Source organism: Streptomyces sp. NPDC088116 (assembly GCF_044741745.1).
GTDB lineage: Bacteria > Actinomycetota > Actinomycetes > Streptomycetales > Streptomycetaceae > Streptomyces.
On the sequence record NZ_JBIUTF010000003.1, the window covers coordinates 832,422 to 918,084 of the forward strand.

Consider the following 85,663-nt stretch of genomic DNA (forward strand, 5'->3'; position numbering starts at 1 on the left):
CCCGCCGGGGGCCCCCCCCCCCCCCCGGCCCCCCCCCCCCCCCCGCCCCCCCCCCCCCCCGCGGGGGGGGGGCCCCCCCCCCCCCCCGCCCCCCCCCCCCCCCCCCCCCCCCCCCCCCACGGCGGGTGCCCACACGGGTTCAGCCGGGTCGGCCCCGGTGCGGGGCGCCCCGTCAGTTCCGCCGTGTCACGGAGCGCTGCTCCCGGGCGCGCAGGGCGAGCGCGATCAGCGCGGCGTCCTCGGGACGGCGTACATCCCGCCCGGTCAGCTCGTGGAACCGGTTGAAGCGCTGCTGCACGGTGTTGCGGTGGCAGTACAGCGCGGCGGCCGTGTCCACGATGGAGCCGCTGCCCGTCAGATGCGTCTGGACCGTCTCCAGCAGACGCGCCGTCTCGACGTCGGCCACCCCGGTCGCGTTCAGCCCGCCCAGCACATCGTCGGCGAGCTCACCGCTCAGCTCTTCCGTCCGGTGGACCAGCACGTCCAGCCAGCTGTCCTCCAGCCGGCGCGGCCCCGACTCCCCGGCCGGAAGAACCCGCGCGGTGGCGGTGGCGAGCAGGACCGCTCGGGGCACCGAAGCCAGCCCCTCCACCACGGGCGACACCCCGCACGGCACGTCGCTCAACTGGGCCAGCACAACCTGCGGGGTGACCCGCGCCCCCAACTGGACGGTGAGTACCTCGTCCGAGGCGACCGGCTGCTGCTGGAGCGTGACCCCGGCGGCACGCAGCGCGGCCGTCGCCCGCAGCAGCCTGGCCCCGTCCCGCGCGGCCGCCGCCGCGCAGAGGAAGCGGCCCGAGCCCTCGAAGCCCAGCGCCAGGCCCGCGTCGCGTACGACCGTCGGATTACGGCCGGCGTTGTCCAGCAGCCGGGCGAACCACATCCGCCGCTCGTCCTCCGCCCGGCGCCCCATTTCCAGCACCGTGCGCTGGTAGGCCCGCATGATGCCGGTGACGTGACCCTCGACGGCCTCCCAGACGTGGTACGCGGACGCCGCGAGCTGGGCCATGTCCTCGGGCGCGGCCCGGTTGACCATGGCCCCCCACACGACCCGGAAGTCCAGCCGCGCCGCGTCCAGCAGGGCCTCCAGCGGCACCCCCTGGCGGGCCCGCCGCTCGCCGACCTGTTCGGACACCGCCGCCACCTCGTCGGGCACCCGCAGCTGGGCGACCGTACGCAGCAGCAACTCGAAGGCGTGCCGGGCCGCGTTCCGGAACTCCTGGTCGGGGACGCGGTCGGCGTACGAGGACCGTACCGGCCGGACGACATCGATCCATTCCCCGGTCAGCAGATCGATGTCGTCCAGACATGCCTCGGCAAGCTGGACGACACGGGGCGTCGGATCGGGCAGTGCGGTCAGGTGATCGTGCATGTGCACAATCCTGGACCTCTCATTGGCGATGTTTCAACGTTGGCGGTCCTCTGCTGTGCGGGGATGCTGAGGAATCTCGGAGATCCGCACCGGGCAACGCGCACCACAGGAGGCCACGGCAGTGCATCTGACTTCTGATTCCTGATTCCGCTGCTCGGCCTTCTCCATGTACCCGCCCTCCGTCCTCCCCGTCCGTCCCCACCGTCAGCCCCCTGCCAGGAGCAAGTGTGAGTGACTCCACCGTCCCCGCCGCCGCCCCACCAGCCACCGGACCGAGCGAGTCCGACATCAGGCGACTGCTGACGGCTGCCTTCACCGGCACCGCGCTGGAGTGGTACGACTACTTCCTCTACGGCACCGCCGCGGCCCTCGTCTTCAACAAGCTCTTCTTCCCCGGCCTCGACCCGACCGTCGGCACCATCGCGTCCTTCAGCACCTTCGCCGTCGGCTTCGTCGCCCGCCCGATCGGCGCCGCGCTCTTCGGCCACATCGGCGACCGCTACGGGCGCAAGGCCGCGCTGATCATCACCGTCGTCCTGATGGGCGTCACCACCGGGTGCATCGGTCTGTTGCCGTCGTACGACACCATCGGGGTCTGGGCCCCCGTCCTGCTGGCGACCCTGCGCTTCATGCAGGGCATCTCGGTGGGCGGCGAGTGGAGCGGCGCCATGCTGCTCACCCTCGAACACACACCGAAGGAAAAGCACGGCAGTTACTCCTCCATCCCCCAACTCGGTTCGCCCGTGGGCACCTTGCTCTCCAGCGGCGCCTTCGCCCTCGTGGGGCTGCTGCCCGACGACGCGTTCTACTCCTGGGGCTGGCGCGTTCCCTTCCTCGCCGCCTTCGGCCTGCTGGTCTTCGCGCTCTACCTGCGGCTGCGTATCGAGGAGTCGCCGGTCTTCCGCGCCATGCTCGCGGACGCGGAGCGCGACGGCCCGCCGCCCGCGCCGCTCATCGAGGCGTTCCGCAGGAGCTGGGGCCGGATGGTGGTCGCGGTCGCCGCCGCGCTGCTCGGCATCGGTGGATTCTTCCTGCTCAGCACCTTCATCATCTCCTACGGCACCGAACAGCTCGGCATCGACAAATCCGTGATGCTGAACGCCACCGTCATCGGCTCGGTGGTGGAGATCGCCGTCCTGTTCGTCGCCGGGCGGGTGGCCGACCGGATCGGCGCCTGGAAGGTGTGCGCCGCGGGCGGTGTGATCTCGATGCTGGTCGCCTTCCCCGTCTTCCGGCTGGTCGACACCGGACAGACCGGCCTGGTGATCCTCGGTGTGGCCCTCGGCATCGGCGCCGTCTCCATTCCGTACGCCCCGATCGGCGCCGTGATCACCGGGATGTTCCCCGAGACGTTCCGCTACAGCGCCGTGGCGGTGTCCTACAACCTCGCCGGGGTGGCCGCCGGATTCCTGCCGCTCATCGCGACCTGGCTGGTCGACACCGCCGACGGCGCTTCGTGGAGCGTCGCCCTGCTGCTCGTACTCCTCGCGGCCATCACGGTCGCCGGTTCCTACGCCGCCGGACCGCCGTTGGCACGCCGCACCGCCGCCTCCCCGCGCGCCGACGCCTGACGCGCGGACCGCGCCGTGTGCGCGGCGCCGAGGCGGCCGACGACCTGATCGCACATCCTGGTCGAACCGCAGTCTTGACGGGACGTCTTGACCGGACGTCTCGGTCGAACGCGCTGACCGAACGTGCTGACCGAACCGAAACAGCCGACGACCGGCCGGCCCCCGGGCCGCGGTCATCCACCCGTGCAAGGAGCACCCGTATGTCCGACCTGTCTCTGCACAACATCATCGACGGCGAAGCGGCCGAGGTGGCAGGGCGCATGGACCTGACCGATCCCGCCACCGGCGAGGTCTACGGCACCGCGCCCCGGTCGTCCGCCGCCGACGTCGACACCGCGGTCGCCGCCGCCCGCCGTGCCTTCACCGGCTGGCGGCGCAGCACGCCGGCCCGGCGCCAGGCCGCCCTGCTGCGGCTGGCCGACCTCGTCGCCGAGCACGCCGACCGTCTGCTGGCGGCAGAGGTACGCAGCACCGGCAAACCGTCGCAGGCCACCCGGGTCGTGGAGGTCGACCGGTGTGTGGACCAGTTGCGCTTCTTCGCCGGGGCCGCCCGGGTGCTGGAGGGGCTGGCGGCGGGGGAGTACACCGAGGGACACACCTCGTACATCCGCCGGGAGCCGGTCGGTGTCATCGGCCAGGTGACGCCGTGGAACTACCCGCTGATGATGGCGGTGTGGAAGCTTGGTCCCGCCCTCGCCGCGGGAAACACCGTCGTACTGAAACCGTCCGACACCACTCCGTGGTCCACCGTGCTGCTCGGCGAACTCGCCGCCGAGGTGTTCCCGCCCGGCGTCGTCAACATCGTCTGCGGTGACCGGGACACCGGCCGCGCCCTGGTCTCCCATCCGGACGTGGACATGGTCGCGATCACCGGCAGCACCCGCGCGGGGTCCCAGGTCATGACGGCCGCCGCGGCCGACCTGAAGAACATCCACCTGGAACTCGGCGGCAAGGCGCCCGCGATCGTCTTCGCGGACGTCGATCCGACGCGCACCGCGCGCTCCCTGGCCGACGCCGCGTACTTCAACGCGGGCCAGGACTGTACGGCCGTCACCCGGGTGCTGGTACAGCGCGAGGCGCATGACGCGCTGCTCGCCGCACTCGTGGCCGCGGCGCGCGACACCCGCACCGGCGACCCGTCCGAGGACGCCTTCTATGGTCCGCTCAACAGCGCCGGCCAGGCCGATCGGGTCGGCGCCGTCATCGAGGGGCTGCCGGAGCATGCCGTGGTGGAGACCGGCGGAACGCGTGTGGACCGCCCCGGATACTTCTTCCCGCCGACCGTCGTCTCCGGGGTCCGGCAGGACGACGACGTGGTCCAGCAGGAGACGTTCGGGCCTGTCGTCACCGTCCAGCCCTTCGACACCGAGGAGGAGGCACTGGCGCTCGCGAACGGCGTCGACTACGGCCTGGTCTCCAGCGTGTGGACCAGTGACCTGGGCCGCGCGACACGGGTCAGCGCGGAGCTGGACTTCGGCTGTGTCTGGCTCAACTGCCACCAGGTGATCCTGGCGGAGCTGCCGCACGGCGGCTACAAGCAGTCGGGCACCGGACGGGACCTCAGCCGCTACGGCTTCGACGACTACACCCGCGTCAAGCACGTCATGGTCTCCCACACCGCTCCGTGACCCCGCACCGCCGTCGTCATCCGCAGCTCCGTGATCACGAGGAAGGGAATCACCCGTGACAGAGCCCAGTTCCGACGGATTCCCCGCCGAGGCCGCCGTCGCCCGGTATTTCGCCGCCGTCACCGACCGGGACGCGGCGGCGTGGGCGGACAACTTCGTGCCCGACGGCCGCAGCGAGGACCCGGTAGGAGGCGAGCCGGTCGTCGGCAGGGAAGCCCTCCGGGCGTTCCAGCAGGGCGTCTTCGACGCGTTCCCGGTCATGAGGCTCCGGCCGGTCACCTACTTCTACGGAGGTGACCAGGCAGCCGTCATCTGGACCTGTCATGTCGAGGCGGGCGGGCGCGGCGCCGACTTCGACGGTGTCAACACCTACGAGGTGGGCCCCGACGGCCGCATCGCACGGCAGAAGGCGTTCTGGGACAGGGCAGCCGTCCAGCGACAGCTCGCGAAGAGCTGACCTGTCCGGCCGCCTCCGCCCGCTCGTTGGGCTCACCGGGCAGGACGCGAGGTACGGGCGCGTCCTGCCCGGTGGTCCTTCACCCCTGGTTCAGCTCGCTCTCGCGGGCGGCGATGATGGCGGCCAGGGCATCCCTGATGTCGGCCTCGGCGGCCGCCTTGTCGATACCGAGCCCGGACAGCACGCCCGCGCCGTCCTCCAGCTCCAGCAGCGCGAGCAGGATGTGCTCCGTCCCGACATAGTTGTGGCCCATCCGCACGGCCTCCCGGAAGGTGAGTTCCAGCGCCTTGCGGGTCCGTGCGTCGTACGGGATGAGATCGGGCACCGGTTCGGCCGCGGGCGGCAGCGTCGCGGCGACGGCCTGCCGGACGGTCTCCGGCGAAACGTCCCGCGCGGAGATCGCCTTCGCGCCGAGTCCGTCCGGCTCGCTCAGCAGTCCCAGCACCAGGTGCTCGGGACGGATCTCGCCGTTTCCGGCCGCGCGGGCCTCGTTCTGGGACGCCATGACGACGTTCCTCGCCCGGTCCGTGAACCGGCCGAATCCCTGGCTGGGATCGAGGTCCGACGGCTCGCCGGGCGTCTTCGGGACGAAGCGCTTCTGGGCTGCCTGCTTGCTGACCCCCATGCTCCGGCCGATGTCCGTCCAGGACGCGCCGGAGCGTCGCGCCTGATCCACGAAGTGGCCGATCAGGTGGTCTGCCACGTCGCCCAGGTGATCCGCGGCGATGACCGCGTCGGACAGCTGGTCGAGTGAGTCGGAGTGGGTTTTCTTGATGGCCTCGATGAGGTCGTCGAGGCGGACCGGATTCGACATTTGGACTGGATTCTCCATGCGTCAACCATAAGTTGACGCATGGAGAATCGTCAACCATGAGTTGACGATTCTCCATGTGATCTGGTGGCCGGAGCTCGGTGCGTTCAGCGGCAGGCAGGGGAGACCGCGCGGCCCGTGCCGTGTGGGACCGCCTCCCGGGAAGCCGGGGGCCGCGCCGTCGACGCGGCCCCCGGACCAACCTCGTTGTTACGAACCGAGGAGGGCCTTCATCCGGGTGATCTCGGCCGTCTGGGAAGCGATGATGTCGTCGGCCATGTCCTTGGCTCCCTGGTGGGCGCCCTCGGCCTGCTCCGTCCTGGCCATCGCGACGGCGCCTTCGTGGTGCTCGACCATCAGGTCCAGGAACGCGGTGTCGAAGGCCTTGCCGGACGCCTTCTCCAGCCCGGACATGTCGTCACCGCTCATCATCCCGGCCATGGCGTGCCCGGAGTGATCCGCGCCCTTCGCCGGAACGTCCTCGCCCCAGGCGGTGAGCCAGCCGGACAGGGTCTTGATCTCCGGGTCCTGGGCCTTCTTGATCTCGGACGCGAGTGCCTTCACCTCGGCCGAGGAGGCCCGGCCGGCGGCGAGATCGGCCATCTCCACGGCCTGCCGGTGATGGGGGATCATGCCCTTCGCGAAGGACACGTCCGCCGCGTCGTGCCGCGACGCCGAGCCCGAAGCCGGGGCCGATGCCGAAGCGGAGGGGGACGAGCCCTCATGGGCGGAGTGTCCCGTGGAACTGCCGTCGGCGCCGCAGGCGGCGAGTGCCAGCGCGGCTCCGGTCATGGCCACGGCGAGGGCAGCGCGGCCGAGGGGGTGACGGTATGAGGTCATGGTGAATCGACTCCTGTGCGTGAGTGAGAGGGGGCATGCCGGAAGCGGCCACCGGCCCGAAACGGAGGGCCGGCCGCGGGGCACGCCTATATGCGCAGGAGTTGCAGTTCGCTCAGAGAGGGGGGAGGTACGCCCGGCGGGGCCCCGGGGGCCTGCCGCGGTGCGGTCGCCGGGTGAGCCGTGCCGGACGGCAGGGCCGAGGCGGTGAGGATGTGCGGCGCGGGGCCCGTCCCCGTACCGGCGGCCGCGCAGGTGGCGTCTGCGTGGGCCAGATGCCCGCCGCTCCCGTGGTCCGGCTGTACGCAGTCCGGCGCGCCGGCCGTCATCGCGTGAGCCGAGGGAGCGGAGTGCGTCCCGCCGGGAGGAGCCGTCGCCATCCCGTGCATCGCCAGCACTCCGGCCACCACCGTCAGCACCAACAGCACAACGGCCCGCGCCCCGAAGGGCCGGGGCGTGGGCCGTGCCGACGGTCTCATACGGTCATCCTAATCGCCCCGCGTCGCGACCCCCGGCCCGCCCCCCCCCTGTCACGGGCCGTCAGTTCCGGGGCGCCTTGGTCGCCGTTTCGAGGAAGAACGAGTCGATGCTCCGTACGGTCCGGATGAAGTCGTCCAGGTCGAGCGGCTTGACGACATAGGCGTTCGCGTGCTGGTGGTAGGCGGAGCGCACGTCGTCCGGGGCGCCCGAGGTGGTCAGGACCACGACCGGGATCGTCAGCAGCTGCGGATCGTCCTTGAGGACGGTGAGCAGCTCGCGCCCGTTCATGCGCGGCATGTTGAGGTCGAGCACGATGAGGTCGGGGTGCGGGTTGGCGGTGTCCCGCAGGTATTCCAGCGCGGCCAGACCGTCCTCGGCCTGAGTGATGGAACGGGCCATCCCGTGCTCCTGGAGGGCCTCCTCGATGAGCAGCGCGTCTGCCGGATCGTCCTCCACCAGGAGGACGTCGTACGTGTGGCTGGGGCTGTTCACGGGTTGTTCCTGCTCTCTTGCGGGTCGTTGGGGGGAGCGGGGCCGTGACGGCGGGGACGAGCCGCTCCGGCGCGAGGCCGGCTCGGTGACGCGTCCTCCCGGACAACAGCAGGTCATATAGAGGGTACGCCGCCTTCCTGGTGGTCCGGCGGTCCGCGCGACCAGGCCCCGGGGGGCCTCGCGGTCCGCGCCTTCACCTCCCCGTCCCCGAGCCCTCCCGTCTTCCCCGGGCCCTCGCCGCCCCGGTCGTTCGCCTCGTTCGCCGCAGCGGCCCGGCGCTCACCGCGACCGGGCGGTCTTCTTCTCCCTCGACAGCAGCCACAGCAGGTAGAGGCCCCCGAGCGCCCCGGTGACCAGTCCCACCGGGATCTGGAAGGGGGAGAGGAGACGCTGTGCCAGCAGGTCGGCCGTGGCGAGGATGAGCCCTCCCACGAGCATGGCCGAGCCGATCGGCGGGCCGGGGGAGCGGACGATCCTGCGGGCGAGTTGAGGGGCCGCCAGGGCCAGGAAGCCGATCGGTCCGGCCACGGCGATGGCCGTGCCGGCCAGCGCGACGCCGGCCAGCAGGGTCAGCGCGCGGACGCGCGCGATGTTCACCCCGAGCGCGCCCGCGGTGTCGTCCCCCATCTCCATCAGCCGCAGCGGCCTGCCCAGGGCCAGGGACCCCACGGTGAGGACGGGCAGCGCGATCGCCAGCGGGGTGACCTGGGGCCAGGCGACCGCGTTGAGACTGCCGAAGGTCCAGGCCTTGGCGCTCTCCGCGGACTCCAGATCGGCCCGTGTGATGAGGAAGTCGTTGACCGACGCGAGCATGGCGCCGACGGCGATGCCGCCGAGTACCAGCCGGTTGCCGGAGACTCCCCGTGACGCGGTGAACCCGTACACGGCCACCGCGGTCAGCAGGCCGCCGAGTACGGAACCCGCGCCGACACTCAGCCCGGCGCTCCCGCCGCCGGCCAGGATCACCACGAGCGCGCCACTGGTGGAACCGGTCGTGAACCCGATGACGTCCGGACTGCCGAGCGGGTTGCGCGAGAGACTCTGGAACAGCGCCCCGGACAGGCCGAGTGCCGCTCCGACGAGCAACGCGGCGCAGACCCGTGGCAGTCGCTGGCCGACGATGATGAACCGGTCGGTGCCGGAACCTCCACCGGTGAGTACGTCGACGACCTGGCCGGCGCCGATCCGGTACGTACCGGTGAACAGGGTGAGGGCCCACACGGCCGCGCAGCACACGAGCAGGACGGCCATGACGGCGGCGGCCCGGCCCGAGTAGCGCAGTGTGATCGATCCGGGAAGCCGCAGCACGCGGACGGGGGCGGCGGAGCGGTCGATGGAGGGAGCCGTGGAGCGTTCCACCGGGCGAAGTGCGGGGTCGTGCAGGGTGGTCACGAGGCGACCTCCTTGCGTCGCACGACGAGCCACAGCAGCACCGGGGCCCCGAGGAACGCGGTGACGATACCCACCTCGATCTCGCCGGGAGGGGCGATCACCCGTCCCACGATGTCACTCAGGAGCAGCAGAACGGCGCCGCCCGGCAGCGAGAAGGCCAACAGCCAACGGAGGTCGGGGCCGAGAAGCAGCCGCAGCACATGCGGGACGACCAGGCCGACGAACGCGATCGGTCCGGCGGCGGCGGTCGAGGCCCCGCACAGCAGCATGATCGCGAGAAAACCGGCCGCGCGCACCCAGGGCACCCTGAGCCCGAGCGCCGCGCCGACATCGTCCCCCAGCGCCAGCGCGTTGAGGGACGGGCCGAGCACGAGCGCGATCACCATGCCGACCACGACGAAGGGGAGGATCGCGGGGAGGGCCTCCGTACCCCGGTTCTCCAGCGACCCCACCACCCAGAAGCGGTACGAGTCGAAGGCCGTGGTGTTGAACATGGTGAGGATGCCGGTGAAGGCGCCCAGACTCGCCGACAGCGCGGCTCCCGCCAGGACGAGCCGGGTGTGGTGATGGCTCCTGGTGGCGCCCGAGGTGAGGGTGTAGACGATCAGCGCGGCCAGGACGGCTCCCGCGAAGGCGAACCAGACGTAGCCGGACACACCGGTGACATGGAACCCGGCGATCGCGATCACCACCGCGAACGAGGCACCGGAGTTGACCCCCACGATGCCCGGCTCGGCGAGCGGATTACGGGTGATGGCCTGCATGACGACTCCGGCCAGGGCCAGGGCCGCCCCGACGACGATCGCCAGCGCGGTACGGGGCACGCGCAGCCGCCACACGATGATGGCGTCGGGGCCGGCGTCGTCATGGAACAGGACACGCCACACGGTTTCCAGGGGCACACTGCGCGCGCCGACACCCAGGCTGACCAGGATGAGCAGTACGACGATGCCGAGGCAGACCACGAGAGCCGCGACCCGTCCGCCACTCCGGAGCCGGCCGGCGCGCGGACGGTCACCGTCGCCCCGGTGTTCCCCGGGCCGCTCGCCGCCGGACCGCCGGCCGCGCGCCCCCTGTGCGTCGGGGCACTGCCCCTCGGCACGGCGAACGCCGCCCGGTCGCACCAGCTTCACGGAATGCACCCTTCCGGTTCTGTGATCTATCGCATGGCTCTCATACCTACTCATCCGCACTTAGGGAAGCCTAAGCTAAAGGATCGTGTACCGCTTCCGTGATCTCTCTCTCACCCGTGTCGTCAGTGGCGTCGCCGTAGCCGGCGCCCTGCTGCTCAGCGGCTGTTCCGCGAACTCGACGGACTCGTCGGCCACCGGCGCGGCCGACGCGCCGTCGACCGCTTCGACGACCCATACCGCACCCCGCTCCGTGCCCAAGGGCATGGGCAGCGGCAAAAAGGACGGCGAATTCCCGCGCACCGTCAAACACTTCGCAGGCAGCACCACCATCAAGGCCGTGCCCAAGAAGGTCGTGGTGATCTCCACCGGCCAGGCCGACGCGCTGCTCACGCTGGGCACGGTGCCCGCGGGCTCGACCCGGGGCGAGGGCGCGGACCTCATACCGAAGTACTTGAAGAAGGACTTCCCGAAGGACGCCGCACAACTGGGGAAGGTCGCGGACGTCGGCTCCCGCTTCGACCCCAACGTGGAGGCGATCGCGAATCTCGATCCCGACCTGATCCTGATGAACACCGCGGGCAAGAACCCCAAGAGCCTGTACGGCGCGCTGAGCGCTCTGGCGCCCACCGTGGTCACCCAGGGCACCGGGCTCTACTGGAAGCAGGACTTCCTGCTCGTCGCCGACGGGCTGGGCAAGACCGGGCGGGCACAGTCCTACCTCGATGATTTCCACGCCGACGCCAAGAAGCTGGGCGCATCCCTCGACAAGCCGGTGACAGTGTCGTTCCTGCGCCTCAACGGAGACCGTCTTCGGGTCTTCGGCGTGCCCTCGTTCACCGGCAGCATCGCCGAGGACGCGGGCCTCGGGCGCCCCGAGAGCCAGCGGTTCGACAAGACGTCGCAGGACATCAGCAACGAGCAGCTGGACCGTGCCGACGCCGACTGGCTCTTCTACGGGGTCCAGGGCGACCAGGCCAAGGCGTCGGAGCTGACCAGCGCGCCGCTGTGGCCGGCGCTGTCCGCCGTCGCGGGCAAGACCGCGCTGGCCGTCGACGACGACGTCTTCTACCTCAACACCGGCCCCACGGCGGCCCGTGACGTCCTCGCCGTCCTGGGGAAGCACGTGGCCCCGGCGGCGGGCTGACTCGCCACGCCGCGCTGATCCATCCGTCCCGAGGGCGGGGTTCGCTGACACCGCTGTACGTCAACGGGCCCCGCCCTCCTCGGTGTCGAGCCCGGCCGTCCGGAAGAGCTCGTAGGTCCCTCAGCCCACGAAGATCTCGACGACGGACCAGATCGCCAGACCGAGCATGCACACGCCGCCGATGCGCTGGACGGTCTTCAGCGGGACCCGGGTGGCGATGAAGCGCCCGGCGAGCAGGGCCAGCGCGGAAACGGACATGAGAGCCGCGGCCGAACCGATGGCGGTGGACCAGGCGCCGTTGCTGGCCGCGAGGTTGGCGGTGGTGATCTGGGTCAGGTCGCCCCACTCGCTGATGAAGACGGCCATGAAGGCGGTCGAATAGACCGGCCAGAAGCCGGTGACGGTCTTGGTCTCGCTGTCCTCGTCGTTGTCGTCGTCCCCGCCGCGCAGCAGCATGAAGGCGCCGAAGGCGAAGAGGAGCGCGGAGACGAGCTTGACGATCCAGTCGGGCAGGAGCCCGAGGAGACCGCCCGCCCCCACGGCGATGGCGACATGCACGATGAACGCCGTCGACGTACCGAACCAGACGTACAGCGGGCGCATCCGCGTTCCCATGGCGAGGGACGCGAACATGGTCTTGTCGGGGAGCTCCGCGAGGAAGATCAGCCCGAAGGCGGTGATGATCGCCAGAGGGTCGAGATGCATTCCGGGTGGCTTTCTCTGAAGGCCGGGCCCGGATCTTCGCGAAGCACCGTATCGGAGCCAGGAGGACCACTCGGCCCGGCATGACGGTGGCGCCCGCGGACGCGGGCACGTCGATGCCTGACCGAAGGTCTCGCCCACCCGCCGGATCGGCGGGCCCGGCCACCGGGAACCCGGGGGTTCCAGTGTGTCGACGACCGGTTTTCGGGGCTACTCCCCTTCGCAGCCCCCCACACTACCTCACCCGATCGGGGCAGCCCGAGCCGCCCGGCGATCCCGCCGCGCCTCGCTCGTCCAGGGCCGTGTACGCCGGACGGCTCTGTCCGGTGGCCCGGTATCGGGCGGTGTCGTGTAGTGGGTCATACGGCCGCTATCGGGCGGTCGGAGTGCTGCCCGTCGGGTGGCTGGATCTTGAGGAGCCTTGATGAGGAGCAACACCAGGACAGCGGCCACCGCTGTGGCCGCGGCCGTGCTGTGTGCCGCGGCGCTCGCCGGATGTTCCGACAACGGCGGGGGCGGATCGGCGTCGAAGTCCGAGGAGCCCGCGGACTATGTGGCGGCCTCCGGGTCCGCGTCCGTGGGCGCTTCGCCTTCGGCGTCGGTGGACGTGGGCAAGGTGTCCGCCATGTCCGGGCCGCTGGGGAAGGTCCTGGTCGACGGCAGGGGCCACACCCTCTACCTCTTCGAAGCGGACAAGAAGAACAAGTCCAACTGTTCGGGAGAGTGCACGACGGAATGGCCGCCCCTGATCGTCAGCGGCAAGCCGTCGGGGGGCACCGGGGGTGTCAAGGCGAGCTGGCTGTCCACCATCACCCGCAGCGACGGCAAGAAGCAGGTCGTGTACAACGGTGTCCCCCTGTACACCTTCGACCAGGACAAGAAGCCCGGTGAATTCAAGGGCCAGGGGCTGAACGCCTTCGGCGCCAAGTGGTACGTCCTCGGAGTCGACGGCAAGAAGATCATCACGCCGCTGCCGAGCAAGAGCCCCAGCGCCAGCCCGAGCGGGAGCTCCAGCATGAGCCCCAGTGCGAGTGCCAGCGGCGGCGCCAGCCCGAGCGGCAGCGCCAGCAGCTACTGATCTCGGCGCCGCGGGCCCGACGGCCCGGGGAGGAAGCCTGCCGCCGCATCCGCACGGCATCGGCCGGGTAGGTCCGGCCGCCGCCCTTGCCGCCGTCTGTACGACCACCCTCGCCGGCTGTTCCGACAGCAACGGCGGCGGCAATTCGTCCAGTTCGGCCAGGCCCTCCACGACCGCGGGGTCCGCGTCACCCGTCGTCCTCGTCCGCCGCCGGGCGGACACGGATCACCATCGACAACTTCGCGCTTGAGCCCGGGGAGACTCCACGGGCGACCGACCGGACAGGACCTGGCCGCAGCGTGTTGCCGAAGAGGGCGGGCGGACGGCGCGGGCCGACGCCGTACCGGCCGCGCCGCCTGCCCCGCCCGGCACGCTCCGGCGTGTGGCTCTACTCGGAGTCGATACCCGTGATGACAGGTTCTCCGAGGGGCGCGGTCCGCGTCGTGAAGCCGGCCTTCTCGAAGGCGCTGCTCGCGATCCTCCTGGCGTCCTCCTTGGCGGTGTTCGAATCGTCGGCGTCCACTTCGAGGTGGAGGGTGAACCTGGACTGCTCGGTGTCGACGGAGAGCAGCCCCAGTTCCTCGGCCGCCCCGACGTCGGTGCTCTGCGGATCCACGTGCCCGAGGGCGCCGAGCAGAGTGAACCGGGCCTCGTCGGTGAGCGGTTCATGAAGTGTGCCGGGGATCGTCACTACGTAACTGGTCATACTCCACACCTGTCCCGCGCTTCGCCCGGCATTCCCGCCGCGTACCGGGGAGATCCTCGACGGCCTGCCCCCGCCGGCCACTCGTACGTGGTGGGCGGGGGCGGGTGTGCCTCGCACGGGCCGGTCAGTGGCCGGGGCCGCGCCTGCCGCGCATGTCCTTGCCGCCCAAGCCCTTGGCGGTCTGATCGGTGTCGTACTCGATCTGCTCCTTGCGGATCTCGGCGGAGACCTCCTTCTGCTCGGTCACCTTCTCCGTCTCCATGCGTACGCGCTCGACGGGGATGGATTCCTTGCGGATCACCGCTTCCTCGGCGTGCAGGATCACTTCGGTCTCGGCCTCGCCGATACGGGAGCGGCCGTAACCGCCGCGGTCCTCCGGGGCGATCGCCTCGTGGATGACGCGGACCTCTTCGTGGCTGAGCGGTACGGACGTGGTCACGTCCTCCGTCACGACGACCTTGCGCAGCCGCGCGTGGCCGACCTCGTGCTCCTCGGCGCTGACCCGCAGTTGCTCCTCGGAACGGATGAGTTCCTCGGCGTGCTGCTCCTTGCCCTCGGCGGGCATGCCACCGCGCATCCCGGCCGGAGTACGTTCCCGGCTCCCGGCGGCCATCGCGCCGGAGTCGGCGGGCATGGCCGTACCGGCGGACGTGCTTCGTCCCCTCGCGGTGCCCGTCGCCGTACCGGTTCCGGTCCGTGTGCCCTCGGCCGTGCCCGTGCCCGCTGCGGTACCGGCCGCCGTGCCGATCCCCGCGGCCGAGGCGGTCAGGCCGTAGTGCTGGTAGAGCTGCTTCTCCTGGCTGGGGTCGAGATGTTCGTCGGCGTCCAGGCGCGGTGCTTCCTTGACGGTCTCCTTGGTGTAGGGCACGTGGATGTCCTCACCGGCGCGGCGGGCGCCGGACAGCGGGACGAGGCTCTCCTTCATACCGAACAGACCGGTCTTCACGGTCACCCACTCCGGACGGCCCGTGCGGTCGCCCACATAGACCTGGCCCACGGTGCCGACCTTGTCACCGTCCTTGTCGTACACGCTCATTCCGTTGAGCCTGCTGGGGTTGTCGAACACGCCATCGGCTGACATCTGCGATCACTCCTCGCGTGGGGGAAGCGCGTCTGCGGGATCAGGCCCCTCACGGTCAGGCGCGCACATTTCCATCGCGCATCCGTCCGGAGCGGGTGGCAACCGGGGAAGACCCCGGACACCGCGTGGGCATGGCTCCGGTCCGCTGTTCGTGCAGCATTCACGGCAGATGGCGGCCAGTCGGCGATATCCGCCATTCGGGTGAACTCGGGCTGGTGGGCGGGCGGCCCCTCGTCTCTCCGGCCGTCCTCGGAGCCGTCCTTGGAACTCCCTTCCGGGAGTGGGGGTGCGTGACCGTCCGGGCGGACGGATCCTGGAACCCGGACGTACGGAGAGCACCGGACGTACGGAGAGCACGAGCATGGCTGTGGAACGTATCGGTCTGGTGGTCCACCAGGGCCGCCCGGCGGCCGTCGAGGCGGCGGGCGCGGTGCACGCCTGGTGCCGCGCGCGGGGTGTCCCGTGCAAGGAAGTCGACGTGTGGAGGGAGCACGAACCGCGCCTCGGCGGCCAGGAGGAGGCCTCGTCGGCGGGCGACCCGGACCTGGTCGTCACCCTCGGCGGCGACGGCACCTTCCTGCGCGGGGCACGGATCGCCGCGAAGAACGGCGCCGCGGTGCTCGGGGTGGATCTGGGCCGGGTCGGCTTCCTGACCGAAGTGCCCGCCGAGGAGGTCACACGGGCCCTGGACGCGGTCGGAGAGGGCCGCGCCGCGATCGAGGAACGGATGACTCTCACCCTGCGGGCCTCACGCGGGCTGGAGATCCCGCCCGGTATGGAGGCGCTGCTCCATTACGGACGCGGTCCCACGCTGCCACCTCCTCATGTCCGTCCGGACACCACCGAGGGCGAGGGCTGGGGCGTGGCGATGGACGTGATCGCCGTCAACGACATCGTTCTGGAGAAGCTCGCCCGTGACCGGCAAGCCGCCCTCGGCGTCTATCTCGCCGGCCGGCTCCTCGCCTCGTACTCGGCGGACGCCGTCATCGTGGCCACCCCGACCGGCTCGACGGCCTACAGTTTCGCGGCCGGTGGACCGGTGCTCTCCCCGCACATGGACGCCGTGGTCTTCACCCCGGTGGCACCGCACATGACCTTCGACCGGACGGTGGTGGCCGCCCCCGACGAGCCGGTCGCGCTACGGGTGCTGCCGCACTCCGGGCAGGTGGCGGTCAGCATCGACGGCCAGTTGCGGGGTGTGCTGGACCCCGGGGACTGGATCGGTGTGTACGGGGCCAAGTACCGGCTGCGGCTGCTCCGGTTGGGTCCCACCGACTTCTACAGCAGACTGCGCGAGCGTTTCCGGCTCACCGACGCACCCGCCACGGCGGCGGACGGGGAGGCGGCCCCGCTCTTCCGCCCCGACAGCCCGGTGCCGGACGATCTGGCCCATCTGCGGCTGCCACCGCCTCCGCACCGCCGCTGACACGACGGTGTGCCCCGGTGGCACAGACGCGCCGTAGGTTCTCGCCCGCCACGTGAGCGGCGGGCGAGAACCGGCTCGGTCTCACGGAGGGGCCCGATGCCTCGAGTCGACCGGCTCCTCGCACCGACCGGCTCCTGGCGCCGATCGGTGTTCCCGCTACGCGCGGACCGAGCGGAGCGGGTACTCCGGCTTTCGTGTGTTCACGCCGCCTGCGGACGCGGACGCCAGGTGCCGTCGAGCGGGACACCGGCGGCCGCAGCGATCTGGTCGCGGGATTCCACCAGTCGCGCCTTCAGCGCGGGCAGGTCCACGTCCACCAGCACGCCGTCCCGCTTGACGACGCGGCCCGCGACGAGAACCGTGTCGACCAGGCCGGGGTGACCGGCCGCGACGACCGTGCCGACCGGATCGGTGACCGGGAGCACGGTGATGTCGTCGGTGCGCAGCAGGATCACGTCGGCGGCCTTGCCGGGCGTGAGGCTGCCCGTACGGGTGGCGAGTCCCAGCGCGTCGGCACCGTCGACGGTGGCGAACTCCAGCAGGTCCCGGGAGTTGAGGCCGCCGTCCAGGCCACGCTGGACCACGAAGGCGGTACGCATGGTGGCGAACATGTCGCCGCCGACGGACGGGACGTCATCGACGGAGAGTGTCGGGCGCAGGCCGGCGGCCAGCATCCGGCCGGTCATCGGCCAGCCGAACCCCATCTTCAACTCGACGTCCGGGCTGATCGAAACCGAACCGCCGGCATCGGCGAGCATGCGCAGCTCGTCGTCGCCGACCCCGTTGACGTGCACGAACGTCGTCGTGTCCCGCAGCAGACCGTGCTCATGGAGATCGGCGACCGGGCGGCGGGTGCCGTCGGACTCGACGTGCAGGCTGGTCCGCAGGCCGAGTTCGGCCGCCAGCTTCAGCTCCTCGGCGACGGTGTCCATGGAGGTGTCCTCCGCACCGCGCAGCCCGAACGACATGGTGACCAGGCCGCCGCCGGGGAGCGCGGAGCGCACACGGCGGATCTCGTCCTCGACCGACCCGGTGGTGCCCCACCCCGCGCCGTGACAGAAGACCGACCGTCCGGCCGTGTCGTGCAGCGCCGCGACGGCGGCGTCCGCGTGCTCGGGGCTCTGCGCGCAGTGGAACCAGTCCAGCATCGTGGTCACACCGCAGTGGAGGGCCTCCAGCCGGCCGAGCAGTGTGCCCAGGTAGACGTCCTCGGGCCGGTACCGGGGCTTCAGCGTCCGGTGCATCGCCACGGCCCACTCGGGGAAGGTCCAGTCGGCGCCGACGCCGCGGAACGCGGTCTGCCAGCTGTGCCGGTGGGTGTCGACGAAGCCGGGCATGACAATCCGGTCGGTCGCGTCGATGGTCTCGGCGTCCGGAGCCTCGATGGCCTCGGCCACCTCTACGATCACGCCGTCCTCGATCAGCACGTCACCGCGTTCGAGATCGCCGACAGCCGGGTCCATGCTGACCACGGTGCCGCCGGTAAGCAGGATCCTCATCTGAAAACTCCTCCATGAAAATGCGTTGTTTGTCCGACCTGGTGACTTGGTCAAGTGTTGCTGATCAGCGCATCGACGCAGACCGATCTCGGCAACTTTGGCAGGAAATTGCGCCGCAGCGAGGCATCAGGTTGTGGTAGGTGAGGAAAGTGAGCAATACTCTGCCCCTATGGATGATGTGGATCGATCCATCCTCGCCGTGCTCGAAAGGCACGGACGGATCAGTAATGCCGAGCTCGCCGCCCGGGTCGGCCTGTCGCCGTCACCCTGCCTGCGGCGCGTGCACAGACTTGAGGAAACCGGAGTGATCCGCGGCTACCGGGCGGAGATCGACCCCGCGGCCCTGGGGCGCAGCCTCCGTGTGTTCGCCGGTGTCCGGCTGATGAGACACAACCGCGGCGACGTGGCCGCGTTCGAACGCGCGGTCGTCCAACTGGCCGAGGTCGTACACGTCCATCACGTCACCGGCAACTACGACTACCTGCTTCAGGTCGAGGTCGCCGACCTGCCCGCCTATGAGGATTTCCACGCCAACCGGCTGGCCGACCTTCCCGGCGTCGCCACGGTGAGCAGCTACGTCACCATGAAGACGCTCTCCACTCACACCCCGTGAGTGGCGGACCATCCCGACGGGGACTTTGCACGTACAGCCGCCACGACGGCAGGACGGGCGCGGATCCCGGTGCTCACCGAACGGCACTCCTCGGTGAGCACCGGGACCGTTTCCCCGTTGCCGCCGGTGCTCCCCACGCCGCCAATCCGCCGAGCCCTGGGCTGCCGCTGTGAACGACACCACGCAGGGCATACGGATCAGGCCGGGCGGCCTGGCCGACGCGTCGGCGGTGCTGGACATGCTCGACTCGGCGGTGGTCTGGATGAACGGTCGCGGCAACACCGAGCAGTGGGGCACGACACCGTATTCGAAGAAGCCCGGCGGGGTGGCGCGGGTCGAGCGGTACATGACCGAGAACGCCCCGCACATCGCGGAGTTGGACGGAACACCTGTCGGAGCCCTGGTGCTGGACTCCGGGCCCAGCCCTCAGATGCCGATCGCGCCGGCCGAGGAACCCGAGCGGTACGTCCGGCTGCTGGTCTCCGACCGGCGGCATGCCGGCCTGGGCATCGGGGCGGCGCTGCTGGCCCATGCCGTCGAGGAGACCCGGCGGGCCGGCGTGGAACTGCTGCGGGTCGACTGCTGGGCGGGCGGCGGGGGCGAACTGGTCGCGTTCTACGAGCGCAACGGCTTCACTCCCACCGGTCGTTTCCTGTCGAAGGCCTGGCCGGGACAGGTGTTGGCCCGGCGGGTCGGCTGACGGTGCGGGCAGGGCGTCCAGCGACAGGCTCGTCCGGCCGGTCCGGGAACAGTGGGACTGTGGGACGACCCCGTCGCCGCCTGAGTCGCTCAGGTGCCCGCCGCGGAGGAGGCCACCGCGTCGGCCGCGGCGAGTGCGTCGGTGACCAGGTCGGCCGTGTCCTCCGTACCGGCGGCCAGCCGGATCAGGCCCGGCGGAACCGCGGCGGCGATCTGGTCCTCGTCGAGCATGCCCCGCCACATGGATGCGGGGTGCACGGCCAGGGATTCCACACCGCCGAGGCTGGCCGACCTGCGGGCGTAGCGCAGTTGGCCGAGGAACGCGTCGGCCGTCTCGAAGCCGCCGGCGAACTCGATGCCGAGTACCCCGCCGAAACCGCCCATCTGGCTTGCGGCCAGCTCGTGCTGCGGGTGGGACGCCAGGCCGGGATAGTGCACACGGCTCACGGCGGGGTGGTCGTGCAGGGCCTCCGCGAGCGCCTGGCCGTTGGCGTTGTGCCGGGGCATCCGCAGCGGAAGGGTGCGCATGCCGCGCAGCAGCAGCCACGCGTCGAACGGGCCGAGGACGGCACCGGTGAGCAGGCCGACGTCCCAGATCCGGTCCAGCAGCTCGGCCGGCCCGGCCAGCACTCCGGCGGACACGTCGGAATGGCCGTTGAGGTATTTGGTCGCGCTGTGCCAGACCAGATCGATGCCGAAGTCCGCCGGGCGCTGGTTCAGCGGAGTGGCGAAGGTGTTGTCCGCCATGGTCGGTACGTCGTGCGCGCTCGCCAGTTCCGCGACGGCGCGCAGGTCGGTGATCTGGAGCAGCGGATTGCTCGGAGACTCCACCAGGATCAGACGGGTCCGCGAGGTCAGCGCCTTTTCGAACGCCTCCGGGTCCCTCTGGTCCACCAGGGTGGTCGACACGCCCAGTCGCGGCAGCAGGTTCAGCAGCACCGACGCCGTACCGCCGTAGGTGGACCGCTGCCCGATGACATGGTCGCCGGCGGACACCAGCGCCAGCACGGCGGTGGTGAGCGCGGCCATCCCGGACGCGGTGACCATGGCCGCCTCGGTGTGCTCCAGTTCCGCCACGACGGACGCGACCTGGGCGTGGTTCGGATTGCCGAAGCGGGTGTAGAAGTCCTGGCCCCGCGGGGCGACCGCGGCCTGGGCGAACGCTTCCCCGTCCGCGGCGGAGAACGCCGCCGTCTGGTAGACGGGCGGTGCCACGGCCCGGCTGGGACGGACCTCGCGATCGGCGTGGACGGTGACGGTGCTGCTGCCCGGCATGGTTGCCCCTTCGTGGTTCATCGGTGTGACGCCATCAAGCGTGGCCGACGGGTACGTCGAAGTGAGCCAACCTCAGCAATGTTGGCAGCATATTGCGCCGTATCAAGGCGTCGGATTGTGCTAGAGAAAGGAATCGAGCAATCCTGTGCTCGTTTGGACAGGTGGACGGGGCGATTCCGCCCGTACCCCGAAGGGCACGGGCGGATGACTGACGCCGAGCCAGCCGCCCGGGTCGGCCCGCCGGTGGTGCCCTGTCCGCGCTTCGAGGGACCACATCCGGGGCGCGGGCAGCGGGCCGGTCACAGGGCGATGGTGCCTCGGATGCAGACGGTCGTGGCACCACTCACCCAGACGGCGCCGTCCGGGTCGGTGGAGATCTCGATGGTCGCGGCCCGTCCCAGCCTCGCGCCCTGGGAGACCCGATAGGCGCAGGGGGCGGTTCCGGTGGTGGTGAGCCACTGGCCGACGGCAGCGTTCATGCTGCCGCAGGCGGGGTCCTCGGCCACTCCGCAGCGAGGGGCGAAGGTGCGCATCTCGAAGTCGTGCCGGGAACCGGTGGGGTGGGCCCCGATGGCGCCGACCATCGCGTCCGGGATGAGGGCGAGGTCGGGTTCGAGGGCGAGGACCTCGTAGGCCGTGGGCAGTTGGAGCACGGCCCAGCCGGGTCCGTTGTCGACCCACTGGTGGGCGAGGACACGGTCATGGTCCATGCCGAACGCGGCGACTATCCGCTTCAGGTATGCGTCGTCGAGCGCGCCGTCGCGGACCAGTGGCGGGGCGGCGAAGGACAGAACGCCGTCGCCGCGGCGGACCGTGACCAGGCCGGCGCCGCACTGCTGCACGATGCGGTCGGCATGCCGCGGAACGCCGCCGCCGTCCAGCCAGGCGCGTGCGGAGCCGAGGGTGGGGTGGCCGGCAAACGGCAGCTCACTCTGGGGCGTGAAGATCCGTAGCCGGTAGTCCGCCTCCGGGACGGTGGGAGGCAGCACGAACGTGGTCTCGGACAGATTGGTCCAACGCGCCACGCGCTGCATCTCCTCGTCGGTCACGTCCGCCCCGTCGAGGACGACGGCGACCGGGTTGCCGAGATAGGGGCTCGTGGAGAACACGTCGACCTGTACGAACGCGCGTGTGCGGGGCATGGTCATCATGGCCTTTCGGAAGCGGCTGCGGTGGATTCCGGGTGTTCACCCGTCGGCGGAAGCGGCTCCATGCCAGCGGACGCCGGTGCGGTGGGGACATGGCCAGTGACGACAAAGTGGACTGGCCTGCCGGGACTTGAGGATGAGGTGTCGGTGAGGCTACCGCCGCCCGCGGCCACACAATCGAGCGCATGCAGGCTCCTGGAGCGTGGGCGGGACGGGTGCGCGCCGGCGGTTTACGGTGAGGAGACAAGGCCCGAACCGCTCGCCGGACCCGACGGCCGGGCGGCGATGGACAGGTGCCGACGCGTGCCGGGACATGGAGGAGACCCGTATGGCGATCGCGGCCTACCAACTGGTGGCCCTGGACTGTCCGGAGCCGGAGTCACTCGCCCGTTTCTACGCCGCCGTACTGGGCGGTGAGGTGCGGCAGTACAGCGAGGTCTGGTACGACCTGTACGTCCCGGGCGGAGCCCGGATCGCCTTCCAGCGCGCGCCCGGCCATCGTCCGCCGTCCTGGCCTCAGGCCGGTCACGATTCCCAGCAGTTCCATCTGGACTTCACCGTGCCGGACATGGACACCGCTCAGGAGCAGGTCCTCGCCCTCGGGGCGGTACCGCTCGATCTCGACGACAACGACGGGCGACGGGGCTTTCGCGTGTTCGCAGACCCGGCCGGGCACCCCTTCTGCCTCTGCCGCGCATGACGGCCGCCGGTATGACTCCGCAAGCGGGCGGCCCCGACCGCGGGCGTCGCGAGACGGTCGAGGAGCGTGCGGACCGGCTCTGGAACGAGCTGCTCCAGGAACTGCGCGTGGCCCAGACCGGGGTGCAGATTCTGTTCGGCTTCCTGCTCACGGTCGTCTTCCAGCAGCGGTTCACCACACTGTCCGGCACCGACCGGGACATCTACACCGTCACGGTGATGCTGGGCGCGGCGGCGGTCGGTGCGCTCATCGGCCCGGTTTCCTTCCACCGGCTGCTGACCGGCCGTCGGCTGAAGTCGCAGATGGTCATCTGGGCGTCCCGGCTGACCATCGTCGGGCTGGTGCTGCTGCTCTGCACGATGGCCTCGGCGCTGATGCTCATCCTCCGGCTGGCGGTGGCCGACACCCTCGCGTCGTGGCTGGTCGGCGTCATGGTCGCGTGGTTCGTCCTGTGCTGGGGCGTCCTGCCCGTCTACGCCCGCCACGCGTCGCGTTCGGACAGCGTACGGGGCGATTACGGCGGGCCCCGGGACCGGCGGTCGCAGGGCTGACCACTGCGATCACCGATACCGCGTGTCATGGCTCGGCGCGCGGACCGGCCGTTTCTCCGGGCTGAGCCGACCGTTTCGCCGGTCGAGTCGGCGCGTCAGTCGAGCCAGTGCCGGCGGCCGAGATCGATCAGGCGCAGCTGACGGCGTGCCACACGCGCCACGCGCTCCTCGGCGTCCGGCCCTTCCTCCGCGGCGTCGAGCAACGCGCACGCCGTCATCACCATGTGGTCGACGTAGACATCGGCCAGCATGCGCAGGTCGTCCTCGCTCCAGCCCGCCGATCCGGGCTGGACGGCGAGGGCGGCCGCCACCTCGGCGGAGAAGCGGCGCAGCTGGGCCGCTATGCCCGCCCGTACCTGCCGGACCCCGCCGTGCCTCTCGCGCGCGATGAACCGGACATGAGCCGGGTGGGCCCGGACATGGCCCGCGATCACATCGACGGTGGCGTCGATCCGCTCGCCGGTGCCGGCCGTATCGGCGAGGGTGCCGCTGATCGTTCCGTGCAGGGCGCCGAGAGCCTCCTCGACCAGGGCCAGACCGAGGTCCGCCATGTTCCGGAAGTGCCGGTAGAAGGCGGTCGGGGCCACACCTCCGGCCCGGGTCACCTCACGCAGCCCGAGGCTGCTGAGGCCCTGCTCCTCCAGGAGCACCAGGGCCGCGTCCAGCAGCGCCTGACGGGTCTTCTGTTTCTGGGCCTGACGGATGCCGTGGGTGTGACTCATGCCATTCAGTAAACAACCGTTCTCCGGCAGAGGGAATCGTAGACTGAGGAGTCAGTGAACAACTGTTCTCGCAACTGTCCGCCCGCTTCCCCCTCGTTCTCCCGCCCATCCGTCCCGCTCCTGTCCGCCCATAAGGAGGCATTCATGATCTTCCTCGTCGCGGCTCTCCTTGTCATGGGACTGCTGCTGGGCTCGGTGGTACATGTCCCGGTCCAGACCGCCCTGATCGCCGCTGCCTGCATCGGTGGCTGGCTGCTCGTGTTCGCCGCCCGGGAGCGCCGGGCCCGTCATCACCGGTCCTGACCGTGCCCCGTGGCGATCGCCGCCGATCGGACGCGGGCCGCGCTCTCGCCGAGCCCCCGCCGAATCCCGGCTGGGGCAGCGACGGACGGGTGGCCCCGGAACGCCCCGAAAGGAGCCCCGACCTCATGCCTACGACCGCTCCCGCCCGCGGCGGGACAGGTGTCCGTGACGTGGACGGCATGGCTGTCGCGTCGTTCGTCCTGGGGCTCCTCGGCCTGCTGGTGATGAACCTCCTCCTCGGGCCGATCGCCATCGTCCTCGCCGCTCTCGCTCTCCGGCGCGGCACCGCGCGCAGGGGCCGCGCCCTCCTCGGGCTGTCCCTCGGCGTGGCCGACCTCGTGGTCCTCGCCGTGCTCATCGGCGCGGACCACACGGTGTCCTGGAGTCTCGGCGGCTGAGGCCGTGTGGCAGGGCCGCGGTCGCGGCAAGCGAGTTGTCCGGTCCGGGGGCGGCAGCCGACGGTACGCGGCCGGGGCCGATCGCCGGAGGTCACTCGCACGGCCGAAGGCCGGTGACACTCTCGCGGTACGGCTCAGCTACCTCACCCGGACGGCTCCAGCGGCCGGCGCCGACGGCGTACGAGATGTTCCGGACCGGGGAAGACGGCATGATCGAGAGGGGGCTCGCTGCCCGGTGTCCGAGGCTCCGAGCCCTCGAGCCCCTGATGCCCCACCGGAACGGGAGCGGACCACCCATGGCGACGCGCGCGGCACTGTTCGACATCGACGGGACCCTCGTCGACACCAATCACCTCCATGTGACCACCTGGTGGGAGGCGTTCCACCAGGCCGGGCACACGGTACGGATGTCCGCGATCCACCGGGCTGTCGGCCTCGGCTCCGGCGACCTCATCGCGCATCTGCTCGGTGACGAACGCGACCGCGACCAGGACGCGGAGATCATCGCGGCGCACACCACGCTGTACGGGACCTACCTCGACCGGCTGCCCGCGTTCGACGGGGCCGGGGATCTCCTGCGGTCGCTGGCCGACCGCGGCTGGCGGATCGTGCTCGCCACGTCGGCAGGGGAGGACGAACTGGCCGCGCTGCGCCGGGCGATCGACGCCGACGACGTCATCGCGGACGACGTGATGTCCGGGACGGCCGGTGGGCAGGGCGTGGCCGGGGGCAAACGTGGCCCGGACCCGGTGCACCGGGCACTGGACCTGGCCGGGGTGCCCGCGGAACGTGCGGTGTTCGTCGGCGACACCGTCTGGGACATGGAGGCGGCGTCACGCGCCGGTGTGCGCGCCGTCGCTCTGCTGTCGGGCGGAATTCCGCGCGCCGCCCTGGAGTCCACCGGAGCCCGCGAGGTCTACGAGGACGCCACCGATCTGCTCGCCCAGCTCGACACCAGTCTGTTCGCGGATCTGGAGGACTGAGACCGGGTCATCGCGCCGGTGGGGCCTGCCGGGACCGTGTCCACTCCAGCAACTGCTCCGCCGTCCAGGTGTTGATGACCCGGTCCACCGGTACGTCACACTCCTCGGCCCGCGCGCAGCCCAACAGTTGCCAGTCGAGCTGCCCAGGCGCGTGGGCGTCCGTGTCGATGGCGAAGAAGACCCCGGCCGCGACCGCCTCGCGCAGCAACCGGCGGGGCGGATCCAGCCGCTCGGGCCGGCTGTTGATCTCCAGGGCGGTACCGGTCGCGGCGCAGGCCCCGAACACCGCCTCCGCGTCGAACTCCGACTCCGGCCGGCCGCTGTCCTGCCCGCCCCTGCCCGCTCTGCGGCCCGCTCCCTGGTGCGCCGTCACCAGGCGCCCGGTGCAGTGTCCGAGCACATCGGTCAGCGGATCGCGCACCGCCGCGACCATGCGCCGGGTCATCGCGGCGGCGTCCATGCGCAGTTTCGAGTGGACGGATGCCACCACCACGTCCAGCCGGTCGAGCAACTCCGGTTCCTGGTCCAGCGAACCGTCGGGGAGGATGTCGCATTCGATACCGGTGAGCAGCCGGAACGGAGCCCACTTTTCGTTGAGTCCGGCGATCACATCGAGCTGTTCACGCAGTCGTTGTGCCGTCAGGCCCCGGGCGACGGTAAGCCGGGGGGAGTGGTCCGTGAGCACGGCCCACTCATGCCCGAGCCTGGCCGCCGTACGTCCCATCGTCTCGATGGGGCTGCCGCCGTCCGACCAGTCCGAATGCAGGTGGCAGTCTCCGCGCAGCGCGGCACGCAGCGTGTGTCCGCGCTCGGAGAGCGGAGCACCGGCCTCTCGCTCCAGCCGCTCCAGATACTCCGGTACGGACCCCTCCAGCGCCGCTTCCACGACCTGTGATGTCCTGGGGCCGATCCCGCGTACCTGGCTCAGGGTGCCGGCCGCGGCGCGCCGCGCGACATCGTCGGGATCCATGCCCGCCACGATCGCGGCGGCGGTACGGAACGCCTGGACGCGGTAGGTCTCGGCCCGCGAGCGCTCCAGCAGAAAGGCGATCCTTTCGAGAGCCTCCACCGGATCCATCGGCGCCCCCCATATGTCGGTCGGCTTCCCGCCCATTGTCCGCGCCGTCGCCGGGCGGTGCATCTCGCGCGCGGGCCGGCCGCATGCCGACGAGCGGGGTGCGGGAAACGCGATGAGGCCCCGCTGACGAGGAACGTCGCGGGGCCTCACAGTGCCGGGGAAGTACACCGGGTGTCCCGCCCTCAAGGCCGGGGCACCCGGTTCGTACGGTCCTCGGGGCCGACCTCGGCCGGACCTTGTTGCACACCGTCGGCAGGCGCGACGACACGCACGGCCCCTGTCCTACGGAGTCCGAGCGACACGCCCCGGAGGGCGAGCTGACGTTCGGTCCATGCCTCTCAGTCCGGTGATCGTCTACCAGGCCCGCCGAGTGGTGGCGGTGGAGTCCTGGGCGACGTCCGACATGGTGGCGGGGCCGGGGCGGCGAGCCGGGTCACGGTCGGTCCGGCCGCGGCGGCGGGGTGGAGCGATGGGTCAGCTCTGGGCGCTGCGACGCTTACGAGCGGCCCACATGATGCCCGCTCCGGCGGCCAGCACGACACCGGCGGCACCGGCGATCATCGGCGTGGCGCTGGAGGAACCGGTCTCGGCGAGGTCGTCCCCGGCCGGGCTCGGCTGCGACGAGGGAACCGCGGGAGCGGAGTCGGACTCGCTGGGCTCACTCGGCTTGCTCGGCTCACTGGTCTCGCCGGTCGGCGTGGGAGTGGGCGTCTCCTTCGGAGGTGTCGCCGAAGGCGTCGGGGTCGCCGTCGACGGCGGCGGGGTGCTCTCCTCGCACACCGGCGCGGTCTTCTCGTCCTCCTTCGAGAACTGGTCGCCGTCAGCCGCCTTCACACTCAGGTGAACCTTCAGCTCGGTCTTGTGCGCCGGGAGTTCGAGCTTCTTGTGGAAGTCGTTCTTGAAGTTCGTCGTGGGCAGCAGGTCCTTGCCGTCCACGGTGACCGACACCGTGTTCTTGTCACTGTTGCCGTAGGCGGTCAGGTCGAGGCTCACCTCGGAGCAGGTCACCGTCCACGTCGGTGTGTGCGCGAACGCGGGCGTGGCCGACAGGCCGACACTGAGCGCACCCGCCGCCGCGACCGTAATGAAGGCGCTTCTGCGCCGCCATGATCCTCTGAATAGAGTCACAAATTCCTCCGCGATAACCGCGCCGCCCACGATGACGGCGCGCGCGCACAGTACCGCCATCCGAGCGAGGCGCATCAACCCACCCCACCCAACTCACCGTCTTCACATGCCTCATGGACCCGCTGACTCGCCCAAGGGAGGCCCGTACGCCATGTGGAGAGGGTGTGAAGGGCGGCCGTGATCACATCGGGCCGTCGGCCGGAACACGCCGTCATCCCTGATGACGCCCTTTCTTGCGGGGATTTGGGTGGAAGAGGCGAGCTTCTGTGCCCACAAACAAGGCGGCTCATCGCTGTTCGGGCAAAAATTCCGTCAATAATCGGACGGGAGTTCCCTGTTGCTCCGGGAGCGAGCGATTCAGGCCAGGGTGGTGGCCGGGAGAAGCCCCGCCCCCCGCTCGCGGCGAGCCGTGCCGGTAGGGCCGTGTGGATGAGTCGGGTACGAGAACGACAGGGACCCGCGCGCGTACGGGGAAGGGAGGGGGCAGGCGAAGGGTCACTCAAGCAGCGCCCTTCGGGTACGGAAGGAAGTGCACGGTCATGGCCGAGTTCCTCACCGACATCGAGACGATCCGGGCGCGGGCGCGCAAGGAGATCGAAAAAGGCCCGGTGACGCAGGCCTACGGCGCCGACGTCGAGCGCGTCCTACAGGTGCTGAACGAGGCGCTGGCCACCGAAATCGTCTGCACCCTGCGGTACAAACGGCATTACTACACGGCGACGGGGCTGTACTCCGAGCCGGTGGCCGCGGAGTTCCTGGAGCACGCCCAGGAGGAACAGGAGCACGCGGACCGGCTGGCGCAGCGGATCGTACAGCTCGGCGGTGAGCCCGACTTCAACCCGGACACACTGACGCGGCGCTCCCACGCGCAGTACGACGCGAGCGCCGATCTCATCGAGATGATCAAGGAAGACCTGGTGGCGGAACGTGTGGCCATCGCGTCGTACACGGAGATCGCCCAGTGGCTGGGGGAGGGGGATCCCACCACCCGCCGGGTCTTCGAGGACCTGCTCGCGCAGGAGGAGGAGCACGCCGACGATCTGCGGGGACTGCTGGAGCGGCTGCCGAAGGCCGTGGGCGGCCGGTCCTGACGCAGGGACACCGCATCCGGCAGTGGGCGACGCCCCCGCACGAGCGCTCCGGCGCGCGTGCGGGGGCGTCGCGTGTGAGACGCCGGGCGTCGGATGGATTCCTCGCCGGTGCCCACCGATTTCCGGGGCGTCCGCATGGAGGCACCGGAGACCTGTGGATTTTCCCGGGAATTTCATGGGACGGCTGTACGTGTTTGGTGCGGAAGGCGCCGGGAACACGGTGGACCACGCCATTCCCATACATTTGAGCGAGGCGGCACGCATTGAATCGTGAAGAGTCCGACGGAAAGACCCGGGTGACCGTCCTGGTGGCGCTCGCGGCGAATCTTGTGATCGCCGCGGCCAAGGCCGTCGGCGGTCTGGTCACCGGCTCTCCGGCACTGCTCTCGGAAGCCGCACATTCCGTCGCGGACAGCATGAACGAAGTCTTCCTGCTCGCTTCCCTGAAGCGCAGTCACCGGCCCGCCGACGAGCGTCATCCCTTCGGATACGGAAAAGAGCGCTATTTCTGGGCGCTCCTCGCGGCGGTCGGGATCTTTGTGATGGGAGGCTGTTTCTCCTTCTTCCAGGGATTCGAGGCGCTGAACTCGAAGGAGCAGGAGTCCGCCAGTGGTTACGAGATCGGGCTGATCGTTCTCGCAGTGGCCCTGCTCGCGGAGGGAAGCTCGTTGGTCCGCGCCCTGCTCCAGGTGCGTGGCTCGGACGAGGAGGTCCGCGATCCCGCACTCCGTACCGTCATCGCGGAGGACTCGACCGCCGTGCTCGGGGTGCTCTTCGCCATGGCCGGAATGGTGCTGCACCTGATCACCGGAGACATCGTCTGGGAGGCCTGCGCCTCCTTCGCGATCGGACTGCTCCTCGTCTACATCGCCTACCGTCTGGGCGCCGAGGCGCGTGGCCAGTTGATCGGTGAGGCGGTCGATCCCGAACTGCGGGGAAGGCTCCGTTCGTTGCTCGACGCGCAGCCGGAGATCGACAATGTGGACGAGTTGCTGACGATGAAACTGGGGCTCGATTCGACGCTGGTGGCGGCCCGTATCGACCTTGTTCCCGGACTCGACAGTGAGGCCGTGGAGCTGGTTTGCGTGCGCATCAAGAAATCGGTGTCGCACAGCTGGCCGGAAGCCGACCATGTATTTCTCGACATCACGGAAGCGCCTTCCGGTGACTGAGGGTGTACCCGAATGCCCCGGTACCGGAAAAAGAAACATCCGGTTCGCGGACATGGCTTCGATTTCTCAGGGAAAACGACTTCTCGGAGGTTGATACATATGGTTCCCCTGCTTCTCGTTCTGCTGCTCGCCCTGATTCTCTTCGGTGCGGGTTTCGCGCTCAAGGCACTGTGGTGGATCGCGGTCATCGTGCTGGTGATGTGGCTGCTGGGCTTCGTGATCCGGCCCGCCGCCGGCGGTGGTCGTAAGGGCCGTTGGTACCGCTGGTAGACGGAGCGTCAGAACAACGCGGGTGCCCGGACGACACCGTCCGGGCACCCGCGTTCTCACGTGTGGGGGACCGGCGTTTCGCATGTGGCGGACCGGCCGTTACCGTGTGGGGGACCGGCCGCGGCGCGTTCCGGTGTCCCGTCGTCGTGCATGACGGGGAATGATGAGGTAGACACCTCCCCAGCGGGTCGATCGGCATTCAGGCCGCGCGGCCGCTCGACTCTCCGAACGGTTGTGCATGCCTTCTTCGCCGTCCCGCCAGAATCCGATGCAGGGACCCACCGCCGGGGCCGCGCCGAACGCGCGTCCGCAGCACCACGGCATCTTCCTCGAGCCGGCCTACACCGTCGAGCTGCCACCTCTCCTGGAGGCCGAGGGCGAGGACGACATCAGCCTGGAGAGCCTCGGGGAGCGCACTCCCGTGCGCCGCCGTACCCCCACACCGCGCCGGGGGCCGTCCCGGATGTGACACGGTCGCACGCCCGGACGGGCCGGGCCGATCACCCGCCCGGACGGGTCTCGTACCCCGGACGGGGCAGCGGGATCCCACGCCCGGACGGACCGGCCGGATCACCCGCCCGGAAGCGGCGGACGATCACCGGGCCCGCGGGTCCTCGTCCCAGTCGATCCGGTAGTACTTCAGCTGCTCGTCCTCCCCGACGAGCCGCATCCCGACCGCCGTCATCACGCGCTGGGACGCGGTGTTGTCGTGACCGGTGTCGCCCCGCACACCGGTGATGCCACGCGCTCGCGCGAACCGCAGCAGCTCCCGCAGGGCCTCGGAGGCGTACCCCCGGCCGTGCGCCGACGGGATCAGGCCGTAGCCGACGGTGACGCGCAGATCCTCGTCCGGGGCTCCGTGGAAGCCGAGACCGCCGATCGCGTACCCGTCCTCGCGGCGGCGGATCTCGTACGCGCCGAACGGCCGGGGATCACCGGTGATCGAACAGGTCGTCAGATAGCGCCTGGCCCCCACCAGGTCACCGTCGGTGGGGTACCCGGGCGCCCACAGGTCCCCGTCGCCCGGCTCGCCCGCCGCCACCCGCTCGGCCTCCGGCGCACTCAGCGGGTGAAGCACGAGCCGCGCCGTCACAAGATCCTCCATGACACGGAGAGGTATCACGCGCCCCGCCCTCCCGTCACGAGGAGGGCGCCGGACAAGGCGCGGGGCTCCGGCCGTACGAGGTGTGCGGAGCCCGGAACGGATCCTCGGCGCGCCCCTGACCGCGCCCGGCACGGGCCCGGTCTTGTCACTGCGTGATGAAGGTTCCGCCTCCGGCACTCAACAACTCCACAGAGAACCCGGAAGGGAGGACTCGCACCATCCGTCTCTGCCATATTCGCAAGCCCATTCGGAGGTGGCAGTGACCCAGCCCGACGAAGTCCACGCGCCGTCCGTACCCCTCTCCACACGCGGACGCATCGAGCAGCTGGCCGCGCGGCAGGAACGGGCCCGCTCGGGCGGCTCCGCGCGCGCCGGGGCGCGGCAGAGCGCCCACGGCCGACTCACGGTCAGGGAACGTATCGACCGGCTGCTGGACCCGGATTCCTTCACCGAGACCGACGCGTTCGTACGGTCCCGGTCCGGGAGCCCCGACCGGGCCTACGGCGACGGTGTGATCACCGGTTACGGCACCGTCGACGGACGGGGAGTGTGCCACTTCGCCCAGGACGCCACCGTGTACGGCGGCAGCATGGGCGAGGCGTGCGGCGAGAAGGTCGTCAAGACGATGGACCTGGCGCTGAAGACCGGCTGTCCGGTCATCGGCCTCAACGATTCCGGCGGCGCGCGCATCCAGGAGGGTGTGGTCTCGCTCGCCCTCCACGCCGAGCTGGTCCGCCGCAACGTCGCGGCATCCGGTGTCGTCCCCCAGATCTCCGTGATCATGGGCCCCTGCGCGGGCGGCGCCGCGTACTCCCCGGCCATCACCGACTTCACCGTGATGGTCGACCACACCTCCCACGTGTTCGTCACGGGACCCGATGTCATCGAGGCGGTCACCGGCTAGCTGTACTGACCGGAGACGTTGATTGAGAGCAGGCCGTTCTGATCGGTCACGTGGCTGGGGTCGAGTGTCTTTCAGCCAGGTCTCTGGCGAGCTGGCTGATGCGTTTGCGGGCTGTCTGCGGGGTGAGTATCTCGATGTGGTCGCCGAATTGGAGGAGTTGACGCACTGACTCGATGTCGGGGTAGCGGACGACGACGGTGCATGATCCGTTTTCCGCATCGGAGACATCATGGATGCGTGTGCCGAGGATGCGCCGCGCCAAGTCGAGGCCATGTTCTGGCAGGCGAAAGGTCACGCTCACGCGACCTTGCCCCTCGGTGCGTTCCTTCAACGCGGCCCATCTGGTGCGGAGGGTTTCGTCTGGTCGAAGAGCAACTGGCGCGTCGAGTTGTTCGTAGGCCGAGAGTCGTTCCAGAGCGAACAGCCGGCCATCGCCCCTGTGATCGGCAACGAGATACCAGCGGCCGGACTTCGCCACGATCCCGTACGGGTCGACCACCCGCGTTGAGGCCTGATTCTCGGCGCTGCGCCGGTATTGGATTCGCAGTCGGCGTCGGTGCCGCAGGGCCGATGCCAGATCGGCTACGTCGACCGCTGCCTCTGAGTCGGCAAACCATGCGGTGCTGTCCACCAGCACTAGATCCGCCAGTCGCAGCGGGCTTGGGTACTCAGGTGGTGCGGCCTGACGGGCGGCGATCTTGCGTGCGGCCGACTCCCACATCGCAGACAGGCCCATGCGCTCACGTTGCGTGCTGTCCAAACCCGCTACGGAGAGTGCTTCCAGCTCTGGTGGTTCCAGATGGGATGCGTTGAGCCGTGCACCGGGGAGCAGGACGATCCCACCGTTGCGCCCGCGTTCGGCATAAACAGGCACCCCTGCAGTCGAGAGCGCCTCAACGTCGCGCAGCACAGTCCGCCGAGACACCTCCAGACGCTTGGCCAGCTCGGCGGTGGTGATGCGCTGGCGGGCCTGCAGGAGCAACAAGAGGTGCAACAACCTTGAAGCCTTCACGCTGACCAATGTTCGCAGAAAAAGATGACAGGTTCTGTCGCGATTCGGCGATCAATTGAAGCGGTACCGAGAAATCACTGAGTTGAGGAGCGCTCTATGCCCGCACCGAACCTATTCCTGATCGGCGTCCGCGACGCCAAGTCCGCTACCACCTTCTACAGCGACCTGTTCGAGATCGAACCGACCTTCACCAGTCCCCACTACGTAGCTTTCGAGGTTGCCCCCGGCGTCCTGTTCGCGCTGTGGACCGGCTACAGCGAGCACGCGGTCCCGAACACCCCTCGCACAACCGAGGTCGGATTGATGGTGCCGGGACCACCGTCGGCAGTTGACGAAATCTTCACGAACTGGGTCTCAAAGGGAGTCCACGTCGTGGAGAGGCCGCACGACGCTGTCTTCGGTCGCACGTTCGTGATCATGGACCCCGACGGCAACCTCATTCGGGTATCCCCGGTGGACTGACCTGCACGCCCCACACCCGCCAAGTTCGTTCTCGAAGGGCCGACCACACACACGATGGTCGGCCCTTCGCCCTATCCAGGAGCGCAGAAATGTCACATCCGAACGCTGTCCTCACCCCGCGCCACCGCATGAAAGTCGCTCGACTCGTCGTTGACGACGGCTGGCCAATCAGCGAAGTAGCGGCCCGATTTCAGGTGTCCTGGCCGACCGTGAAGAGGTGGGTCGACCGCTACCTTGCAGGCGAGTCCATGCAGGATCGATCCTCACGTCCACGGAGGTCTCCGACCAAGACACCCGAGACCGTCACGAAAAGGTGCATCAGCCTGCGAGAAGGGCCGGTCCAACTCGCCGCGAGACTCGACATCGCCCCGTCGACAGTGCACCGAATCCTGCGATCAGCGCGACTGAACCGCCTCGCCTACCTCGATCGCGCGACCGGTGAACCCGTCCGGCGGTACGAGCACGACCACCCAGGATCACTTGTGCACGTGGACGTGAAGAAGCTCGGGAACATCCCCGATGGCGGCGGCTGGCGCTACGTCGGTCGCCGTCAAGGCGAGAAGCATCGCGTCGCGACACCGGGCAAGTCACGCAACGCCTACGGCGGCCCGAAGCTCGGATACGCATTCGTGCACACCATCATCGACGACCACTCTCGCGTCGCCTACACCGAGATTCACGATGACGAAAAAGCCGTGACCGCAGTCGGCGTGCTACACCGCGCGGTCAAGTGGTTCGCCGAGCGCGGAGTCACCATCGAACGAGTGCTCTCGGACAATGGAGGTGCCTACCGGTCCTACCTGTGGCGCGACACGTGCGGCGCCCTCTCGATCACCCCGAAGTTCACGCGCCCTTACCGTCCCCAGACCAACGGCAAAGTAGAGCGCTTCCACCGCACCATGGCCGACGGCTGGGCCTACGCTCGCTGTTACACCAGCGAGCAACAACGCCGAGACGCTCTGCTGCCGTGGCTACACCACTACAACCAGCACCGCCCACACACCGCTTGCGGCAACCAGCCGCCGTACTCACGGTTAATCAACGTCCCCGATCAGTACAGCTAGCGCACGAGCGCCGAGGAACTCGGCGGCGCCCGCACCAGCAACACCGACAACGGCAACGCCCACTTTCTCGCCGAGGACGAGGACGACGCCCTCGACATCGTGCGGGTCCTGCTGTCGTACCTGCCGGTCAACAACCGGCAACGGCCGCCCCGGTACGCCCCCGCGCACACCCTCGCGCCCCGCCCCGCCGACCTGCGCCTCGACGGTCTCGTACCCGACCGTCTTGATCTCTCGTACGACATGCGCGAGATCCTGCGGACCGTCGTCGACGACGGTGAACTCCTCGATGTGCACGAGCTGTTCGCACCCAACATCATCTGCGCCCCGGCCCGTGTCGAGGGCCGCTCCGTCGGCGTCGTCGCCAACCAGCCCCGGCACACCGCAGGCGTCGTGGACATCGACGCCTCCGAGAAGGCCGCCCGCTTCGTGCGCTGCTGCGACGCCTTCGGCATCCCGCTGCTGACCTTCGCCGATGTGCCGGGCTATCTCTCCGGGGTCCGCCAGGAACACGGCGGGATCATCCGGCGCGGCGCCAAACTGCTGTACGCCTACGCCGAAGCCACCGATCCCAAGGTCACCGTCGTCATCCGCAAGGCGTACGGCGGCGGTTACGCCGTCATGGGCTCCATACAGCTCGGCGCCGACGTCAACTTCGCCTGGCCCACCGCCCGTATCGCCGTCATGGGCGCGGAGGGCGCGGTCAGTGTTTGCACCGCAGGGAACTCGCCGAGGCCGCCGACCCCGAGACGCTCCGCGCCAAACTCGTCGGGGAGTACGAGGCCAGCTGCGGCACCCCCTACGCCGCCGCGGAACGCGGCTATGTCGACGCGGTGATCGCCCCGCACACCACACGCGCGCACATCACCCGCGCCCTGCGCGCGAACTCTCCCTCGCCCTGCGCGCACGGCACACGGTGGCCGCGCGCCAGGACAGGGGCGATGACCGGGGGCGCCGTCCCTCCGACGACCCCCGGGCTGCGCCGCACGGCCCCAGGGCTGCGCCGCGGCGGAGACTACGCGCCGCCGGTGACCGCTGAGCGGTGCTCCTTGGGCAACGGGCCGTCCTTCAGAGGGCTGTTCCCCGACAGACGGTCCTCCGACAGACGTTCCTCCGACGGACTGTCCGTCGATGAACCGTCAGGGGACGTCAGCAGGGGCAGTTCCGCGAAGTGGTGGGCCTGCCAGAGACGGCGGGAGGTCTCCTCGGGGTAGCTGACATCCGCCGTTTCCCTGCCGAATACGCGGGCGAGGCGCCGCTGCGCGTCGTACGCGGGCCAGCCCGGCGCCCGGCCGGACGCGAAGTCCGTCCACGCGGTGCGGAATTCGGTGGAGAGGATCTCCGCCTCCGGCGGCGGGTTCTCCCCGATCACCATGTCCGCGAGGCCGCCGGTGAGATTGCCGAAGACGAGCGGCACGTCCAGCGCGTGGCAGGCCCCGAGCACACCGCCCATCGCCGGGGCTTCCCAGATCAGTTCGTACAGATGGACCCGGCCGCCGGCGGCTGCCTGGGCCTGCGCGAGACGCAGCGTCGGCATGCGGAACAGCCAGTCGGAGCTGACGAGTTCGTGCAGGAGCCCGGCGTCGGCGTCCGGATAGGCGGAGCGGTACGCCCGTACGCCGTCGGACTCCGGTCCCAGCGCGTTCAGAATGGTGCCGGACCGCTCCTCGGAGATCTTGCCGAGCTGCCCGGCCATGGCGGTGAACAGCCGGTACTCGTCGCGGTTGTGCCCCACGATCAGCTCGATGTCCCGTGCGGCCCCGTCGGCGAGTCCCTGCCACGGCGCGGTCGGCAGTACGTCGCCGTCGACGACCGGTGAGTAGGGCGCCGAGGTGTGAGCGACCCGGCCCCAGCGGTCCGCGTACCCGGCCATCGTCGCGGCGACCTTGTCACCCGCCGGGGCGAGCCGGTCCGGCGCGATGGCCGCCAGGTCGGCCACCGTCGGCCGCAGGCCCAGACCCGCGGTGATCTCGGCGGCGATGTCATCGGCCAGCGCGGCCGAAAAATACGTGCCGGGCACGCTCTGCATGATCGCCCGCGAGAACAGCCCGGCGGCGCGGTCCATGACCAGCAGCGCGGCGATCGATCCGGCGCCCGCCGACTCCCCGAAGACGGTCACCCGACCGGGATCGCCGCCGAACGCGGTGATGTTGTCCCGTACCCACTCCAGCGCGGCGATCTGGTCGAGCAGGCCACGGTTGGCGGGCGCCCCCTCGATCGAGGCGAAACCCTCCATGCCCAGGCGGTAGTTGAGGGTCACGACGACCACTCCGCCGCTCTCGGCCAGCCGATGGCCGTCGTAGCTGGGATAACCGGCCGTGCCCGCCATGTAGGCGCCGCCGTGAATCCAGACCATGACCGGCAGCCGGGCGGCGGGACCGGGCTCCGGCGACCACACGTTGACCGTCAGCCAGTTGTCCGCGTCGGGTCCCTCGACGGGCGGCGGGACCTCGCCGTAGATACCGACCTGCGGGCACGGCGGCCCGAACGAGCCCGCGTCCCGCACCCCGTCCCAGGCGGCTACGGGGCGCGGTGCGGCGAACCGCATCGCGCCGACGGGCGGCTGGGCGTAGGGGATGCCGCGGAAGACGGCGACGCCGCCCTCGCTGCGGCCTCTCAGCCTTCCGGCCGGGATGAGCAGGTCCGTCCTGGCGGAGTCTGCCGCGGTCATCGGAGGTCCTCTCGGCAAGGCCGGCCGGGTGGGCCGACGGGAAGCGCCTCATACGCCGTGTATGAGGCCGTACTCCTTGACAACGCCGGGCGGCGCGGCCTGGTTCCCGTGCTCAATTCCGGATGAATTCCCGGACGAGGCTTGTCATTTATCTGTCTAACCCGTCGGGCGCGCTCCCTCCCAGTTTGAAATCCCATTGGCTGCGCGGCCGTCCTGGAAATGCGGCCGCGCATGATGTGCGAAGGATTCCCCCCATGCGTTCACCCTCATCACGACGTCGGCGACGGACCGTCACGCGCCTGGCCGTCGCGGCCTCGCTCATCGCGGGCGGCTCGGCCGTCGTCGCGCTGACCGCGCCCGTCGTCTCGGCCGCTCCCGCCGTCTCCGCCGCCTGCTCGGACATCGAGGTCGTCTCGGCCCGCGGTACCTTCGAGCCGGGCACGCTGGGCGCCATTGTCTGCGACCCGGTCTTCGCGGCACTGAAGAAGCGGATCAGCGGAAAGACCCTCACCGGCCACCGCGTGGACTATCCGGCGGATCTCGGTCTCACCTCGGCCGCGCAAGGCAACGCCGAACTCGTCAACCGGGTACGGAGCCAGGCCACATTCTGCCCGAATCAGAGGTTCATTCTGGTCGGCTATTCGCAGGGTGCGAATGTCGTGGACAATTCCATCGGCATCAGCAGTGACGGCGCGGTGGTCGGCAGCCCGATCGTCGCCACGATCCCCGCCTCGGCCGAGCCGAAGGCCGCCGCGGTGCTGCTGTTCGGCAATCCGATCCGGGCGCTCGGCAAGAGCGTCACGGGTACGTACGCGAGCCGCGCGAAGGACTTCTGCGCGACGGGCGACCCGGTGTGCGAGAAGGGCGGCGGTGATGTGCTCGCCCACCTGGGCTACGGCGCGAACGCGGACGAGGCCGCCGACTTCGCGGCGGGCAAGGTCTGACCCGATCGGCTCTCGGACCGCCTCTGATCTGATCTGATCGATCCGGCTCGACCCGCACAGGAATGGTGCGGGTCGAGCCGGATGCCGCAAGATCCTCACCCGGGACCCGCGTCATCTGAGCGCACTCACGCGGGCGACGAGATGGCCCGCACCCTCGGGACCGCCGGCCGGCCGTTCACGCCGGGCGCCTTCCCGGGGGCGGTGGGGAGGGGGCCCGGTCGTGGCGGGTTTAATGGCGGACATGATGCGTAGAACGTCATCCACCATGGTCGTGGCCGTTGTTGTCGCTGTCGTGTTCGCCGCTCTCACGTCGTGTAGCGCGGATTCCTCGGACGGGTCCTCCGCCGAGAGCCGGCCCAGTGGGTCCGGATCCGGGGTACCGGCGTCGGACGCCGGTCCGACTCCCAAGGAGACGGCCTCGCCGTCGCCCTCGCCGACCGGCCCGTGCGCTGACGGGACGTGTGAGATCGAGGTCGCCGTGGGCGACGTCGTGACAGTGCCGGAAAAGTACGGCCTCGGGCCGATCAAGGTAACGGCGATCACCGGCGGCGAGGTCGAGATGACCGCGCCGCTGACGGGGTCGGGCTACAGTGTTTCGGGCTGTTCCGGCGGCGGCAGCGTGTCCTCGGCGGGCGGCGGTGGCGTCAGGCTCAGCTGTGGCGAGGGACCCGCCGCGACCCTCAACGACGCCATGAGCCTGAAGGTTGTCGAGATCCTGGACACCGCCGCCGTCCTGCGTATCGAACCCGTCGGGTGACGTACGGCTCTGCCCTTGGGACCCGGTTCCGTACGAGGGTGCCGGTCGTGCGGGCGGCCAGAGCCGGCGGAGCCTGACGGCCCGCCGGCAGGCACCGCCACCCGTCTCACGGTCGGCACCGTGAGACGGGGAAAACGCTCAGTGAGTCACCGCGAACGCCGCGGGACTCGTGGACACCAACTCCGGCTTCCCGCCGTTCTGTACGGGCGCGGCGGTCAGCACGTCCAGATGCTGGTAGCCGGGCGCGACGACAGGATCCAGGTCGGCGGGCGGACGGTCGCCCAGCAGTCCGTCGCCGGCGAGCAGGGTGACGGCCGGGTTGGCAGCGATGCCGTCCTTGTGCACCAGGAACCTGCTGATCTGCGGCGAGGTACCCAGCTGGATGTCGGTCACCAGCTTCGTCGGGAAGTAGTTCTCGGTGAAGTCCAGGGGCTGTTCGGACAGGCTGCGGGCCAGTTCCTGGATGTCGGTGACCTCCTTGGCCGCGGAGGTGAAGGGAGTTCCGTCCGCCGACCGGTGTCCCGGGTCGTCGGCGGCGCCCACCCGGTCGTAGTCGCGCCAGGTGCAGAGCGGGCCGTGCGGCTGCTCCGGCAGGGCCTTGTACTCCGTACCGAAGAGCGCCGGATTCTCGTTGTTCCCGTTCGCCGCCGGGAAGTTCTTGTCCACCACCGGTCCGCCGTCGAAGAAGCCGGCGCTTGCCTGGATGAAGGACAGCGGCACGGACCTCGCGCGCCTGGGTGAGTGTGTTCCTGGCGACACTGTCGAAGGCTCCGGCGCCTGCGAGGATGCCCGGCTGGGCGACGAGGATCCTGTCAGCGTCGCTGGAGAGCGCCGGGCCGTCGCTGTCCCGGTAGCGCAGATAGGACAGCCAGTCGCAGTCGGCCGGGTGAGCACCCACCGACGCGGGGAGCGGCACCTTCACCCCGACCACGGTTTCGGTGATTCCGGCGACCGGCGAGCGGGACTCCACGGGCGCCTCCACCCGTGCCGGCCCGGCCTGGGCGGCGGAGGGCGCCACGGTCAGTGCCGTCATGGCCAGCAGCCCGGCGATCATGGCGGCGGGCCATTTCTGACGTCGTCTCTTCGTACGGCTCGTATCCATGGCCCGGACGGTACGGGCGCGGCCGGGCCCGCCTCAGGTGGCGCCGACGAAGATTCAGGTCATGGACTCCGGCTTTGTCAGCGGCGGACAACACGCGTGCCTACTGAAGCGGGAACGTCACTCCGCGTTCCGCCTCGGGGCGGGGGCCGAAGACACGGCGGTCGCTCTCCTGGATCGGCACGTCGTTGATGCTGGCCTCGCGGCGGGACATCAGGCCGTTCTCGTCGAACTCCCACAGTTCATTGCCGTACGAACGCCACCACCGGCCGTCCGCGTCGTGGCTCTCGTACTGGAAGCGCACGGCGATACGGTCGGTGTCGAAGGACCACAGTTCCTTGCGCAGCGCGTAGTCGAGTTCGCGCTCCCATTTCCTCGTCAGCAGTTCCACGATGGCGTCCCGGCCGGTGACAAAGGTGTCGCGGTTGCGCCACTGGGAGTCCTCGGTGTAGGCGAGGGAGACCCGCTGCGGGTCGCGGGTGTTCCACGCGTCCTCGGCGGCTTGGACCTTCTGCTTCGCCGTGTCGAGGGTGAAGGGCGGCAGGGGCGGACGCGTGCTCATGCGGTGTCTTTCGCTGGAGGGCGGGGGAGGGCGGTGGAGGACGGCAAGGGGGGAAACGTGTGGTGAACCACCGTTCTCCATGGTCACCGATACGGCGGATCAGCCGCAACTCCTCGCGGTGGGCGCGCTGATGAGCGCGACGGGCTCCCCGCCTCGCCGGGTTCGTCGTAGGGGCACGGGGAACCTGATGGCCACCGGCATCACCCGACTTCTCACAGCCGGCGGCCGGTTCGGACCACCGGGCGTCAGCGGTGACCGGCGGGCGCAGGCCGGGAGTCCGGCATCCGACCTGCCGCGACCGCGGAGGCGAGCGAGGCGTGGTCGGCCGCGTTCCGGTCGGCGTAGCGCAGCGCGAAGTCGGCCATGGCGCTGTCGAAGACGCCGGAGCCGCCGAGGTAGTGGGCGATGGCTATCCGGTCGCCGGACCGGGCGTGCGCGCGGGCCAGGGCCGTACCGCACAGCTTCGCGTAGTCGTGCAGCAGCGACGGCGACAGGTCGTCCACGGAGGCCGAGCCCTTCATGTCGCGCAACTGACGCCAGTAGAAGTGCCGGCCCTCCGGTCCGGTGACCCAGCCGAGGAAGACATCGCCCGCGGCCTGGAGCAGCCGCTGCCCCGCGACCACCCGGTGGCCCTGGTGCGTGTACGCACTGCGCTGGAGATACGGTTCGAGCACGGAGCTCTCGGCCTCCTTGATCTGGAGGAACAGCGGATCCCCGGCCGCCCGTCCCTCCAGCAGCACGATGTGGCAGCGCCTGCCGACCCCGGCCACCCCCGTGACCTTGCGCGCCGCGTCGACAAAGCCGAAACGGTCCAGGAGCATGCGCCGTTCCTCCGGGAGCGTGCTGCGGTAGCCGATGAAGATCCTGCGCAGGACGGCCGTCTCCAGCCGCCCGACCGGTTCCAGCAGCGGCGGGTCGGGCGTGATCCTGCGCTGCCCGTCCGACACGTCGATGAGTCTCTCCAACTCCCCCAGGGTCGTGCGCCGTCCGGCACCGGACGGCTGCGGCTCGGCCGGTCCGTGGTGACGCGACCGTACGAGAGACAGGATGTCCGCCGTGTCGACGCGGTCGTACCAGACGTCGATTTCGCCGAGCAGGGCCAGCCGGTGCATCGACGTGCGGTACGCCTCCGCCGAGGCGCGTACGGCGGACCGGGCCTGGTCGTCCGACTGGCCGTTGTCGCGGGCGGCGACCGCGATGCTCACTGCGAGCCGCTTCACGTCCCACTCGAAGGGGCCCGGCAGTGTCTCGTCGAAGTCGTTGAGGTCGAAGAGCAGGGCTCGTTCGAGTGAGGCGAAGACACCGAAGTTCAGCAGATGCGCGTCCCCGCAGAGCTGGACGGTCAGTCCCGTGCTGGGCTGGGCGGCCAGATCGGCGGCCATGACGGCGGCGGCACCACGCAGATACTCGAACGGAGAGGTGGCCATCCGCTCATAGCGCAGCGGCAGCAGCTCGGGAACCCGGGTGGCGTCCTGCCGTGCCAGTACGGTGAGTGGATCGAGCCGGTCGGCGCCCGGTATCCACAGTCCGTGCGACGAGCGGGATGCCTGCTTGCGCGCGGCCCGCCCGCGCTCCGCCCGATCGGCGGGGGTGGTCATGGCGTCCCCTCTCGCTCCGGCGGATCGGTGCCACGGCACCGTCAGGGCGGGCACGGCCACGGTGTACGGACTGACACGGCGGCTCAGTACGAGCATCACGCCCCGACGATCGGGCAGCCCGGTGTGACAAGCCATTCGAGTGGTGCCGCGCACACGGGGCGCGGCCGGGGCGCGAGGGGGCGCTCATTTCCTTCCGCGCGCCCCCTTCGGTGGTCGAGTATTCGTGGAACGTGGCGTGTCGGTGTGCGGTGCGTGCCATGCTCGATAAGCGCCCTTACCGGTGACAACACCGCGCGTTCACAGGGCGATTCGGGAGGTCGGATGGATCCGGTCCGTAAAGCCGCGCACACCCCGTCGACCGCCCCCGACGGCGGGCCGGCGATCCCCACGGGCGGTGGCACAAGCGGTACGGGCTGCGGGGCGACCCGTACGGGCACCGAGTCACCCCGTACCGGCGGCGCGTCGGCACCGACGGTTCCGGACCGTCGGGCGCTGCGACGCGAGCGCCTGCTCGCGACGGCGACCGAGCTGTTCACCGCGCGCGGCTACCCGGCCACGTCCATCGAGCGCATCTGCGCCAGCGCCCATGTCTCCATCCGCGCCTTCTACGAGGAATTCGAGAGCCGCGAGGCGCTGCTGATCGCCCTGCACAACGAGGTCGCGCGCGCGGGCATGGAGGCCACACTGACGGTTCTGAGCGATCCCGCGACGGAGTCGGCGACCACCCGCGAAAGAATAACCTCGCTGGCCCATGCCTTCCTGGACGCCGTCACCACCGACGCCTCGGCCACCAGGATCGCCTTCGTCGAGATCGTCGGGGCCGGACGCCCGGTGGAGGAGCACCGGTTGTTGTGGCGCAGTCTGTGGACCGATTTCCTGACCGGGGAGGCGGAGCGCGCCGTCGAGCGCGGCGAGGCCGCCCCACGTGACTACACCCTCGCCATGGTCGCGCTCATCGGCGCCGTCAACGAACTGATCGCGCACTGGGCCCGCAACAGCACCACACTCACCCGGGATCGGCTGGCCGACGAGCTGACCCGCCACGCCCTCGCCACCCTCGGCATCGCAGTGGACAGCGTCCCCGCGGACCACACCTTCGTGGACAGCGCTCCCGTGGACGGCGTCTCCACGGGCGGTATCGCGGCGTCCGACGCCCTCACGGACTAAGGGGAATGACGCGATGGCCGGACTCTGGCATCAGGTTCTGCGGACCATGTCCCAGCCGGGGGCGTGCCCGGACGACGATCTGCTCGCCCAGGCCGCCGCGGACATCGCGCTGCGCGACGATCCCCACCCGCCCGCGGACGCGGAACGGGTCCTTGAGATCGCGCGCGCCGAATTCGCCGCCGTCCTCACCACGGACCAGGCCCAGTCCGCCCTCGACCGTGCCCGTCGGCCGGGAGAACCGGGAGAACCGGGGGAGCGGCCGACTTCGTGAGCGTCCGCGGGCGTACGGGCCCGGCGTCGCTCTTCGGACCCGGGCTCCGGCGTCGCTCCTCCGGCCGCCGACGGGGCGGGTGCTCGATGCCGGGTACGTTCCGCGCGCGGCGGACCGCCCCCGGGCAGGGCGGGACGAGTCGTCTAACCTGGGGGAACGATGAACCGTTTGACGACAGCCTGGGGCGAGTTCGGCCTCACCCGATTCCCCGAGCATCCCCGCGACACGCTGCGCGCGTGGGACACCGCCGACGAATATCTGTTGCGGCACCTCGCGGGGGGCGACGGAACCGAAGCCGGGTCGAAGGATCCGGCCGAGCCGACGGAGCCCACGGACCTGTCCGGCACCGTGGCCGTCGTCGGCGACCGGTGGGGCGCCCTGACCACGGTTCTCGCCGCGCGTCGGCTCGAACAGCTGGTCACCGGGCCCCTCGTCCAGATCACCGACTCGTACCTCACCCAGCAGGCGACCCGCGCCAATCTGCGGCGCGCCGGCGCCGGTACGGACGCCGTGCGGCTGCTGTCCGTCAGGGACACACCGCCGGATCGGATCGACGTCCTGCTGATCCGCGTGCCCAAGAGCCTGGCGCTGCTGGAGGACCAGCTGTACCGTCTCGCTCCCGGTGTCCACCCGGGTACCGTCGTCGTCGCTACGGGACGGGTCACCGAGATCCACACCTCCACACTGAAGCTGTTCGAGCAGATCCTCGGTCCGACCAGGACCTCGCTGGCGGTCCGGAAATCACGACTGATCCTCTCCGCGCCCGCGGCCGGCCGGGTACGGGCGCCCAGCCCCTGGCCGCACAGCTACGCGCTGCCGGACGAGATCGGTGTCGTATCGGGCCGTACGGTCGTCAACCACGCGGGGATCTTCTGCGCGGAACGGCTCGACATCGGCACCCGGTTCTTCCTGCGCAACCTTCCACGGCGCCGCGGTCTCGACCATGTGGTGGACCTCGGCTGCGGCAACGGTGTGATCGGCACCGCCGTGGCCCTGGACAACCCGGAGGCCAGGGTGACGTTCATCGACGAGTCGTTCTCGGCCGTGGCCTCGGCGGAGGCCACCTTCCGCAAGAACGTCGACGCGCGGACCCCGGCCGAATTCGTCCTCGGCGACGGCCTGTCCGACGTACCGGCCGGGACGGTCGACCTCGTGCTGAACAACCCGCCGTTCCACACCCACCAGGCGACGACCGACGCGACGGCCTGGCGGATGTTCACGGGGGCGCGTGCGGCGCTGCGGCCCGGCGGTGAACTGTGGATCGTCGGCAACCGCCACCTCGGCTACCACGCCAAGCTGCGACGGCTCTTCGGCAACTGCGAGACCGTGACGAGCGATCCGAAGTTCGTCATTCTGCGCGCCGTCAAGCGCTGATACGGGCGTTCTGCCCGGATCGGCCGCCATCAGCCGGTCGTCGCGAGCGAGACCTCCGTCGACTTGATCAGCGCGGTCACGGCCGAACCGGCCACGACCCCGAGGTCGTTGACGGCGTCCTTGGTGATCGCGGCGGTCAACTCGGCTCCCTGGATGGTGACTTTCACCGCCGACATGGCGACATCGGTGGTGACATGGGCGACCGTGCCGGGGATGTGATTGCGGATACTGAGCCCCGCGACCGGACCCGTCGCCAGCGAGACCTCCGTGGCCTTGATCAGCGCGCGTACGGCCGTCCCCGCGACGAGGTCCAGATCCTCGGCCGCCTCCAGGGTGATGGCCGAGGTGATCTGCTGGCCACCGTCCAGACGCACCTTGACCACGGCCATGGCCGCGCCGGGGACGACGCCGACGACGGTGCCGGGCAGCTGATTGCGGATGCTCAGGCTCAGACTCATGGAGAACGCCCCAAGGATCGAGAGTCAGGGAATCGAGTGTCCCGTTTTAGGTCGCTATGTCCCTTACAGTTTAGTGCCGCGGCCGGTGTTGGGCCTTCCTCAGGCGAACTCGCATCTGCGACAGGTGATCCGTCAAAGGATTGTAAATACGAGCGAATTCGGCCTATCTTGTCGCACATGCAGTCCTACACAATCGGCCAGGCGGCGCGGCTGCTCGGGGTGAGCCCCGACACCGTGCGCCGCTGGGCCGACGCCGGCCGGGTCGCGACACACCGCGACGAAGGCGGCCGTCGTCTCATCGACGGCCGTGCGCTCGCGGCCTTCTCCGTCGAGGTCGGCCAGAGCGGCGCCGGCGAGGACGAGGTCCCGTACACCTCTGCCCGTAACGCGTTCCCGGGCATCGTCACCGCGGTCAAACTCGGCGATGTCGCCGCCCAGGTGGAGATCCAGGCGGGGCCGCACCGGCTGGTCTCCCTGCTGACGCGGGAAGCCGTCGAGGAACTGGGGTTCGAGGTCGGTATGCAGGCCACCGCCCGCGTGAAATCGACCAGCGTGCACATCGACCTCACGTGAGCGCGCCGCGTCCCTGACCGGGCCGACGCCGTGTCACGGGCCCCTTCGGGACGCCGAGTCGACCGTACGTCCCCGGGCCGTCGTCGTCGCCGGCTCTCCCGTATCCGCCTGTGGCGTCCCACCGGCCGCACCCGGCGCTCCGTCCCGCACCCGGCGCTCCGCCACCATCCGCTCACGTCGCCCGTTCCGGGCCGCACCGCCGAGGAGTCCCCCTTCCATGTCTCTCGCCCTCACCCGCCGCCACGCCGCCGCGGTCCTCACCGCCGCCCTCCTCGTGCCACTGGCCGCCTGCGGTGGCAACGACGACGGCGGGAAGGACGCCGGAGCCGGCTCCAGCGCCTCGGCGAGCGGCGCGCCCAAGGGGAGGCTGACCGTACTGGCCGCCGCGTCGCTGACCGATGTGTTCAAGACGGCGGGTGACGCCTTCGAGAAGAAGAACCCGGGAACGCGGGTGACGTTCTCCTTCGCCGGATCGCAGGAACTGGCCGCGCAGGTCGAGCAAGGCGCCCCGGCCGACGCACTGGTCACCGCCGACACCAAGACCATGGACGGCCTGAAGGGCGACACCGGTGCCTCGACGATCATCGCCAGGAACCGGCTGGTGATCGCCACCGGTGAGGGCAACCCGGACAAGATCGAGAACCTCGAGGATCTCGCCGATCCCGGTCTGAAGGTCGTCCTGGCCACGCCCGAGGTACCGGTCGGCCGCTACAGCAGGCAGGTGCTGGACGCCCAGAAGATCAAGGTGAAGCCGGTCTCCGAGGAGCCGAACGTCCGCGCCGTACTGAGCAAGGTGGAACTCGGCGAGGCCGACGCCGGCATCGTCTACAAGACGGACGCCGCCACCGCGACCGACAAGGTCGACGCGGTCGAGATCCCCACCGCGCAGAACGCCATCGCCGACTACCCGGCCGCCACACTCAAGGCGTCCAAGAACTCCAGGACGGCCGAGGCGTTCGTGGAGTGGCTCAGCAGCCCGGAGGCGCAGAAGATCCTTCGGAGCGCGGGATTCCAGAAGCCGTAAGCGCGTCGAGGGCCTTCCGGTTCGGGGGAGGGGGGCCGACAACCGCCTCCCCCGAACCCAGCGCCCCGGAAGCCACGTCGAGGCCCCGGGGATCCGATACCCGAAGCCCCGAGGAGCCGTTGAGGACCCGATGAGACGCATCCGTATCCGCACCCGCGGTCCCGGCGCCCCCGTCGCGCTGGTGGTGCCCGCCGTGCTCGCGATCGCGTTTCTGCTGCTGCCCCTGATCGGCATCCTGGCCCGTACCTCCTGGGGCGAACTCGGCACGCATCTCACCAGTCCGGGCGTGGTCGAGGCGCTTCGGCTGTCCCTGCTGGTCTCGTTCTGGGCGCTCGGGCTCTCGCTGCTGCTCGGGGTGCCGCTCGCATGGCTGCTGGCCCGGGTGCGGTTCCCCGGCAAGACGCTGGTGCGTTCGCTGGTCCTGCTGCCGATGGTGCTGCCGCCCACCGTCGGCGGTGTCGCGCTGTTGCTCGGCTTCGGCCGGCGCGGACTCCTCGGGCCCTGGCTGGAGGACACGTTCGGCATCACGCTGCCGTTCCACACCTCGGGGGCCGTGGTCGCCGCGACCTTCGTCGCCATGCCGTTCCTTGTCATCAGCCTCGAAGGCACACTCGCCGGACTGCGGCCCGCCTACGAGGAGACCGCCGCGTCCCTGGGCGCCTCGCCGGTACGGGTGTTCCTCACCGTCACCCTGCCCATGGTCGCCCCCGGTCTCGTCGCCGGCGCCGCGCTGACCTGGGCGCGCGCGCTCGGTGAGTTCGGTGCGACCATCACCTTCGCCGGCAACCTCCCCGGCACCACCCAGACGCTTCCGCTCCAGGTCTACCTGCTGCTCCAGGACTCGCCGGAGGCCGCGACCTCGGTCTCGCTGCTGCTGCTCGCCATCGCCATGGCCGTACTCATCGCCCTGCGCGGCCGCTGGACGGGCGGGACGGCCGACCGCGCGCCGGGCCGCGGCCATGAGCCCGAGCCGGACGACGCGGAAGGGCCGACGGCCGATCCGGCAGGCGGTGCCGCCCCGGATGCCGGCGCCGGGCCGGTCCGGGCTCCGGCGTCAGCGGAGCGGTGGCGGCTGCACGCGGACGTCACCGGCTTCAACCGGCTCACCCTGGACGCCGACCCCGGCACCACCATCGCGGTCGTCGGGCCCAACGGAGCCGGCAAGACCACCCTCCTGCGCGCCCTCCTCGGACTGACCCCACGCGCCCACGCCGAACTCCGCCTCGGCGACCTGGACGTCACCTCCCTGCCGCCGCATCGCCGCGGCGTCGCCTGGGTCCCGCAGAACGGCGCGCTCTTCCCGCATCTCAGCGCACTCGCCAACACCGCGTACGGGCTGCGCGCCCACGGCGTCCGGCGTGCCGAGGCGCGCCGCAGCGCCCAGGAGTGGCTCGACCGGCTCGGCGTGGGCCACCTCGCCCACCGCAGGCCGCATCAGGTCTCCGGCGGCCAGGCACAGCGCGTCGCGCTGGCCCGCGCGCTCGCGGCCCGGCCCCGGCTGCTGCTCCTGGACGAGCCGCTGGCCGCCCTCGACCAGACCACCCGGGCGCGGGTACGGCACACCCTGCGCGGTCATCTCGACGGCTTCGGCGGTGTCTGTCTGATCGTCACCCACGACCCGGTGGAGGCCGTCTCACTGGCCGACCGGGTCCTCGTACTCGACGGCGGGCGCACCCTCCAGGACGCCCCGCCCACCGAGGTGACCCGCCACCCGCGCTCGCCCTGGGTCGCCCGGATGCTCGGCCGTAACGCCTGGACCGGCACCTTCGGCCCCGACGGGCTCAGGCTCGCCGACGGCGGCCGGCTGGCCGTCGCCGAGCCGTCCTCCGACGGGGAGCGGGTGCTGGCGATCATCGCCCCGGAGGCCGTCTCCGTACACCGCGAACGGCCCGGCGGCAGCCCCCGTAACGTCTGGCGGGGAACGGTCCGCGAGATCACCGCCCTCGGCAGCCGGCTGCGCGTCCTGATCACCTCGGACGAGGCGCCCGATCTGATCGCCGAGATCACGCCCGACGCCGCCGCCGAACTCGGCCTGGCCGAGGGCGTATCCGTCTGGACCAGTGTGAAGGCCACGGAAGTCACGCTCGTCCCGTTGTGAGCCCCGCCCGTCGGTGCGGCGGCCCGGTCCCGCCGGTGCCACGGGCCTGACAGGGCGGGGAAGCCGGCCGAGCGGGGGAGCGGGGACGAGCGCTGCTCTGGGCCCACCGCATCCTGGCCGAGCGCGACGCCCTGTGCCGTGAGGTGTCCGCGATGCGCGACGGCCTCACCGGGACGCTTCCGACGTGATCTCGCACGCCTGGCCTCACATGTTCGGGGTCCCCGACCGTATGCGAGTGATCCCGATGGAACACCCGGCGCACGGCCCGCGCGTCGGTCTGGTCGTCGCCGACCGCAGCCCCGAACCGGTGCCGGCCGGAGCCCTGTTGGAGATCGCCGGGGGAGCGGGCGTACGGGAGGCAACCGACCAGCTCCTGGACACGCATCTGCGCGCCACCCGGCCGAAGCCGGACCACGGACAGGACCGTCGGCGGGGCCGTCCGCAGAGCCGTCCGCAGAGCCGCCCTCCGGGCGTCGACAGACGTGCTCCCTCCCGACATGGAAAGGTTCACTTCGACCACCGGCACCGGCACCGGCACCGGCATCGACGACCGGCACCGGCATCGACCACCGGCACCGAGGACCGGCACCGAGGACCGTGGACGCAGCTCCCCGCGGCCCGGCGTGCGGCTGGCGAAGCGATGGAAAGCGACGGATCATCGAAATGAGAGGCCGCCCGTCGGCGCGCGACGACGCCCCGCCATCAGCGCGGCCTCTTGACGTGAGCAACGGATGAGGAGCCGCAGTCATGGCAAAGGTGCTGTGTGTGCTGTACGACGACCCGATCGACGGGTATCCGACGTCCTACGCCCGCGACGGCCTTCCGCACATCGACCACTATCCCGGCGGCCAGACCACGCCCTCCCCGAGCGGCATCGCCTTCACGCCCGGACAACTCCTCGGCAGTGTCTCCGGCGAACTGGGGCTGCGCGACTACCTGGAGTCCCAGGGGCACACCCTCGTCGTCACCTCCGACAAGGACCGGGACGGGTCGGTCTTCGACCGGGAGCTGGTGGACGCCGATGTGGTCATCTCCCAGCCGTTCTGGCCGGCCTATCTGACGGCCGAACGCATCGCGAGGGCGAAGAACCTCAAGCTCGCCGTCACCGCGGGCATCGGCTCCGACCACGTCGACCTGGACGCCGCCGTCGCCCGCGGCATCACGGTCGCCGAGGTCACGTACTCCAACAGCATCAGCGTCGCCGAGCACGTGGTGATGATGACGTTGTCCTTGGTACGGAACTACCTGCCCTCGCACCAGTGGGTCCTCGACGGCGGCTGGAACATCGCGGACTGTGTCTCCCGTTCGTACGACCTGGAGGGTATGCAGGTCGGCACGGTCGCCGCGGGCCATATCGGCCTCGCCGTCCTGCGCCGCCTCGCGCCCTTCGACGTGGGGCTCCACTACACGGACCGCCACCGGCTCCCGGAGGCCGTCGAGCGGGAGCTGGGGCTGACCTGGCACGCGAGCACGGCCGAGATGGTCCCGCACTGCGATGTCGTCACGATCAACGTGCCCCTCCACCCCGAGACGGAGGGACTCTTCGACGACAAGCTGCTCGCCACCATGAAGCGCGGCGCCTACCTCATCAACACCGCCCGCGCGAAGATCGCCGACCGGGACGCCGTCGTGCGCGCCCTGCGCAGCGGACAGCTCGCCGGATACGCGGGTGACGTCTGGTACCCGCAGCCCGCGCCCGCCGACCACCCCTGGCGGTCCATGCCCCACCACGGCATGACCCCGCACATCTCGGGCTCCTCGCTCGCGGCTCAGGCGCGTTATGCGGCGGGGACCCGGGAGATCCTGGAAGCGTTCTTCGCGGGCACGCCGCTGCGCGACGAATACCTGATCGTCGACAAGGGCGCGCTGGCCGGGGCGGGAGCACACTCCTACTCCGTCTCCCCCACCTGACGGCCACTCAGTACCGGGTGGTCGGCCACGCAGGACCGACGGCCGTTCTTTTTCACGGCATTTGACGGAGATTCAGCCGTTCCGGTCCCTGCTCGTGGCCGGGGCGGCTGTGTCATGTCCACCGGCGTGTTCGGCAGACTGTGAGGGTGTCCTCACTTCCTCACCAGGTACAACAAGGCTCCGCGGCGGGCCACATGGTCGTCTGCGGCGACGACACGCTGGCCCACCGGCTGGCGGGCGAGCTGCGCGACGTCTACGGCGAACAGGTCACGCTCGTCGTGCCGCCCGTGCGCGCCCGCCGCCTCCCCGCGGCCCCGATGGCCGGACTGGGCAGAGCCTCCGCCTTCATCGGACGGATGTCCGCGGCCATGGCCCGTACGGCGACCCTCCCACCGAGTCCGCAGGGCGAAGGGGGCGGGAGAACCGACCGGCCGCGCGTCATGGAGGCACTGGATCTCGACGAGGACGTGCTGGTGGACGCCGGGGTGGGGGAGGCGGCCGCGCTCGCCCTCGTCCATGACGACGACGAGGTCAATATCCGGGCCGCGCTCGCCGCCCGCCGTCTCAACCCTCAACTCCGGCTGGTCATCAGGCTCTACAACCGCAGGCTCGGCCAGCACCTGGAGGAGCTGCTCGACCAGGCCGCCGCCCTCGCCGCCCCCGGTCTCGACTCGACCGACCTGGACGCCTCCACCACCGTCCTCTCGGACGCCGACACCGCGGCCCCCGCACTGGCCGCCACCGCCGTCGCCGGCACCAGCAAGGTGGTCAGGGCCGACGGCCTGATGCTGCGCGCCGTGGAGCGCAACCCGCCGGGACCCGGAGTGGTGGCCGATCCGGGGCTGTGCACCCTCGCTCTCCTCTCGGCCACCACCAACGACCCGGCGGGCGAGGAAGGGTCGGACAACAGCGGGCAGGACGGTCCCCGGCTGCTGCCCGCCGACGCCGACGCGGCCGCCGCCACCGGACGGGGCACCGTGGTCCTGGAGGCCGTGTCCCACGCGGGACCCGATCTGCCGCCGAGCCGTCTCACGGGCCGCGGGATTCCGCTGGCCTCGCTGTTCTCCCGCCGGGTGCGATGGTCGTTCGCCGGGATCGTCACCGCCGTCATGGCGCTGGCCGTCACGTCCTGGCTCGTCACCGGTGTCCACCCGCTGGGCGCCGTCTACCTCACGCTGCTCGATCTCTTCGGCATAGGTGATCCGGCGGTCGGCGAGCCCGCCGACCGGCAGATCCTGCAACTCCTCTCCGGGGTCGCGGGACTCCTGCTGCTGCCCCTGGTGCTCGCGGCCGTCCTGGAGGCCCTCGGCACGTTCCGTACGGCATCGGCGCTGCGCCGCCCGGCCCGCGGACTGTCCGGCCATGTCGTACTGCTCGGACTCGGCAAGATCGGCAGCCGGGTGCTGGTGCGGCTGCGGGAGCTGGGCATCCCCGTGGTGTGCGTGGAGGAGGACCCGGAGGCCCGGGGGATCGCGCTCGCGCGCAGCCTGCGCGTACCGACCGTGCTGGGTGACGTGACGCAGGAGGGGGTGCTGGAGGCGGCCAAGATCCAGCGGGCGCACGCGCTCCTCGCTCTCACCAGCGTCGACACCACCAATCTCGAAGCCGCGCTGTACGCACGCTCCCTCGCCCCCGGACTGCGGGTGGCCGTGCGGGTGTACGACGACGACTTCGCGACCGCCGTCTACCGCACCCTGCGCGCCGCTCATCCCGGGGCGCTCACGCGCAGCCGCAGCGTCTCCACACTGGCCGCTCCGGCCTTCGCCATCGCCATGATGGGGCGTCAGATACTCGGCGCCATCCCGGTGGAGCGCAAGGTGCTGCTGGTCGTCGCCGTCGACGTGGCGGGACACTCTCGGCTCCAGGGGCGCACGATCGCCGAGGTGTTCCGTCCCGGTGCCTGGCGGATCATCGCGCTGGACACCGCGGACCCGGGGGAGCGGGTGCCCGATCTCGCGGACACCCGCCTCGATCATGAGGAGCAGCGGCCGACGGGGCTCGTCTGGGATCTGCACCCCGGTTATGTGCTGCAGCCGCAGGACCGGGTGGTACTGGCGGCCACGCGGCGGGGCGTCGCGGAGCTGCTCGGCCGGCAGTACGCACCGGGGGCCCGCCGGGCGGCGGAATGAGCCGGGGCGCCAAAATGGCCGGTGTCGTGATCGGCGCAGGATACCGGGGATGCGGCCGGAGCGGGCGGGCGCGAGAATGGCGAACACCGGACGAATGAGGAGGCGGCATGAACGCACAGTCCGCTGCGCAGCCGGAACCCGAGAGCACGACCCCCGACCGGCTGCTGCACACCGGCGCAGGTGACACGGTGACGGCCGAAGACCTGGTGCTGGCCTCCGGCCGGGATCTCACCCCGAAGAACATCGAGTGGGCCCGGCGCCGGCTCGCCGAGCGGGGCCGCTCGGCGATCGAGGAGCAGCTGCCCTAGACCTTGCCCGGCCGAACTCCGCAGGGCCCGGAACGGGCCGATCCGGCAAGATCGGCCGGACAGGACCTGGCCGCCCCGGAGCGGTAACCGCCACGCGGGCCGCCCCGTATCTGAGCCCCCCGGAGTGCGCACCGTAGCCCCCTGAGCGCCTCGCCGCATCACGCGCCTCGCCGCATCACGCGGCGGGGCGCGCTTCGCGTTGTGGCCACGGCGCCGGGGAACGGGCCGCCGAAGACCGGAAACGTGAGCGCCCCTCTCGGCTCCGATCCGTAAGCACACCTCCCGGATCCATAAGCTCACCTCATGTCCTCCCGCTCGACACCGAACTCCCTTACGCTCCCTCTCGATTGACATGCCCAAGACATGTCCAGTGAGAGGAACAAAGGGATATGGCAAAGCTCCTTCGCGCCACGGTGGCGGCCGGTGCCGTCGCGGTACTCGCCTTCGTCACCACCCCGGTCCACGCCGCCGACACCGGCCAACTGCCGTATCCCTCCACCACCGGGGTCGGTGTCCACAACGCCTACGAGAAGGCCACCTTCCCGTACTTCGCGGACGCGCTGGACTCCGGTGCGGGGATGCTCGAACTCGACGTGTGGACCAATGTCTTCGGCGCCTCCTGGCGTGTGTCGCACGGCAACCCGGTCGGCAACGACAACAACTGCGCGAACGCGGCCACAGCGAGCGAACTGCGCACCAACGCGCAGAACCGCGACCTGGGCGGCTGCCTGGCCGACATCAGGACCTGGCACGACGCCAACCCGGGCCACCGTCCCATCGTTCTCAAGATCGAACTGAAGGACGGGTTCCAGGGACAGGGCGGCCGCGGACCGGCCGCCCTCGACGCCCTCCTGGGCAGCAAGCTCGGCGACTCGCTCTACCGTCCGGCGGATCTGATGGGCAGTCACAACAGCCTGGACGAGGCGGCCCAGGCCAACGCCTGGGCGACGCGCGCGCAGATGGCCGGAAAGTTCGTCGTCGAGCTGATACCCGGCACGGTGGAGGAGCAGAACCCGCTCGACACCTTCTGGACCGACCGGGAGTACTCCACCCATCTGCGTGACCTGAAGGCGGCGGGACGGCTGAGCGAGGCCGCCGCCTTCCCGGCCGTCCACGGCGTCGCGGCGGGCGACCCGCGCACCCGGTACACGGACGCGACGCTCAGGCCCTGGTTCGTCTTCTTCGACGGGGACGCCTCCGCCTACGCGGCCGACGGGTTCGACACGGCCTGGTACGACCAGCGGCACTACTTCGTCCTGATGACCGACGCGCACAACGTGCCGCCCGCCATCGACGGCGTCAGCCCCACCGAGCAGCAGGCCCGCGACCGGCTGAACCTGCTGGCCGGGCGCAACGCCAGCCTGATCTCGGCGGACTGGCACGGGCTGCCGACGGTGCTCTCGTCCGTCGTTGCGCGCGGAGCGGCCCAGTAGCAGTACACCGCGTACGTCCGGGACCGGCGCGGCCCACCGGTCCCGGTCCCGCCCCGGCCCACCGGTCCCGCCCCGGCCCGCGCCCGTCCCCCAGGCGCCTCAGCCCGGCTGCCCCGCGTCCCGGCCATGCGCCGCCAGCACCGTCCCGAGCGTGTCCGCCTCCTCCGCGCGCTTGTCCTCGCGGTAACGGATCACCCGGGCGAAGCGCAGCGTCACCCCCGCCGGATAGCGGGACGAGCGCTGGAGCCCGTCGTAGGCGATCTCGACCACCAGTTCAGGACGTACGGTCACGGTGAAGCCGTCGTCCCGGAGCGCCAGTTCCCCGAGCCGCTCGGTCTGCCACTCCAGCATCGTGTCCGTCAGCCCTTTGAAGGTCTTGCCGAGCATCACGAACGAGCCGTCCTCCCGCCGCGCGCCCAGATGCAGGTTGGACAGCCTGCCGGTGCGCCTGCCGTGGCCCCACTCGGCGGCCAGCACCACCAGATCCAGGGTGTGCACCGGTTTGACCTTCAGCCAGCCGGCGCCCCGGCGGCCCGCGCTGTACGGAGTGTCGAGCCCCTTGACCACCACGCCCTCGTGTCCCCGGGCCAGCGTCTCCCGCAGGAACGCCTCGGCCGCCTCGGCGTCCGTACCGGCGCAGACGACGCGCCGCACCCGCATCGGCTCCGGCACCAGCCGCGCCAGTGCGTCGTGCCGCTCCGCGCACGACAGGTCGAGCAGGTCCTCGCCGTCGGCCGCCAGGATGTCGAAGAAGACGGGCGACAGCGGCACGGCCGCCGCCGCGGACCGTACGTCCGTACGCGAACCGACCCGGCCCGCCACATCCTGGAACGGACGCGGCCTGCCCTCCTCGTCCAGCGCGATGACCTCCCCGTCCAGCACGAAACGGTCGCCGTCCAGCGCCCGCGCCACCGCCGTCACCTCGGGCAGCCGGTCCGTGATGTCGTCGAGCGTGCGGGTGAAGGCCCGTACGGTGGCTCCGTTGCGGTGCACCTGTACCCGGATACCGTCCAGCTTCTCCTCGACGGCACACTCCCCGAGCCGGCCGACCGCCTCCGTGACGTCGCCGGCGCTCTGCGCGAGCATCGGCAGGACGGGCCGGCCCACGGTCAGCTGGAACTCCTCCAGCACCGCCGGGCCGTCGGCCAGCAGCCGCTCGGCCACCCGCTGCAACGAGCCCGCCAGCATCACCGCCCGTCGCACCGACGCGGCGACGGCACCCGAGGTCTCGGCGAGCGCCTCGACGGCGACCGCGTCCAGGGCACCCTGCCGTACCTCACCGGAGATCAGCCCCACGAGGAAACGCTGCTCCTCCTCGGTGGCCGCGCCCAGCAGCTCCTGGACCAGCCGTCTGCGCTCGCCCTGCGCCCCCGGGCCCGCGACCGCCGCGAGGGCGGTGAAGGCGCCGTCCACCTCGTGCACGGTCAGCGTGGCCCGCTCCGCCGCCGGGGGCGGATCCTTCAGCGCGTTCCAGCCCACCCCGATCCGGCCCTGGGGGAGCCGCCCGGCCAGATACGGAATGACGACCGGCACGTCCTGCGGGCCGGCCGTCCGGAAGAGTCCGGCCAGCAGGGAGATCTTCCGGGACCGTGCCGACGTGTCGGAGACCTCCCGGGAGACATGGGCGAGCGGTGCCAGCAGCATGCTGCCATCGTGCAACGCCGGTCGCGGCTCCGCCCGTCCGGCGGCCGGAACCGGTCTGGAGCGGGCCCGCCCCCGGCGTTACCCTGACCCGTACCGGAAGCCGGTCGCCGCCCTCGGCGGGAGATCCAACGGCGGACCGGACGCCGGACGTTGCCCGCATCCCCGTGCGGACGCGCCGGCAGCTGCCGCCCCGGCCCAATTCTCCGGGCGACCGGCCCCGGCACCCGGCCCGCCCCGTACACACTGCGCGGCAAGGCGGCCATACTGGACGGGCCGGGGGCGGGCGCAGCGAGAGGTGACGGGGGCGACAGCGGGCGATGGCGGACACCAGGCTGATCCAGGGCCGCTACCGGCTGCTCGATCTGATCGGGCGCGGGGGGATGGGCGAGGTGTGGCGGGCGTGCGACGAGTCGCTCGGCCGGTACGTCGCGGTCAAGTGCCTCAAGCCGCTGGGCCCGCAGCAGGACCAGTCCTTCACCCGGATCATCCAGGAGCGGTTCCGCCGTGAGGCGCGGGTCGCCGCGGCCCTCCAGCACCGGGGCGTCACCGTCGTCCACGACTTCGGCGAGGACGACGGCGTCCTCTATCTGGTCATGGAACTGCTGGAAGGACGCAATCTCAGCCAGCTGCTGGAGGACAACCAGCAGCGGCCGCTGCCGGTGGCCGATGTCGTCGACATCGCCGAGCAGATCTCGGACGCCCTCGCCTACACCCACGAACAGGGCATCGTCCACCGCGACCTGAAGCCCGCCAACATCATGCGGCTGACCGACGGCGCCGTGAAGATCTGCGACTTCGGCATCGCGCGCCTGGGCCGTGACGTCGGCCTCAGCTCGCGGCTCACCGGCACGGGCATCGCCATGGGCACCCCGCACTACATGTCGCCCGAGCAGATCGGCGGCGGCCAGGTCGACCACCGCAGCGACCTCTACTCGCTGGGCTGCGTGCTGTACGAGATCGCCACCGGCGTCCCGCCGTTCGACCTGGAGGACGCCTGGTCCATCCTGGTCGGCCACCGCGACACGATCCCCGAGCCGCCGCGCCGGCACCGCTCCGAGCTGCCCGACTTCTTCGACCGGATCGTCCTCGATCTGCTCGCCAAGACGCCGGAGGAGCGGCCCGACGACGCGGGGAGCCTCGTGCGCCGGATCAGCGCCGCGCGCGGGGCCACGGGCCCGCACGCCCTTCCGGCTCCCGCGCACCCGGCACACGCCCGCCCCGCCCACGCGCGTCCGGCCTTCCCCGCGGCGGACACGGGTCCGACGCACCACGTCACCGGGGACTCCCCGCTGCCGTCCTGGACGCGGGGCATGACCACCGGCCACAAGGCGACCGGCGTGGCCGTCCCACGGCCCGAGGCGCCCGACCACACCGCGGGCCTGACCGGCGAGTGGACCGGCCCGGCGGACCCGGACGCCGCCGCGGGGACGCCGTCGGCCGCCGCGCCGCCCACGCCGACGCAGGAGCAGCTCGCGGTGCTCACCAGCAGACACAACGCCGGGCTGAGCCTCGGCAGGCTGGGCCGCTGGGAGGAGGCGGGCGAGGTGCACCGCGCGGTCGCCGCGGAACGCGCGCAGGCCCTGGGAGCCGACCATCCGGACACTCTCGGCAGCCGGTACGAAGTCGGGTTCAGCCTCGGCAGGACCGGGCGGACGACGGAGGCGCTGCGGGAGTTCACGCGGGTCGCCGAGGGCCGTGAGCGCGTCCTGGGCACGGACCACCCGGACACGCTCGCGGCCCGTCAGGAGATGGCGTACGTGCTGGGGGAGCTCGGCCGGCACTTCGAGGCGCATCAGGTGTTCGCGGCGGTGCTCGCCTCCCGGGAGCGCACGATGGGACTCGACCATCCGGACACCCTGCGCTGCCGCCACAACCTGGCGTACAACCTCAGCCGGCTGGGGCGCATCGAGGACGCGTACGAACTCGCCCGCGAGGTCGCCGCGGCCCGCTCCCGGGTGCTCGGCCCCGGCCACCCCGACACGCTGGTCACGCAGTACGAGGTGGCTTACGCGCTCGGCCGGCTGGGCCGGTGGACCGAGGCGTTGGGCGTCTACCGCGAGGTCGTGGCGGCCCGCTCCCAGGCGCTGGGGGCCGACCACCCGGACACGCTCGCCGCGCGGTACGAGGTCGGGATCAGCCTGGGGAGGCTCGGCCGCAGCACGGAGGCGCTGGAGCTGTACCGCGGCCTCGTGGCCGACCGCACCCGGGTCCAGGGACCGCTGCACCCGGAGACCCTGCGGGCCCGGCACGGCCTCGGCGTCAACCTCGGCCGGCTCTCGCGCTGGGAGGAGGCGCTGGCGGAGGCCCGTGACGTGTGCGCGGTACGGGAACGGGTCCTCGGCGCCGACCACCCCGACACGCTCGTCAGCCGCCGGGAGATCGCCGTGGGGCTGGGCTGGCTGGGCCGCTGGCCGGAAGCCCTGTCCCTCTACGGCCAGGTCGCCGAGACCCGCGACCGGGTCCTCGGCCCCGGCCACCCGGACGCCCTGGCCAGCCGCAACGACGAGGCGCACTGTCTGGAACGGCTGGGCAGGGGCGCGGAGGCGGCCGAGCTGTACCGCCAGGTGGCGGCCGTCCACGGGCAGGCGGAGGCACGCGGCCACTGACCGGACGGCCGCGCGTGAGGCGCGCCCCGGGAGCGCCTGCCTCCGGCGCCTGGACCTGGCTCCATGCCCCCGTCTGTTGGCCCCGCCCCTGGCCTCGCGATCATCGGCGTGTTACCAAGAGCCATGCCCGCACATGTCTCGTACGACGTCGTCATCGTCGGCGGTGGCCACAACGGCCTGGTCGCCGCCGCCTACCTCGCTCGCGCCGGGCGCTCCGTCCTGGTGCTGGAGCGCCTCGGGAACACCGGCGGCGCGGCCGTCTCCAGCCGTCCCTTCGCGGGGCTGGACGCCCGGCTCTCCAGGTACTCGTACCTGGTGTCCCTGCTGCCGGAGAAGATCGTGCGGGAGCTGGGGCTGCGCTTCGCCGTGCGCAAGCGGACCGTGTCCTCGTACACCCCGTGGGGGAGCGGCGGACTGCTGGTGGGCGAGGGACGCTCGCGCGAGTCCTTCGCGGCGCTGACCGGCGGCGAGCGGGAGTACGCGGCCTGGCAGGACTTCTACGCGATGACCGGGCGGGCCGCCGGCCGGATCTTCCCCACCCTCACCGAACCGCTGCCCACGGCCGGGGAACTGCGCGCGCGGATCGACGACGAGACGGCCTGGCGGACGCTCTTCGAGGAGCCGATCGGCGTCGCCGTCGAGGAACGGTTCCGCCACGACCTCGTACGAGGAGTGGTGCTCACCGACGCCCTGATCGGCACCTTCGCCGACGCGCACGATCCCTCACTCGTACAGAACCGCTGCTTCCTCTACCACGTGATCGGCGGTGGCACCGGGGACTGGGACGTGCCGGTGGGCGGGATGGGCGCGCTCACCGACGCGCTGGCCGACGCCGCGCGGTCGGCGGGAGCGGAGATCGCCACCGGGCACGAGGTGACCCGGATCGACACCGACGGCACACGGGCCGAGGTGCTGTTCAGTACCGGCGACGCGGGCGAGCCGGGCCGTTCGGCCGGTGGGGACGGTACGGGGACCAGGACGGTGGCGGCCCGTCAGGTTCTGGTGAACGCGTCGCCCCAGGCCCTCGCCGCCCTCCTCGGCGAGGAGCCCCCCGTCGCAGCCGAGGGCGCCCAGCTCAAGGTCAATATGCTGCTGCGCAGGCTGCCGCGACTGCGCGACGAGTCCGTCGATCCCCGGGAGGCCTTCGCCGGAACGTTCCATATCGCCGAGGGCTACGAGCAGTTGGCCACGGCCTACCGTGAGGCGGCCGCCGGGCGGCTGCCGACCGCCCCGCCGTCCGAGATCTACTGCCACTCCCTCACCGACCCGTCGATCCTGGGTCCCGGGCTGGCCGAGCAGGGGTACCAGACGCTCACCCTGTTCGGACTGCACACCCCCGCGCGGCTGTTCGCGCAGGACAACGAGGCCGTACGCGCGCGGCTGCTCGCCGCGACCCTCGCCCAGCTCGACGACCGGCTCGCCGAACCGATCGCCGACTGTCTCGCACGGGACGAGGACGGCCGTCCCTGTATCGAGGCGAAGACCCCGCTCGACCTCGAACGCGATCTGCGGCTGCCCGGCGGCCACATCTTCCACCGCGACCTGTCCTTCCCCTTCGCGGCCGAGGGGACCGGACGCTGGGGTGTGGAGACGGCGCACGCGAATGTGCTGCTGTGCGGCGCGGGCGCCGTACGCGGCGGCGGGGTCAGCGGGGTGCCGGGGCACAACGCCGCGATGGCCGCCCTGGGCCGCTGAGGGATCCTCGCGGAATGGGCGGCCGTGACCTCAGTCCGCCGACGCGGTCCACCCGACCACCTCGATACGCGCCGCGTCCCGGGGCCGCGTCTCGTCGAAGACCGTACGGTCACCGTCCTCGACCCGCAGCCCGTCCACGTACGCGCCTCGCCCGACGTACAGCCGGTCCGTGGTGTACCGCCAGCGCACCCGGATCTCGCTGCCCCGCCAGGGTGCGAGGTCCGCACTCATCCGGTGCCAGGCCCGCCCCGACCAGCCCGTGGCCGAGCCCGCCGGATGCGCCCGCGGCTCCGCTCCCGCCCGTACGGTCGTGAAGGGCACCGGCTGCCAGCTCCTCCCGGCGTCGGCCGACACCTCCAGGAACAGCGCGTCCGAAGCGGGCTCGGTGTCCCACCAGAGGGAACAGCGCAGCCGCCCGTGGGCCGAGGCCGTCGTGAGCGGAGGCAGGGTGAGCGTGGCCGTCGAGGCGCTCGCCATGCCGGAGAACCAGGCGGTACGGCCCCGGGCCGGGCGGACCGCGACGGCCCGCGCCAGCCGGTTCGCCGTCGCGACACGCGGCGCGCTGCCCGAGCGCCAGCCACGCACCGGATGAACGGAGTTGCCCAGGACCACGAGGAACGAGTCGGTCGTCGGGTCGAGGACGAGGCTGGTGCCGGTGAAGCCGGTGTGGCCCGCCGTGCCCGGGGTGGCCATGGCGCCCATGTACCAGTGCTGGTAGAGCTCGAAGCCCAGGCCGTGCGCGTCACCGGGGAAGCCGGTGTTGAAGTCGGTGAACATCAGCTCCACGGACTCCGGGCGCAGGACGCGCGCCCGCCCGTACGCGCCGCCGTTGAGAAGCGTACGGGCGAGGACCGCGAGGTCCCAGGCGCAGGAGAAGACACCGGCATGACCCGCCACCCCGCCGAAGCCGAACGCGTTCTCGTCGTGCACCTCGCCCCACACCAGGCCCCGTTCGAGGCCGGACCACGGCGCTCGCGCGTCCTCGGTGGCGGCGATCTTCGGTTTCCAGGAGGCGGGCGGGTTGTAGCGGGTGCGGTGCATCCCGAGGGGAGCGGTGATCTCGTCGCGGAGCAGCGTGTCCAGCGGATGACCGGTGATCTGTTCCAGGATCAGCTGGAGGGAGATCAGATTGAGGTCGGAGTAGAGATAGACGGTGCCCGGCGGGTTCGCCGGCGCCTCGTTCCACAGCAGTTGGAGCTTGCCCTCCCGGGTCGGTGCCGTATAGAGCGCGATCCAGGGGCGGAAGCCGGAGGTGTGCGTCAGCAGGTGGCGCACCGTGATGTCCTGCTTGCCCGCACGCCCGAACTCCGGCAGATACGTGGTGACTTTCGCCTCCAGTTCCAGCGCGCCGCGCTCGATCTGCTGGACGGCGAGGACCGAGGTGAACAGCTTGGAGACGGAGGCGAGGTCGAAGACGGTGTCCTCGGCCATCGCGATCTGCCGCCCGGCCGGGAGTTCCACGCCGGTGTCGGTCTTCTCGTCGTACGCCGAGTAGCGCACGGCCTTGCCGATCGGACGGTGCAGCGCCACCGTCCCGCCCCGCCCCGCGAGCAGCACGGCGCCCGCGTACCAGGGGTGGGTGGGGGAGGGGCCGAGGAAGGCCGTCGCGTCGCCGACCAGCCGCTCCAGCTCACCGGGAAGCAGCCCGGCCCGCTCGGCGGAGCCGCGCCGCAGTGTCGTCCTCCCGGAGCCGGAGCCGGAGTTGTGGTCGGAGCCGGTGTTGTCGTGGCCGTGGTCCGTGGGTGTCCCCGGGCCTCCGCCCGCCCCCGATCCTCCCGCCGCCGCGCGAGCCCGGCCCTCGGCGAAGGGCAGCGGTGCCACCGAGAGAGCCCCTCCCAGGGCCAGCACTCCGCCGCCCAGTCCGCGTCTGCTGATCCCGCCGCCCGCAGCGTTCTCCGTCATGGGGAAGCCTCTCCGACACGTGTCTTCCGGGATGTCGACCGACAGGTGAAACCTGGCTGGGGGAGAGCGTGCTGTCAACCGTGCCGCCCCGCGTCGGCCCGGGTGGCCCCGCGCGCGTACCCCCGCCACCTCTGGCAGCGTGGGCCGCATGACGAAGAGCACCGGGATCAGGTCACTGGCGTCCCAGTGGACCGTGCTGGTGCCACTGCTCGCGGTGGTCGCACTGGTGCTCAGCTGGGGGCGCGAACTGCCGGGTTTCGCGGTCGCGCTCGTCGCTCTCTGTCTCGCGGGCGCGGTGCTCGCCGCCGTGCACCACGCCGAGGTCGTCGCGCACCGGGTGGGAGAGCCGTTCGGTTCGCTCGTCCTCGCCGTCGCTGTCACCGTCATCGAAGTGGCGCTCATCGTCACGCTGATGGTCGACGGCGGCGGCAAGACCGCCGCGCTCGCCCGTGACACCGTCTTCGCCGCCATCATGATCACCTGCAATGGCATCGTCGGCCTCTGCCTGCTGGTCGGCGCGCTCCGCAGCCGGGTCGCCGTGTTCAACGCCGAGGGCACGGGCGCCGCGCTCGCCACCGTCGCCACGCTGGCCACCCTCACCCTCGTGTTCCCGACCTTCACCACCAGCGAACCGGGACCCCGGTTCTCCCCGGCGCAACTGGGCTTCGCCGCGGTCGCCTCGCTCGCCCTGTACGGGCTGTTCGTCGCCGTACAGACCGTGCGCCACCGTGACTACTTCCTGCCCGTCACCCAGAAGGGCGAGGTACGGCAGGAGGACTCGCACGCCCCGCTCCCGGGCCGCCGTGAGACCACCCTGAGCCTGGTGATGCTTCTCGTGGCGCTGATCGCGGTCGTCGGGGACGCGAAAGCGGTGTCACCCACCATCGAGTCGGGGGTGGAGTCGGCCGGACTGCCGCAGGCCGTCGTAGGTGTCGTCATCGCCCTCCTGGTGCTGTTGCCCGAGACGCTCGCCGCCGTACGAGCGGCCCGCCGCGAGCGGGTGCAGACGAGTCTCAACCTGGCGCTCGGCTCCGCGATGGCGAGCATCGGACTGACGATCCCCGCCATCGCGCTCGCCATGATCTGGCTGGACGGGCCGCTGGTGCTCGGGCTGAACGCCACCCATATGGTGCTGCTCGCCCTGACGGTGGTCGTGGGAGCCCTGACCGTGGCGCCCGGACGGGCCACGCTTCTCCAGGGCGGGGTCCATCTGGGGATCTTCACCGCGTTCGTGTTTCTCGCCATCAGCCCCTGAGGCCATTCCCGCCATGAGCCCTGGACACCACTGCCCGGTCGACCGGGTGGGATCCACGAACGTCCTCACCGTCCTACGCGTCACGCGCGGCGCGTACGCAGGTCCACGATCCGCTTGATCTTCCCCACGGAGCGCTCCAGGGTCTCCGGGTCGACGATCTCCACCCGCACGGAGACGCCCACCCCGTCCTTGACGGCCGCCGCGATCGCCCGCGCCGCCTCCGCCCGGCCCTCCGTGCCGGTCTCCGCGCGGGCCTCGGCCCGTACGGTGAGCGCGTCCATCCGGTCCTCGTGGGTCAGGCGCAGCTGGAAGTGCGGGGCGACTCCCGGCGTACGGAGCACGATCTCCTCGATCTGGGTCGGGAAGAGGTTCACCCCGCGCAGGATCACCATGTCGTCGGTGCGGCCCGTCACCTTCTCCATCCGCCGGAAGACCCGGGCCGTGCCGGGCAGCAGCCGGGTCAGATCGCGGGTCCGGTAGCGGATCACCGGCATGGCCTCCTTGGTGAGCGAGGTGAAGACCAGCTCCCCCTCCTCGCCCTCCGGCAGCACCTCGCCGGTGAACGGATCGATCACCTCCGGATAGAAGTGGTCCTCCCAGATGTGCAGGCCGTCCTTGGTCTCCACACACTCCTGCGACACACCCGGGCCCATCACCTCCGACAGTCCGTATATGTCGACCGCGTCGATCGCGAACCGCTCCTCGATCTCCCGCCGCATCTCCTCCGTCCAGGGCTCGGCGCCGAAGATGCCCACCTGGAGGGAGGTGGTACGGGGATCGACGCCCTGGCGCTCGAACTCGTCCAGCAGCGTCAGCATGTACGAGGGCGTCACCATGATGATCTCGGGGCGGAAGTCCTGGATCAGCTGGACCTGGCGGGCGGTCATGCCCCCGGAGGCGGGGACCACGGTGCAGCCGAGCCGTTCGGCCCCGTAGTGCGCGCCGAGCCCGCCGGTGAAGAGCCCGTAGCCGTAGGCCACATGGACCGTGTGCCCGGGGCGCCCGCCGGCCGCGCGGATCGAACGGGCGACCACATCGGCCCAGGTGTCCAGATCCCGCTGCGTATAGCCGACGACCGTCGGCCGGCCCGTGGTGCCGCTGGAGGCGTGCACGCGCCGTACCTCGGACCGTTCCACGGCGAACATCCCGAACGGATAGTTGTCCCGGAGATCGGCCTTGCCGGTGAACGGGAAGCGCCCCAGGTCGGCGAGCGAGCGGCAGTCCTCCGGGCGCACCCCGGCCGCGTCGAAGGCCTGCCGGTAGAAGCCGACGTTCTTGTAGGCGTGGGCGAGCGTGGACCGCAGCCGCTCCAGTTGCAGTACGGCCAGTTCCTCGCGGCTGAGCTGTTCCGCCGCGTCCAGCAGAGGTGTCATGGGCGCTCTCTCCCCGGTCACTCAGGCATCGACATTACGGACATCTGATCAACCGATCATTCGGTTGATCGCCTGGGGATCAGTAATTCAGGACCGTCGGCGAGCGTCAAGAGAAAGGAACGCGTCCGGGCCGAAGTTCCGTGAGGAGAAGCCGATGCGGAGACCGAAGGCCGCGGCGGGTGCCCGCCCGGGTGCCGCCTGTCGGGAGTCGCCCGGCCCTCCGTACGCTCGGTGTCCCGACTCGTTGAGGAGACCCATGCATCCGACTCCGACCGTGCGCCGACGGATCATCACGGCGACCGCGACGGCTACGGTGACCGCCCTGATCATGGGCGCGGGCGCGGTGAGCGCCACCGCCGCGTCCCCTGCCGCCGCCGCACCGGTCACTCCCGCCGTTGCCGCCGCGCCCGTCGGGCACACCGGTCCGTACGCGCGTCTGAGCCCGGTCGCCGAGCTGTCCGCGCGGCGCCTGGCCACCGCCGACCTTGTCGCGGCGGCGAAATGGGGTACGGACAGCCCGATCGACGACCCCGCCCGTGAGCAGCAGGTCCTGGACACCGTCGCGCGGCTGGCCACGGAGCTGGGAGCCGACCCGGCGGCGACGGTACGGATCTTCCGGGACCAGATCGAGGCGAACAAGGACGTGCAGCGCGCGCTGCACCGCCGTTGGGACGCGGACGCCTCCCAGGCGCCGACCGAGCGCCCGGACCTCGCCGAGGTGCGCGCCGAGATCAACCGTCTCAACGACGGGCTCGTGCGGGCGATCGCGGGCTCGGCCCGGGACCGTACCGCGCCCTACTGCGGTGTCGTGCTGCTGACCTCGGCCGCCCGGGTAGGCGGTGAAATGTCGCTGGACACCGTGCATATGACCGCACTGGCGCGCTCGCTGAACTCGGTCTGCGAGCCGGAGGCCCTCGGTCGCGGCCTGTCCGGGACCGGCGGCGGTCGATAGGCTGGCGCGGGACGACGCAGCGGGAGGAGCAGGACATGGCTGAGACCACCACCACCGAGAATCCGCTATTGGGCTGGGACAAGCCGGACCTCGATCTGAGCAACGCGGACTGGCAGTCGGGCAGCCAGGGCAGGGGTGACGTGCAGATCGCCTTCGTCGAGGGCTTTATCGCCATGCGCAACAGCGGCCGGCCGGAAAGCCCGTCGCTGATCTTCAGCCCGGCCGAGTGGCGGGCCTTCGTGATCAACGCGCGCGACGGGGAGTTCGACCTCACCTGAACCGGCCGGTGCACGGAACGCGCCGGTGCGCGGAACCGGCCGGCGCGTGGCGCGACCTGCTGCCCCCGGCCTGCCCTCCACACACCCCGACGGGCCGGAGGGCGGGCCGCCGGCTCCTCCCGGCACGCTCCGCGGCCGGGCGCGAGCGACGTGAACCGTGCCGCGTCGACGGGACTTTGCCGGGCGTGGCGCCCTTCCCCCGGAACACCCTCCACCCGGCTCCGAGGAAGTGGCGCGAACACGTACCATGGTGGGATGTCCTTTCTCCGCCGCCGCAGCGCCGCCACACCCGCGGGCCCGGACTTCGATGTCCTGGCCATGGACCCGGGTGACTGGCCCGGCAATCTGGGTGCCGGGCTGCTGCCCGCCCCCGACGGCAGCTGCCAGGGCGTCTTCCTCCGGTACGACCTGTTCGGCGGCCGCGGCCCCGCGATGATCATCGGCAATCTGCCGGAGGGCTCCCCGGCCAGAGAACTGGTGGACGGACAGGTCCCCTTCGAGGTGGCGCAACTTCTCCTGGCGCTGGAGAACGAGGAGCCCGTCGAGGTCGTGGACAGTGAGGACATTCCGGTGATGCAGGGCGACAACCTGCTGATCGTCCGCCGCCTCAAGCTCTCCGAAAGCCGTATCTCCTGCGTGCAGTTCGACCGCAGCGACAATGTGCTGGTCACCATCGCCAGCTGGGACCGGCCGATCACCGACGACCTCTACGCCCTCCTGAAGCCGCTGCCCGCCGAACTCTTCCAGCAGGGCTGAGGACGTCGTACGCGACGGGACAGCGACCGGTCCCCACGGGTCGGCCGCTGAATCCGTCATGTCTCTTGCCGGTTGAGTCATCGGACTTTTAACGTGACTGGCCATGACTCCTGGGATCAGTCGAAGAACCACGATCACCTCCGCACTCGGGGCAACAGGCACCCTGGCGCTGGGAGTTCCGGCCCCGTCCGGAGCCGCGGCTGCCGCCGACACCTCCGATGATTCAACGCTCTGGTACCGGACGCCCGCTGCCGACTGGGAGCGCGAGTCACTGCCGATAGGGAGCGGCGCGCTCGGCGCGAGCGTGTACGGAACACTCGCCACCGAACGGCTCACCCTCAACGAGAAGACGCTGTGGACCGGCGGCCCCGGAGCTTCGGGCGGATACGACCACGGCGACTGGACCGAGCCCCGGCCCGGCGCCCTCGCCGCCGTCCGGCAGCGTCTCGACACCGAGGGCCGACTCGCTCCGGAGAGCGTGGTCGCCGAACTCGGACAACCGAAACACGGTTTCGGGGCCTACCAGGTCCTCGGCGACCTGGAACTGGCCGTGCCCGGCGCCCCGACGGCCCCCGACCGCTCGTACCGGCGCTCCCTCGACATCGCCTCCGCCGTCGCCGCCGTCTCGTACACCCACCAAGGCGCCACGTACACAAGGGAGTTCTTCGCCTCCTTCCCGGGCAAGGTCATCGCGGGACGGTTTTCGGCCGACAGGCCGGGCACGGTGGGCCTCACCCTCCGCTACACCTCGCCGCGCCAGGACTTCACCGCCAGGGCGAGCAGCGACCGGCTCACCGTGAGGGGCGCGCTCCACGACAACGGACTGCGGTTCGAGGTCCAGATCCGGGTACGCGCGGACGGCGGAAGCATCAGCGCGGGCCCGGACGGCACCCTCACCGTCAGTGGCGCCGACAGCGCCTGGTTCGTCCTCGCCGCGGGCACCGACTACGCCGACACCTTTCCGCGCTACCGGGGCGACGACCCGCACCACTCCGTCACCCACGCCGTCGACGCGGCCGCCGCCCGCTCCTACGAGAGCCTGCGCGCCGACCATGTGCGCGACCACCGCACGCTCTTCGACCGCGTCCGTCTCGACATCGGCCAGCGCCTGCCGGACCTGCCCACCGACCAGTTGCTGTCGCGGTACACCGGCGGTACGAGCCCCGACGACCGGGCGCTCGAAGCGCTCTTCTTCCAGTACGGCCGCTACCTGCTCATCTCCTCCTCGCGAGCCGGATCCCTGCCCGCGAACCTCCAGGGCGTGTGGAACAACGTCGTCGATCCACCCTGGTCGGCGGATTACCACGTCAACATCAACCTCCAGATGAACTACTGGCCCGCCGAGGTCACCAACCTCGCCGAGACCACCGCCCCCTACGACCGCTACATCGAGTCGATGCGCGCCCCCGGCCGCCGCAGCGCGCGGCGTCTCTTCGACTCCGACGGCTGGGTCGTGCACAACGAGACCAATCCGTACGGCTTCACCGGGGTCCACGACTGGGCGACCGCCTTCTGGTTCCCGGAGGCCGCGGCCTGGCTCACCCAGCAGCTCTACGACCACTACCGCTTCGGCGGCTCCCTCCGCTATCTGCGCGCCACCGCCTATCCGGTGATGAGGGAGGCCACCGAGTTCTGGCTCGCCAACCTCCGGACCGACCCCGGCGACGGGACGCTCGTCGTCACCCCCAGCTACTCCCCGGAGCACGGTGACTTCACGGCGGGCGCGGCGATGTCCCAGCAGATCGTCCACGACCTGTTCACCAACACCCTGGAAGCCGCAAGGACGCTGGGGACCGCGGGAGATCCGGTGGAGGATCCCGCCTTTCTCGCCCGCCTCGAGGACGCGCTCGCCGCACTCGACCCCGGGCTGCGGATCGGCTCGTGGGGGCAGCTCCAGGAGTGGAAGGCCGACCTCGACAGCCGGACGGACGACCACCGCCATGTCTCCCACCTCTTCGGGCTCCACCCGGGCCGGCAGATCGAGGCCGGCGGCGCGTGGGCCGAGGCGGCCAGGGTCTCGCTGACCGCGCGCGGCGACGGCGGTACCGGCTGGAGCAAGGCGTGGAAGATCAACTTCTGGGCGCGGCTGCGGGACGGCGACCACGCCCACACCATGCTCCGCGAACAGCTCAAGGGGTCCACCCTGGCCAATCTCTGGGACACCCATCCGCCGTTCCAGCTCGACGGCAACTTCGGCGCCACCTCCGGGATCGCCGAGATGCTGGTGCAGAGCCAGCACGGCCCGATCGAGATCCTGCCCGCCCTGCCCGCGGCGTGGCCGCGGGGACGGGTCAGGGGCCTGCGGGCGCGCGGCGGTGTCACGCTCGACATCGCCTGGTCGGACGGCCGGGCCCGGCGGATCACGCTGCGTGCGAGCCGTACCGGCGACCTGACGCTGCGCAGCACCCTGTTTCCCGGAGGTGAGCACACCTTCCGCGCGGACGCCCCGCGTACCTACGTGTTCTCCACGGCCGAGGACGGGTGACCCACCATCCGGATCCGCTGATTCCGGCGCCCCTACTGCGGAATCGGGCGGTTTCCCGCAAGATGGACCCACGCCTGGGGGCCTGCACGCCGGCCGTCCGCCCGCTGCCGGACCTTCATCGAGCGAAGGGACAGCATGGACAGCAACACTCTGACGCCCGACGTCCTGCGGGAATTGCGCACACCGCGCCCGTATCCGGCTGTGTCCCTGACGATGCCCACGCACCGGCGGGACCCCCACAACGAGGAGGACGCGGTACGGCTGCGCAACCTCCTCGCCGAAGCCGGGCACCGGCTGGAGGCAGATCCGGGAGTCGGCCGGCGCGCGCGGGCCGCGGTCAGGAGCCGGCTCGGCCGGGCCGTCGCCGACATCGACCCCCGCCGCACGCTCGACGGGCTGCTGATCCTCGCCGATGCCGAGGACTACGGGATCTGGTACCTGCCGCGTGAGGTGCCCGAGCGGGTCGTCCTCAGCGACACCTACCTCACCCGCAATCTGGTGGCCGCCACCGCGCAGTCACGGCCGTACTGGGTGCTGGGGGTCGCCGCCGACCGCGCGACACTGTGGAGCGGCTCCGGCGAGTCCCTCCACGAACACCGCGGGGACGGCTTTCCGATGTCACCGCCCAAGGAGAGCTGGGACGTCGAACGCGAGGAACGCATCGGCGACACCCCGAGCACCTTCAGCGACGAGGAGACCCGCCGGTTCCTGCGGTCCGTGGACGGCGCCGTGGGCACGGTCCTCTCACGCCGTCCCCGGCCGCTCCATCTGGTCGGTCTCGCGCCCGCGCTCGCGCTGCTGGGAGAGGCGGGCAACGCCGCCACGCACGCGGCCGCCGGCCGGCTGGTGAAGGGCGGCCTCGCGGGCGGACCCGCCCCCGTCCTGCGAAAGGAGATCCAGCCCGTCGTCGAGGACCACGCGCGCCGCGAGAAGAACGAGGTCCTGACCCGCCTGGACGAGGCCAGGGGCCGGCGCACCTTCGCCGCGGGACTGGACGAGGTCTGGGAATCGGTGCGCGAGAAGCGGGCCGATCTGGTCGCGCTCGAAGAGCGCTTCCGCCGTACGGTGCGGATCTGCGACGGCCATCTGGTCCCCGTCGACGACGAGACCGCAGCCTGGCCCGACGTACGCGACGACATCGTCGACGAACTGGTCGAAGCGGCCCTGGACGGCGGCGCCGAGGTGGTCTTCCTCCCGGACGACGCGCTCGCCGGACACGACCGGATCGCGGCCGTCCTGCGCTACTGACACCCGCTGATGCCCGGTGCGGGACCCGCACCGGGCGTCACCGGCTCCCCCGCGGCCGGTGACGCCCGGTGTCCCCCGATCCGGCGCCCGTGGTCAGCGACCCGCCGGACGTACCTCGACATCGGCCGCCTTCACAAAGGCCACCCGATGCCCGAACTGGATCTCGTAGTACTTCTCCTCGCCCCGCACCACCCGGTGGGGGGTGGTGTCGAAGGTCGGCGCGTACAGGTACTCGCCCGGCACCCGGCCGCCCACCACATACCGCTGGCCCGCGAGGAGTTTGTAGGGCAGCGCGGAGAGCGCCTGCACCGGCACACCCGCCGGGTAGGCGGCCGCCTCCGGATAGGCCCGCCCGTACACCGGCACCTCGGCGACCCCGGCCTTCGGCGTCAGCACCGACGCCCTGGCGCCCACCGCCGTCGGCAGAGCGCGCGGATTGTGGAACCACGCCTTCTGACCGAGATACCAGATCGCCGTCCACTCGCCCCGGCGCCCGGCGACCGCGTACTGCTGGCCGGTCGAGGCACGGGCCCCCACGTCGTTGACATCGGTCGTGGAGGGGGCGCCGCCGGGGCGCAGTCCGATGTCCTTCACCAGCGGCGCGTTCTCGTCCGGCGCGGTGTACAGCCGCACGGCGTGCGAACCGTGCGGGGCGCACGCCTGTCCGGTCTTCTCGCACCCGGTGTACGACGGCTTGTTGGCCGCGTAATCGGGCCGGATCGTCACCACGTCCGCGCCCGCGCCCGCCGTCGCCCTGAACGGCTTGCCGAGCAGCTGGAAGTAGTGCGCCCAGTCCCAGTAAGGGCCCGGGTCGGTGTGCATCCCGGGGATCGTGGCGGTGGTGGTGCCCGGCACGGTGTCATGGCCCAGGATGTGCTGCCGGTCCACCGGGATGTCGTAGCGGTCCGCCAGATACCTCACCAGGCGCGCGGACGTGCGGTACATCGCCTCCGTGTACCAGGAGTCCGGGGCGGTGAGGAAACCTTCGTGCTCCAGGCCCACCGACTTGGAGTTGATGTACCAGTTCCCGGCGTGCCAGGCGACGTCCTTGTCCGCCACATGCTGGGCGACATGCCCGTCGGACGAGCGCAGCGTGTAGTTCCACGACACATACGTCGGGTCCTTGACCAGCTTGATCGTGGTGTCCCAGGAGCCCTCGGTGTCATGGATGACGACGTAGTCGACCGACTGGGACGCCGGCCGGCCGGCCTTGTCGTGGTTGCCGTAGTCGCCCTCGCCGAACTCCTCGTACGGCGCCGGGATCCACTCGCAGGCGACCGTGCGCGGGCACTCCGTCCGCGCCGTGCCCGCCGTGCGCAGACCGAGCCGCGAAGCCTGGGAGGCGTCCGGCGCGATCCGGGGCCGCGCGGGCAGCGCCACCCGCTGGCCACTGTCCGTGGTGCGTCGTACGCCGTCCCGGATCACGGCGTACACATCATCGGCGTAGGTCGCGGCGGTCGCGGAGTCGTCGGCGCCGGAGAACAGCGCGACCGCTCCGTACCAGTCGGCCGGATCGGCGCTCAGCGGCCGGCCCGCCTCCCGCTGTGCCGCGGCCAGCAGGGCCGCCCCGCCCCGGACATTGGCGGCGGGGCTCTCCCGCAACTCCCCGGCGGGCAGTCCGGTCAGCGCGGCGGCACGGTCCAGAGTGCGCAGCCGCGCGGGCAGTTCTGAGGCCTCGGGGAGCGCGGCACGGGTCGCGGCACCCGTCTTCGCGGGGCGGGACGTGTCGCCCCGCGCGTCCTCCGTACCGTCCGAGTGATGCGGTGCCTCGGCCAGCGCGGTCCTCGCATCGGTCAGATGCATCGGACCGTAGCCGCCGGAGACGCTCGGAGCCCCGCTGTGCGTGTCCCAGCGGGACTGGAGATACGAGACCCCGAGGAGCACGCTCGGCGGAACGTCGTAGCGCTCGGCGGCGTCGGCGAATTCGCGCTGGAGGGCGCCGGATCCGGGCTGTTCGGCGGTGGCCGACGGGCCCGCCGAGACCAGCGGGAGCAGCAGGGCGGCGGACGCCACGACGCCTCCCGCGCGCAGCGCGCGTCCACGGGCGGTTCTCGGCGGGGGAGGGACGGAACCTTGCAATGCGGCCTCCAGTGACGGGTGGTGCGCGAAGGACCTGCCGGGCCGGCTCGGTAACAGAGGTATCGGCTTCCGGAGGATCCGTCAATCATTTGCCACAGAGGAGATTTCGCACGTCAACGCGGCGTGTCACGGAGTTTCGCAGCGGTGGCGCCCCGGCCTGCGGCGCGTCAGTGGAGTGAACCAATGAACGTACACGGATCGCTGAAACGCACGCCACGAGGCCTGGGTGAACGCGCTGCCCGCCCTGTGTGTCGGCACAGGGCGCGCAGCGCGGACCTTCCCCCGGCGGGGCCGACGGAGCACCTCATCGGCATGACCGGGCGTCAGCGGGTGCCGACCGCGGCCCGCACCGCGCGCCGCGCCATCGCGCAGTCGTCGTGCAGGCGCCGCAGCAGCAGCCGCTGCTCCTCGCCCGCCGACAGACCGGTCCGGCTCTGCGCGGACGCAGGCTGCGCCGAGGCCGCCCCCGGTCCGGGAGCCGGCGCCTCGCGCATCGCCCGCTGCACCGCCGTCTCGTACATCCGGATCTCCCGGGTCAGTACGAGCATCAGATTGACCAGGAAGGCGTCCCGCGCCGCGGGGCCCGCGGCCTGGGCGAGCTGGCTGATCTGCTTCCGCGCCGCCGGGGCGTTCCCCAGCACCGCCCACAGGGTCGCCAGGTCGTACCCGGGCAGATACCAGCCCGCGTGCTCCCAGTCGACCAGCACCGGGCCCGCCGGCGACAGCAGGATGTTGGAGAGCAGGGCGTCGCCGTGACAGAACTGCCCCAGGCCCGGCCGTCCGCCCGCCAGCCCGTGCAACAGCTTCTGCAGATCGCCCAGATCACGGTCCGTGAACAGACCGATCTCGTGATAGCGGGCGATCCTCGGCGCGTAGTCGAGCGGCGCGCCGAACATCCCGGCCGGTGGCCGCCAGGAGTTGAGCCGGGCGATCGCGCCGACCGCGGCCCGTACATCGGCGCGGGGAGGCGCCTCCACCGGATGGCGGGTCAGCGCCGCCGCGCGGCCCGGCATCCGTTCGATCACCAGAGTGCAGTTCTCCGGATCCGCCGCGATCAGCCGGGGCACCCGTACGGGCGGGCGGTGCCGGACGAACGAGCGGTACGCAGCTATTTCGTGCCGGAACCGTTCCATCCACACCGGAGAGTGGTCCAGCAGACACTTGGCGACCGCCGTGGTACGCCCGGTGGCGCCGACGAGCAGGACGGAACGCCCGCTGCGGCGCAGCACCTGGACCGGATTGAACTCGGGACAGATCCGGTGCACCGACGCGATGGCCATCCTCAGCTGCGCGCCCTGGGGGCCCGACAAGTCGATTCTCCCGCTGAGCGGTTGGGTGGCCGCCCCCGTCCAGCGCCGAGTCCGACCTGCGTGGGTGGGGTCGAGATACGGTCCGCTGCCGGCCGCGACCGTACGCGGCGACCGGGGCGGGGCGGACACGGAGGACGATGCTGTGTCTGTGTACATGGGCGATACAGATCCCTTCGTGTGCCGACGAGTTACGTGCGCCTCCCGCCCCGGCAGCAACCCAGCACCCTGGGGAGTACGTCCGGCTGCCGGGCCGGGGTGGCGCGTTCCTACTCGACACCGCCGCGCGGGTGGCACACCATCTGGCGGACCCTGGCGAACCCTGGCGAATTGTCGCCACCCCTCTCACCGGGAGCTACTGTCAAGTCAGCCGAGAACCTGGGGGCTTGACGTGAGCGGAGAACCCAACACCCGTCTGTCGGATCTGTTCGGCCTGGCCGGCTGGTCCAAGGGCGAACTCGCACGGTTGGTGAACCGGCAGGCGGCGGCCATGGGCCACCCCCAGCTGGCCACCGACACCTCGCGGGTGAGGCGTTGGATCGACATGGGGGAGACCCCGCGTGATCCCGTGCCGAGAGTGCTGGTAGCCCTGTTCACCGAGCGGCTCGGTCGTGTCGTGACCATCGAGGACCTCGGGTTCGTACGCAACGGGCGCGCGGGTGGACGACGGGACGCCGGAAACGCCGACAACCCCGACGCTCTCCCGTGGGCTCCCGACCGGACGGCAGCGGTCCTCACCGAATTCACGGGAATGGACCTCATGCTCAACCGACGCGGCTTGGTGGGCGCGGGCGCCGCGCTCACCGCGGGCTCAGCACTCACCGGCGCCATGCACGACTGGCTGCACTCCGACCCCGTACTCTCGTCCGACGCCCCCCGGCCCGACAATCCCCTGCAGGCCGAACCCGCCGGGTTCGACCGTTACGAGGCCGCCCCCATCGGGTCGCAGGAGATCGAGGCACTGGAGCACTCCGTGGGGGTGTTCCGCGCCTGGGACGCCGCGCGCGGCGGCGGACTCCAGCGCAAGGCCGTGGTGGGCCAGCTCAACGAGGTGGGCGGCATGCTCGCCTACCGCCACCCCGACCATCTCCAGCGGCGCCTGTGGGGCGTCGCCGCCAACCTCGCCGTACTCGCCGGCTGGATGTCCCACGACATCGGCCTCGAACCCACCGCCCAGAAGTACTTCGTCATCGCCACCCACGCGGCCCGTGAGGGCGGCGACCGCCCCCGCGCGGGCGAGGCCCTCTCCAGAGCCGCACGTCAGATGATCCATCTGGGCCGGCCCGACGAGGCACTCGACCTGATGAAGCTGGCCACGTCGGGCTCCGGGGAGGAGAACCTGCCCCGGACCCGGGCCATGCTGCGCACCATCGAGGCCTGGGCCGAGGCGTCCATGGGCCGGGGCCAGGCCATGCGCCGCACGCTGGGGGAGGCGGAGGACCTCTTCGCCTCGGACAAGGGCGACGTTCCGCCGCCCTGCTGGATGCAGATGTTCGACGAGGCCGATCTGCACGGCATGGAGGCCCTCGCCTTCCGTACGCTCGCCGATCACGAGCCCGCCGCGGCGGACGTCGCGCGGCGACACGCCAAACGGGCGCTGGAGTTGAGAGGCGAGGGCCGGCAGCGGTCCAAGATCTTCGACTACATCTCCCTGGCTTCCGCGTGCTTCATCGCGAACGATCCGGAACAGGCCGACCGTTACGCCCGGCTCGCGCTGGTGTCGATGGGGGAGACCTCCTCGCACCGCACCTGGGACCGGCTGCGGGAGATGTACCGGCTCACCGGCCAGTACGCGGGGAACGAACTGATCGACGATCTGCGTGAGGAGATCGAGCTGTCCCTGCCGAGGGCGCCGGGCAAGAGGGCGGGGAGCACCGACATCTAGGAGACCCTCTCTCAGAAGACCTCCAGGAGACAGCCCGGAGAGATCCGGGAGCGGTTCTCACCCAAGGTCCGCCGTTCACACAACGGCTTTCACACATCGGCTTCGCACACCGACAACACGGTCAGCCGCCGACCCTGGCCACCATCACACAGGCGTCGTCCGCGCGTTCGGCCTCGCTGAACTCCTCGACGATCGCCGCGGCACACTCCTGTGCGGTACGTGTCCCGGTCATTTGGGGCGCCAGCGCCAGGAGCCGTTCCCGCTCCGCCGCGCACCCGCCGCGCGTCAGCCCGTCGGTGTGCAGCACCAGCAGGTCTCCGGGCCGCAGTTGGATGTCGGCCTGCTCGTACGCGGCTCCCGAGGTCGCGCCGAGCAGTACGCCGTCCGCCGGTGTCAGCGCGCGCCCCGTCCCGCCGCGGAACAGCAGCGGGGCGGGGTGGCCCGCCTGCGCCCAGGCGAAGGTACGGGTCGCCGGGTCGTAGCGGGAGCAGAGCACACTGCCGAGCACGGGCCGTTCCGACGTGTCGAGCAACTGGTTGAGATGGCCCAGCAGGGCGCCCGGCTCGATGCCCGCCACCGCCATTCCCCGTAGCGCGCCCAGCAGCATCGCCATGGAGGACGCGGCGGCCACGCCCTGGCCGGTCAGCCCGCCGACGGTCAACAGGGTGTCGCCGTCGGGGAGTTCGAGCGCGTCGTACCAGTCCCCGCCGGTCGGGGAGCTCGACGCGGACCGCACATGGCGCGCGGCCAGATCCAGTGCGGCGGGACCGCTCCGCGAGAGCTGCAACGAGCCGCGCCAGGAGGGCAGTACGGCCTCCTGGACCTCGGCCACCAGTCGGTTCTCCGTCCGTGCGATGTGTTCCTCACGCCGGAGCGAGTCCCAGGACTCTCGCACCATCCGCTCGCTGCGGCGCAGTTCACTGATATCGCGCAGGACGGCCCACATGGAGGCCGTGCAGCCCGCGGTGTCGAGGACCGGCTCGCCCATCATGTGCACCGTACGGACCCGGCCGTCGGCTCGGACGATGCGGAACTCGCCGTCGATGGGCTTTCCGTCGATCAGGCAGTCCGTCACGATCGTGGTCAGCAGAGCCTGATCGTCGGGGAACACCAGGGATGGCAGTTCGTCCAGTGTCAGCGGCCCGCTCGCCGGCGCCCGCCCGAAGATCTCGTACAACTCCTCGGACCAGCTCACCTCGTCGGTCAGGAGATCCCACTCCGCGCTGCCGATCCGGCCGAGTGGCGATCCGGACTCGGGCGGGAATTCCTCCCGGCCGCAGGTGGGGGGAGCCACCTGCGGTCCCCGCGGGGGACTGTCGGGGCCGGGGCCGTCCGGTCGCCCGGCCTTGAGCTGATCCAAATGGGCACCCAAATTGTCCAGTTGGTGCACCGCCAGGTCGCACAGTGCCCGCTGCCAGCGCCACAGCGTGTCACCGTCGTCGACCGTGGTGTCCCTGCGTACGGCGTCCACCTCGCCACGCAGCCGACGGGTCTGCGTGATGAGCGCCTCCATCGTCCCCCGCTCGGGAGGCTGTGGGGCGGGACGGTCCGCGAACAGAGGGGACGGCATCTCGGACTCCGATACGGGCGCGGCACTGTCTTGTCTGGGTGATGGACCGTTACGACTGTTGCACAGGCACTCGCGGCCCGTAAGGCGTTTGGCAACACTCGATCCGGTGGTGCTTCTGGCATATGCCGCAGGCTCTGCGAATCCCGGCGCGCCAGTGGGTGCCAGTGAGTGCCGGGCGTTCCGGGCCCGGCGAAGACCGGCCGGACAACCCTCAGTCGACGGGCACGCGGTGGAGTCCCACCAGCAGCCGCCAGATCCGGGTCGCGATGCCCTCCGGGGTGTCCTCGATCAGGCCGTGCAGCCAGTCGGCCAGCATCCCGGAGAAGGAGGCGGCCACGGCGGAGGCGAACAGGTCGGGGGAGGGCGCCCCGGCCAACGTGCGCTCGGCGCGGCTGCGTTCCCGTAGCTCACGGTGGAGCAGTTCGCCCAGTGGCCCGCTGCCTCCGGGGCGCAGCAGCGTCCGGTAGAGCGCGGCATGGGGGGTGAGTTGGGTGAAGAACGAGATGAGCGCGGGCGGTGGTACGCGCGGGTCCGGGGTGCCCCGCCAGGCGTGCAGCGCGTCCACCGCGTTCCTTACCACCTCCGCGCAGGCGTCGACGGCCAGCGCCTGGAGGTCCGGGTAGTGCAGATAGAACGTGGCCCGGCCCATCCCGGCGCGGCGTACCAGCGAGGCGACGCCGACCTCCTCCAGCGGGCGCTCCATGCAGGCTTCGAGGAGCGCCTGTCGGAGTCTGGCCCGGGTCCTGGCCGTACGGGGATCGCTCGCCGCGGCACCGGTGGACGCAGGGCCGCCGGCCGCCGGGGGGCCGCTGGCCTGGCCGCTCGCGGGTGCGCCCGCCGGCGCGTCGCTCATCCCGCCACCACGACGGCGGCCAGGGCGATCGCGCCCGGCAGTGCCTGGGCGAAAAGGATGCGCGTGTTCGCGGTGGCCGCTCCGTACACCCCGGCGACGACCACGCAGATGAGGAAGAAGATCTGTACGCGGAACCCGGTCGGGTCGGAGACGATCAGCCCCCAGATCAGTCCGGCGGCCAGGAATCCGTTGTAGAGCCCCTGGTTGGCGGCGAGCGAAGCGGTCGCGCGGGCCATGTCCGCGTCGAACCCGGAGAGATCGCGGCCGGGCTTCCGCTCCCACAGGAACATCTCCAGCACCATCACATACACGTGGAACGCGGCCACCAGGCCGACCAGGACATTCGCCGCCATCTGCATGATCAAGATCCTCTGGAGTCACTGTAAATAGTCAGGTGTCCATGAAGTATAGGCATGTGTCCAGGAGTTGAGGGCCAGGGGGTCCTGTCTCCGGCCCGGGGCAGGCCGAAGCCCCCAAGGAAAACGTGTCCTTGGGGGCTTGGCCGGCGTATCCGCCGGGGTGCCGGGAGTGCGCTCGGTGCGATCCGCCGGGGGTCGAGGTCAGGTGCGGGGGTGCAGGGCCGCACTCACCAGATCGACTCGACCCACTCGGGGTGGTCGATGAACGGGTTGCGGTTGTGCTGGTACTGGTCGTATATGACCTCGTTGCGGTTCCGCTCGAACGAGTCCGGCGGGTCCTCGTCGTTCCACTGCTTCAGTACGGTCAGTTTCCCGATCGCGGGGGCGGAGCCGTTGTTGACCTTCTCGTTGGGCTCGAGGTCCGCGAAGGAGTCGTCGCCCTCGTACCGTACGGCCATGTACAGGATCATCCGGGCGACATCGCCCTTGACCGCGTCGCGCGGCTCGAAGGAGTCGGAGTCGGTGTAGTTGCCCGGGGCTCCGGAGACCGCGCTGCCGCCGTTGTCGAAGTCCTTGTTGCCGCGTGTGGAGTTGACGCCGACGTCCTCCGGGCGCAGGTGGTGGATGTCGGTGCCGGGGCCGGTCGAGGTGCCGAAGTCGCCGTGGGACTTGGCCCAGACGTGCTCGCGGTTCCAGTCGCCGGAGTTGCCGCCGTTGGTCGACTTGGACTGCGACCGGCCGGTGTAGAGGAGGATCACGTTCGAGGAGTTCGACGGATCCTCGTCCGTGTCCTTGAGCGCTTCCCAGACCTGCGCGTAGGAGAGCTTCGTCTGGTTCTTGATGATCGTGTGCAGGGCCGACTTGAGCTGGGTGCCGGTCTTGCCGAGCGCGCCCGTGTAGTACGTGTCGTCCAGTGCGGCCATGTCCGTGGCCGTGGTGGTGGCGGTGTTCGCGGCGGTGGCGGCGTTCACCGTCGTCGTCGCGGCCGGTGTGGCGGCGGGTGCGGCGGCCGCAGTGGTGGCGAACACCGCGGTGGCAGCGCAGAGAACCAACAGCGTTCGTCCTGCGGGACGTTGACGACGGGACATGGGGGGTGTCCTCTCCGGCGGGACCACCGTGGCGCACGGTCACTGGGTGGGGGACGGTGCGTTGAGTGGTCGTGAAGTAACGGTTCAGCGGGAGCCTTCCACAGAGACTGTGTCCCTGTGTGAACACCTCGTGTCAGTCATGTGCAGGTCAAGTTAGCGGCAAGGGTGGCCGCGTGGTGCCCGAATGTGACAGGTCTGCGTCCGTATGGATGGGTGGCGGCCGCATATTTGGTCAACTTTGGTCCAGACTAAGTTCTTGACGCCCCCTCATGCTCTCCCTTAAATCAAGTATTGAAAGAAGCGCTTGAGGTGGCACCTTCCCCAAGGGTCTGCCCCACGGCGTGGAATGTCATGCGCATGCCCCCCACGTGAAGTGATGTGATGACCTGTGCGAATTTCTCTGCGTCGCCGAATGGCGTTGTACACGCTCGCTCTGCTGTGCACCTCCGGCGCGATCGCCGCGGTGCCCGCCGGAGCGTCCGCGGCCCCCGATCCCCACACAGCCGCCGCGGCCGCCCCCGCGGCGGTGACGTTCGCCGACGAGTTCAACGGTGCCGCCGGGTCGGGCGTCGACGGCGGCAAGTGGCAGATCGAGACCGGCGACAACGTCAACAACCACGAGCGGCAGTTCTACACCTCCGGCAACAAGAACGCGGCCCTCGACGGCCAGGGCAACCTGGTCATCACCGCGCGCAAGGAGAACCCCGCCAACTACCAGTGCTGGTACGGCAGGTGCGAGTACACCTCGGCCCGGCTGAACACCTCCGGCAAGTTCACCTCGACGTACGGACGTGTCGAGGCCCGGATCAAGGTCCCGCGCGGCCAGGGCATGTGGCCCGCGTTCTGGATGCTCGGAAACGACATCGGCAACGTCGGCTGGCCCAACAGCGGTGAGATCGACATCATGGAGAACGTCGGCTTCGAGCCCAGCACGGTCCACGGCACACTGCACGGCCCCGGCTACTCGGGCTCGGGCGGCATCGGCGCCGGCTACACCCTGCCCGGCGGCCAGAAGTTCGCCGACGGCTTCCACACCTTCGCGATCGACTGGTCGCCCAACGCCATCACGTGGTCGGTCGACGGCAACGTCTACCAGCGGCGCACCCCGGCCGATCTCGGCGGCCGCAGCTGGGTGTTCAACAAGCCCTTCTTCCTCATCCTGAACCTCGCGGTCGGCGGCTACTGGCCCGGCGACCCCAACGGCAGCACCACGTTCCCGCAGCAGCTCGTCGTGGACTACGTGCGGGTCAGCACGAACTGACCCTCCCGGCAACGGAGCGTGTCGGTGGCGACCGACTGATCGAACAGCTCCCTCACGGGCCCGGACGGCACGTGTGCGGGCAGGGCGGCCCGTCGGCTCCGCCCTCGTCCACACACGTGCCGTCCGGCGTTCGGAGGGCCGCTCTCACCCGGCCCGATCCGACGGTCGGCGTCCACGGCGACCGTCAACACCCCGCCGACGGAGCCCGGTCACGGGTACCGACCCGCGCCGGAGCCGCCGACCAGACGAAGGACGGTGAACCGCGCATGACCCCCGCGCGCAGACCCTGGCAACTCCCCAGACCCTGGCAGCACTTACGATCCAGGAACCGGCTCGGCCCCGCACCCCGGGTCGGCCCCGGCACGCGGCCCGGCCCGTGGAAGCGGCTCGGATCCGGGATTCGGCTCCGCTCCCGCGGGCATCTGAGGTCCCTCGCCCTGACGGCCGCACTGCCCCTCGTGCTCGGCGCCTCGGTCGTCGCCGCGCCCGCTCCCGCCACCGCGGCCGTCGCCGCTGTCGGCTCGATCACGGGTCTGAACGGCGCGTGCGTGGACGTGGCCTCCGCGAGCTCCGCCAACGGGACACCGGTACAGTTGTACGGCTGCAACGGCTCGACGGCACAGCGGTGGGACGTCTCCTCCGACGGATCGATCCGCGCGCTCGGCAAGTGTCTCGACGTCAAGGACAACAGCACGGCCAACGGCGCGCAGCTCCAGCTGTGGGACTGCACCGGTGGCGCCAACCAGCGCTGGACGGTCTCCACGGCCCGCGACATCGTGAACACCCAGGCGGACAAGTGCCTGGACGCCACCGGCAGCAGCTCCGCCAACGGCACCCGCCTGCAGATCTGGACCTGCACCGGTGCGGCCAACCAGAAGTGGACCGCCCCCTCGGGCGGCGGCGGTGGCGACCCCGAGCCCGCCGGACCCATGGCGGTCGCACCGTACCTCTACAACGGCTGGGGCAGTCCGCCCAGTCCGACCACCGTCATGAACGCGACCGGCGTGAAGTGGTTCACCCTGGCCTTCGTGCTCAGCAACGGCTACTGCGACCCCCGGTGGGACGGCAGCCGGCCGCTGACCGGCGGTGTCGATCAGCAGACGATCAACACCGTGCGCGGCGCGGGCGGCGATGTCATCCCGTCCTTCGGCGGCTGGAGCGGCAACAAGCTGGAGAGTTCCTGCTCCAGCGCGGGTGAGCTGGCCGCCGCGTACCAGAAGGTCATCAACGCGTACGGCCTCAAGGCGATCGACATCGACATCGAGGCCGAGGCGTACAACAGCCCCACCGTCCAGCAGCGCACCGTGGACGCTCTGAAGGCCATCAAGGCGGCCAACCCCGGCATCAAGGTGTACGTCACCTTCGGCACCGGCCAGAGCGGTCCCGACACCGGCCTGATCAACCGCGCGGCCGCCGCGGGCCTCACCGTCGACAGCTGGACCATCATGCCCTTCGACTTCGGCGGCGCCGGACAGAACATGGGCACCCTCACCATCCGCGCCGCGGAAGGCCTGAGGACCGCGGTCAAGAACGCGTACGGATACAGCGACGACCAGACGTACCGCCGCATGGGCATCTCGTCGATGAACGGCATCACCGACGTCAACGAGACGGTGACCGTGGCCGACTTCCGTACCATCCTCGCCTACGCGCAGGAACACCACCTGGCCCGTCTGACCTTCTGGTCGGTCAACCGCGACCGGCCCTGCACCGGCGGCGGAGCCGACACCTGCTCCGGAGTGGGCCAGCAGGCGTGGGACTACACCCGCGTCTTCGCCCAGTACACCGGCTGACCGGGCGAGGAGACGCCATGAGAACACAGTCGTACGACGCCCGAGAACTCCGTCGCGGGCGGTACGGATTCCCGGCACCGGCACCGGCAATGGCCCGGTTCCCGCTCACACTCCTGCTGACCGTGGTCGCCCTGGTGACATCGCTGGTCGCCCTGCCCCAGCAGCCGGCGGCGGCCGGGACCGGGGCCAAGGCGGCCCTGCCCACCGGCTGGGTCACCGTCACCAACAAGAGCAGCGGCAAGTGCGTCGACGCACGCGCCGCCGCGAGCGGCAACGGCACCGCGGTGCAGCAGTACACCTGCAACGCCTCCCTCGCCCAGAACTGGAGCCTCACGGATACCGGCGGTGGCCATGTCCGAGCGGGCAACCGCAACGCCGACAGCCAGGTGTGGGACGTGACCGACGTCTCGGCCGCCGACAACGCGGCGATCCAGCTGTGGACCTACGGAGGCGGCAACAACCAGCAGTGGCTGCCGGTGGCGGAGGCGGACGGCGCGTACCACTTCGTCAACCGCAACAGCGGCAAGTGCCTCGACGTCCCGAGCGCCTCGGCCGAGGACAGCGTCCAGCTCCAGCAGTACACCTGCAACGGATCCGCCGCCCAGTCCTTCCGGGTGGAGGCCGCCGATCCGCCGGCGCCCCCCGGCACACCGGACCTCGGGCCCAACGTCGTCGTCTTCGATCCGTCGATGTCGGCGGCCTCGATCCAGAGCCGGGTGGATGCCACCTTCCGCCGGCAGGAGACCAACCAGTTCGGCACCGAACGGGCGGCGTTCCTGTTCAAGCCGGGCACGTACAGCGCCCATGTGAATGTCGGTTTCTACACTCAGGTCGCCGGTCTCGGCCTCTCCCCGGACGACGTCGACATCCGCGGCTCCGTGCATGTCGAGGCCGACTGGTTCCCACCGCAGAACGCCACCCAGAACTTCTGGCGCAGCGCCGAGAACCTGTCCGTGACTCCCACGAACGGCACCGACCGCTGGGCGGTCTCGCAGGCGGCCCCGTACCGCAGGATGCACGTCCGCGGCGATCTCGCGCTGGACGACGGCGGCTGGGCCAGCGGCGGATTCATGGCCGACACCAAGATCGACGGTCAGGTCAGGTCCGGCAGCCAGCAGCAGTGGCTGTCCCGCAACACCGAATGGTCGAGCTGGAACGGGTCCAACTGGAACATGGTGTTCGTCGGCGCGCGCAACGCGCCCGCGAACAGCTTCCCCAACCCGCCCTACACCACGGTCGACCAGACCCCGCAGGTACGGGAGAAGCCGTTCCTGTACGTCGACAGCGCGGGCGCCTACAAGGTGTTCGTACCCGCGCTGCGGAACAACTCCCAGGGCACGACCTGGTCGGGCGGCGCTCCGGCGGGTACGTCGCTCCCGCTGGACCAGTTCTACATCGCCAAGCCCGGTGCCACGGCGGCGGACATGAACGCCGCGCTGGCGGCCGGGAAGAACCTGCTGGTCACCCCCGGCGTTTACCACCTCGACCAGACGCTGAAGGTCACCCGTCCCGACACCGTCGTCCTCGGGCTCGGCCTCGCCACCCTCATTCCCGACAACGGAATCACCGCGGTGTCGGTCGCCGATGTGGACGGGGTGAAGGTGGCGGGCCTGCTCATCGACGCGGGCCCGGTCAACTCCCGGCGGCTGATGGAGGTGGGAGCCGACGGGGCGAACACGAGCCACGCGGCCAACCCCACCTCGCTGCACGACGTGTTCTTCCGCATCGGTGGGGCGGGCGTCGGGAAGGCGACCACCAGTCTGGTGGTCAACAGCCGCAATGTGATCGGCGACCACATGTGGATCTGGCGCGCGGATCACGGCAGCGGGGTCGGCTGGAACACCAACACGGCGGACACCGGGCTGATCGTGAACGGCGCCGACGTCACGATGTACGGCCTGTTCGTCGAGCACTACCAGAAACATCAGACGATCTGGAACGGCAACGGCGGCAAGACGTACTTCTACCAGAACGAGATGCCGTACGACCCGCCCAACCAGGCGGCCTGGATGAACGGCGCGACGCAGGGATACGCCGCCTACAAGGTGGCCGACTCGGTGACCAGCCATCAGGCGTACGGACTCGGCAGCTACTGCTTCTTCAACGTCAACAACGGCGTGACCGCGGAGCACGCGTTCGAAGTGCCCAACAACGCCAATGTCCGCTTCCGGAACATGGTGACGGTGTCGCTGGGCGGCACGGGCACCATCCGGCATGTGATCAACGACAGGGGAGGACCCTCGAACTCGTCCACGAACGTGGCCAATCTCGTCAACTACCCCTGAGGTGCGGTCCTGACGTGCCGTGGTGACACGCGGCCGTCGCGTACGGTCGTGGGGGGGGGGGGGGCGGCGGCCCCCCCCCCCCCCCCCCCCACCCACCCCCCCCCCCCCCCCACACCCCAGCAGAACTA

75 protein-coding genes and 3 pseudogenes are annotated in these 85,663 nt (G+C 70.8%); 46 read left to right on the forward strand and 32 right to left on the reverse strand.

Annotation, left to right across the window (positions count from 1 at the left end; genetic code table 11):
- Window positions 1–172: 172 nt before the first annotated feature.
- A complete protein-coding gene (locus ACIOJD_RS15925) occupies window positions 173–1,372 on the reverse strand; it encodes a helix-turn-helix domain-containing protein (RefSeq protein WP_401913342.1) in 1,200 nt (399 codons plus the stop codon).
- A 227-nt stretch (window positions 1,373–1,599) separates the two neighbouring features.
- Between ACIOJD_RS15925 and ACIOJD_RS15930 the strand changes: the two genes are divergently transcribed.
- The 3 genes from ACIOJD_RS15930 (at window position 1,600) to ACIOJD_RS15940 (ending at window position 5,028) form a co-directional block, all read left to right on the forward strand.
- The gene (locus ACIOJD_RS15930) at window positions 1,600–2,943 is read left to right on the forward strand and encodes an MFS transporter (RefSeq protein ID WP_401913345.1); all 1,344 of its coding nucleotides are present in this window, start codon (window positions 1,600–1,602) and stop codon (window positions 2,941–2,943) included.
- 200 nt (window positions 2,944–3,143) lie between these two features.
- Entirely contained in the window at window positions 3,144–4,571 is a 1,428-nt protein-coding gene (locus ACIOJD_RS15935) for a gamma-aminobutyraldehyde dehydrogenase (RefSeq protein ID WP_401913347.1), read from the forward strand.
- Between the two features lie 55 nt (window positions 4,572–4,626).
- Window positions 4,627–5,028: a nuclear transport factor 2 family protein gene (locus ACIOJD_RS15940; protein WP_401913350.1), complete on the forward strand. Its 402-nt coding sequence runs from the start codon at window positions 4,627–4,629 to the stop codon at window positions 5,026–5,028.
- A 79-nt stretch (window positions 5,029–5,107) separates the two neighbouring features.
- On the opposite strand, the gene ACIOJD_RS15945 is transcribed toward ACIOJD_RS15940, so the two are convergent.
- The 6 genes from ACIOJD_RS15945 to ACIOJD_RS15970 all read right to left on the reverse strand — a co-directional run bounded on the left by ACIOJD_RS15945 (window position 5,108) and on the right by ACIOJD_RS15970 (window position 10,173).
- A complete protein-coding gene (locus tag ACIOJD_RS15945; protein WP_401913353.1) occupies window positions 5,108–5,860 on the reverse strand; it encodes a Clp protease N-terminal domain-containing protein in 753 nt (250 codons plus the stop codon).
- A gap of 189 nt (window positions 5,861–6,049) precedes the next feature.
- Window positions 6,050–6,679 (reverse strand): DUF305 domain-containing protein, encoded by a 630-nt coding sequence (locus tag ACIOJD_RS15950; RefSeq protein ID WP_401913356.1) that lies wholly within the window; start codon window positions 6,677–6,679, stop codon window positions 6,050–6,052.
- Between the two features lie 86 nt (window positions 6,680–6,765).
- A complete protein-coding gene (locus ACIOJD_RS15955; protein WP_401913358.1) occupies window positions 6,766–7,155 on the reverse strand; it encodes a DUF6153 family protein in 390 nt (129 codons plus the stop codon).
- 61 nt (window positions 7,156–7,216) lie between these two features.
- Window positions 7,217–7,648, reverse strand: a complete 432-nt coding sequence (locus ACIOJD_RS15960; protein ID WP_401889080.1) for a response regulator — start codon at window positions 7,646–7,648, stop codon at window positions 7,217–7,219.
- A gap of 279 nt (window positions 7,649–7,927) precedes the next feature.
- A complete protein-coding gene (locus tag ACIOJD_RS15965; RefSeq protein WP_401913361.1) occupies window positions 7,928–9,040 on the reverse strand; it encodes a FecCD family ABC transporter permease in 1,113 nt (370 codons plus the stop codon).
- A complete protein-coding gene (locus tag ACIOJD_RS15970; protein ID WP_401913364.1) occupies window positions 9,037–10,173 on the reverse strand; it encodes a FecCD family ABC transporter permease in 1,137 nt (378 codons plus the stop codon). Before ACIOJD_RS15970 ends, ACIOJD_RS15965 begins: the two co-directional genes overlap by 4 nt.
- 85 nt (window positions 10,174–10,258) lie before the next feature.
- On the opposite strand from ACIOJD_RS15970, the gene ACIOJD_RS15975 reads away from it, so the two are divergent.
- Window positions 10,259–11,317, forward strand: a complete 1,059-nt coding sequence (locus ACIOJD_RS15975; RefSeq protein WP_401913366.1) for an ABC transporter substrate-binding protein — start codon at window positions 10,259–10,261, stop codon at window positions 11,315–11,317.
- A 120-nt stretch (window positions 11,318–11,437) separates the two neighbouring features.
- Here ACIOJD_RS15975 and ACIOJD_RS15980 read toward each other — a convergent pair whose 3' ends face one another.
- Window positions 11,438–12,022, reverse strand: coding sequence for a TMEM165/GDT1 family protein (locus ACIOJD_RS15980; protein WP_401913369.1), 585 nt, complete (start codon window positions 12,020–12,022; stop codon window positions 11,438–11,440).
- A 421-nt stretch (window positions 12,023–12,443) separates the two neighbouring features.
- On the opposite strand from ACIOJD_RS15980, the gene ACIOJD_RS15985 reads away from it, so the two are divergent.
- Window positions 12,444–13,097, forward strand: a complete 654-nt coding sequence (locus ACIOJD_RS15985; RefSeq protein ID WP_401913372.1) for a hypothetical protein — start codon at window positions 12,444–12,446, stop codon at window positions 13,095–13,097.
- A gap of 388 nt (window positions 13,098–13,485) precedes the next feature.
- Here the strand turns inward: ACIOJD_RS15985 and ACIOJD_RS15990 are convergent, their stop codons facing one another.
- Both ACIOJD_RS15990 and ACIOJD_RS15995 read right to left on the reverse strand, forming a co-directional pair.
- The gene (locus ACIOJD_RS15990; RefSeq protein ID WP_401913375.1) at window positions 13,486–13,803 is read right to left on the reverse strand and encodes a hypothetical protein; all 318 of its coding nucleotides are present in this window, start codon (window positions 13,801–13,803) and stop codon (window positions 13,486–13,488) included.
- Window positions 13,804–13,927: 124 nt separating this feature from the next.
- On the reverse strand, window positions 13,928–14,884 hold the full coding sequence (locus tag ACIOJD_RS15995; RefSeq protein WP_401913377.1) for a PRC and DUF2382 domain-containing protein: 957 nt from the start codon (window positions 14,882–14,884) through the stop codon (window positions 13,928–13,930).
- Window positions 14,885–15,245: 361 nt separating this feature from the next.
- Here ACIOJD_RS15995 and ACIOJD_RS16000 point away from each other — a divergent pair, with 361 nt between their 5' ends.
- A complete protein-coding gene (locus ACIOJD_RS16000; protein ID WP_401913380.1) occupies window positions 15,246–16,310 on the forward strand; it encodes an NAD(+)/NADH kinase in 1,065 nt (354 codons plus the stop codon).
- Between the two features lie 200 nt (window positions 16,311–16,510).
- Here ACIOJD_RS16000 and ACIOJD_RS16005 read toward each other — a convergent pair whose 3' ends face one another.
- Complete coding sequence (locus ACIOJD_RS16005) at window positions 16,511–17,809, reverse strand: amidohydrolase family protein (protein WP_401913382.1); 1,299 nt, start codon at window positions 17,807–17,809, stop codon at window positions 16,511–16,513.
- Window positions 17,810–17,978: 169 nt separating this feature from the next.
- On the opposite strand from ACIOJD_RS16005, the gene ACIOJD_RS16010 reads away from it, so the two are divergent.
- Entirely contained in the window at window positions 17,979–18,422 is a 444-nt protein-coding gene (locus ACIOJD_RS16010) for an Lrp/AsnC family transcriptional regulator (protein ID WP_401913385.1), read from the forward strand.
- A gap of 169 nt (window positions 18,423–18,591) precedes the next feature.
- The gene (locus ACIOJD_RS16015) at window positions 18,592–19,122 is read left to right on the forward strand and encodes a GNAT family N-acetyltransferase (protein ID WP_401913388.1); all 531 of its coding nucleotides are present in this window, start codon (window positions 18,592–18,594) and stop codon (window positions 19,120–19,122) included.
- A gap of 89 nt (window positions 19,123–19,211) precedes the next feature.
- On the opposite strand, the gene ACIOJD_RS16020 is transcribed toward ACIOJD_RS16015, so the two are convergent.
- A complete protein-coding gene (locus ACIOJD_RS16020) occupies window positions 19,212–20,396 on the reverse strand; it encodes a trans-sulfuration enzyme family protein (RefSeq protein WP_401913390.1) in 1,185 nt (394 codons plus the stop codon).
- 299 nt (window positions 20,397–20,695) lie between these two features.
- Window positions 20,696–21,538 carry a PhzF family phenazine biosynthesis protein gene (locus ACIOJD_RS16025; RefSeq protein ID WP_401913392.1) on the reverse strand — a complete coding sequence of 281 codons (843 nt, stop codon included), beginning with the start codon at window positions 21,536–21,538 and terminating at the stop codon, window positions 20,696–20,698.
- A gap of 334 nt (window positions 21,539–21,872) precedes the next feature.
- On the opposite strand from ACIOJD_RS16025, the gene ACIOJD_RS16030 reads away from it, so the two are divergent.
- Together ACIOJD_RS16030 and ACIOJD_RS16035 are read left to right on the forward strand one after the other, a co-directional pair.
- Complete coding sequence (locus tag ACIOJD_RS16030) at window positions 21,873–22,244, forward strand: VOC family protein (RefSeq protein ID WP_401913395.1); 372 nt, start codon at window positions 21,873–21,875, stop codon at window positions 22,242–22,244.
- A gap of 11 nt (window positions 22,245–22,255) precedes the next feature.
- On the forward strand, window positions 22,256–22,795 hold the full coding sequence (locus tag ACIOJD_RS16035; protein WP_401913397.1) for a DUF6328 family protein: 540 nt from the start codon (window positions 22,256–22,258) through the stop codon (window positions 22,793–22,795).
- Between the two features lie 95 nt (window positions 22,796–22,890).
- On the opposite strand, the gene ACIOJD_RS16040 is transcribed toward ACIOJD_RS16035, so the two are convergent.
- Window positions 22,891–23,517, reverse strand: coding sequence for a TetR family transcriptional regulator (locus tag ACIOJD_RS16040; RefSeq protein ID WP_401913400.1), 627 nt, complete (start codon window positions 23,515–23,517; stop codon window positions 22,891–22,893).
- A 144-nt stretch (window positions 23,518–23,661) separates the two neighbouring features.
- Between ACIOJD_RS16040 and ACIOJD_RS16045 the strand changes: the two genes are divergently transcribed.
- The 3 genes from ACIOJD_RS16045 (at window position 23,662) to ACIOJD_RS16055 (ending at window position 25,201) form a co-directional block, all read left to right on the forward strand.
- Entirely contained in the window at window positions 23,662–23,820 is a 159-nt protein-coding gene (locus ACIOJD_RS16045; RefSeq protein ID WP_401913403.1) for a hypothetical protein, read from the forward strand.
- A gap of 125 nt (window positions 23,821–23,945) precedes the next feature.
- Window positions 23,946–24,218, forward strand: coding sequence for a DUF4190 domain-containing protein (locus ACIOJD_RS16050; protein WP_401913404.1), 273 nt, complete (start codon window positions 23,946–23,948; stop codon window positions 24,216–24,218).
- A gap of 296 nt (window positions 24,219–24,514) precedes the next feature.
- The gene (locus ACIOJD_RS16055; protein WP_401913406.1) at window positions 24,515–25,201 is read left to right on the forward strand and encodes an HAD family hydrolase; all 687 of its coding nucleotides are present in this window, start codon (window positions 24,515–24,517) and stop codon (window positions 25,199–25,201) included.
- Window positions 25,202–25,208: 7 nt separating this feature from the next.
- Here the strand turns inward: ACIOJD_RS16055 and ACIOJD_RS16060 are convergent, their stop codons facing one another.
- Both ACIOJD_RS16060 and ACIOJD_RS16065 read right to left on the reverse strand, forming a co-directional pair.
- On the reverse strand, window positions 25,209–26,279 hold the full coding sequence (locus ACIOJD_RS16060; protein WP_401913408.1) for a PHP domain-containing protein: 1,071 nt from the start codon (window positions 26,277–26,279) through the stop codon (window positions 25,209–25,211).
- Window positions 26,280–26,753: 474 nt separating this feature from the next.
- Window positions 26,754–27,407, reverse strand: a complete 654-nt coding sequence (locus ACIOJD_RS16065; protein WP_401913411.1) for an LAETG motif-containing sortase-dependent surface protein — start codon at window positions 27,405–27,407, stop codon at window positions 26,754–26,756.
- A gap of 539 nt (window positions 27,408–27,946) precedes the next feature.
- Here ACIOJD_RS16065 and ACIOJD_RS16070 point away from each other — a divergent pair.
- The 4 genes from ACIOJD_RS16070 (at window position 27,947) to ACIOJD_RS16085 (ending at window position 30,409) form a co-directional block, all read left to right on the forward strand.
- Window positions 27,947–28,498, forward strand: coding sequence for a bacterioferritin (locus tag ACIOJD_RS16070; RefSeq protein WP_401913414.1), 552 nt, complete (start codon window positions 27,947–27,949; stop codon window positions 28,496–28,498).
- Window positions 28,499–28,761: 263 nt separating this feature from the next.
- Window positions 28,762–29,670 (forward strand): cation diffusion facilitator family transporter, encoded by a 909-nt coding sequence (locus tag ACIOJD_RS16075; protein ID WP_401913417.1) that lies wholly within the window; start codon window positions 28,762–28,764, stop codon window positions 29,668–29,670.
- A gap of 99 nt (window positions 29,671–29,769) precedes the next feature.
- Window positions 29,770–29,940, forward strand: a complete 171-nt coding sequence (locus ACIOJD_RS16080) for a hydrophobic protein (RefSeq protein WP_401913420.1) — start codon at window positions 29,770–29,772, stop codon at window positions 29,938–29,940.
- Between the two features lie 238 nt (window positions 29,941–30,178).
- Entirely contained in the window at window positions 30,179–30,409 is a 231-nt protein-coding gene (locus ACIOJD_RS16085) for a hypothetical protein (protein ID WP_401889013.1), read from the forward strand.
- 126 nt (window positions 30,410–30,535) lie between these two features.
- Here the strand turns inward: ACIOJD_RS16085 and ACIOJD_RS16090 are convergent, their stop codons facing one another.
- Window positions 30,536–31,045 carry a GNAT family N-acetyltransferase gene (locus tag ACIOJD_RS16090; protein ID WP_401913423.1) on the reverse strand — a complete coding sequence of 170 codons (510 nt, stop codon included), beginning with the start codon at window positions 31,043–31,045 and terminating at the stop codon, window positions 30,536–30,538.
- Window positions 31,046–31,361: 316 nt separating this feature from the next.
- Between ACIOJD_RS16090 and ACIOJD_RS16095 the strand changes: the two are divergent.
- Window positions 31,362–31,946, forward strand: a pseudogene (locus ACIOJD_RS16095) (carboxyl transferase domain-containing protein); the annotation flags it as partial.
- Between the two features lie 49 nt (window positions 31,947–31,995).
- Here the strand turns inward: ACIOJD_RS16095 and ACIOJD_RS16100 are convergent.
- Window positions 31,996–32,961, reverse strand: coding sequence for a YafY family protein (locus ACIOJD_RS16100; protein ID WP_078638019.1), 966 nt, complete (start codon window positions 32,959–32,961; stop codon window positions 31,996–31,998).
- Between the two features lie 96 nt (window positions 32,962–33,057).
- On the opposite strand from ACIOJD_RS16100, the gene ACIOJD_RS16105 reads away from it, so the two are divergent.
- The 3 genes and pseudogenes from ACIOJD_RS16105 to ACIOJD_RS16115 all read left to right on the forward strand — a co-directional run.
- On the forward strand, window positions 33,058–33,423 hold the full coding sequence (locus ACIOJD_RS16105) for a VOC family protein (RefSeq protein WP_401913426.1): 366 nt from the start codon (window positions 33,058–33,060) through the stop codon (window positions 33,421–33,423).
- Between the two features lie 89 nt (window positions 33,424–33,512).
- A complete protein-coding gene (locus ACIOJD_RS16110) occupies window positions 33,513–34,487 on the forward strand; it encodes an IS481 family transposase (protein ID WP_401913428.1) in 975 nt (324 codons plus the stop codon).
- Window positions 34,488–35,368: pseudogene (locus tag ACIOJD_RS16115) on the forward strand (acyl-CoA carboxylase subunit beta); the annotation flags it as partial.
- Window positions 35,369–35,499: 131 nt separating this feature from the next.
- Here ACIOJD_RS16115 and ACIOJD_RS16120 read toward each other — a convergent pair.
- The gene (locus ACIOJD_RS16120; RefSeq protein ID WP_401913431.1) at window positions 35,500–37,155 is read right to left on the reverse strand and encodes a carboxylesterase/lipase family protein; all 1,656 of its coding nucleotides are present in this window, start codon (window positions 37,153–37,155) and stop codon (window positions 35,500–35,502) included.
- Window positions 37,156–37,409: 254 nt separating this feature from the next.
- Between ACIOJD_RS16120 and ACIOJD_RS16125 the strand changes: the two genes are divergently transcribed.
- Both ACIOJD_RS16125 and ACIOJD_RS16130 read left to right on the forward strand, forming a co-directional pair.
- The gene (locus tag ACIOJD_RS16125; protein WP_401913433.1) at window positions 37,410–38,099 is read left to right on the forward strand and encodes a cutinase family protein; all 690 of its coding nucleotides are present in this window, start codon (window positions 37,410–37,412) and stop codon (window positions 38,097–38,099) included.
- Between the two features lie 478 nt (window positions 38,100–38,577).
- Complete coding sequence (locus ACIOJD_RS16130) at window positions 38,578–38,856, forward strand: hypothetical protein (RefSeq protein WP_401913436.1); 279 nt, start codon at window positions 38,578–38,580, stop codon at window positions 38,854–38,856.
- Window positions 38,857–38,994: 138 nt separating this feature from the next.
- Here the strand turns inward: ACIOJD_RS16130 and ACIOJD_RS16135 are convergent.
- Window positions 38,995–39,838, reverse strand: a pseudogene (locus ACIOJD_RS16135) (hypothetical protein).
- On the opposite strand from ACIOJD_RS16135, the gene ACIOJD_RS16140 reads away from it, so the two are divergent.
- Window positions 39,795–39,929: a hypothetical protein gene (locus ACIOJD_RS16140; RefSeq protein ID WP_401913951.1), complete on the forward strand. Its 135-nt coding sequence runs from the start codon at window positions 39,795–39,797 to the stop codon at window positions 39,927–39,929. The pseudogene ACIOJD_RS16135 and the gene ACIOJD_RS16140 sit on opposite strands and share 44 nt — an antisense overlap.
- 129 nt (window positions 39,930–40,058) lie before the next feature.
- Here ACIOJD_RS16140 and ACIOJD_RS16145 read toward each other — a convergent pair whose 3' ends face one another.
- Both ACIOJD_RS16145 and ACIOJD_RS16150 read right to left on the reverse strand, forming a co-directional pair.
- Window positions 40,059–40,517: a DUF1348 family protein gene (locus tag ACIOJD_RS16145; RefSeq protein ID WP_401913439.1), complete on the reverse strand. Its 459-nt coding sequence runs from the start codon at window positions 40,515–40,517 to the stop codon at window positions 40,059–40,061.
- A 245-nt stretch (window positions 40,518–40,762) separates the two neighbouring features.
- The gene (locus ACIOJD_RS16150; protein WP_401913441.1) at window positions 40,763–42,115 is read right to left on the reverse strand and encodes a DUF2252 domain-containing protein; all 1,353 of its coding nucleotides are present in this window, start codon (window positions 42,113–42,115) and stop codon (window positions 40,763–40,765) included.
- Between the two features lie 321 nt (window positions 42,116–42,436).
- Between ACIOJD_RS16150 and ACIOJD_RS16155 the strand changes: the two genes are divergently transcribed.
- The 3 genes from ACIOJD_RS16155 to ACIOJD_RS16165 all read left to right on the forward strand — a co-directional run bounded on the left by ACIOJD_RS16155 (window position 42,437) and on the right by ACIOJD_RS16165 (window position 44,927).
- Complete coding sequence (locus ACIOJD_RS16155) at window positions 42,437–43,282, forward strand: TetR/AcrR family transcriptional regulator (protein WP_401913444.1); 846 nt, start codon at window positions 42,437–42,439, stop codon at window positions 43,280–43,282.
- A gap of 13 nt (window positions 43,283–43,295) precedes the next feature.
- A complete protein-coding gene (locus ACIOJD_RS16160; RefSeq protein WP_401913446.1) occupies window positions 43,296–43,553 on the forward strand; it encodes a hypothetical protein in 258 nt (85 codons plus the stop codon).
- A 159-nt stretch (window positions 43,554–43,712) separates the two neighbouring features.
- Complete coding sequence (locus ACIOJD_RS16165; protein WP_401913448.1) at window positions 43,713–44,927, forward strand: methyltransferase; 1,215 nt, start codon at window positions 43,713–43,715, stop codon at window positions 44,925–44,927.
- 29 nt (window positions 44,928–44,956) lie between these two features.
- Here the strand turns inward: ACIOJD_RS16165 and ACIOJD_RS16170 are convergent, their stop codons facing one another.
- Window positions 44,957–45,379: a molybdopterin-binding protein gene (locus tag ACIOJD_RS16170; protein WP_401913917.1), complete on the reverse strand. Its 423-nt coding sequence runs from the start codon at window positions 45,377–45,379 to the stop codon at window positions 44,957–44,959.
- 183 nt (window positions 45,380–45,562) lie between these two features.
- On the opposite strand from ACIOJD_RS16170, the gene ACIOJD_RS16175 reads away from it, so the two are divergent.
- From ACIOJD_RS16175 to ACIOJD_RS16205, 7 genes are all read left to right on the forward strand, one after another.
- Complete coding sequence (locus tag ACIOJD_RS16175) at window positions 45,563–45,958, forward strand: molybdopterin-binding protein (RefSeq protein ID WP_401888975.1); 396 nt, start codon at window positions 45,563–45,565, stop codon at window positions 45,956–45,958.
- A gap of 217 nt (window positions 45,959–46,175) precedes the next feature.
- A complete protein-coding gene (gene modA, locus ACIOJD_RS16180; RefSeq protein ID WP_401913450.1) occupies window positions 46,176–46,982 on the forward strand; it encodes a molybdate ABC transporter substrate-binding protein in 807 nt (268 codons plus the stop codon).
- Window positions 46,983–47,112: 130 nt separating this feature from the next.
- On the forward strand, window positions 47,113–49,080 hold the full coding sequence (locus ACIOJD_RS16185; protein WP_401913452.1) for an ABC transporter permease: 1,968 nt from the start codon (window positions 47,113–47,115) through the stop codon (window positions 49,078–49,080).
- Between the two features lie 747 nt (window positions 49,081–49,827).
- Window positions 49,828–50,991, forward strand: coding sequence for an NAD-dependent formate dehydrogenase (locus ACIOJD_RS16190; protein WP_401913456.1), 1,164 nt, complete (start codon window positions 49,828–49,830; stop codon window positions 50,989–50,991).
- A 194-nt stretch (window positions 50,992–51,185) separates the two neighbouring features.
- Window positions 51,186–53,120: an NAD-binding protein gene (locus ACIOJD_RS16195; protein WP_401913920.1), complete on the forward strand. Its 1,935-nt coding sequence runs from the start codon at window positions 51,186–51,188 to the stop codon at window positions 53,118–53,120.
- A 107-nt stretch (window positions 53,121–53,227) separates the two neighbouring features.
- A complete protein-coding gene (locus tag ACIOJD_RS16200) occupies window positions 53,228–53,428 on the forward strand; it encodes a hypothetical protein (RefSeq protein ID WP_401888964.1) in 201 nt (66 codons plus the stop codon).
- Window positions 53,429–53,817: 389 nt separating this feature from the next.
- Window positions 53,818–54,861, forward strand: a complete 1,044-nt coding sequence (locus tag ACIOJD_RS16205; protein ID WP_401913459.1) for a phosphatidylinositol-specific phospholipase C domain-containing protein — start codon at window positions 53,818–53,820, stop codon at window positions 54,859–54,861.
- Window positions 54,862–54,960: 99 nt separating this feature from the next.
- Here the strand turns inward: ACIOJD_RS16205 and ACIOJD_RS16210 are convergent, their stop codons facing one another.
- On the reverse strand, window positions 54,961–56,505 hold the full coding sequence (locus ACIOJD_RS16210) for an ATP-dependent DNA ligase (RefSeq protein ID WP_401913462.1): 1,545 nt from the start codon (window positions 56,503–56,505) through the stop codon (window positions 54,961–54,963).
- Window positions 56,506–56,822: 317 nt separating this feature from the next.
- Here ACIOJD_RS16210 and ACIOJD_RS16215 point away from each other — a divergent pair, with 317 nt between their 5' ends.
- Both ACIOJD_RS16215 and ACIOJD_RS16220 read left to right on the forward strand, forming a co-directional pair.
- Complete coding sequence (locus tag ACIOJD_RS16215) at window positions 56,823–59,111, forward strand: tetratricopeptide repeat protein (RefSeq protein ID WP_401913465.1); 2,289 nt, start codon at window positions 56,823–56,825, stop codon at window positions 59,109–59,111.
- A 123-nt stretch (window positions 59,112–59,234) separates the two neighbouring features.
- On the forward strand, window positions 59,235–60,806 hold the full coding sequence (locus tag ACIOJD_RS16220; protein WP_401913468.1) for a phytoene desaturase family protein: 1,572 nt from the start codon (window positions 59,235–59,237) through the stop codon (window positions 60,804–60,806).
- A 30-nt stretch (window positions 60,807–60,836) separates the two neighbouring features.
- Here the strand turns inward: ACIOJD_RS16220 and ACIOJD_RS16225 are convergent, their stop codons facing one another.
- Window positions 60,837–62,708, reverse strand: a complete 1,872-nt coding sequence (locus ACIOJD_RS16225) for a serine hydrolase (protein WP_401913471.1) — start codon at window positions 62,706–62,708, stop codon at window positions 60,837–60,839.
- A gap of 148 nt (window positions 62,709–62,856) precedes the next feature.
- Between ACIOJD_RS16225 and ACIOJD_RS16230 the strand changes: the two genes are divergently transcribed.
- A complete protein-coding gene (locus ACIOJD_RS16230) occupies window positions 62,857–63,963 on the forward strand; it encodes a calcium:proton antiporter (RefSeq protein WP_401913474.1) in 1,107 nt (368 codons plus the stop codon).
- Between the two features lie 80 nt (window positions 63,964–64,043).
- On the opposite strand, the gene paaK is transcribed toward ACIOJD_RS16230, so the two are convergent.
- Window positions 64,044–65,336: a phenylacetate--CoA ligase PaaK gene (paaK, locus tag ACIOJD_RS16235; RefSeq protein WP_401913477.1), complete on the reverse strand. Its 1,293-nt coding sequence runs from the start codon at window positions 65,334–65,336 to the stop codon at window positions 64,044–64,046.
- A gap of 256 nt (window positions 65,337–65,592) precedes the next feature.
- Here paaK and aroQ point away from each other — a divergent pair, with 256 nt between their 5' ends.
- The 5 genes from aroQ to ACIOJD_RS16260 all read left to right on the forward strand — a co-directional run bounded on the left by aroQ (window position 65,593) and on the right by ACIOJD_RS16260 (window position 71,055).
- Complete coding sequence (gene aroQ / locus ACIOJD_RS16240) at window positions 65,593–66,288, forward strand: gamma subclass chorismate mutase AroQ (protein ID WP_401913480.1); 696 nt, start codon at window positions 65,593–65,595, stop codon at window positions 66,286–66,288.
- Window positions 66,289–66,323: 35 nt separating this feature from the next.
- Window positions 66,324–66,566 (forward strand): DUF397 domain-containing protein, encoded by a 243-nt coding sequence (locus ACIOJD_RS16245; RefSeq protein ID WP_401888941.1) that lies wholly within the window; start codon window positions 66,324–66,326, stop codon window positions 66,564–66,566.
- Between the two features lie 255 nt (window positions 66,567–66,821).
- Window positions 66,822–67,322: a hypothetical protein gene (locus ACIOJD_RS16250; protein ID WP_401913483.1), complete on the forward strand. Its 501-nt coding sequence runs from the start codon at window positions 66,822–66,824 to the stop codon at window positions 67,320–67,322.
- 103 nt (window positions 67,323–67,425) lie between these two features.
- On the forward strand, window positions 67,426–69,807 hold the full coding sequence (locus ACIOJD_RS16255; protein ID WP_401913486.1) for a glycosyl hydrolase family 95 catalytic domain-containing protein: 2,382 nt from the start codon (window positions 67,426–67,428) through the stop codon (window positions 69,805–69,807).
- 135 nt (window positions 69,808–69,942) lie between these two features.
- Window positions 69,943–71,055 (forward strand): chemotaxis protein, encoded by a 1,113-nt coding sequence (locus ACIOJD_RS16260; protein WP_401913488.1) that lies wholly within the window; start codon window positions 69,943–69,945, stop codon window positions 71,053–71,055.
- Between the two features lie 93 nt (window positions 71,056–71,148).
- On the opposite strand, the gene ACIOJD_RS16265 is transcribed toward ACIOJD_RS16260, so the two are convergent.
- Window positions 71,149–73,134 (reverse strand): N-acetylmuramoyl-L-alanine amidase, encoded by a 1,986-nt coding sequence (locus tag ACIOJD_RS16265; protein ID WP_401913490.1) that lies wholly within the window; start codon window positions 73,132–73,134, stop codon window positions 71,149–71,151.
- 323 nt (window positions 73,135–73,457) lie between these two features.
- On the reverse strand, window positions 73,458–74,600 hold the full coding sequence (locus ACIOJD_RS16270) for an aminoglycoside phosphotransferase family protein (protein ID WP_401913492.1): 1,143 nt from the start codon (window positions 74,598–74,600) through the stop codon (window positions 73,458–73,460).
- Window positions 74,601–74,832: 232 nt separating this feature from the next.
- Here ACIOJD_RS16270 and ACIOJD_RS16275 point away from each other — a divergent pair, with 232 nt between their 5' ends.
- The gene (locus ACIOJD_RS16275; RefSeq protein WP_401913494.1) at window positions 74,833–76,326 is read left to right on the forward strand and encodes a hypothetical protein; all 1,494 of its coding nucleotides are present in this window, start codon (window positions 74,833–74,835) and stop codon (window positions 76,324–76,326) included.
- Window positions 76,327–76,447: 121 nt separating this feature from the next.
- On the opposite strand, the gene ACIOJD_RS16280 is transcribed toward ACIOJD_RS16275, so the two are convergent.
- From ACIOJD_RS16280 to ACIOJD_RS16295, 4 genes are all read right to left on the reverse strand, one after another.
- A complete protein-coding gene (locus tag ACIOJD_RS16280; RefSeq protein ID WP_401913496.1) occupies window positions 76,448–77,896 on the reverse strand; it encodes a PP2C family protein-serine/threonine phosphatase in 1,449 nt (482 codons plus the stop codon).
- 211 nt (window positions 77,897–78,107) lie between these two features.
- On the reverse strand, window positions 78,108–78,749 hold the full coding sequence (locus tag ACIOJD_RS16285) for a TetR/AcrR family transcriptional regulator (RefSeq protein ID WP_401913498.1): 642 nt from the start codon (window positions 78,747–78,749) through the stop codon (window positions 78,108–78,110).
- On the reverse strand, window positions 78,746–79,108 hold the full coding sequence (locus ACIOJD_RS16290) for a DUF1304 domain-containing protein (protein ID WP_401913501.1): 363 nt from the start codon (window positions 79,106–79,108) through the stop codon (window positions 78,746–78,748). The genes ACIOJD_RS16285 and ACIOJD_RS16290 overlap by 4 nt, the downstream gene beginning before the upstream one ends.
- A 227-nt stretch (window positions 79,109–79,335) precedes the next feature.
- Complete coding sequence (locus ACIOJD_RS16295) at window positions 79,336–80,196, reverse strand: endonuclease I family protein (RefSeq protein ID WP_401913504.1); 861 nt, start codon at window positions 80,194–80,196, stop codon at window positions 79,336–79,338.
- Window positions 80,197–80,608: 412 nt separating this feature from the next.
- Between ACIOJD_RS16295 and ACIOJD_RS16300 the strand changes: the two genes are divergently transcribed.
- The 3 genes from ACIOJD_RS16300 (at window position 80,609) to ACIOJD_RS16310 (ending at window position 85,535) form a co-directional block, all read left to right on the forward strand.
- The gene (locus tag ACIOJD_RS16300) at window positions 80,609–81,457 is read left to right on the forward strand and encodes a family 16 glycosylhydrolase (RefSeq protein ID WP_401913505.1); all 849 of its coding nucleotides are present in this window, start codon (window positions 80,609–80,611) and stop codon (window positions 81,455–81,457) included.
- 266 nt (window positions 81,458–81,723) lie between these two features.
- Window positions 81,724–83,250, forward strand: coding sequence for an RICIN domain-containing protein (locus ACIOJD_RS16305; RefSeq protein WP_401913508.1), 1,527 nt, complete (start codon window positions 81,724–81,726; stop codon window positions 83,248–83,250).
- Window positions 83,251–83,339: 89 nt separating this feature from the next.
- Window positions 83,340–85,535 carry an RICIN domain-containing protein gene (locus tag ACIOJD_RS16310; protein WP_401913922.1) on the forward strand — a complete coding sequence of 732 codons (2,196 nt, stop codon included), beginning with the start codon at window positions 83,340–83,342 and terminating at the stop codon, window positions 85,533–85,535.
- Window positions 85,536–85,663: the final 128 nt, after the last annotated feature.

Bases quoted from the DNA above. Each gene is read 5' to 3' on its own strand.
- ACIOJD_RS16165 (WP_401913448.1), top strand. From the start codon at position 43,713: ATGAACCGTTTGACGACAGCCTGGGGCGAGTTCGGCCTCACCCGATTC.
- ACIOJD_RS16225 (WP_401913471.1), bottom strand. From the start codon at position 62,708: ATGACGGAGAACGCTGCGGGCGGCGGGATCAGCAGACGCGGACTGGGC.
- ACIOJD_RS16050 (WP_401913404.1), top strand. From the start codon at position 23,946: ATGCCTACGACCGCTCCCGCCCGCGGCGGGACAGGTGTCCGTGACGTG.
- ACIOJD_RS16000 (WP_401913380.1), top strand. From the start codon at position 15,246: ATGGCTGTGGAACGTATCGGTCTGGTGGTCCACCAGGGCCGCCCGGCG.
- ACIOJD_RS15950 (WP_401913356.1), bottom strand. From the start codon at position 6,679: ATGACCTCATACCGTCACCCCCTCGGCCGCGCTGCCCTCGCCGTGGCC.
- modA (WP_401913450.1), top strand. From the start codon at position 46,176: ATGTCTCTCGCCCTCACCCGCCGCCACGCCGCCGCGGTCCTCACCGCC.
- ACIOJD_RS16195 (WP_401913920.1), top strand. From the start codon at position 51,186: ATGGTCGTCTGCGGCGACGACACGCTGGCCCACCGGCTGGCGGGCGAG.
- ACIOJD_RS16175 (WP_401888975.1), top strand. From the start codon at position 45,563: ATGCAGTCCTACACAATCGGCCAGGCGGCGCGGCTGCTCGGGGTGAGC.
- ACIOJD_RS16080 (WP_401913420.1), top strand. From the start codon at position 29,770: ATGGTTCCCCTGCTTCTCGTTCTGCTGCTCGCCCTGATTCTCTTCGGT.
- ACIOJD_RS16270 (WP_401913492.1), bottom strand. From the start codon at position 74,600: ATGTACACAGACACAGCATCGTCCTCCGTGTCCGCCCCGCCCCGGTCG.
- ACIOJD_RS16005 (WP_401913382.1), bottom strand. From the start codon at position 17,809: ATGAGGATCCTGCTTACCGGCGGCACCGTGGTCAGCATGGACCCGGCT.
- ACIOJD_RS16200 (WP_401888964.1), top strand. From the start codon at position 53,228: ATGAACGCACAGTCCGCTGCGCAGCCGGAACCCGAGAGCACGACCCCC.
- ACIOJD_RS16090 (WP_401913423.1), bottom strand. From the start codon at position 31,045: ATGGAGGATCTTGTGACGGCGCGGCTCGTGCTTCACCCGCTGAGTGCG.
- ACIOJD_RS16010 (WP_401913385.1), top strand. From the start codon at position 17,979: ATGGATGATGTGGATCGATCCATCCTCGCCGTGCTCGAAAGGCACGGA.
- ACIOJD_RS16215 (WP_401913465.1), top strand. From the start codon at position 56,823: ATGGCGGACACCAGGCTGATCCAGGGCCGCTACCGGCTGCTCGATCTG.
- aroQ (WP_401913480.1), top strand. From the start codon at position 65,593: ATGCATCCGACTCCGACCGTGCGCCGACGGATCATCACGGCGACCGCG.
- ACIOJD_RS15995 (WP_401913377.1), bottom strand. From the start codon at position 14,884: ATGTCAGCCGATGGCGTGTTCGACAACCCCAGCAGGCTCAACGGAATG.
- ACIOJD_RS16055 (WP_401913406.1), top strand. From the start codon at position 24,515: ATGGCGACGCGCGCGGCACTGTTCGACATCGACGGGACCCTCGTCGAC.
- ACIOJD_RS16025 (WP_401913392.1), bottom strand. From the start codon at position 21,538: ATGCCCCGCACACGCGCGTTCGTACAGGTCGACGTGTTCTCCACGAGC.
- ACIOJD_RS16255 (WP_401913486.1), top strand. From the start codon at position 67,426: ATGACTCCTGGGATCAGTCGAAGAACCACGATCACCTCCGCACTCGGG.
- ACIOJD_RS15945 (WP_401913353.1), bottom strand. From the start codon at position 5,860: ATGGAGAATCCAGTCCAAATGTCGAATCCGGTCCGCCTCGACGACCTC.
- ACIOJD_RS16290 (WP_401913501.1), bottom strand. From the start codon at position 79,108: ATGCAGATGGCGGCGAATGTCCTGGTCGGCCTGGTGGCCGCGTTCCAC.
- ACIOJD_RS16150 (WP_401913441.1), bottom strand. From the start codon at position 42,115: ATGACCACCCCCGCCGATCGGGCGGAGCGCGGGCGGGCCGCGCGCAAG.
- ACIOJD_RS16155 (WP_401913444.1), top strand. From the start codon at position 42,437: ATGGATCCGGTCCGTAAAGCCGCGCACACCCCGTCGACCGCCCCCGAC.
- paaK (WP_401913477.1), bottom strand. From the start codon at position 65,336: ATGACACCTCTGCTGGACGCGGCGGAACAGCTCAGCCGCGAGGAACTG.
- ACIOJD_RS16125 (WP_401913433.1), top strand. From the start codon at position 37,410: ATGCGTTCACCCTCATCACGACGTCGGCGACGGACCGTCACGCGCCTG.
- ACIOJD_RS15925 (WP_401913342.1), bottom strand. From the start codon at position 1,372: ATGCACGATCACCTGACCGCACTGCCCGATCCGACGCCCCGTGTCGTC.
- ACIOJD_RS16110 (WP_401913428.1), top strand. From the start codon at position 33,513: ATGTCACATCCGAACGCTGTCCTCACCCCGCGCCACCGCATGAAAGTC.
- ACIOJD_RS16295 (WP_401913504.1), bottom strand. From the start codon at position 80,196: ATGTCCCGTCGTCAACGTCCCGCAGGACGAACGCTGTTGGTTCTCTGC.
- ACIOJD_RS15955 (WP_401913358.1), bottom strand. From the start codon at position 7,155: ATGAGACCGTCGGCACGGCCCACGCCCCGGCCCTTCGGGGCGCGGGCC.
- ACIOJD_RS16245 (WP_401888941.1), top strand. From the start codon at position 66,324: ATGGCTGAGACCACCACCACCGAGAATCCGCTATTGGGCTGGGACAAG.
- ACIOJD_RS16060 (WP_401913408.1), bottom strand. From the start codon at position 26,279: ATGGATCCGGTGGAGGCTCTCGAAAGGATCGCCTTTCTGCTGGAGCGC.
- ACIOJD_RS16260 (WP_401913488.1), top strand. From the start codon at position 69,943: ATGGACAGCAACACTCTGACGCCCGACGTCCTGCGGGAATTGCGCACA.
- ACIOJD_RS16230 (WP_401913474.1), top strand. From the start codon at position 62,857: ATGACGAAGAGCACCGGGATCAGGTCACTGGCGTCCCAGTGGACCGTG.
- ACIOJD_RS16220 (WP_401913468.1), top strand. From the start codon at position 59,235: ATGCCCGCACATGTCTCGTACGACGTCGTCATCGTCGGCGGTGGCCAC.
- ACIOJD_RS16205 (WP_401913459.1), top strand. From the start codon at position 53,818: ATGGCAAAGCTCCTTCGCGCCACGGTGGCGGCCGGTGCCGTCGCGGTA.
- ACIOJD_RS16035 (WP_401913397.1), top strand. From the start codon at position 22,256: ATGACTCCGCAAGCGGGCGGCCCCGACCGCGGGCGTCGCGAGACGGTC.
- ACIOJD_RS16190 (WP_401913456.1), top strand. From the start codon at position 49,828: ATGGCAAAGGTGCTGTGTGTGCTGTACGACGACCCGATCGACGGGTAT.
- ACIOJD_RS16160 (WP_401913446.1), top strand. From the start codon at position 43,296: ATGGCCGGACTCTGGCATCAGGTTCTGCGGACCATGTCCCAGCCGGGG.
- ACIOJD_RS15980 (WP_401913369.1), bottom strand. From the start codon at position 12,022: ATGCATCTCGACCCTCTGGCGATCATCACCGCCTTCGGGCTGATCTTC.
- ACIOJD_RS16120 (WP_401913431.1), bottom strand. From the start codon at position 37,155: ATGACCGCGGCAGACTCCGCCAGGACGGACCTGCTCATCCCGGCCGGA.
- ACIOJD_RS16030 (WP_401913395.1), top strand. From the start codon at position 21,873: ATGGCGATCGCGGCCTACCAACTGGTGGCCCTGGACTGTCCGGAGCCG.
- ACIOJD_RS16040 (WP_401913400.1), bottom strand. From the start codon at position 23,517: ATGAGTCACACCCACGGCATCCGTCAGGCCCAGAAACAGAAGACCCGT.
- ACIOJD_RS16210 (WP_401913462.1), bottom strand. From the start codon at position 56,505: ATGCTGCTGGCACCGCTCGCCCATGTCTCCCGGGAGGTCTCCGACACG.
- ACIOJD_RS16105 (WP_401913426.1), top strand. From the start codon at position 33,058: ATGCCCGCACCGAACCTATTCCTGATCGGCGTCCGCGACGCCAAGTCC.
- ACIOJD_RS16285 (WP_401913498.1), bottom strand. From the start codon at position 78,749: ATGAGCGACGCGCCGGCGGGCGCACCCGCGAGCGGCCAGGCCAGCGGC.
- ACIOJD_RS16145 (WP_401913439.1), bottom strand. From the start codon at position 40,517: ATGAGCACGCGTCCGCCCCTGCCGCCCTTCACCCTCGACACGGCGAAG.
- ACIOJD_RS16085 (WP_401889013.1), top strand. From the start codon at position 30,179: ATGCCTTCTTCGCCGTCCCGCCAGAATCCGATGCAGGGACCCACCGCC.
- ACIOJD_RS16305 (WP_401913508.1), top strand. From the start codon at position 81,724: ATGACCCCCGCGCGCAGACCCTGGCAACTCCCCAGACCCTGGCAGCAC.
- ACIOJD_RS16045 (WP_401913403.1), top strand. From the start codon at position 23,662: ATGATCTTCCTCGTCGCGGCTCTCCTTGTCATGGGACTGCTGCTGGGC.
- ACIOJD_RS16185 (WP_401913452.1), top strand. From the start codon at position 47,113: ATGAGACGCATCCGTATCCGCACCCGCGGTCCCGGCGCCCCCGTCGCG.
- ACIOJD_RS16280 (WP_401913496.1), bottom strand. From the start codon at position 77,896: ATGCCGTCCCCTCTGTTCGCGGACCGTCCCGCCCCACAGCCTCCCGAG.
- ACIOJD_RS15990 (WP_401913375.1), bottom strand. From the start codon at position 13,803: ATGACCAGTTACGTAGTGACGATCCCCGGCACACTTCATGAACCGCTC.
- ACIOJD_RS15985 (WP_401913372.1), top strand. From the start codon at position 12,444: ATGAGGAGCAACACCAGGACAGCGGCCACCGCTGTGGCCGCGGCCGTG.
- ACIOJD_RS16300 (WP_401913505.1), top strand. From the start codon at position 80,609: ATGGCGTTGTACACGCTCGCTCTGCTGTGCACCTCCGGCGCGATCGCC.
- ACIOJD_RS16020 (WP_401913390.1), bottom strand. From the start codon at position 20,396: ATGCCGGGCAGCAGCACCGTCACCGTCCACGCCGATCGCGAGGTCCGT.
- ACIOJD_RS16310 (WP_401913922.1), top strand. From the start codon at position 83,340: ATGGCCCGGTTCCCGCTCACACTCCTGCTGACCGTGGTCGCCCTGGTG.
- ACIOJD_RS15935 (WP_401913347.1), top strand. From the start codon at position 3,144: ATGTCCGACCTGTCTCTGCACAACATCATCGACGGCGAAGCGGCCGAG.
- ACIOJD_RS16250 (WP_401913483.1), top strand. From the start codon at position 66,822: ATGTCCTTTCTCCGCCGCCGCAGCGCCGCCACACCCGCGGGCCCGGAC.
- ACIOJD_RS16070 (WP_401913414.1), top strand. From the start codon at position 27,947: ATGGCCGAGTTCCTCACCGACATCGAGACGATCCGGGCGCGGGCGCGC.